Raw genomic sequence first — 115,343 nt, forward strand, 5'->3', positions numbered from 1 at the left:
TGGAGACCGTCGGCCGTTCCACGTTCGGGGCCGCAGAAGACGTATCGGTCTTTCTGCAAATGCTGGGGGCCCTGAGTTCGGCCTGCCTCGGCGTCCTGCAAAGGCCCCGCTCGCTTCGGTTCAAGTCTCTGGTCTATCACCTGTATCAGGTCGGATGGCGAGCCATACCGATCATCGCCCTGGTCACCTTTCTGATCGGCGCCATCATTGCCCAGCAAGGCATCTTTCATTTTCGCAAGTTCGGCGCGGAGTCCTACGTCGTCGACCTGGTCGGGATTCTCGTGCTCCGCGAAATTGGCGTGCTGATCGTCGCCATTATGGTCGCCGGTCGGTCCGGAAGCGCTTACACCGCCGAACTTGGCTCCATGAAAATGCGCGAGGAAATCGACGCTCTATCCACCATGGGGCTCGACCCCGTCGAAGTCCTGATCCTTCCACGCATCGTCGCGCTGGTCCTGGCGCTTCCGATCCTGGCCTTCATCGGATCGATGGCCGCCCTGTACGGCGGCGGTCTGGTCGCGTGGTTCTATGGCGGAATGAGTCCGGCGATATTTCTTGCTCGGCTTCACGAAGCGGTTTCCGTGACGCATTTCGAGGTCGGAATCATCAAGGCGCCCTTTATGGCGCTGGTGATCGGCATCGTCGCCAGCAGCGAGGGTTTGAGGGTCAAGGGAAGCGCCGAATCTCTCGGAAAGCAGACGACAATATCGGTCGTCAAATCGATCTTTCTCGTCATCGTACTCGACGGCGCTTTCGCCGTTTTCTTTGCATCGATCGGAATGTGACGATGCAGGGATCACCGGAGCAATTTGCCATTCGCGTCAACGATCTTGTGGTCGGGTTCCGTCAGCAAACCGTAATCGACCATCTGTCGCTGGACGTACGAAAAGGCGAAATCCTCGGTCTGGTCGGCGCGTCCGGCGGTGGCAAATCCGTGCTGATGCGGACGATCATCGGGCTTATTCCAAAACGGAGCGGCCACATCGAAGTCATGGGCGTCGATATCGATGACAGCCACGGCCGGGACGTCCACACCGCCGCGATGTGGGGCATCCTGTTCCAACAGGGCGCGCTGTTTTCGTCCCTGACTGCACTGCAGAACATTCAGTTTCCGCTTCGCGAAAACCTCGTCCTCTCCGAATCGTTATTGAACGAGATCGCGACCGCCAAGCTCGAGATGGTCGGCTTGACGCCGGAGGACGGCGGCAAGTTTCCGTCCGAACTCTCGGGTGGCATGACCAAGCGCGTTGCGCTGGCGCGTGCGCTCGCGCTGGACCCGGCCATCGTTTTTCTCGACGAACCGACATCCGGGCTGGATCCGATAGCGGCGGGCGACTTCGACGATCTGATCAGGACGTTGCAGGAAACGCTCGGACTGACGGTCTTCATGGTGACCCATGACCTTGCCAGCCTCAATACCGTTTGCGACCGCGTCGCAGCGCTCGCGGACGGCAAGATCGTTGCGATCGGCCCGATGAGCGAACTGCTTCGCTCCGACCACCCATGGGTCAAGGCGTACTTCCATGGCAAGCGCTCCCTGATGCTGCAACCAGAATCGAGCTGAGACAATGGAAACCCGTGCTCCCTTCATCATCGTCGGCGCCTTCGTCCTGGCAGCCATCGGCGCTGTCTTTGGTTTCGTCTACTGGCTGCACAACACTGCCGGAACCGGTGCGCGGACGGTCCACCATGTCCAGTTTGAAGGTTCCGTCTCGGGGCTGCTTGTTGGTGCCGCGGTGCTCTTCAATGGAATCCGCGTTGGAGAAGTCACCAATCTGGGATTGGTCGCGGACAGCCCGCGGCAAGTAGATGCGACTATCGCCGTGGTAACAGGCACGCCAGTCCACGCTGACACAAAAGTTGGTCTCGACTTTCAGGGCCTCACGGGCGTTCCGGTGATCGCACTGGAAGGCGGCAAGGAGGTCGGTGCATCGATCGGTACGCAGACGCTCATCGCCGATCCGGAAGCGGGTCAAAGCATCACGCAAGCCGCGCGCAATGCACTGGGCAGGGTTGATTCCGTGCTGGCCGAAAACGCGGAGCCGTTGAAAAGCACGATCGCCAATCTGAAGACATTTGCGGAAGGGCTTGCCAAGAATACCGGCGGGCTGGACTCGATCGTGGCCGGCCTTGTCAAGATGACGGGAGGTGGAGAGCAAGCGGTCCCCAAGACGATCTACGACCTCGGCATTCCCTCAGAATTTGATTCGCCGAAGAAGCCGCTCAACGAGCAATTGGTGATGCCGACGCCGACGGCGATCCTGCTGCTCGACACGCAGCGGTTCCTGCTTGAGCCCAACAAGGAGCTTCCGGGATTCTCGAACGCCCAATGGGCCGACAGCATTCCGAAGATGCTGCAGATAAAGCTCATTCAGAGCTTCGAAAATTACGATGTCGCCCACGCCCCGCTTCGCTCGACGGACAACCCGGGGACAAATCCTCAGCTTCTCGTCGACGTCAGAAGCTTCCAGATCAACACGGATCCTGAACCGACCGCAGAGATCGAGTTTTCGGCAAGGATATTGAACAAGGACGGACAAGTCGTGGCTTCGCGGCTGTTTCAGCAACGCCGAAAGCTCGACAAGCCTGACCCCGCCTCCGCCGTCGCTGCCTTCAATGACGCTTTCGCAAGCATCGCGACAGAACTGATCACATGGACAGCCAATGCAATATGAAACTCCGATGGCCACGCCGCTGCAACCGACGTTCGGCAATGTAATTTCGGATCCATTGTCACCCGAACTGCTTCGCAAAATGCACGCCTACTGGCGCGCGGCGAATTATCTTTCCGTCGGTCAAATCTACCTGCAGGATAATCCGCTGCTGGAAACGCCCCTCAAGCTCGAACATATCAAGCCTCGCTTGCTCGGGCATTGGGGAACCACGACCGGACTGAATTTCCTGTACGTGCATCTGAACCGCCTGATCAAAGACAATGATCTGAATATGATCTACGTGATCGGTCCGGGCCACGGCGGTCCCGGCATCGTCGCGCACAGCTATCTCGAAGGTTCATACACGGAGCGGTATCCAGCCATCGAGCGCAGTCGCAACGGACTGCAACGGTTGTTTCGGCAATTCTCCTGGCCATATGGAATTCCCAGCCACGTCTCGCCGGAAACGCCCGGCTCGATTCATGAAGGTGGCGAACTCGGCTATTCGTTGGCCCACGCCTATGGCGCAGCCTTCGACAACCCCGATCTGATCGTCAGTTGCATTGTCGGCGACGGGGAAGCCGAAACCGGTGCTCTCGCGACCAGTTGGCACTCCAACAAATTCCTCAATCCCGCCCGCGATGGCGCGGTGCTTCCGATCCTTCATCTGAACGGGTTCAAGATCGCCAACCCGACCGTGCTGGCCCGCATTAGCCGGCAAGAGCTGACCGAGCTAGTGCGTGGCTACGGCTACGACCCGCATTTCGTCGAAGGTGACGATCCCGCCTTGGTGCACCAAGGCCTTGCGGGAACGCTCGACCGGGTTCTGCTCCAGATTCGGGATATCCAGAGCGCGGCCCGTACCCCTGGGAGGGAAACTCGCCTGGAGCGCCCACGCTGGCCAATGATCGTCTTTCGCACGCCCAAGGGTTGGACCGGGCCGAAATTCGTCGACGGCAAACCGGTCGAGGGTACGTGGCGGGCCCATCAGGTTCCAGTCGCTGACTTCAAAGCGCCTGAACATTTGAAGCAACTCGAAGACTGGATGAGGAGTTATCGGCCACAGGAGTTGTTCGACGAGCACGGAAAATTCCGCGAGGAGTTCGCTGACCTGGCGCCGACCGGTCATCGCCGCATGGGCTCCAACCCGCATGCCAATGGCGGCGAATTACTCCAGCCGTTATCGATGCCCCACTTCCACGACTACGCCGTGGCGGTGCCTCTGCCCGGCAGCGTGAGAGCCGAAGCAACGCGCGTGCTCGGAACATTCCTGCGCGACGTGATGAAGCTCAGCCTCGGCAAGCAGAATTTCCGGCTGTTTGGTCCGGACGAGACCGCATCGAACAGACTGGAAGCTGTTTACGAAGTCTCCGGGAAAGAGTGGATGGCTGACGTGGAGGCGGTCGATATCGATCTCAGCACCGATGGCCGCGTCATGGAAATGCTGAGCGAGCATATGTGCGAAGGCTGGCTCGAGGGGTATCTGCTCACCGGACGTCATGGCCTGTTCTCGTGCTATGAGGCCTTCATCCACATTATCGATTCCATGTTCAATCAGCATGCGAAATGGCTCAAGGTCAGCAAGCAAATACCGTGGCGCAGGCCGATCGCCTCGCTCAATTATCTGCTGACGTCGCATGTCTGGCGGCAGGATCACAACGGCTTCTCACATCAAGACCCCGGCTTCATGGATCACGTCGCCAACAAGAAGGCCGATGTGGTCCGCATCTATTTGCCGCCGGACGCCAACTGCCTGCTGTCGGTGGCCGATCATTGTCTGCGCAGCCGCAACTACATCAATCTGATCGTCGCCGGCAAACAGCCGGAGTGGCAGTGGCTCGATATCGATTCCGCAACGCGCCATTGCACGGCCGGTGCTGGAATCTGGCACTGGGCCAGCAATGAGGGTGGCGATCCGGATGTGGTGATGGCCTGTGCCGGGGATGTGCCGACCCTGGAAACAATGGCTGCTGTAACCCTCTTGCGCGAATATGTTCCGGACATTCGAATTCGCGTCGTCAACGTGGTCGATTTGATGGTGTTGGAGCCGCAGTCCGCCCACCCGCACGGGCTTGAAGATCGTGATTTCGACGACCTGTTCACGACCGACAAGCCGGTCATCTTCGCCTTTCATGGCTATCCTGCGCTGATTCACAAGCTGACCTACCGGCGGCATAATCACGACAACATTCACGTTCGCGGCTTCCGGGATGAGGGCACCACCACAACACCGTTCGATATGGTCGTGCTGAATAATCTCGACCGCTATCAGCTCGCATTAGACGCCATCCGGCGCATCCCAAGGTTCAGCGACCAGGTGAAAAAGGCGACAGAGCGCTACTGGACATCGATGGAACGTCACAAACTCTACATCAGCGAACACGGAGACGACATGCCAGAGATCCGCGACTGGTGTTGGCAGGCGTGAGCACGATCGGTCCCGGAGGCGCGGTGACGAATACCCGGTCCGAACTCACTATCCTGGCCCTGAACAGCGGCTCCTCTTCGCTGAAGTTCGGCCTGTACCGGGTTAGCGCCTCACGCACGGGGGCGCTGCTATCAGGCGTGGCGGAGTCGATCGGCGAGCCAGGCGGCAAATTTCACGTGCGGAATTCGCAGGGCGGTGCGCTGACCTGCGATACCGCCCCCATTCCCAGCCAGCGCGACGCGATTATCCGCATCGGAACGCTTCTCGAAGCCTCGCAAACGCCAACGCCGGCAGCTATCGGGCACCGCATCGTCCATGGCGGACCAGGGCTTCGGCAGCATTGCGTGATCGACGAACAGGTCATGCAGAAGTTGGACTCCGCTTCCGCGTTTGCGCCCCTGCATATCCCGGCCGCCCTGTCGGTCATCCGCTTCGCGCAAGAGCACTTTCCGGGTCTCCCGCAAATGGCATGTTTCGACACCACATTTCACGCCGGAATGCCCGATGTCGCCCGCCTACTCCCGATCCCCCAAGCGCTTCGGGCGGAAGGCATCGAACGCTACGGCTTTCACGGACTTTCCTGCGAGTCGATCGTGCATCAACTTGGCACCAACCTCCCCGACCGTCTCATTATTGCCCACCTCGGCAATGGTGCCAGCGTCACCGCAGTGAAGGACGGCAAGTCAGTCGATACCAGCATGGGATTGACCCCTAGCGGCGGGATCATCATGGGCACCCGGACCGGCGATCTGGACCCGGGGATCCTCGTCTATCTGATGCGCGAGAAGAAGTACGACGCAGTCGCGCTGGAGGAGATGATCGATCACCGATCGGGACTGATCGGCATTTCCGGGATCAGCAGCGACATGCGGCGCCTGCATGACGCAGCATCGACCAGTCCCGACGCACGATTGGCGATCGACATGTTCTGCTATTCCGTCCGCAAACAGATAGCCGCCATGATGGCCACTCTGGGTGGAGCTGACATGATCGTATTTACGGGCGGCATCGGTGAAAATGACAGCGAGGTACGGGCGGAGATCTGCGCCGGCCTATCTTGGTGCGGTATCCGCATCGGCGAAACCGTGGAATCGACGGCATCGCGAGTCCTGGTGAATATCCTCCCGTCGCAGGAAGACGAGCAAATCGCTCGTCATACATGGGCATTATCGCCTGTTAGCTAACGGCTTTCGAGCGTGAGCGTGACATCGCACAAGCCGCGATCCTCGGCATCCGTCTTGATCTCAAATCCCAATTCCCGACACATTTTCAGCATGACCGCATTTTCCTGGAGAATTTGGCCGGATATCCGCTTCAAGCTTTCCGATTTGGCGTACTCGATGATTAGCTGCATCAGGGACCAGCCCAATCCCCTGCCCTTGAGATCCGACCGCAGCACGATCGCGTATTCACCGGTCTCATGGGTCGCATCGGTGTAGAGCTGCACGACGCCAAGCGTCTCATTGCTGGCTTCATCGATAGCGATAAACGCCATCGCGCGAGCGTAATCGAGTTCGGTCATTCTGGCGATGAATTGGTGCGAGAATTCCCTGATGGAATCGAAGAAGCGAAGCCGCAAATCTTGCTTGTTCACGTGGACGAGAAGATCGCGGATCAAGTCCTCGTCATCCGGCCTGATCGGCCGGACAAATATGCGCCAGCTTTCTTCGAGGACGATATGTCGCTCCCATTGCGACGGATAAGGGCGAGCGGTCAAGGTCAATTCATTATCCAGCCTGGCCGGCAATTTTTATCAGTTTTCTGCTTTTCACGCCGACCGAAGATTGGTCGGCTACGGCACCATCCGGTCCGTCGCGGTGAGGTATTTCCTGGCATAGGCAACGAGTTGCGCGTCTGTCGGATGGTCGACCGCTTCCACGCCAGCGATCACCTTCATGAGCTTGGGCTCATGCAGGCGAATGTACTCCACCAACTCGGTCTTTGCGTTCGCGGGCCCGGTGATGAGAACGGCGCCGGCGTCGGAGACCGATTCAGCGACAGCACGAAGGTAGTCAGGGCTCGTCGATGCGTGCCCGGTGCCGATGGAATTTGCCTTGTGATGGATATGTTGTGTGGGATTGTCCGGGTGCAGGACGAGTGTGTCGACATCGGTCGGGCTGAAATGAAACACGCGCGCTTCACGGTGATCGATCCAGATCGCCGCATGATAATGATGTTCGGTCATGGAATGGGTCCCTTTTCTGCCGATCATGCGAACATAACGGTCCGAATGCCGCGCGAAGTCGAGATCAACTCAATTTGCCCTCAACAACGCCTCATCCTCCGGAGAGTTCAGGTACATTCCCGACATGGGCTCGACCCAGCAAAGGTGGTCGTGAACTTTCGTGACTCCCGAAACGTTCTCCGCAGCTACAATCGCAGCCTGGCGGGAACTCTCATTGGTAATAATCCCGCTAAGATGAACATTGCCGTTGCGCACGATGACGCCGAGCCCGAATGGCCCCCATTCGGCCTTCTCGATAGATGCAATGATATGGTGCCGAATGTGATCATCGTCGGCGGTCGGATCGGGCACTTCACGCGCCAGTTCGGCAACGGCCTGAAGCAGATTCGAGCGCGTTACGATGCCGACAAGCCGATCTCCACGCATAACCGGCAGCCGCTTGACGTTGTGGTGTTCCATCCGCTGCACGACATCTTCGAGCGTCGCGTCCTCTGACACGGTAAAGGGATCAAGTGTCATGATCTCACCAACCTTGTGTCCACTTTCACGGACGAAGTCGGCGGCCGCCTTGCTCGGACCAAGCAGGAATTTCAGCCACCGGCCACGCTTTCGCTGGGTCCCGATCTCTGCGCGGCGGATAAAATCGCCTTGCGAGACGATCCCGACCAATTTCCCCGCCTCGCCGATCACAGGGAGCCCACTCACATGGTTCTGCAGCATGATGTTGGCGGCATCAACGACGGAGTCAGCGGCACCCACCGTAATCACTTTTGTTGTCATTACTTGATGTGCTCGCACTCATGATCTCCCTGGTTTCACCGGCAGGACACAATACGTCAACCGCCGCATGTAGATCTCCACTCGTCAGATTTGGTGCCGCTTTGGCCTAGCGCGCTACAAGTCGCCAATACACGAACAGTTCCAACATCGATCGCGTTCGTTGCGACATTATTTCGGACGGCATGAGCAATAGTGATCAGAATGTCCGGATCTCGAAAGCGCATACTGACTCGATTGCCGGCCCACCTGTCACATCTTCGGTGACTGAGAGTTCGGTAGCGCAGCTGCCTCAAACCTACGAACTGGATTGGTATGTCCACGAACAAGATCTGGTTCACTACCGCAAACTATTGCCTGAGACGACCGACGCGACGACCCGGCAAACCGTATTGAAACTGCTTGCCAACGAGCGACAGCCAAGCGAGTTGAACCGATTTTGGTTGCGAGCCCCGTGGTCCCAGCTAAGACCCGTTTTGCGCCCTCCCTCGATTGATCTTTCTAAGACGAAGCGAAATGGCGATCGCTGGATCGGCATCGATTGCCCGGCTTCTCCGTGTTCGACATTTCGGATTCACTGCTGTCATGTGAAGAGATGACAGGCGACACGCCGATCAGGCCCGGATTCCCTGAGGATTGGCACCTCGACCCGGCACCGCTCGAATGCGAACGGGCAGCGCGGATGAAAGCAGCAGCCCGGCGGTGGATCGAGCAGGCTCGGCACTTCGCCTGACACCACCGGATGTCTGACATAGTTCGGATCAGCGCGCGGCACCGCGTCGAGCAGCGCGCGCGAATAGGGATGCTGCGGATCGCTGTAGATCTGCGATTTCGGCGCCGTCTCGACAATTGAACCGGCATACATCACCGCAACCCGCGTTGATACTGCCCGAACCACCGCGAGATCATGCGCGATAAACAAATAGCTCAGGCCGAGCCGGTCCTGCAGATCAAGCAGCAGGTTGACAACCTGGGCTTGCATGGAGACGTCGAGCGCAGACACCGGCTCGTCGCAGACCACAAACTGCGGATTGAGCGCCAACGCGCGGGCGATGACGATGCGCTGGCGTTGGCCGCCTGAGAACTCGTGCGGATAGCGATCGATGCTGGTCTTGGGCAACCCGACCAGATCGAGCAGTTCGGCGACGCGACCATTGCGATCCTTTCGCGACCACCCGCCAGCGATATCCAGCGGCTCGGCGATAGCGCTGCCGATCCGCATTCGCGGATTGAGCGAAGCATAAGGATCCTGAAACACGAATTGGAGCCGCGCGCGCACCTTTGCAAGCTGCGCCTTGCCATCGGCGCCGGTGATGTCGTGGCCGAACAGGCGCACGCTGCCGCTGCCGGCCGGGACCAGCCCGACCAGGATGCGGCCGGCGGTGGTCTTGCCGGAGCCGGATTCGCCGACCAGCCCCAAGGTCTCGCCGCGCATGATCTCGAAATTGACACCGCTCAACGCGTGCAGCGTCGAGACGCCGCCGGCATGCTTGACGGAAAAGGTCTTTCTAAGGTCGCGGACCTCAACGATGGGCTGGTCAACCATGACGCACACCCAGAACCTGGATGCGCGGCGGGCAGCGCGCCGACTGGCCGTCACCGACCGTCTGCATGGATGGCGGCTCGTCGAGGCAGCTCGGCTGCACCAGCGCACAGCGCGGGCTGAAACGGCAACCGGGGATGATCTCCTGCGGGCCGGGAATGCGCCCTGCGATCGTGGTCAGCCTTGGTGCCTCACTGTCGAGCGCAGGCACCGCAGCGATCAGACCCATGGTGTAGGGATGTACCGGTCGGCGAAAAAGCTGTGTTACCGGCGCGGCCTCGACGACGCGGCCGGCATACATCACCACGACGCGCTGGGCGAATTCGGCGATCACGCCGAGATCGTGGGAGATCAGCATCACCGACATGCCCAATTCGCGGCGCAGGTCGCGCAGCAATTCGAGGATCTGCGCCTGGATGGTGACGTCCAGCGCGGTGGTCGGCTCATCGGCGATCAGCAGCCGCGGCTTGCAGGCGATGGCCATGGCGATCATCACGCGCTGCCGCATGCCGCCGGACAAGCGGTGCGGATAGTCGTCAGCGCGACGCGCGGCGTCGGGAATCCGCACCAGGCCGAGCAGCTCGACCACGCGCCTACGCGCGGCGGCGCCGGTGAGGCCCTGATGCTGGCGCAACGTCTCGGAAATCTGGTCTGCAATGGTCAGCACAGGATTGAGCGACGACATCGGGTCCTGGAAGATCATCGCGATCTCGCTGCCGCGGATCCGCCGCATGGTCGAACCCTTGGCACGTAGCAGGTCGTCGTCCTGGTACAGAATCGAGCCTGACGGCATCCGCGTGCTGACGCGATCGTGCAGCTGCAGGACCGACAGCGCGGTGACGCTCTTGCCGCTGCCGGATTCGCCGACAACGCCGACGCAATCGCCGGCACCAACATCCAGCGAGACGTCGTCGATGGCCGTGACCCAGCCGGTATCGACGCGAAACTGGACGGTAAGATTGCGAATGGAGAGCAGCGGCGCGGCCATCACTCGCCTCCCTTGAGGCGGGGGTCGAGCATGTCGCCCAACGCGTCGCCGAGCAAGTTGAGGCTGAGCGCGGCGAGGCTGATAGCGATGCCGGGAAACAACATCACCCACCAGGCCTGGGTGGCGTAGTCGCGGCCCTCGGCGATGATGTTGCCCCAGCTGGCGATAGGCGGCTGGATGCCGACGCCGAGAAAGCTGAGCGCCGCCTCTGCCAGCATCGCATAGGCGAAGATGAAGGTGAGGTGCACCAAGAGCGGGCTGAGGCAGTTCGGCAGGATGTGGCGCAGCACGATGCGCAGCGACGACGCGCCGGACACCTGCGCAGCCTGCACGAAATCCATCTCGCGCACGGTCAGCGCGGCGGCGCGGACAATGCGCACGCCAGCGGGAATGTAGGCAACGGTCAGAGCGATAATGACACTGGAGACGCGCGGGCCCAGCGCCGCGGCGATACCCAGCGCCAGCAGGATGGCGGGGAACGACATCAGCGCATCCATCAACCGCATGATGGCGCTGTCCAGCCGGCGCAGCTGCGCCGCGATCACGCCAAGAACGGCGCTGCACAGGCCCGAGACCACGCAGACCGCGAAGCCGACGAACAGCGAAATACGCGCGCCGTACAATACGCGAGTGAAGACATCGCGGCCGAACTGGTCGGTGCCGAACCAGAACGCAGCCTGCGGGGGCCGGAAGCGGAGGCGCACCCGCATCGCAGAAGGATCGATCGGCGTAATCAGCGGAGCCAGTACGGCGAGAATCGCCAGCAGCGCGATGATGGTGAAGCCGATCAGGAACGAGCGATGCCGCAGCAGCCGGCGCAGCGTGCCGTAGCCGCGCGGTGCGGCGATCGCTGCCGCCGTCGCCCGAGTTCCGATACCGACGTCAGTCATGGCGCACACGCGGATCGGCGAGAGTGTAGAGGATGTCGACGATCAGATTGATCATCACGAAGGTGAAGCCGAGAATGAGCATGGTGCCCTGCACCAGCGGATAATCACGTGCCATGATCGCCTGCACCACCATGCGGCCGATGCCCGGCAGTGCGAACACCTGCTCGATGATCACCGAACCGCCGATAGCCGCACTCAGCAGAATGCCGGTGGCGGTGATGATCAGGATCAGCGCATTGCGCAGGGCGTGCTTGCCGACGGTGCGCCACTCGCTGAGCCCCTTGGCGCGTGCGGTTCGGATGTAGTCCTGGCTGAGCACATCGAGCATCGCTGAACGGGTCATGCGGGCGAGGAAGCCGATCTGGAACAACGACAATGTCAACGCCGGCAGCGCCATGGACGCGAACCACCCGCCGAGACCCTGCGAGATCGGCGCAAAACCGCTCGAGGGTACCCAGCCCAGTTGCACGCTGAACAGGATCACGCCGAGGATCGCAATCCAGAATGCCGGGATGGAAACGCCGAGCAGCGCCACGGTCATCACCGCGGAGTCAATCCAGGTGCGCCGGTAATATGCCGCCAGAGATCCGAGAAATACGCCCACCGGAATCGTAAAGCCGATGGACAATGCCGCCAGCGATAAGGTCACCGGCAGGCGTTCCCCCACCGCCGATAAAACGCTCTGGTTGAGGATCAGCGATGAGCCAAAGTTGCCGCGCGCCAGATTGAATAGCCAGATGCCGAGCTGCTCCAGGAACGAGCGATCGAGACCGAGTTGCCGTCGCACCTGTTCGATCGCCGCAGGCGAGGCCTGTTCGCCGGCAATGATCATCGCCGGATCGCCAGGCAGCAGGCTAAGCAGCAGAAACGCCAGGATCGAGATGATCAGGATGACCGGCACGGCCTGAAGGAATTTGACGGAAATGATGCGTATCAGAGCGACCTCCTCCGACCGATCATCGGGAGCCGGCCGATGCTACGCATCAATTGAGCCACAGGTCCCATAGCTGCAGGATGCCGGCGTAGTCGTTCTGGCCCTGCAGTTTCCTCGAATAGCCGCTCAGCCGGCCGGTATCCGCGATCTTGACGAGATAGCCGCCACCCAACACTTCTTTCTGGATCGTCAGCCAGCTGGCGCGTCGCGCTTCCAGCGTCGGACCCTGGAAGAACTCGGCATAGGCCTTGTCGATGACGTCGTTGCCGGTGATGTGCGGGAACGTGTAGAGCATCGGCCGCCACTGCTGCGGCCCGAGAATGTGATCGGGGCCGAACGCCGTGGTCGACAGGTTCCAGTCACCGGTGCCTTGCTGCATGTGCGACGCGTTTGTGGTCCAGTCGGTGACCTGAACATCGACGGTCATGCCGGCGGCCTTCAGCTGCTCGGCGACGATCAGCATGGTGTCGCGCATCCACTGATAGTTGCTGTTGGTCTCGATGATGATCTTTTCACCCTTGTAGCCGGCCTGATTCAGCAATTCCTTGGCCTTGGCCGGATTCTTGATGTCGTACCAGGGGGTGGGCGCGGTATCACCGAGGAAGTAAGGCGTGCCGGGAAACGACATCCAGGGATTGCGCTTGTTGAGCCCACCGGCGCCTTCGATGATCTCATCGACATTGATCGCCGCGGCAATCGCCTGGCGAATCAGCACATTCGCGGTGAGGCCCTTCTGCGAATTGACGACGATGTAGCTGCCGAGTGTCGGAAATACCTCGCGGATCGCCAGATCCTTGCGCTCGGTGATCTTGGCGCTGAGGTCGGGCGGGACGCTGGAGATCAGCTGCGCCTCGCCGTTCTGCAAAGCGGCGATACGCGTCGTGATCTCCGGCATGAAGCGGTAGCGCACCGCATCGAGATAGACGGTCTTGCGGCCGGCATAGCCGTCGCGGCCCGGCGCGCTGGTGTCGGCGGTGTAGTCGTCAAAGCGGGTGATGATGAGGTGGCTGTCCTTGACCCATTCGCCGAGCTTGTAGGGGCCAGTTCCGATCACCTCGATATCGCGGGCCGGCTTGTCCTTCTGCGACGCCGGCAGGATCATCAACGGATAGATCGGCGACTTGATGATGTCGAGCAGCACGACATTGGGCTCCTTCAGCACGATCACGAAGCTGTAGGGATCCGGCGTGTCGAAATGATCGACGGCATCGAGATTCTTGGCGTTGGGACTGATGCGCTTGTAGCGCTCGAACGACGCCTTGACGTCGGCCGACGTCATCTCCTGGCCGTTGTGAAATTTGACCCCTTTTCGCAGTTCGAACGAGTAGGTCTTGAAATCGGCGGAGGCAGTGGCTTTCGACGCCAGCATCGGTTTGGTGGCGTTGGCGTTGTCGAGCGTCACCAGGCCTTCGAAGATGTTGTTGATGACTTCGAGCTCGACAGCGCTGGAGGCCATATAGGGATCCAGCGTGCCCGGACCGGATACGCTGGCATAGACCAGCGTGCCGCCCTTCTTGGGCGTTTGCGCGTTGGCGGCGCCGAGTGAAACTCCGAGGACCAGGGCCAGGGCCACTGCAACGCCGCGTCGAGCGAGTTTCTGCTTCATTCGCCTGCTCCCGAGTGTTCGCCGCAAATTCCGTTTACGCCTGCAATCTAGAGCCCCGCCACGATCTTGAAGGCATCGTCGGTCACCGACAACGCATGATCGATATCCGCTGCGGTATGGGCGACGGAAAGAAACATGTTGTGCTTGGGGTGCATATAGACGCCACGCTTCAGCGTCTCCTGGGTGAAGCGGTTGCCTCTGGCGTAATCGGCATCGTCCTCGAACAGGATGGTCGGCATCTGCACCGGACCGCTCTGGCGGACGCCGAGATTGTAGCGCCGTGCCTGCTCGGCGATCCCGTCGCGCAGCCGCTGTCCCATCGCGCGCATGTGCTCGGGGCCGTTCTCCGCTTCCAGCACATCCAGGGTCGCCAGTGACGCGGCCATCGAGACGGCACCGCACCAGAACGAGCCGGTCGCGAACAGCGCCGCCGCCGCGTCGCGAAACCGGTCGTTGCCCATCACTGCAGAAAGCGCGTAACCGTTGGCGATCGCCTTGCTCCAGGCACTGAGATCCGGTTGCACACCGATCTGGTCCCAACTGCCATGCAGCGTTAGCCGGAAGCCGGCGCGAACGTCATCGAGGATCAAAGCCGCATCGTTGGCATCGCACAACGCCCGTGCACGCTGCGCGAACGCCAGATCCGGCAATTCCTGATGCTGGCCGTAGTCATGTTTGAACGCCGACACCACGATGGCCGCGAGATCATCGCCCGCCTGCGTCACCGCGGCCTCAAGGCTGGCCACGTCGTTGTAGTCGAAATACAGGATGTGGGCACGATCCTCGGACATCACGCCGTAGGGATGCGGCGAGCACCACGGAACGGCGCCGTGATAGGCGCCCTTGGCCAGCAACACCTTGCGCTTGCCGGTCGCTCCCCGCGCCAGCGTCACGCAGGTGGTTGTGGCGTCGGTGCCGTTCTTGGAAAATAGTGCCCAGTCGGCATGGGTGACGAGGCCAACCACGCGCTCCGCCAGTTCGACCATGCGCTCGGATGGTCCGTTGAGGACGTCGCCCTGCTCCATCTGCCTGCGCGCCGCAGCGTCCACCACCGGATGATGGTGCCCGAGCACGATCGGGCCCCAGCTACACATGAAGTCGAGGTATTTGCGACCGTCCACATCCCAGATATGGCAGCCCTCGCCGCGGGCGAAGAACTGCGGATAGCCGTCCGGGAGACCGCTGGCGCGCATATGGCCATACATGCCACCGGGCACGACGCGGCTGGCGCGGTCACGAAGGCTCTTGTCGATCGGGCGGAGGTCACTCGTCATCAGCTACCATGCTCCATCGTCAGCACGAGGATATATGATATATTCTTGGCGGCAAGCATTACCCTGACGTCATTGGCGGCAGAACCAGATGAAAAGACGCTCAAGCTGCGCTTGTTTTGCCCGAAGACGCCGCGCGCTGGCTAAATTGCAATTCGACGACGCCCTGCGCGGTCTCCACCATGACGGCACGGCCGTCTTCGATCTGCTCGAGCAGATCGACCATCGCTTTGCCGCCCTCGATAATGTCGGCGAGGATCGCATGACGCGCCAGCGCCGCGTCGTTGCTGCGCAGCGCGTCCATCAAATTCAAATGCTGGTGCCGCACCGGATAGGCGGGCGGCGCGTGCGGATACAACAGCTTGAGCATCGGCCCGTGCCGCAGCCAGATGCTTTCCAGAATCGAGACCAAGTCCTCGATGCCCGAGGCGCGGTACACCAGAAAATGGAACTGGTAGTTGGTGAGCGTCGCTGCTTCATAGTCCGCCGTCTGCTCAGCCTCGATCAGCTGCGCGTGCAGGATCTCCAGTTGCGCGATCATGGCCGGGGTCATCCGCGGCGTCGCCTTCTCGGTCGCCATGCCTTCCAGCAGGAAGCGGATTTCGCGCAGTTCGAGATAGCGCGCGCACGACAGCTTGACGACGTTGATGGTCGCGCCCGACCGCATTTCCAGTCCGCCTTCGCGGACCAGCTGCATCATCGCCTCGCGCACCGGCGTGTCGCTGACCTGCATGGCCGCCGCCACCTCACGCACCCGCAGGCGCTGGCCAGGCCAGAAATTGCCAGACATCAACCCGATCCGCATCTGGTCATAGACCCGCGAAGTGAGGTTATCCCGGTTGCTGACTTTCAGGCCTTTGAGCATCGTGCCTCAGGAAGTAAATCGCGACTCGTCCACAAGCCGTCGCCCACCAAATCATCTCCGGCCGTCACGCCGGGCGCAATTGCTGATGCGACGTGGCCGACGACTCGATCTGCTTCCAGTCATATAGCATCGGGACCATTTTTCCTTCTGCCCAAGCGGCATTCTGGTTGTCGTAGCTCGGGCTGGCCGTATGGCCGGACGCGCCGTGGAACACGATCCACTGGCAATTGTCCCAGGCGCCGACGTCGAACACGTAGCGCGACAATGCCGCATAGGTCGCCTTGGCGCCAAGCCGAGCAATGTAGCCGGTGGCGAACGGCGTATCATTGTCGCCGCCGAGCAATCCGCAGGGCTTGTCGAGCGACGCGGCATACTCCGGATAGATCGCCGACAGCGGATGACGCAGGATCGGCCGGTGAACCGCGGCCCAGTCTTCCGCGGGGCAATCCCTCGCCGCGTCAACCAGCGCCTGTGCCAGCAACTCGTCCCATGAGGCGCCCTTCAGCAGGCCGGTATCGTTCGCGCGCAAAAGCTGCGGCACGGTCCACCATATCTGGCTCTCGCCAAAGATCCCCGGCGGCACCTTGGTGTACGGACTCTCGGACACGGCACGGACGCCGCTTACGTCCGCGACCAGTTTGGTCAGCGCGGTGCGCAGGGCCACATAGGCGACCGCGGCCTTGGACTGTGCGTCCATCGCGCCGTCCCAGTCGAGAATGCGGTCGCGCAGGACCAGAGCTTCTCCAGTGACTGCGACGTCGCGGATCCGGTCGCGAAACTCGATCGCCACCACGCTGACCGTATCGCGATGAATCGACGCCATGTCCTCCACCGTCGCTTTCGTCAGCCCGGCGAGGCGCTGCCAGATCCGCCGCGTGCGGTGCGGCGGCATGGCGTCGGTGCAAAAATAATGAGTACCATTCTCGATCACACGGTTGTTCGCGGTGACGATGGCCTGCTCGACCGGATCGATGGTGCACGGCATGTCTGCGAACGGGATTATCCCCTTCCACTCGTGCTCGCCGGTCCAGCCCGGCACAGGCAGCCAGCCATTGGCGCGCGGGCGCACAGGCACCTTGGCGCGAACGCGGTTACCGATCTGACCCTTGATATCGGCGGCGACCAGATTGTGATCCATCAGGCCCCATTCAGCGCCGGCCTCGTACAGCTCTTCGACCGTGTTAGAACGCAGCACTTTCAATGTGCAGTCGAACGAGGTGTCGGGTTCTGCGAATTGCATGGAACGCAGCACTAAAGCGGTGCCGGCCTTGGGGTCGCCGACTATGACCGGACCGTGCATTGTCTCCACCACGTCGATCACCACATCAGTCTCGCCGCGCACAGAAATGGTCTCCGCACGATGAGTGACCGGCGACCAGCCGCCCTTGAAGGCGGTGTTTTCGACCGCAGCATCGAAGCGCTCGATATAGAGATCATGAATGTCGACAAAGGCATGGGTGACGCACCACGCCACCTTGCCGTTATGACCGAAATTGGGAAAGCCTGGCGCGCCCGGCACGGAAAGGCCGATGGCGTCGAACTCGCCGCAGGCCAGATGCGCCTGGTAGTACATGCTCGGCATTTCCAGCACGCGGTGCGGATCGCCCGCCAACAGCGGACGACCGGTGGCGGTGCGCTGCGACGACAGCACCCAGTTGTTGCTGCCGCCGGCGACTTCAGCTTCCGCCTGATAGTTGCCGGTGGCCAGCATCGCCTCCAGTCCGGGCTTGAGGTCGGCCAAGGCCGCGAGATACCGCTCGCCTTCCGCACCCGGCGGAATGCACAACATGTCGTCGCCGCCGTCGTCAAAACGCAGCTTTCCGATTTCGCCGGCGCCGACGATCGGCAGTGCAGCCGCTCGCCACAATTTCCACCACACCGACCCCATCAGGAAGCCGATCTGGCGCATAACCGCCATCGAATGCCACGGCTCCCAAGCCGAGGGCTTCGCGCCAAGAAGAGCGTATTCCGCAGGCCAAGTGCCAAGCGCGATGAAGGCATTAACACCGCGCGCATAGGCCTCAAGCATTGCCTTTGTTTCGGCATTGAGCAGGGTGAAATCGCGCTTCGAGGCACCCGTGGTGTTGAGCTGGCGCGCCAGGATATCAGCGGCAATGGCGGGCTTTCCGACCCACTCCGCATAGCGCCCGGTACCTCGACGCAGCAGCGCTTCCATCTGCCAGAGCCGGTCCTGCGCATGAGCGAAGCCGAGCCCAGCGAAACCGTCGGTGGCGGAGGCGGCGCGGATATGCGGTATGCCCCAGGCGTCGCGGCGGAGATCAACAGCCGCGGAGAGCCCGGGCACAACAGCCGCGCTATCCAGATCCGGCAAATAATCCTTCGAGCTGAAATCGATCGTGTTTGCCATTAATCCCTTCCGGGCTCGTATGCGTCAGCGTGCCATCGGCACGGCCGGTGGACTCCAATATATCATATATTATCCCTAGTAGCTTCTTGAATTGCTGCTCTGGCCCGTTCGGTGAGACTTATGCGTGGGCGGGCGCTCTACATCGCGAGCGAGCCTCTCGAGGCGGCGATCTCACGCGACATCTGATCATGCGATCCGGGCGCGCGGTCACCCCGGCGACGTCGATCTTTGCGCGTTTCCTGCAAAAGGCCGTCAGAGCGACCCGACAGGGACGAAGTCAGCTGCGCCGCCCCAAGGGTTGGTAGCCGCTAGCGCCGGATCATTGATCGTCGCCGTCGTGTTGTTGACTATCCCACGTTGTCGCCAGCGACGTCGCCGTTGACGACATCCGCGTTGCCGTTAGCTGCGCGAATGCACGGCAAAAAGCGGCGCTTTCCGCGACCGCCCCCGCTCACTTCAGAAAGCTTGCTCACGTTGGATGTCGCAAGATTTTTCCTGATCTCCCGGTGCACACGTTGTGCACGCGTGACCCTCTGACCAATTGAAAAACCTAAACTCTCGGTCCAATCCATCATTGGACCAATGGCGGGCAGATCGCGACCGATCGTCTGACCACTTCATCTGCGCAAATTTTTGCAAGCCCTGTGTTCGACCTATCCTAGTTCTACACCACCGTCGCCGATTTACACACGCGCGTTCAGCACCTCTTCTCCAAACGGAAAGCGAGTATCAGAACGTGTAAAAGCAACCCATTTGTCAGAATGAAGCCCGACCCCTGCGCTAAGTTCTTTGTGAGCGGCCCGAGACATAGGTGAAAAGGCTGGAGCGGGTGAAGGGAATCGAACCCTCGTATTCAGCTTGGAAGTCTCCAAATTTCCGCAGTGTTTTCAACATCCATTCCGACATTTTTCAGCTTTTCGGGCGATTGAGATCACTACAGAATTTCTCTTTGTCGGAACGGTCTTGCGAGCCTCATGAGCGATCTCCGGGTCTATGGAAATCCGTGAAGTATGGGCGGCAACGCCTGTATCAGCAAAACGGCGCTTCCGCCCAACACGCTCGCCCCCACCACAAGCAGGGACAGAACGCGCTCCCAAAGCTTCTCATTGCTGGCGACGTCATTCGAGTTTGGCATCTGTGTGTACCCGCATTTTTCGTGCGACGATGATGTCATAGACCGAGTCGCGGGCTCGCCGAGCGGCGAAATTTTCTAGAGAATTAACTCATGATTCACCGACTCGGCCCCCCTGCCCGATTGGTGTTGGTGTCGGATTGGACCGCCGCGATTCGCTCCTGATCCGGCGTCCCAAAGGGACGCTATCGAGCGACATCCAAGATAGAGAAGATCACAACAAATCCCTAGTTCGAGATCGGCTTCCAGGCCACCCGCATCAGCTCACCCCGAAACTGAATACCATTTCAGGTTCACCGCCCTGTCGGAAGTCGTGGCTCAACCCGTGTTTAGCGTCTCAGCTTTGTTGCGGGGAGACGCAACCACCGATGCGACGTACAACGACGGCAACTCGGATCCAGGCCGCAATCCCGCCCACTCATAGCGACCGTCTCCTGGAACCGGCATCAGCCCGTCCCAGTTCGGCCGGATCGGCGCGTGTCCGCCCACCACCCATCCGATATTTCCCTTTACGTCGGCATATACCTGGTTCTCCGAGGGGGAGCCCCAAGTCTCCATTGCCCTGCGAAATTCCGGGAAGGACTTCGATTTCATGTAATTTGCCGAACCGAAATAGGCCGACGCCCCCGGCTCGAACCACGTGGATCGCATGGCAAACGCCCGGTGGTTCGATTCATCGACGTAGATCACCGGACCATGGCGGGTGAATTTCAGTTCCGCACGACGTGCCGCCTCACCCTTCACAGGGATTTCCTCGACGACAGTGCGCATCGTCTCGAAGCCGTCCTTGTAGCGATAACGGTCGTGATTCGCAGGATCCAGCTCGTATACGTAGAGATCTTCCTGATCAGTTCTGAAGATCGTCAGACCGAACGCAATCGTTCCATTATGGCCGATCGAAATGCCTGGAAGCGCAGGCTCTCCGGCTCCGATGACATCAAAGCCGGGGGCCGAGAGATGAGCGATGTAACGCAACGACGGCATCTCGATATCGCGATGGGGATCGTTCGCGAGAATGGGACGTCCGGTCGTGGTGCGCGACGGCGAAATAGCCCAGTTATTCGAGCCAGAATTCTGGAGTCTCTCCTCCAGCTCCGCCAGGCGGGTTTGATAGTCTTCCATGCTGTCCATGGAGATCTTCGTCTTGTCTTTCGAGAAGACGACCGGCTGGGTCGCAAGAACGTAGTTGCGCAGAACGTCGGCCGGAATTGAACACGGATCGAGACCCTCGGGAATCGTAGGCTTGGTCGCCGGTTCAAGTTTCTTGCGCAAGGCATCGGCATCAAGACCCGCCACGCAGGCGACACGCGCCCGCGCAACCTCGGAGGTAATATTGCGGGTGAGCCCGTGCGAACGGATGCGCACGACGTCCTCAGACGACCATGTTTCCGGCTCAGATTCGGAAATGCGAAATTCGATCGGTAGCATCTTGAGGTCTGCCTTTACTCGCGCCACGTAGGCGTTGACCCCAGCCACAAAGGCATCCATAGACGCTCTTGAGCCTTTGCCATAGGCAGCCCATTCTGCAGCCATGTCGCCGCGATAGAGAAAGGATCGGAGCGCTCGATCTTGCTCGACATATGCCGGACCGAATGAGGCCGACAGCAGTCCCAACCCGCGTTTCCGCCAGAGATCGATCTGCCACAGCCGATCTCGCGCGGCATTCCAACCCTGGAGAAAGAACGCGTCCCGCTCGCTATTGGCATAGATGTGAGGAATACCCCATTGATCGACAATGATCTCTCCAGGCGACTGCAGCCCGGGAACAGATACCGTCTCCACCAACGTTTTTTCCGCGTCATGCGCCGACGCCGTATCGCAAGCCGCCATCCACACTCCCCCTATCAGGCCGACCGTCAACACCGAGAGACACCGACGATGCCTCAAGCTCATTATTCCCTCCGAAAACAGTTCTTGTTATTTGACAGCAAGCCAACCAGGAGGACCTGCGCCCCCCACGAGAACGATCGAAGACGTGGAATGAGACTCCCGGATCGACCCGCAGGAGATGCGCTTTTTCCAAATTTCAAATGTCCACTTTGCGGACTTGGGCAAGACCACCGGTGATGCGCATTCGGCTCGAACAGGCACGGTGCTTCTATGTGCAATGATTGCTGAAAGAATCCTCCATTGCCGAGATGAAGCGTAGCGTGTGGCCCTCCGCCATCGCTCAAAGTGGTACTTTGATGCCTAGGCATAGGGCGTTTGGCTTCTCAACTCCGCTCGAAAGAGCAGACACGAGGGACTGCTATGATCAACCGCCGGACGTATCTAAAATCCATTGCAGTCAGCGCCCTTCCCTTGCCCGGCCTTCGCGTTGCGAACTGAAACTCAGCGCAGTTCGCATCGAAAGGACCACTTGAGATCGAGCGCCACGTCCACATTTGCAGGTGCTGCCAAGAACGTTGCAGCGGGCGCTTACTTTGCGTGCACCGGCAAGAAGGCACCGCTCCATTGCAGCCGAGGAAACACCCGACCGCTTCCGCCGCACCACAGCGCATCAAGCTGTTTGCGACAGAAGGGCGCGTAGTTCATTAGCTGCTTCTTTTAAGGATCAGTCCGCGGCTGGCGATCCGAAGGTGCGACGGTAAGTTTTGCTCATCACCTGATCGAGCGGCGCGCCAGGTTCGAAATCGACCATATCGTCCGGGCGCGAAAGCCCGGGGAGTTGGCGTACGCAGTCGGACGGAGCACCCAGAACCTGGGTGATCGGATAAAGTGCGGACCAAGCCGGCACTCCCGCGTAATCCTCTTCCTCGTCGTCCACATGCTTGTCGCGGATCTTCGCCGAAGCAGTCTCGATCACCATGCTCATCATGGTGGTCGCCTTGAACTCCTGCGGAGTGGGCTGACGGATCAGCTTGGAGCGGCCCGGGTAAATGCGATCCACGAAGCTGTCCATCAATTTCAACTTCTCGTCCTTATCCTCGACGATGTGCGCATGTCCAAAAACCATGGCGGCACGGTAGTTGATCGAGTGGTGAAAGCCCGAACGCGCCATCACCAGCGAGTCCACGTGTGTCACGGTGAGACACACTTCGAGGCCCTTGCCCTGTGTGCGGATCATCCGGCTCGCGGATGAGCCATGCCAGTACAGATGGTCGCCTTCCCTCCAGAAGCCGGTCGGCGTGCAATACGGCCGTCCATCGATCACATACGCAATGTGACAGACGAGTGCGGCATCCAGAATCTCGTAGACCGTCTTCTTGTCATACCGCCCCCGGTCGGGAACGCGCTTGACCCGGTTGACCTCCGTGATCGGGAAGGTCGAGGTCTTTTCGTCCGAATTCAGAGTGTCAGCGCTCATTGCGGTTCCTTGCCAAAATCGCTATCGGGATGGCGTGGACAGTCGGCATTAGGTGGCCTGAAAGAAAGAACCACTCGGATAGAAAGAGATAACCAGTTTGGGAGAGCCCCTTGGGCACCCCGTCACTCCGGTAGCCCTCTGGCGTTGCAGGATAGCGTCGGTAGAACTCAGCTCCCTGCTCGTATCGTCGCTCTGACAACCTCCGCCAGTTGCCGTGAAGCGGAACGCAGCTTGCGAAGGTCGAATCCCGAGTACCCCAGGAGAAGGCCTTGGCGGGCCGGCTGATTCAGACATAACGAACTGACGGGCTTCACGACGATGCCCTTCGCCCGCGCGTTATTGGCTACCTCCACATCCGAGATGTCTTTCTTGAAGCGGACAATCAGCTGAATGCCGCAATCTGGAACTTCGACCTCGACGAGATCCCCCATGTGCTGCGTGATGGCCTTCACGACGACGTCGCGCGCTTCGCGATATTGGAGACGCATGCGACGGATATGACCGGTCAAATAGCCCGACCGCATGAAATCGGCGACCATCGCCTGCTGGAGACTAGGCGGCTGCCGATCGGTGACAAACTTGGCACCGGTGAAAACGTCTATCAGATCCTTAGGCACGACGGCGAAACCGATGCGAACGCCCGGAAACAGCATCTTGCTGAGAGTACCGACGTAGATCACCCGAGAATCGTCGTCGATGCCCTGCAACGCCGCTAACGGGCGACCAACGTATCTAAACTCGCTGTCGTAATCATCCTCGATAATCCAGGCATCATGGTCTCGTGCCCACGCCAGAACCTCCAGGCGCCGCCGCATCGACATCACTGCGCCCGTTGGATATTGGTGCGAAGGTGTGATGTAGGCTGCCCTAGCATTGGCTTCCGCAAGAATGCCCGCGCTGACCACCAGACCATTTTCGTCAACCGGGACCGGAATCACGTTCGCGCCGACGGCATGCAGGGCTGCACGCGCGCCCAGGTAGCCGGGGTCCTCGATCCAGACGGAATCGCCAGGGTTGACCAGGACCCGCAGGGATAGATCGAGTGCCTGCTGCGCGCCTGAAACGATAATGATCTGTTCCGGTTCGCAGCGTACGGCCCTCGCCGCCCGTAAATATTGCGCGACTTCGATCCGCAGGGACAGCTCTCCGATCGGATCTGCATAGTGCAGATTTACTCTTTCGAAGGTTTTCATCTGCTTCGAACCGACCCGTCGCCATGACTCGATCGTTGTGGCGTCGACCGAGCAACATCCCGGGTTAAACGGAATATCCTCGGGGGCGCTTAGATTTTGCGCCAGCTTGCGAAACCGTGTTCCCGCACTCGAGAGGCGCCGCACGGTTGGCTTACTGCCGGGTATCTTAAGAACGGCAGGTGAGATGGGCGGCTGAGGAATGTCTTCAGTGACATACGTACCCGATCCCGCTCGCCCTTCGACATACCCCTCCGCGAGAAGCTGGTCATAAGCAGACAACACCGAGGTCCGAGAGACACCGAGTCGATCGGCGAGCTGACGCGTAGATGGGAGCCGGCTTCCAGGCATCAAAGCGTGGGAGAGAATGGCACCGCGCAGCAGCTGATAGACTTGCTGGAGCAGCGGGGTCGTGCTCGTCGCATCCACGGTAAGATCAAGAAAGTCTGCCCATCTCGACCGCGAACGGGCAGTCCGGGGCTTGCCTTCCTTCTCTTCACTTACGGTGTGAACGGCCATAGTACCCCGATCTCGATTCTTCGTTCAAAGCGAGGGTTTCGACGATCCACTTGATTGCTTACAAATTGGTCGGTCGATGCTCTAAAATTTACCAGAGTGACAATACCACTATCGGGATGACATTTCAATTGGATAGTGGCCGTGGCGTGATGCTGAAGTGGCTCTTCTCGACACACACTCTTTGCCGTTTCTGAGCGAGGACGATGCGAGGAGCTTCGATGACAAACGTTCACTACATGTCGGCTACGCAGCTTCTGGATGCTTACGCGAGGAAAGCGCTATCGCCTGTCGAGGTGACGCGGTCCGCACTCGACAGGATTCAAAAGCTGGATTCGAAACTGAACGCGTTTTGTTTCCTCGACGGCGATGCTGCGATGGCGAACGCGCGCGCGAGCGAAGCAAGATGGATGCGGAGCGCTCCGATCGGGCTCGTCGACGGAGTTACGACAACGATCAAGGACGTTGTTCTGACGAAAGGCTGGCCGACGCGCAAAGGATCGCGACTGATTTCAACTGACGGGCCCTGGAACGAGGATTCGCCCGCGACGGCGCGCTTGCGCGAGCATGGAGCGATCATACTGGGCAAGACGACGACGCCTGAATTTGGCTGGAAGGCCGTTGGCGATAGTCCACTCACGGGGATCACGCGAAATCCATGGTCGCTTGGCCATACTCCGGGTGGAAGCAGCGCCGGCGCGGCAGCGGCCCTTGCGGCCGGTATGAGCGCACTCGCGGTCGGCAGCGACGGAGGAGGCTCTATTCGGATTCCTGCCAGTTTTTGTGGTCTCGCTGGCATCAAGCCGACTCTCGGACGTGTGCCCTACTATCCGCCGAGTGCGATGGGCATTCTCGGCCATTGCGGGGCGATGGCCCGAACCAGCGAGGATGTGGCGCTGCTGCTGACAGTTCTCAGTGGATCCGATCCGCGCGACGCCTACTCGTTGCCCCCCATTGCGGGCGACTTCCGCGAAGGCATCCATTCCGGCGTCAAAGGTCTGCGCATGGCATTTAGCGCGACCCTGGGCTATGCTTCGGTGAACTTCGATGTCCGCGCACTTGTCGTCGACGCTGCCAGCCGGATGGAAGCGTTGGGCGCCGAGGTCGAGGAAATTGACCCGGGTTTCGAGTCGCCACGGGACATGTTCGACGTCCTCTGGAAGTCCGGCGCAGCCAATGCGATCGCGGGATTTCCCGCAGATAGGCTGGAACTGCTGGATCCAGGTTTCGTTGAGGCCGCGCGTGAAGGCGCGCGTTTTTCTGCTGTCGACTACGTCAAGGCCGATTTCGTCCGCACTCGGCTCGGCAAACATATGGCCGAATTTCACCAGCGCTTCGACCTCTTGCTCACCCCGACTGTGAGCACACCAGCCCTGCCTGTGGGCACCAATCTTTCAGACCCCGCACTTGAACGCGACTGGATCGACTGGGCTCCCTTCACCTATCCGTTCAATATGACCCGTCAGCCGGCCACGTCGGTCCATTGCGGGTTGACGCAAGCCGGCCTTCCGGTCGGCTTGCAAATCGTCGGCCCGTTATATTCAGAAGCAATGGTTCTGCGTGCGGCAGCGGCGCTGGAGGCGACGATCCCCGCCATCGTGTGGCCAGACCCCTTATCTGGCGAAGCCTCGTTCGCTTAAAATGACATTCGGTGCGACCGCAACAAGAGATTCTGCGGGCCACGGCCTGCGATATCGTCGATCGCCTGCGCCGCAACGACATTTCGCCTCATGATCTGCTCGACGCGCTGGAGAAGCGGATCAGCCTAGTGGATGGCAGCGTGAACGCGCGTCCCACGCTTTGCTTCGACCGGGCCCGCGCCCGTGCGGAGGCAATGGCGAAGAAATCAAGCGATCAACGCAGTTTGCAGGCCGGCCCCCCCCGGTTCCGATCAAGGACCTCACCGACGTCGAGGGTGTTCTCACCACCCATGGCTCACCGATTTTACGCGACGATATCGCGCCGCAGTCGGATATTCTGGTAGATCACCTCGAAGCCAACGGCGCGCTGGTCTACCCCAAATCGAACACGCCGGCATTCGGCGCCGGCGCCAATACTTTCAACGACCTGTTCGGCGCGACGCGAAATCCGTGGGATCTGTCGAGGTCAGATCGTCGCCGCCCCACGGGCCGAGGCGCAGCTTCTCTCCGGTGCGAAACGGCTCGAAGACATGCTCGGCATCGCCGGCACGACGCCAGTCAATCCGCGATAACAGAACTCAACGGCCAGGCAGGAGATGAGAGGGCTTCTTTTCTCATCCGCACACTTGCCCAAGTGGTATCTCGCAATCGCCAATCTGGCTCTTCGGCGAGACCGCCTTGTTCGGTACATACGGGTTCATAATCGCCGAAGATTCACCACCGAGCCCAGAAGTCGCGCTGAGGAGCGTTCGATGCCCGTCGTCGTCACCGACAATTGCTTGCGATGCCGCTTTACGGAGTGCGTTACGGTTTGTCCGGTCGCGTGCTTTCACGGTGACGAGACGATGCTTTACGTCGAGGCCGACGAATGTATCGAGTGCGCCGCTTGCGTTTCGGTTTGCCCGGTCCATGCGATCTACGACGTGATCGACCTGCCGGACGACAAAAAGCAATGGCAGGCGATCAATGCCGAACGCGCCCCTGCGCTTCCGGTGATCGATACAAAGCAAACCGAATTACCGACCGCCGAAGCACGGCGACTTGAGCTTGGCTTCCGTTGAAAGCAACTAAGTCGGAAGGCAAAAGAAATCCGAGATTCCATGCTGGAAGCTTCCGAATTTAGAGTCGCGATCGTCGGTAGCGGCCCGAGCGGCTTCTATGCCGCCGAAGCGCTATTCAAGTCCGGAGCAGTCGCTGTCGACATGTTTGATCGGCTCCCGACGCCTTTCGGTCTCGTCCGCGGGGGTGTTGCGCCTGATCATCCCAAGATCAAGACCGTCAGCGCCGTCTTTAATCGAATCGCAAAGTTGCCAGGCTTTCGCTTCTTCGGCAACGTCGAGATCGGAAGTTCGATCGGGGTCGATGATCTTCGCCAGCACTATCATGCCGTCATTTTCGCGTGCGGAGCTGAACGGGATTTGCGTCTGGGAGTTGCGGGAGAAGATCTCCCGGGATCGCACACGGCAACGGAATTCGTCGGCTGGTACAACGGTCACCCGGATTATCGTGAACGCTCGTTCGACCTTTCCAAGGAGGTCGCCGTCATTATCGGTCAAGGCAACGTGGCAGCCGATGTCTGCCGCATTCTCGCAACCCCCGTCGACGACTTAAAAAAAACGGATATTGCCGATCATGCGTTGGAACAGCTCGCGACAAGCCGCATCCGCGACATTTATCTGATCGGCCGGCGCGGACCCGCGCAAGCCAAATTCGCACTTGCTGAACTCCGCGAGTTGGGATCCATTCGCGATTGCAACGCGATTGTCGACCCTCGCGATCTCAAGCTAGGAGCCGTTTGCTCCGTTGAGTCCGTGGATCAAGCACATGAATCGATCGCGCGAAACCTTGCGATCTTCCGCGACTTTTCGAACCGTCCTCTTCTTCACCGGAAATCGATCTGGTTTCGATTTTTCCAGAGCCCTTCCGCGGTTTTAGGCGGCTCAAGGGTTCGTGCACTTCAGGTTACGCGTTGCCGACTTGATGGAGAGCCTTTCAAACAGTTAGCCATCGCCGACGGTACCGTGACCGACCTGGAATGCGGTATCGTCTTTCGCAGCATCGGGTATCGGGGCTCGCCGATCGAAGGCGTTCCGTTCGACCCGCATCGCGGCATCTTTCCGAACGTCGAAGGCCGCATTTGCGACGGCTATTCCGTACAACGCGGCCTTTACGCGGTCGGTTGGATCAAGCGAGGTCCTTCCGGGACAATCGGTGTCAATCGCGCCGATAGTTGTGCGACGGTTGCATCCCTTCTTGCCGACAAGGCTCATTTGGCCGCGCTGGAGAAACCGCATTCCCGCAATCTTCAGTACCTGCTGAACGAGCGTGGCTGTCGGCCTGTTTCTTATGATGAGTGGCTCAGGATCGATACCGCGGAAATTGACGCTGGGCGTGCACGCGGCAAGCCGAGAGAGAAATTCACCCGAATCGAGAATCTACTTTCTGCCGCCGGGATAGCCAGCCATGCGCGTTAGCTGGGTGGTGTTTCCCGAGCTGCAGGCGACACCCTCATGCAAGTCATAGCCGCAAAGGCCGGCCGCCGCGTCGCCCGTATGCAGCGGATCGCCGGTCGCCATTTCGGGCGGCCTAACCCGCGCGGGCGCGCGCTTCAGCGCCGGTTGATCACAACTTTACGCGAAGCCTGCGATACGGCCGGACGACTCGGAACAGCTCGTCCCGTGCAAGCGAATATGACGCGCATCCATATAAGGATTTTTCATCTTGATCGACCAACAGATGCACTCTCGATTCGGCCACCATCCGGAGCAGTTGTTTCGCGACAACCTTGAGCTTGTCGAACAGCGGATTGCTGCGGCTTGCGCCCGCGCGGGTAGATCCAGGTCTTCAGTCACGCTTCTTCCGGTCACGAAGACCGTGCCAAGTGCGATGCTGCGTCATGCAGCACACGCAGGCATTACGGTGATGGCCGAAAACAAAATTCAAGAAGGTCATCAAAAATCGCTAGATCTTGGCGATCTCGGCATCAAATGGACCGTTGTTGGACACTTACAGACCAACAAGGTCGAGAAAATGATCGAGTTCGCATCGGAATTCCAGGCGCTTGATAGCCTGAGACTAGCCCAGCTCATCAATGCCGAGCTCGTCTCAGTCGGGCGATCGTTGGACGTCTACGTGCAGGTGAACACCTCGGATGAGGAAAGCAAGTATGGTATCGGGCCAGATCAAGTTATCGACTTTGTCAAAGAACTCTCCCGGTTCCCCGCGCTCAAGCCGCGCGGTCTAATGACACTTGCCATTTTGAATGGCAATCCGGAGGACGTCCGGAGCTGCTTTCGCCGTCTACGGGCCGTGCGCGACGCCTTAACCGCAGCCCATCCGTATTGCGGGATCGAAAAACTGTCCATGGGCATGACGAGCGACTTCGAAATAGCGATCGAGGAAGGCGCGGACATTGTAAGAATTGGGCAGGCGATCTTCGGCAAGCGGCCGACCAAAGATGGTCATTTTTGGCCTGGCCTGCTTCCCTGAGATCGAGCGGCCACGCGCATCCTGTTGTTCCATACCTCGGCATTAAAGGCCGACAGTTAACCGCCTTTCGACTGGCGCGCAAACGGCTTGCACCCGCCCCGTATGGGATCGTGCGCGTCGCCCATTATCTGGCGAGTTCCGGCGCAGGCCCAGGTGAAGAATTCAAACCGGAGAAGGCAATTCCGATGAAGGCTGGTGGCTATATGATGCACCCGGCCGGGGCGATTCACTGGGACGGTACCCGAGAGGAAGGCGCTGTGATTCAAGTCACCGGGTATGGTCCCAGCGCCAATAACATGGTTGACCCGAATGCCCACAATTTGCCAAGTCGGACTGACCGCCGCTGACACAACGTCAGATCTCATGGCGGGTCAGCCCGCAAGCTTGCCTCCTGCTCACGAAGGCTGGAGTTCGAGGAGTAGACATTTCACTGTAAACGACGGGAATGGCCCGCGTCAGGGACTTGTCCAGACACCGACATCAGCGTTGGCTATGATTCGGTCGCGCGCTTGTTGTGCCTTTGATCCAAATACCAATCGAGGAGCCCATTCATGTAGGGGCACACCTCATGGACGAGGTCGGTACGCGAGTATTCTACGCGTGGCGGGATCTCGGCGAAAACCTTTCGCGATACTAATCCATCGTTTTCAAGTTCGCGTAACCGCTGCGTCAGCATGTGCTGCGTTATACCGGGGATCGCACGCTTCAACTCGCCAAATCGGAGTGCACCTTGGCTGAGTATCGACATGATTTCCAGCTTCCATTTTCCGGAGATCATAGCTAGAGCGCGGCGCATATTCCGATTTTTGTGATCGACCTGTGCGGATGTCAGCCCTGCAATGGTCTGAATTTCCATACTATCCATCGATAATCCATCCTACTTGTTGACGAATGCGGGGAGGTTTAGACGCAATTCGAATGAGGAGCCACAACCAACTGGAGAAATGATTATGGCCATGAGACGCATAGTGACGGCACACAACAAGGATGGCCGCGCGGTTGTCGTTAGCGATATGCAGTTGCCGAACAATCCGACTCCGAACAGGGCGGACTGGTCCGTGTATGACGTGTGGGCAGCGGAACACCCACACTTCCCCGACGGCGGCGAGCGCTCAAATGTCGACTGGTTTTTTCCTCCGATCGGTGGCTTCCGCTACCTGCATACGCTGATGGAACCCCAGACCAGGGTCGAACACGCCACGCCGGCGAGTGAGGAGAAATTCGAGGGAGCGGCAGGCATCATGACGAAGAACAGCGGCAAGCACCGCTCCGCCACGATCGACACGGTCTATGTCGTCAAGGGAAGCTGCGTGTGCGAGCTCGACGACGGCGCGACCTTCCAGTTGAACGCGGGTGACACGCTGATCCAATGCGGCGCGATCCACGCCTGGAGCAATCCTTTCGACGAGCAATGCCATGTCCTGGTGGTGATGATTGGTGCGCAACATGACCTGGTTGAACCGCCCGCCCCGGGCTGAGCGGGAATGCTGTCCCCAGATCCAGACTTCATCGATCGCCGTAACACTCATTTGCGCCGTGACGAGATTGCGGCTCAGGCGTCCGGTTCCCACGACAGTCAAGCAGGCGTGACGAGCAGGGTACGGTCGTCAGAACCGATATCGCAATGCTGCCGTGCTGGCGTTTCACGGCCCTCCGTGAAAATATCCTGAAGGGCAAGCGATAAATCGATCCCAAGGAAGCAAGGCGCTAACCTCTTCAGCATTGAGAACGAGCATGGCCGCATCTGACAGGGTGTCTCACATGGAAATTCCGGTATCGACGCAACACCGCCAGGTTGCGAGTTGAGCGACGGTAGGCTCAAATCTGGGATAGGATTTAAACCTGTGAGCTTCACGCTGTCAGGCAGAAGGTCCGGGCAGCAAGCTCCTTATGCAGCACCTCACTATCTGCGAGCCAGGGCAGCCGCCGCCCTCGCAGCTGATCTCAGATCTTCCGATATGATCTCCACCGCGGCCTTCATTGCGGCCGAAGCAATCCGGCGCGGGTTGTTGACCCAGGCAATCGACCGCGTCAGCGCCGGTCGCAGGCGGTGCGCCCGGATCGATCCTGCCTCCAGAGCTCCGCGGAGGGCGATCCCCGGCAGGATCGTTGCCATGTTGGTCGAGGCAACCACGTCGCAAATCGCCGGCAGGGTATCGATCTCAAGACGCGGCGATAGCGTAAGACCCGCATTGGCCGCGGCATCGTCAATAATCCGCCTCAGCCCATGCCGGCGCGATGGAATGACCAGTTCGAGCTTTCCAACGGCCGTGAACGACACAGCCTTCGGCAGCTTCGTCGCGGTCGATGCGTTATGGGCCACCATCATCTCCTCCTCGAGAATAGGCTGCATCGATGGCAGGCCGCCGCGTTGTCTCGCATTCACGATCGCGAGGTCGAGCTGGCCTGCCAGCACCCACTCCTGCATCGTCTCGCTGTAGCCCTCGCAAACCGAGAGCTCGATATCGGGATAGGTCATCGCAATCCGGCGCGTCGAGATCGGCAAGATGCTTTGCGCCGCGGAATTGACCATGCCAATGCTGACCCGCCCGGCTATCTTGCCGTCGAGGCCCGCCATCTGCTCTCGTGCCCGATCGACGTCTCTGACGATCGGCGCAACGAGCCGCTCCAACTCTGCGCCGGCCGGAGTCAGCAACACGCCCTGCGGCGTGCGAAAGAAGAGCTGCTTGCCGAAAGACGTCTCGAGCTTCGCAATCTGCATGCTCAGCGCGGGCTGAACGATGTTGAGCCGCCGTGCGGCGCGGGTAACGTTCCGCTCCTGCGCAAGGCATAGAAAATATTGTATCTGCCTGAAGTCCATCATGACCTCGCAATGCAATATCACTAAAAGTGATAACTTCTATTAGAAGCAATTATTTCTCCTGATGGCAAGACTGGCCTACGGTTCCGGCTTCAATCTCTCATTTGCGCACTTTCATGAATGAACTCTCGCCAGCCGACCGCCGGCTCATCATCGGCATTTCCGGTGCCTCCGGCGTGATCTATGGCATCAGGCTGCTGCAACTGCTGCGAAACGCCGGCGTCGAGACCCACCTGGTCCTGACAAAGACGGCCGAGGTGACCTTCGCCTACGAAAGCAGCATGAAGATTGCCGAGGTCAGGGCGCTCGCGAATTTCTGTCATGGCGTCGACGACATGGCCGCTCCGATCGCAAGCGGCTCGTTTCGCACCAGCGGCATGATCGTCGCCCCCTGCTCCATTCGGTCGATGTCGGAGATCGCGTCCGGCGTCACGTCAACGCTGCTGACCCGCAGCGCCGACGTCGTGCTGAAGGAACGTCGAAAGCTCGTGCTGATGGTACGTGAAACACCGTTGCACGCCGGCCACCTTCGCAGCATGATGTCCTTGGCTGAAATGGGAGCGATCATTGCCCCGCCGGTACCCGCCTTCTACGGCCGGCCTGATAGCATCGCCGAGATGATTGATCACACCGTCGGACGCGTGCTCGACCTGTTCGACATCGATGTTGGCGCCGTCTCGCGATGGGGTGAAACGGCCGGCCGCACAGCCGCCCGCCGCGTTCGACCCGGCCAGGACGATCCGTTGATTGCAACTGGCAAGGAGGCGCCTTGAACAGCCCAGCCCCCGCCCTGCGAAGCGACAATGCCGCGCCGCCTGATCTGCGCCAGTGGCTGCGGCAGCTTGCGGCGACGGGCCGGCTCGCGGTGGCGCGGAGCGGCGTGTCCTTGATCGACCAACTCGCCGCCATCTCCAAAAAACTCGAAAACGATTCTACAGTCGTGTTTCCCTCGCCCGATGGCCACGCGATTGCCGTTGTCGCCAATCTTTTCATCGATCGCCGGTCAGTCGCGGACGCGCTCGGCGTGCCGATCGGACAGTTGCTGTCGCGTTTGCAGGGTGCCGTGCGGAGCCCATTGCCGTGGGTGGAAGTGACGGATGCACCGGTCCAGCAACAGGTGCATCGCGAGGTCGATCTGCTCAAATTGCTGCCCATCCCCAAGCACAATGAGCACGACAGCGGTCCCTACATTACCGCCGCACTGTTGATCGCGCGCAACCCGAAGACCGGCATCCAGAACGTATCCATCCATCGCTGCCAGATCAGCGGCCCCAACCGCATTGGCGTGCTGCTGCTGCCGCGTCATACCCGTCACTACTTCTCCATGGCAGAGCGCGAAGGCACACCGCTTGAGATCGCACTCGTGATCGGCGTCCATCCGGCTTGCATCCTGGCTTCGCAGGCGATCGCGGCACTGGATCAAGACGAGATGCACATCGCGGGCGCATTGCTTGGCCGTCCGGTCGACATGGTGAAGTGCCTGAGCAATGAGGTGCGTGTGCCCGCTCATGCCGAAATCGTGCTCGAAGGCCGTATCTTGCCGAAAGTGCGCGAGCCCGAGGGGCCGTTCGGCGAGTTTCCCCAATATTATGGCGATCGAGCCGACCGCGAGGTCATCCAGATCGATGTCGTGACCCATCGCCACAACCCGATCTTCCACACCATCGTCGGTGGCGGCATGGAACATCTCATCCTAGGCGCAGTCCCGCGCGAGGCCACCCTGCTCGAGCATCTGCAGCGCAGTTTCCCCTCGGTGCGCGACGTCCGGCTGACGCGTGGCGGCACCTGCCGCTATCACCTCGCCGTGCAGACCGAGAAGGTGAGCGAGGGCGAGCCGAAAAATATCATCATGGGTGCGTTTGCAGGCCATTACGACGTCAAACAGGTGGTCGTGGTCGACACCGATGTTGATATCGACGATCCCAACGAGATCGAATGGGCGGTAGCAACCCGGTTCCAGGCCGACCGCGACCTCGTCGTCGTCGCGGGCGCGCAGGGTTCGAAACTTGACCCATCGTCGGACGACGGAATTAGCGCTAAGATGGGGCTGGACGCCACCAAGCCGGTCGTCACGGGCCCGCTGGAATTCAAACGCATCCATGTGAAGGGCATCGAGTCCGTCGATCTGGCGGCCGCTTTGCAGCCCGATCCGCAGGCCGCGCTTTTGCGGATCGTGGCGGATTAAAGAGACCAAGACTGGCATCAAGCCGGCATGTCGGGACGGAAATAAACACGATCGTGGCAGCACGATCGATCTTCGGGGAACGGTCGGCCGTAAGCCGCCACATCCCCGACGGAGGAGCAGATGTCGAAGGCATTGCGTATCGCGCATGGAGCGTTTGGACGGGTCGCACTCCTCGACATGGACTATTCGCTGGTGCGTCACGCCCATCCGCATTGCCACGTGCTGCTCAAGGTCGAGGGCGCCGACACGCAATTCGTTGTCGACGATGCGATTTACCCGCTGACCGACGAGAGCGCCGTGCTGGTCAACGGCTGGCAGCCACACAGCTATGTTCACGTGCCCGAACGCCCGCGCACGCTGATCCTGGCGCTCTATATCGAACCCGAATGGCTACAGATCTTCAGGCCGGGATGGGTTGCAAGCGGCGGCCCAGGCTTCTTCGGCCAGCCGACCGGCGAAATATCGCCGCGGATTCGCAGCCTCGCGATGAATCTGGCGACCGACATGATGACCCGGCCGGATTCCAGGACCGCACACGAGGAGACGCTGTCCGACCTCATGATCGCCGTGATCGAGCGCTTCACGCCCTGGAAGAGCTTTCCAGCTTCGATCCGTGCGCTACGTGCGGGCTCGGGAGATTGGCGTATCCGGCGCGTGGTCGCGGCGATGCGCCGCGAGATGACCGAGCCTGAAAGTATCGGCGGATGGGCGAAGCAAGCCGGATTGTCGCGCGCGCATTTCTTCCGGCTCTTCGAGTCCTCCGTCGGCGTTCCACCGAAGGTCTATATGAATGTGTTGCGAATGGAGCGGGCGGTCGAACTCGTGCTGAACCGCCCGGACTCGCTGTGCGACATCAGCTCCGAATTGGGTTTTGCCGAGCCGGCGCATTTCACCCGCTTTTTCCGCAACCACGCCGGCGTCAGCCCGCGGGAATTCCGTAACGTGTCCCGCCTCGCCAACTGACATTGCGGCGCACCGCAAAATGAGACGCGTTGGTAAGCTTCGAGACCCCCCGGCATGGTGGGCCAATTCCGCGGCTGACTAGGTTTCTCCCAAGCGCAGGAAAGCGCAGTGGGAGAGTTCCCCGGGATGAACGTCAATGCCGCGGCCGGCGCTTCAACGGCCAAACCCTGGGTCGGCCAGTCGATCCCGCGCGTCGAAGATCCGGCGCTGCTGTCGGGCCGTGGGCGCTTCATCGACGACATCGGCGTGCGGCCGGGAACGCTGCATGCCGCTATCCTTCGCTCGCCGCATGCCCATGCCACGATCGTTGCGATCGATACCGCTGCCGCAAAGCAGGCGCGCGGCGTTGCTGCCGTCCTGACCGGCGAGGATATCAAGGCGCTCACGGCGAGCCTTGTCGTCGGGGTCAAGGCACCGGTCGAGTGCTGGCCGATCGCGGTCGGCCGCGTGCGCTACGCCGGCGAGCCCGTCGCCATGGTCGTCGCCGAAAGCCGCTACCTCGCCGAAGACGCGATCGACCTCATCGACGCCCAATATGAGGCGTTGCCCGCGGTCATCGATCCCGTCCGTGCGATGGATCCCGGTGCAGCACTGCTGCACAACGGTTTTCCGCGCAACACCGCAAGCGACCGCTCATTCAAATACGGCGATCCAGAGCCCATCTTCGCGGATGCGAAGCGGACCATTGCGATCACGATCCGCTACCCCCGTAATTCCTGCACCCCGATCGAGACCTACGGCGTTATCGCCGAATATGATCCGGGCGAGCAGGCTTATGACGTGCTCGCCAATTTCCAGGGGCCGTTCAGTATCCATGCGGTGCTGTCGCGTGCCCTGAAGGTTCCCGGCAACCGGCTCCGGTTGCGGACACCGCCGGATTCGGGCGGTAGCTTCGGCGTCAAGCAAGGCGTCTTTCCCTACATCGTGCTGATGGCAGCGGCCGCGCGTGCAACGGGCCGCCCGGTGAAATGGATCGAGGACCGGCTCGAGCACTTGACCGCGTCGGTATCCGCGACCAACCGCGTGACGACGCTGCGCGCGGCCGTTGCCGATGACGGCAAAGTCCTCGCGCTCGACTGGGATCAGGTGGAAGATTGTGGCGCGCATCTTCGGGCACCGGAGCCGGCCACGCTCTATCGCATGCACGGCAACCTCACCGGCGCCTACGACATCCGTCATGTCGCCGTGCGCAACCGCGTCGTCGTCACCAACAAGACCCCAACGGGCCTCAACCGCGGCTTTGGCGGCCCACAGGTCTATTTCGCGCTCGAACGGTTGATGCAACGGATAGCCGTCGAACTGAAGCGCGATCCGGTCGAGATCATCTCCCGCAACCTTGTTCCCGCCGATGCCTTCCCCTATCGCACCGCGACCGGGGCGTTGCTCGATTCCGGAAACTACCAGCAGGCACTCGCGCGCGCCGTCAGCGAAGGCGGATTGGAGGCGTTGAATGCGCGGCGCGACCAGGCGCGCGCCGAGGGGCGAATCTACGGCATCGGCTTCACCGCCGTGGTCGAGCCGAGCGTCTCGAACATGGGCTACATCACCACCGTGCTGACCGCCGCCGAACGGCGCAAGGCCGGCCCCAAGAACGGCGCACAGGCAACCGCGACGATCACGATCGATCCGCTCGGCGGCGTTTCCGTGCAAGTCGCCTCGGTACCGCAGGGCCAGGGGCATCGCACCGTGCTCGCCCAGGTCGTCGCCGACGTGCTGGGACTGACGCCCGCCGACATCAGGGTGAACGCGGAACTCGACACAGCAAAAGACGCCTGGTCGATCGCGTCGGGAAATTACGCCAGCCGTTTCGCGCCGGCAGTTGCCGGAACCGCCAAGATCGCTGCCGAGCGCCTGGCCGGACGGCTGGCGCGCGCCGCTGCGGCAGGGCTGAACACCGAGAGCGACGACATCGCCTTTGCCGGCGGCTTCGTGTTCTCCAAGCGCAACCCCGACAACAAGTCGCCCTTTTCGCGGATCGCCGCGCTCAGCCACTGGTCGCCAGGCGCCCTGCCGGAGGGCATCGGACAGACCATCCGCGAGACGGCGTTCTGGACTCCGCCGGAGCTGACGCCGCCGGATGACCAGGACCACGTCAACTCTTCGCTCTGCTACGGCTTCATCTTCGACTTCTGCGGCGTAGAGATCGACCGTGTCACATTGCAGCCGCGCATCGATCATTACGTCACCATGCACGACTGCGGCACCATCCTGCATCCGGCGATGGTCGATGGTCAGGTCCGCGGCGGCTACGCCCAGGCGATCGGGGCTGCACTCTACGAGGAATATGCCTATGCGCCGGACGGATCGTTCCTGAGCGGGACCTTCGCCGACTATCTGCTGCCGACCGTGGCGGAGGTGCCCGAACCGCTGATCCTGCACATGCAGACGCCTTCACCCTTCACGCCGCTGGGCTCCAAGGGCGTCGGCGAAGGCAATTGCATGTCGACCCCGGTCTGCATCGCCAATGCCGTGGCCGACGCACTTGGCGTAGCCGACATCGAATTGCCGCTGCTGCCGGCGCGCCTCGCCGAAGCCGTGCGTGGCGCCGAAATGGCGGCACCATCCGGCACGAAGGCACCCGAGACGCGGCACGGTGATCGAAGGCTGTCCGGCGAGGGCAGCGCGAAGGTCGCCGCTTCCCCGCAGCAGGTATGGGCCATGCTGCTCGATCCAACGACCCTCGCCGCGGTGATCCCGGGGTGTCACAGCGTGAAGAAGCTCTCACACACGGATTTCACGGCGATCGTGACCATCGGAATAGGCCCGGTCAAGGGCCGCTATCGCGCGCGGATCGTGCTTTCCGATCTCGACAAGCCGGCCGGTGTCACGCTCGCAGGAAACGTCGACGGAGCCCTCGGATTCGGCTCGGGCAAGGGCCGGATCACGCTCGCCCCGGAGACCGATGGCGTAACAGCCGTGCATTACCGGTACGACGCCGAGATCGGCGGCAAGATTGCCAGCATCGGCGGCCGCCTGCTTGATGGCGCGGCCCGTCTCATCATCGGACAAGTCTTCGCGGGGCTGGCGCGGCAAGCCGGCGGCGATACGCCTGCCAAAGGCGGCGTGATCGCCTCGGCGCTGTCGAAACTGCGCAGCCTGTTCGGAGGCGGACGATGAAACCGGCCGCCTTCGACTACGTGCGTGCGGAAAGCCTTGATGAGGCACTCGACGTGCTCCGCAACGAGGGTGGCGATGCGCGCATCATCGCCGGCGGCCAGTCGCTGATGCCGATGCTGAACATGCGCCTCGCCAGGCCCCGCATCCTCGTCGATATCATGCGGCTGGCGGAGCTACGTAGGGTCGAGCCGCGCCAGGGCAACATCGCCGTCGGCGCTGCGGTTCGCCAGGCCGAGCTTCTGGAGTGGCCCGCGCTTGATCGCGACCTGACGCTACTGTCACTCGCGCTGCCCTGGACCGGCCACGCGCAGACGCGAAGCCGCGGCACCGTCTGCGGCTCCATCGCGCACGCCGATCCAAGCGCAGAGATGCCGCTGGCGCTTGTGGCGCTCGGCGGCGAGGTCGTGCTGCGCAGTGCAAGAAAGCGGCGGCGCGTTGCCGCACACGACTTTTTTCTCGGCGTGATGGCTACTGACCGCAACGACGACGAGATGATCGAGGCGGTGGAATTCCCCGCAACCAACGGACGGCGTTGCGCCTTCCGCGAAGTGGCGCGCCGGCACGGCGATTTTGCCATCGTTGCCTGCGCGGCTGTCGCAACCGAACGCGGCGTTCGGTTGGCCGTCGGCGGCGTCGCCGACATGCCGGTCGCGCGCGAGTTCGATATACTTCCAGCGAGCGCGCTCGACGGCGCACTCAACGCATTCGCCTGGGACCTCGACGCCCGCGACGATTTCCACGCTACCGCGCGTTACCGGCGCGACCTGGTACGGATGATCGGGCACGAATTGATCGCGGAGGTGACGCGATGACGCGCATGGCGGCGGAGCAGCGTCACCGGATCCGTTTCACGCTCAACGGCGAGGCGGTCGACCGCGCCTGCGAGCCGCGGATGCTCTTGACCGACTTCCTCCGCCACGAGATCGGCGCCACCGGAACCCATGTCGGCTGCGAGCATGGCGTTTGCGGCGCCTGCACCGTGAACGTCGATGGCCGGCCCGCGCGCGCCTGCCTCACCCTCACCCTCCAGGTCGAGGGCTCCGAGGTGCGAACCGTCGAAAGCCTCGCGGACAGGCAAGGTCGTCTCGGCCTGCTGCAATCCGCCTTCCGCCGGCACCACGCCTTGCAATGCGGGTTTTGCACTCCGGGCATCCTGATGTCGCTCGACGCGCTGTTCGCGCGCCGCGCGAATGCGGACGAGGCCGAAATCCGCGACGTGCTCACCGGACACCTGTGCCGGTGCACCGGCTATGCCCCGATCGTGAGGGCCGCGCTGGAGGCCGCGGCCGAGTTGCGAGGAGAAACCAATCGAGAGGCGGTCGATGCTTGACCTCGGAACCAGCTTCCTGGCCAGTGTGGCGCGCGATCCGGACGCCCTGGCGCTGGTCGATGGCGATGTCCGCCTGAGTTATGCCCAGTGGCTGAAACGGATATCTTCACTGGTCGCGGCCTTCGATCGGATCGGGCTGAAGCCCGGCGACCATCTCATCACCGCGCTCCAGAACAACTGGCAGGCAGCGACCGCACATTGGGCCTGCCAACTGGCTGGTCTCATCGTTACGCCGGTCAACTGGCGGGTGAAGGTCGACGAACTCGATTTCTACATCGAGAACTCGGAGAGCCGGGCGCTGATCTATCAGGACGTTTCCGAAGGCGCGGCGGCCGGTTCGACCCGCGCCGCAGGCCTGATCGTGATTCGCGCGGGCTCGGCGCCATTCAAAAGCGGGGAGCTCTCGCTCGACGCACTTTGCCACGGGGAGACGCCTGAGGCGACCGCGCGCGTGTCGGCCGAGTCGTGGTCGATCATGCTCTACACCTCCGGAACCACCTCGCGGCCGAAGGGCGTGCCGCGGCGTCACCATGCCGAGCGCGCGGCCGGGATCGCCCATGTCGCGCAAAATCTTTATCGCCGCGGCGAACGGACGCTCGGCGTCATGCCGCTCTATCACACCATGGGCGTGCGCTCCCTGATCGCGATGTCGCTGATCGGCGGCACTTTCGTCTGCCTGCCGCGGTTCGACGCACAGCGCGCGCTGGCGCTGATTGTATCCGAAGGGATCACCAATCTCTACCTGGTGCCGACCCTGTACCACGATCTCGTGCATTGCGAGGCCTTCGCCAGGTCCGACATTTCGCGCGTGCGCAAGCTGGGCTTTGCCGGCGCATCGATGACGGACGGGCTGCTGCGCAAGCTCGCCGACGCCTTCCGGCCCGATCTCTTCGTCAACCATTACGGCAGTTCCGAAATCTACACGTTTACGATCGACCAGGACGCGCCAGCCAAACCGGGCTCGGCCGGCAAGGCCGGCATCAACCAGCGAGTCAAGGTGATGAAGCTCAACGCGGCGTCGGTCAACGACGCCGCCGACGTCGGCGAGGAAGGCGAGATCGTGGCGCTGCTCGCCGGCGACGAATCCTTCGAAGGTTACTGGCGCCGGCCCGACGCCGATGTCCGCGCATTGCGCGACGGATGGTATTGCACCGGCGATACCGGCTATGTCGACCGCGACGGCGATATCTTCGTCACCGGCCGCGTCGACGACATGATCATCACCGGCGGCGAGAATGTCTCGCCGGTCGAGATCGAGAGCTGCCTGTCACTGCATCCCGCGGTGCTCGAAGTTGCGGTCGTGGGCCTGCCGGACGAGCGCTGGGGCAAGGCCGTCACCGCTTTCGTCAAGCGTTCGAGGCTGGTCACCGAGCCGGATCTCGACGAATTCTGCCGTGACTCCGGCCTTGCCGCCTTCAAGCGCCCGCGTCGCTTCGTGTTCGTCGACGCGATCCCGAAATCCCCGGTCGGCAAGCTGCTGCGGCGGCTGCTGGTCGCCGGCGAGTACCAGATTGAACCGATGCCGCCGTCGAACGCCGCATGACCCTCCCCCCCAAAAACAGGAACAAGACATGGCTGCTTACGAATTTGTCGACCCCTGCCTCTCGAAGCTGGACGGATTCCAGGTCGAGATCGATCCGGCACATGAGCGCGCCGATATCATCCTCAACCGGCCGCCCTACAACATCGTTTCGATGCCGCAGCGCGACCAGTTCCGTCTGGTGTTCGAGACACTGGACCAGGACGAGCGGGTCCGCATCATTGTCGTGCGGGCCATCGGCGAACACTTCTCCAGCGGCGGCAATATCGGCGGCTTCATGGAGGCGACCCCTGAGACGGTCTCCAAGCTCGCCTGGAACATTGCTTCGCCTGCTCGCTGCGCAAAGCCCGTGATCGTGGCCAACCGCGGCTACTGCTTCGGCGTCGGCTTCGAGCTGTCGCTGGCCTGCGATTTCCGCATCGCCTCGGATACCGCGCAATACGCATTGCCCGAACAGAAGCTCGGCCAGATTCCGGGATCGGGCGGATCCGCGCGGCTGCAGAAGATGATCGGCATCACCCGGACCAAGGACATCGTGATGCGCTCCAAGCGCATCCCGGCGCGCCAGGCGCTCGAATGGGGCATCGTTACCGAATGCGTCGCGGACAAGGATCTGGAGACCGCAACCGACAAGCTGGTCGATGAACTGCGGACGTTCGCGCCGCTCGCCCAGCGCACGGCCAAGAAGCTTCTCAACGACACCGAGGACTCGACGCTGGCGATCGCGATCGAGCTCGAAGGCCATTGCTACAGCCGGCTGCGCCAGTCGGAGGATTTCAAGGAGGGCGTCGAGGCTTTCAACGCCAAGCGGCCACCGAAATTCATCGGTCGCTGACCGGACCAGATCATTACACGACAACATATTGGGGGGAGATTTCGAAATGACCATTGCCGAAGTGCAAGACAACGGCGTAACGTCGGTCGCGCAAAAACGCCAGGCGACGAATGCGATCATCGCGTCCCTGCTCGGATGGTCGCTCGATCTCTTTGATCTGTTCATCCTGCTCTATGTCGCGCCCGTCGTTGGCAAATTGTTCTTTCCAACCAGTAGTCCGACGCTGTCGCTGGCCGCCGTTTACGCCTCATTCGCCGTGACCTTGATGATGCGCCCGGTCGGCGCCGCGATCTTCGGCAACTACGCCGATCTGCATGGCCGCAAGGGCGCCATGCTGATCGCCATTGTCGGCGTCGGCGTCAGCACCGCCGCGTTCGGCCTGCTCCCGACCATCGAGCAAGCGGGCCTGATCGCGCCCGCGATCTTCCTTCTGCTGCGGCTGGTGCAGGGTGTCTTCGTCGGAGGTGTGGTCGCTTCCACCCACACCATCGGCACAGAATCGGTATCGGCAAAATGGCGCGGCGCGATGTCGGGATTGATCGGCGGCGGCGGCGCCGGAATCGGCGCGCTGCTCTCTTCGTTGGTCTTTCTCATCACCTCGTCGATCTTCCCCGGCGACGAGTTCGCGGTCTGGGGCTGGCGCTGCATGTTCTTCTCGGGCTTGTTGAGCTCGCTGCTCGGCTGGTTCATCTTCCGCGGGCTGGAGGAGTCGCCCTTCTTCAAGGAACAGCAAAGGATCAAGGCCGCCGCGAAGACATCGGTTGTCACCTCGCCGGTGAAGACGCTGTTCAGCGGGCCTTACCGCAACGTGCTTCTGCTCAACCTCTTGATCACCTTCGGCGGCGGTGCCGGCTACTACCTCACGTCGGGTTATCTTCCGACCTTCCTCAAGGTCGTGAACGGTTTGCCGAATAACGTCACCTCAGTGGTCCTGATGGGGGCAAGCGTTTCGGCGATGGTTTCGGCCGTCGCTATAGGCGCGCTCAGCGACCTGATCGGGCGCAAGAAAGTGTTCCTGATCGTCGGCATCTGCACCATGGTGCTATTGCCCGTCTGTTATCTCTCGCTCGCGAAGGCAACCGACGTAACCACAGCGAGCTTCTACGCGCTGGCGATCGCCTTCATCGGCAATGCCGGCTATGCGCCGGTGCTGATCTTCCTGAACGAGCGTTTCCCGACCGCCATGCGAGCTACTGGCACGGGGTTGTCCTGGAATATCGGTTTCGCGCTCGGCGGAATGATGCCGACTTTCGTGTCGCTGGCGAGTTCGGGGACGGCGCAAATCCCGATGTCGCTCGCCGTCTTCGCGGTCGGCGTTTTCGCGATCTACACGCTGGGGGCCATCCTGAGCCCGGAAACCAAAGGCGAATTCCGCTAAAGAAGATCGGGCCAAGATGCCGCTGTTGAAATCAGGTCCGCCTGACAGGTCGCCAGAGCCGAACTCTGCCAGACGTCGCTGTTTCATGACCACACTCCATCTTTGAACAAGGACTAGAGTGTTGCGTTGATCAGTTGAACCCGCCGCCATGGGCGGTCATTGCGAGAAGTTGATCCGCGAGACGGCAGTGTCGTACCTGACGCGGATCCCCGCGATCGACTGAGAGAAGGCGGCTCCCATTCGAGAACCGCCTATCCTCACGCAGGCTGGCGAAGACCGCTTCGCCTTGCGGCCGAACTGCGCCAAACTATCGGCAGGCCATTACCAGGGCTGACCTTTGCCAAACGACCAGTCCTCTTTGTTGACGAACACCATGTTGATCATGATGTCGTCAGGACGTACGCCGAGCTTGCTGTTGAGTTCGTCGGCAATCTGCCGGTAGAAGGCAAATTTCAGTTCCTTGGTGTTGCCGACGGTGCTGGTCACCTGGATCAAGATGAAGTCGGGCGACCGATCCATACCCAGGAAGTGACGGTCGTAGATGAGGTTCTCGGGCGCGTGCTCATTGACGACAATGAAGCGGTCGCCATCCGGAGCCTTGAGGACGTTAACGATCCCCGCATACACAATGTCGGCGACTTTGGCGCGATAGTCCGCATGTTTTCCCTTGATCAGATCGATACGTGCAAACGGCATGACACTTTCCTTTGTTGAGGTGGGTTGAGAGACGGGTCGTTGCGGTGGTTGAGTTAGGGCCGGTTATCCAGTTCGGGAACGCCGCTGCTGCGATCGGCGTAAGCGGCCAGGAAGGTCGGCCGGCGCTGCCAGCGCTGCCAGAACGCATCGATATGTTCGAAGCGCTCGTCGAGCGGCGTCGCGTTGACCGGGAACTTTGAGAAGGCGATCGCGGTCGCCATGGTGATGTCCGAGAAGGTCGGTTGCTCGCCGCCGAGCAGCCACTCTCGGCCGTCCGACAGATGCTGGTTGACGAGGGCCGCATGGGCCAACGCCTCTTTGCGGCAATGCTCGCCCCAGGCGTGATTGGTCGTGAGTTCGAGCTTCGGCCCCAGTCCCTGATGGAGCACATGAAACGCGGTGACGATCCGGTAGAGGATGTGCACCCAGATGCGGTTATCCCACATGTTGTCGAGACCCTGGTGCTCCGGGGTTTCACCCAGGATTCGCCGACCGGGGAAAGCCTGGTCGAGATAGCGGACGACGGCGGCGGTTTCGGAAATGAAGGTGCCGTCGGGCAGTTGAAGCGTGGGAGTTTCACCCCATGGGTTCATCTTCAAATGACGCCACTGCCGTTGTTCGCCAACAGGCGACATGTCGTAGACGCGTTCGTTGAACTGATCGGCGATGCCTTTCTCGTGCAGGAAAATTCGCAAGCGCTGGGGGTTCGGAAAGGCTGAGGGCGACGTGAAGAGGTTGAGTATCGTCGTCATGGTCATGGTTCCCTGCTTAGAGCGATCTGCGTGACTCTTACCTGTCGTCAGGTAGGTATCTCTTGATCAGAGCTTTAGAGCTTCCCTTTTTCGATGTCAACACCTATCTATCGTCAGGTAAGAAAGGGAGACGGTGATGGTTGCGGACACGAATACCAAGGAGCGGATCATGGAGGCGGCGCGGCTCACCGTGCAGGATCTTGGCTATAGCGGCCTTAGTTTCCGCGAGTTGGCGAAGGACGTCGGAATCAAGAGTGCCAGCATTCACTATTATTTTCCGAGCAAGGGCGAACTGGGAGCGGCATTGGCCAGTCGCTACACGAAACACTACGCTGAATATTTCGATGGGCTACTTGAGCAAGGGCTCGATGCCCAAACCTGCATGGCGCGCTACACGGATGTCTTCGCTGACACTTTGCGCAACGAAAACCGCATGTGTCTCGCCGGGATATTATCGGCCGAGCGCAACGAACTTCCGGATGAAGTTAGAACCGAGGTCGTCAAGTGGGGTGATATGAACGAGCGTTGGATCGCACGGGTGTTGGCAATGCGCAATTCCCCGAAATCCGAGGAGATCCCGCGTCGCGCACGTGCTATTTTCGCGGCAGTCTCCGGAGCGCAGTTGATTGCCCATAGCCGCGGCGATGTCTCGATCTACGAAGAGATCATCGCCGCATATGGAGCAAGCGGCTTAATTCCCTGATCGTGCTTCCACCAACAGACGCCCGAGCGCAGCGCACGGAACGAGCCACCGAAGCCTATACTCAAGATTGAATGTCGCGTTTGCGCCAAGAGCGGCCCTCCTTGGATCGACGCCTAAAAGGAAGGTGTGCCCGCCAACGTGTGTCGGTCACAACGGCTGCGCAGAACGGATACTGGGTGATGTCCGCGCATTGCCTACGTCACATTTTTAACAGTGGGCCCGGTGACGGACATCCCCTCCTCTGCACGATGTTGATATTGATGCCGTTCGTGATGGTTAGCTGAAAAGCTACGGTCTAAATCCACGGCATCAGCTGAGCGCGATGTTGTCCGGCAGCTAGTTGCGCTCCTTGAACGTCGCGATCTGTGTGGGGGTACCCGCTGCGATCCAGCGTAAGAAACCGCTGCGCCGATCCTCAACCCGGCGCGGCGGCTTTTACTCAGTCACGCCTCGCTCAATGGCTTGCCTTCGGACGTGGACTTCAAGATTGAGCCGCGCTGCGCGCATGATACGCGCTCGTGTCGCGTCGCCGTCCAGCTCATTGACCATTCGCCGGAAGCGAGCCCGTCGCCACGCCTCGACGCGGCGGATTCGAACGATAATCACCTCGGCCGCGATCTGAGTTCTTGCCGTTTGCTGGGACATTGTATCGCCTGCACGTGTGCACGAGACGTACAACAACTGAAATCAGTTGTCCGGCTACCATTTCCGCCCACCTAGGACCGTTCCTTCGGCACAGGCAGTGCGGCTTTGAGCCGATCACGCCCAAGAGCAGCGTCGATCTTGTCGCTCATCCGTTGGAGCAAGGCTTCTGCCGAGCCGGTTCGAATGCCAGCTCGCGCCGGCGTCAAAATCTCCTTTCGCTGGCGTCCGACCTCTACGCGCATGCGCCCGATTTCGCCTCGGATGGCTGCCTTTCCCAATTCTACATTTCGGGCCAGCGAGGCTGCTGGAGCCAACTCCACGGCCAGCTGTTCAGGTTACATTGGTGGCTTGATACCCTCAGCGCCGATCACGACCGCTGCGGCTTCAGGGCTGTCCTTTTTCATAACGACGAAGACCTTTCGCCCAATCGCAAGCTCGCCGGCCGATGGCGCCTTAACGAAGGCAACAACTTCCGTGCCGTCTGGGACTGTAATTGTTTGTTCTCCGTTTTTGTAGTTGAGCTTGAGCACACGGTCGGTCCCGACGTTATCGACCTTAGCGATATTTGCGTTCGTCATTGCGTTCGGTTTGGAATCGAGATCCCATGGATAATGACCCTCGGCCAGACCTCGCAAGGATTCATCGAAAACATGAACCTCGCGTGCGACACGTTTACCGTCTTGCTCGACGGACGTGACACCGACAAACCTACCGGTCTGTATGGCATTCATATCAGTTTTTGTTACCAGGAAGAGTCCCGCGTCGCCAGCGAGCTTGATCGACACTGTCTCTCCTTTGGCGTTTTGAACGCCGATCGTTCCGTCCTTGACGTCGGTCAAGGTGCCGCGGATATGCGCCTGCGCGAAGGCTGGCGCGGACACCAGCAAACCGGCAACAGCCGCTGCAGCCGCAATCGATACCCTCAGAGCCCGAGATATTGGCATTTGATCGGCCTCCCTCGTTACGCTCCGCATTGGTGCGGAGGCCGCGCATCCGACGCTCCGGGCCGCAGTTAGTCAATTGCCCCAGCGCGAAAGATCAGGATTGACTCTCAAACAACCAAATCGCCAATTTGTCCTTTTTCAGCCCGATCTCAACTAGGCGACGGATGGCGTCGCCGACCGCCGACGAACAGACACAACTTCAAATGTTGATTTCGAGGGTCGGACAAAGATGTTCATCTCGCTATTCCAGATACGGCGTCAGCACCCCTTCGATCCATTTCATTAATGCGCGGACTCGGCGCGACAGATTGCTCCGATGTGCGACGACGAGGGACACGGCGAGCGCACGCCGACGAAAATCGGGTATGATGTCCACAAGCGTTCCACTCTCCAGGTATCGGCCAATCCCCAAGAGTGGCGCCTGAATCAGGCCAAGGCCGGCAAGGGCAGCGGCTTCGTAGGTCTGCGCGCTGTTGACGTGTAGCGCACCCGGCAACTGAAGCGTCGCGTAGCCGTCGCCGTCCGGATATTCCCATCCATAGGGTCTTGCGCCCAGCAGCGTCGAAAAATGAATTGTCCGATGCTCCTGAAGCTGGAGATCTTCCAGCGATCGGGGGACGCCATAGCGCGCCAGGTAGGCAGGACTGGCGGCGTTAACCATCCGCAACAGGCCCAGTGGGCGGGCAATCAGCGTCTCATCCCCGATGGGACCAAGCCGCAATACGCAGTCGAACCCCTCTTGAACCAGATCGACCTGCCGATCCGTACTCGACACCTCCAGTTCCAACTCCGGATGAGCCGCCATGAAATCCGGTAAGGCCGGCACGATCGTTGTCCGTGCCACCTCGGTCGGAAGATCGACGCGTAGGCGCCCGCGAAGTGCCACGCGATCGCCAGCGAACATTGAGTGCAGATCATCAACGTCAGCAAGCAGATCGCGGGCACGGGCATGAAATACCCGTCCGTCTTCCGTCAACTGCACGCTAACTCAGTGCCATCGCAAGACAACTCAATGAAAGGCCGAGAAAGACCTTGCTCTATCAGACGCCGGCTGAGATTTTCGCAGAATGTGTTGCAGCGATCGGGTGAACTCGCCGCCAAAACCTGCCGTTGCTCGAAACTGGAGCTTTGGACATCCCGCCCTTTTGCACGATTAGCTGCGCTGCAATTCTCCTTTAGCGAACCGCGGTGGATTACAGACCTCGATCAGGGTAAGCAAAACTCACTACCTCGGTGCACGCCTCAATGCGAGAGGAGCGAAAACAATTCCACCAGACTACGCTAAAATGCGCGATCGCAGCCGGGCCCCCTACTCCCACTCGATTGTTCAAATCACGCATAGCATATTGAATTTCCTCTGAAATTTTTTCCGCGGCCGAACATATTCCGACGGTCGGTCCGCCAAAAAGTTACGCTTTTGATTTCAAAGGGAAAATCATCGCAAAGATATTCTTGTGGTTTCGCTAGCTATCGGCATCATTCGGTCGATTGTAGCACTTCGAAGCGGCCGGCGCCGTGTTCGATCTCCGTCCGCAAAGTGCCGTCACCAAACGATTCCAATTAGAAAACGCGGCGCGATGTCCAGTTCGAATCTGCAGTTCGCCGGATAGCGGACATGTGTCAAGGGGAGTATCGTGGAGTAGTATCGGAAAGCGGAGGACACTCGAGCGAATCCTAGGCTGTGAATAAGCTTTCAACGTTGCCCCCTCCACAGCTACGCGGATCAATAGCTTAGCGCGCGGATCGGCGGCGGGACCCCACGCCGATTCACAGGTTTGGGCCGCGCCTGCGATTCGCTCCTGATCCGTCGTCTCATTTGGAAGCAACCGAGCGGCATCCAAGATGGTGAGGATCAGAACAGACCCCTAGTCCAAGGTCGGCTTCGAGGCCACCCGCATCAGCTCACGACCCGACTCGATACCATTTCAGGTTCACCCTCCCGCTCGTGGCTCAATCCGTGTTTGGCGTTTCAACCTTGTTGCGAGGAGACGCAACCACCGATACCGACATTCGCTGATGGTCGTTATTTAACACTTCTGGTGTGCCGACGCCGCGAGCAAACGCGCTCGCATTTCAAGGCTAACAGTTACGGGGTTCCAAATACCAGTTCCCCGCCGAACAAGACGACACTCTTTCAAAGCATTGATGCTTGTGCCGCCGCATGGTCGAGCGGTTGTCGTTCAAAAACGAGAGCCGCTCTCGTGAGCGGCTCAAGTCAGGGAGGAACGAAGTCGTTCGGAATTCGCAATTTAAGCGGCAGGTTCATCCTCGATCAGCGAAAACGCAAATCAAAAATTTTCGGCCACGTACAGCCGCAGGCTTTCAGACCCTTTGCCTGCTCGGGATCCGGAGCCAGATGTAGGCAGGTAAAACAAATTTGGTCTTCGCGCAATTGGGGCCATTCGACCGGCTGAGGCTCCTTGACCTTCACGATCATATCGGCGGTCGCAAAACCTCCGCGGCCGTATCGACGACCGCGGCGGTTTTGCCATACGGTACATCTCGTCGCCCGCGCCGGCACCGCTCTCGACGTTATGTCCTGCCCGCACATACACGCGAACCGTGCCGGGCGTGAGACCGACACGATACTCGTGGATTTTGATTTCCCTGGGAACGCCGACGCGCATGAACCCAGCCTTCTTTGAAGATGTTGCTTCGATAGTCCTCAATGGGGTCCAATACCCTGCAATCTGGCGCAGATGGCGACCGCACTGAGATCCCCGACAATCGGCTCTACCGAGATCATTCGCAATCCTGAGCAGCAGGGCGATTGGATGAAAACGCTTGCGTCTCGATGTTTGCCGGTACCAAAATGAGCATCGCAGCGATACCCACTGTCAGCAGGGCGATCATGAAGTAGAGCCCGTATGCGAGATCCCCAGTCCACGCCTGGATGTATCCCAGCGCAAAGGGACTGACGAAGCCGCCCATAACCCCACCCGTGTTGATGAGGGCGATCCCAGCGGCAGCAGCGGTCGCGGAGAGATAGGCCGATGGGATTGGCCAGAACACAACCGCGCATACCTGACCTCCACTAATGATCAACGTAAGTGCAATCAGGCTGGCGACCAAGCTACCCTTCATCGTGATGAGCAGGATAAAGCCAATGATCATCGCGAAGGCCGCCGCCGAGAAGTGCCAGCGACGTTCCCGCTTCGCATCAGAATTTTTTCCGCCGAACCAAATTGCAAACGCAGAAACCAGGAACGGTATGGCTGAGTACAGTCCAGTCTGAAGGATTGTCGCCCCGCTTGCTTTGATGATCATTGGCATCCAGAAGGTGCCCGCATAGATAGCGCAGAGCACAGTGAAGTAGATCAGCGTCAGTACCCACGTGCGCTTGTCGGCGAGCATCGCGCGGAATGTCGTCGGTTTTTCCGTCGTTGATCCATCGACTGTCTGCAGTTGGGAGATGACGGCCGACTTTTCGGCATCGGAAAGCCATGCGACTCGGTCAGGTTTGTCCTCGAGTAAGAAGAGAATACCGATCGCGAATAGGCAGCTTGGAATTCCCTCGAGAATGAACATCCACTGCCATCCCATGAGACCATAAGCGCCATCCATGGTAGAAATAATCCACGCTGATAGCGGGCCCGCAATGATGCCCGCCACGACCGGCCCGAGTTGCATCAAAGCAAGCAACTTCGCCCTGTGACGAGGGGGATACCAATAAGTCAGGTAAAGAATAAAGCCAGGCACAAGACCTGCTTCGAATATCCCAAGCAGAAAACGCGCCGCATAAAAATGACCAGGCGTTTGTATCAACGACGTGAGCGCCGCAACAACGCCCCACAGAAACATGATACGAAAAACCGTTAGGCGCGCGCCAATCTTCTCGAGAAGCAGATTACTCGGAACTTCACAGAACAAGTAACCAAGAAAGAAGATTGCCGCAGCGGTGCCATAAACTGCGTCGTTGAAGCCCAAATCTGTCTTGATCTGCAACTGGGCGAAGCCAATATTAATGCGGTCCAAGAAGGCCAATGCGTATCCGATGAGCAGAATCGGCGCGATACGGCGAGTTATCTTGCGGTAAGTCGGATCCAAGCCACCGTTCGCGGACGACAGCGTCGCCGAAGGATTTACCTGAATCGCGTCGAAGCTCATGTTATGTGGCCCTGTCTCGGAATTGCTCGGCATTTTGCGCCGATAAATCTATCGTTCATCTTTGCGCTGGGCGCAGTTCTCCAAACACTAAAGCCAGGTGCTGATAGACCTTCGTCCACAGTTTCTCATTTTCCAGATCAGCGGGGATTGAGCGCGAGGAAACGCGAGCAATAACAACCTGGGATTCATGATCGATGTAGAGGCCCTGGCCGTGTATGCCGAGGGCAAAAAGGACCGACTTGCCTACATTGAACCACTTGTTGCGATAAACTGCAGTCGGAAAGAGTTCGGAGAGAGGATTTGGTCCACCCCTGCTCCAGGCAACCGAATTTCCGTTCTTTCTTGTTTCGTCAATCCACCACTTCGGAACAACCTGATCGCGCTCGACCAAGCCGCCGTTACGTATCATCTCGCCAAATCGCGCAAGGTCGCGGACGGACAAACTGATTCCACCAGCGGCACGACTGATCCCCTCACCGTCTACGGTTACAGAGGCGCCATGCTCGGCGCCCATCGGTGTCCAAAGATATTGACTCAACACCTCCCCATAGGAAAGCCCCGTAACGCGCTCGCAGAGCCACCCGAGAAGATCCGTGTTCGGCGATACATAGTGAAATGTCTCGCCATGACGATCGCCATTCGACCTAAGTGCTGTCAGAAGGCTTTTCGTGCTGCGCTCATGGAAAAACTCAGTGGCGGGGTCCCATCCACTCGCAACACGATAGCGGGCGCAATCGCCTCTAGGATCACTGTAATCCTCATCAAACGCGACAGCGACACTCATGTCGAGCGCATGTTGGATTAGACAATCACTGTATGCCGAGCCGCGCAACTCCGGCAGATAGTCCGTTACCGCATCAGAAGAGCTGAAATAGCCTTGATCTTCAAGGATCCCACAGACCGCTCCGCAGATCGACTTGCTCACGGAGAATGCAAGATGAGGCATTCCAGGTCCAAATCCGCCGTCATACCATTCAAATACAGTGCGCCCTTCGCGCAATACGACGATGCCATCGACATCCGACGACAACAAAAACTCCTCCAGGTTGATGGAGCTGTCACCGTCGAGTGGAAACGAACGTTCCAGCGAGGATAGTCGGTGGGATGCAGGGGAAGGCATCGGCGCGCCAGCCTTCACCTCGACCGTTGGGACAATCTCGCGGACGTGCCTGAAGGCCCACCGATTGAACGGTGGATGTCGCCAATTGGCCAATGTCAACTCGGCCGGACGACTGGAAAACCGATGAGTGCTGCGCATCGCTTGGCGATTCATGCGTTTTGATTGACCTTCCATTGGATAGCTTTCGACTTTCTCGAACATACCTCGCGGCGCGTTCACCCGTTATCCGAATTTGGCAGCGGCTGCCCTTAGAACGGTACTGCTGACAAGCTTTGCGTTACTCCCAACGCCATCGCCAAAATGCGAAGTTGCGCACCTTTATTTCGAGGCCGTCGCTTGGCGCAACATATCTGCCCGGGCGACCGGAGCAGTCCCACTCGCTACTTGCTATCTCTCGGCCTCTCAGCCGAGCACACGGCAGCGTTGCGACGTCATAGCCGTGACTAATGCTGCGCTTTAGGATCGTTCTTCGATTTCATGGTCGAAGCGGGCCGCGGGGCGGATACCGCCCTCGGCGGCGAACGTGCCGCTGAACATGGCGAGCCCGTTGGGCAAGCATTGTGCGATATCGACTGCCCGCCAAAGGCGGGCTGCTTCTTTCCGGTACCGGGAACGCGCGGCTGTGGAGACAGGATTTAAACCTGTGACCTTCGGGTTATGAGCCAGAATTGAGGGGGGCGGATGAATCGCCCATCCCGCAGACAACTGATTGTGTTGCCATCAATCTGGAATAGCGACGCGGCCCCTCTCAACTTTGATCACGTCACTATGCGAAGGATGCTGCGAAATTGGGGGTACGTTCGGCATTTGCAAAGGAGGAGCTTTGCCGGGTTCTCCACCGCGAGGTGTTGTCCTGACGACCTGGCTTGGCGGGAGCTCGGACTTGTTCGTAAGATGCGCCCACATCAGGTCGAGTGCGCGGAGGTGATAGAGGGTAAGCGGTACCATGCGGGAGTCGAAGCCCGGTAGGTCTGTCCCGAAATGCTCCGCATTGGTCACCTCTATGTAACTGAGTTGAGACTTCTCGCCATCCATCAAGCTGCTGAGGCCGACATAGGGGCGCGATGAGAAACTTACGGGAACGCGATCGTCATTGCGTCCGTGAACGATGATCGTCGGCTTCCCATCCAGCTTACCCGACGCGAGGAATTCGCCGATACCGGCCTGCACCCGCTGCGCGCTGGAAGAATGACCCGTAACAAGGTCACGGATGCAGATCGCTCCGTCGAGATTGAAATCCTGCCTCCCGGTACTTCGCGACATCGAGAGCCAGCTCCGCCGCGGTCCTGTCGGATCATCGTCATTGATGACGTCGATTGCGCCAGCCGGTGCTCCGCCCGGCGCGATAGCGAAGTTCTGAGCCGCCTGCGCTTCGGGAACAGGGATCGGCCGACCGTCCTTGTCGACCGCGCCATAGCTGTAGCCGCAGAGTCGGTCACGCACGTCGAAACGACCGTGATCGTTGGAGTACTTCGTTGCCGTCGCATCAGGCGCGACGAAGTAACCAAAGGCGTGTCCGACATCTGTTTCCGGATCCCAGCCGTAATCGTGCATCCTGTCGAGCGCTTCTTTGGCTTGGCCTTCTAGCGTATCGGCAGTGAGGAGAGCCTTATCACGGAGCGACTGGCAGCGATTGGCTGCGTACGGCACCCGTTCCTTAAGCGGAATGTCGCGAACCGCGAGCACCGCACAAGGCTGATATAGGTTACCGAAGCTGAAATAGTCGAGAAGCGTTCGGCCGCTGCCGCGCCGTTCTACGCTGCCGCGTGCGACGACGACCCGATCATCCTTTCTTGACTGAACCTGCGGCTCGCGCGCCACCACGCCATCAATCAGATGTTCCGTGTCTTTTTCTGCCGCGTACAAGATCGCACCGCCGCCATTCGAGCTACCTGTGCCGATGACGATCGTGTTCTCCCGCGTAAATGCCGGATCTCGCCCTTGGAGCTCTACGAACGCAAACCGGATCGCGTGGAGAACGTCCTCGCCCCAGTCTTTTTCCGGGTTTTGTTTTGAGTGGGCCGCTTTGAACGCTACGCGATTTGGCCGCTCGGCAAGAAACGCTCGGCGTGCGGCGTCATCGAAGTCCGCCCTGAACTGCGCGGTCTTGCCGGCTTCAGACGCCGGCACCTGTCGTCCATCGAGCAGGTTCACAGTGTCCGGCTCAAGAAGATGAAAGCCGTTGCCGTGCCCCTTGTCGGTGTAAACCACCGCGCAGCGATGGCGGAGCCCCCAGAACCCGAAATCGACGATATCCCTGAAGAGACCCGAGGATCCAGCGAGGGGAACGGCCACGAGGCAGCGGCGCTCGACGGACAAATTCACGGGAATTTGAAGCAACATGGCTACGTTCTGCCGGCCCGAGCCGTCATCATCGAACGCCAGGATTTCGGCTCCCGCGATTTTTCCACCGTCCGAATATACTTCGCCTGTTTCTGCGTTGATGTTGGGCCCGAATAGCCGCCCGAAACCCTGCCCCGAGCTGCCTTTGTAGAATAACGCTGCACGCCTCAGCTCAGCGGCGGTCGGATGAACCGGGTCGGCATACGCCGGTGGAGAGCCCAGCATTGCCTCGGCGCCAAGCCCTCCCGTTACCAAGTCATCACTTTGGCCGTCGACATGCGTACGGGCTCCCTCATGCAACCAGCTCGGGGCAAGGCCTTCGGCCCGGCACGACGCTACTTCAAAGACGAGCGCAAGCAGCAAGGCGGGCAATGAAAGACCAAGGTTCATGGTGCGAGCTCCGAATGAGTTTTGACGATGTCGGACGGGGTTGCTCTACGCGAACGTCGACCGCATTATTTCGAAGAATTTTTTGCCATCTGCATTGAATGCGACGTCGCAGTTCGGCTCTCGCTTGGTTAAATGTCTGTGGTCCACAACGGTACATCCAACGGTGTAGTCGCCGGTGGTTTCAACAACGACATTCACGCGCCGCGTCTCTATCACCGATTGATCGACAAGCGCGGCGATACAAAGAGCATCGTGCACAGGAGCGTTGTCCGGCACCGGACCGATGGTAGTAGTCTTGTAGCCATTGATGCGAAATTCGATCAGCTCGGCCGCGGCATTGGCCGCACGTGTTTTCAACATTCGAAATTCTGCACACTGATCTTCAGATATGGTTGCCTGATGTGTTGCATCTAGCGGGACCATGGTAATTTTCTTGAAACCTGCGGAAAATACCACCGCGGCCGCTTCAGGATCCGCCCAGATGTTGAATTCGGCCGAAGCGGTCATGTTGGAGCGCGTAATACCGCCGCCCATGATCATCAGTTCGGATACATTCTCGACGAAAGACGAGTCGAGGGCGATCGCGGTCGCGATGTTTGAAAGCGGTGCGACAGCCACCAACGTTAAGCCGGGATCCGCGGCGAACGCCTCGATCAAGAATTGAGGTGCCGACTTATGCTGCCTCTTGCCCGTGGGCGCGGGCAGCGGCAAGATGGGCATGTGAACCTTTGAATCCCGTTTCGACGCCCTCGGCGTGGGAAAGTCCTGGCGGGCAACCTGCTTGTTGAGACCCGCATAGACCGGAATATCGCCACGGCCGATCCACTCCAGCACCCTGAGTGTATTATCGGTGGTCTGCTCGAGCGGCACGTTGCCGTTGACTGTCGTAACAGCAACGAGATCCAGATCCCGATGCAGCGCCGCCAGCATGATCGCAACCGCGTCGTCGGTTCCGGTGTCGACGTCCATGATGATTTTCTTGGCCATCAGCGTTCCTTCACATAGGGGATACCGCCAGCTTTGGGCGGAGTTGCGACGCCGACGAAGCCGGCGAGCAGACCGCAAGTGAACACGTAAGGCAGCGCCTGGAAAATCTGCACCGGCACCTCGCCGATCAGCGGCACCTGCCGGCCCTGCATGAAGTTGGAAAGTGCGTCGAGGAAGCCAAATAGCAGGCATGCAAACATCACCGGCACCGGCTTCCACTTCGCAAAAATCAGGGCCGCCAGTGCGATATAGCCCTTGCCGGCCGACATATCCTGAATGAAAGCTGCCGATTGGACGATCGACAGATAGGCCCCGGCAAACCCACAGAGCAGACCAGCGCAGATGACGGCCCGATAGCGCAGCCAGCTCACCGAGATTCCTGCCGTATCGACAGCACCCGGATTTTCGCCGACGGCACGCAGACGCAGGCCGAAGCGCGTCCGGTAGAGGATCCACCAGGACAGCGGTACAGCGGCGAACGCGAGATAGGTCAAAAGGCTGTTTCCAGAGATCACGTTGGCATAAAGCGAACCGATCACCGGGACGCCCCTAACCGCATCGGTGCCCGGGAGGATAATCGGCGCAAAGCGGCCAGCGCTGGTCAATTGCGGCGTGCGCGCGCCTTGCCCAAACCAAGCCTGGCCGAGCACGATCGTAATGCCCGAGACAAAGAAATTGATGGCAACGCCTGAAACGATTTGATTGCCACGATTGGTGATCGAAGAAAAACCATGAACGAGACCAAGTGCTACCGACGCGCCAATGCCGGCGAGCAGACCCAACCATGCTGAATCGGCGGTATAGGCGATGCAAGCCGCGGCGAATGCCGACGCCAACATCTTTCCCTCGAGCCCGATGTCGAACACGCCGGCACTCTCCGAGAAGAGACCGGCCAACGCCGCGAAAATCAGCGGGATCGACAACCGGATGGACGAACCGAGGATGCTGATGAGGATATCAAAATAATCCAATTCGGGCCCTCACCTTCGCGCAAGATTTTGATAGATCCGCACCAGCGCGGGACGGAACATGTATTCGAGGGCTCCCGCAAAAAGGATGACGAGGCCCTGAATCACCAGAACCATCTCGTGTGAGATGCCCGGCATGTCGAAGGAGAGCGCGTTTCCTCCCTGATAGAGAATGCCGAATAACAAGGAGGCAAGAAGAATTCCGAATGGATGGTTGCGTCCCATCAGGGAAACCGCAATACCCACAAAGCCCGCGCCGCCGACGAACTCCACCTGCAGACGCGCGGCAGAACCCAGCACCGGGTTCAGCGCCATCATGCCAGCGAGACCGCCGGAGATCAGCATGGAGACGACGACCGTGCGCACATAGCGTACGCCGGCATAGACGGCCGCAGATGGGCTGGCGCCAAGCGTGCGCATCTCGTAGCCAAGCTTGCTGCGCCAGATCAGCAACCACACGAGAAAACACATGACGAGCGCAATGAGAAAGGAGACGTTGAAGGGTGCCGGCCCCAGCCTCAGCCCGAACATCGCCATCAGCCAATCGAGCCTCGGAAGCCGGCCGCCATCCAGAAAAATGCGGGTCTCGGGCGCCATCATACGCGGAACAATCAACACGTTCACCAGCAGGTACACCATGAGCGCGGCGCCGATGAAATTGAACATGATCGTGGTGATGACGATATGGCTACCACGCTTGGCCTGCAGCCAGGCGGGAATCAAAGCCCAAGCGGCACCGAATATGGCGGAACCAACGACGGCAAAGGGCGCTGTGACGTACCACGGAACGTATTGGTCGAGCGCCAGCGCAACCAGCGCGCAGCCGAGGCCACCGAGATAAGCCTGCCCTTCCGAGCCGATGTTGAACAGGCCGGCATGAAAGGCTACCGCTACCGATAGGCCTGTGAAGATGAAGCTGGTGGCATAGAAAAGCGTGAAGCCGACGCCTTCGCCATTACCGAGCGCGCCCCGCAGAAGAAGTACCAGCGCATTGATCGGACTTTCGCCGATCAGCCAGATCAGGAGACCAGAAATAACGAAGGCGAGGGTCAGGTTGAGGATCGGCATCAACCCATAGGTGATCCAGTTCGGGAGTTGTACCGAAGCTGCGCTCATGAGCTTCTCACGCGGCAATTCCGGCCATCATCAGGCCTAGGGTCTGCTCATCGGCATCGCGCGTCTTCTCGCCGACGACATGGCCCGCAAACATCACCAGGATACGGTCTGAAAGGGACCTGATCTCATCGAGTTCGACAGAGACCAGCAGGATCGCCTTGCCCGCATCGCGCATCTCGATGATCCGGCGGTGGATAAATTCGATGGCGCCGATGTCGACACCGCGGGTTGGCTGCCCGATGATCAGCATCTTCGGGTCCCGCTCGATCTCGCGGGCGACAACGATTTTCTGCTGGTTGCCCCCGGAAAAATTCGCAGTCTTCAGCCGCGGATTCGGCGGACGTATGTCGTATTTCTCAATCTTCTCCGTCGCATCCTTGCGGATCGCCTCAAGATCGAGCAGCGGGCCTTTGCTGTAGGCCGGGCTACGGTGATAACCGAGGACGGAGTTCTCGTATTCCTCGAATTTCAGCACGAGGCCCATATGGTGGCGGTCTTCCGGAATATGCGCGAGGCCCATTTCTCGCAGTCCTGCCGGATCAGTCTGGTCGACGGTCTTGCCGTCGAGGACGATTTCGCCCGAGGTCGGCTTTCGGATCCCGGCAATAGCTTCGAGCAGCTCCGACTGACCATTGCCCGCTACGCCCGCAATGCCGACTATCTCGCCAGCACGCACATCGAAGGAAACGTTATCGACCATGGTGACACCGCGATTGTCCCTGACCGACAGATTGCGGACCGACAATACGATATCACCCGGACTGGCCTCGCCTTTCTGCACGCGCAGAAGCACGCGGCGGCCGACCATCAGTTCCGCCAGTTCCTCGACCGTCGTCTCGGCGGTCCTTAGGGTAGCGACCATTTCACCGCGGCGCATGACGGATACCGTATCGGTGATCGCCATGATCTCCCGTAGCTTGTGGGTGATCAGGATCACCGTCTTGCCCTGGTCGCGCAGCACCTTGAGAATGCGGAAGAGGTGATCAGCTTCAGCAGGCGTCAATACGCCCGTCGGCTCGTCGAGGATCAGGATTTCCGCGCCGCGATACATGGCTTTGAGTATTTCAACGCGCTGCTGCAGACCTACCGGGAGTTGCTCGATCATCGCGTCCGGATCGATCACCAGGCCGTACTCGTCTTCAAGACGCTTCAGTTCAGCCCGCGCCGACGCAATGCCCTTGGCCAGAAGCGCGCCACCTTCGGCGCCAAGCATGACGTTTTCCAGCACCGTGAAGTTTTCTACCAGCATGAAGTGCTGATGCACCATGCCGATACCGGCTTCGATCGCTGCCTGGCTGTCGCGGACAGTCACAGGCTTGCCGTTGACGCGGATCTCGCCGCGGTCGGCATGATAGAAACCGTAGATGATCGACATCAGGGTCGATTTACCTGCACCGTTTTCCCCAACGATGCCGTGGATCGTGCCCTTGGCGACGGTCAGATTGATGTCTTTGTTGGCGTGGACCGTGCCGAATTTCTTGTCGATGCCAACAAGCTCGATCGCAGGATCTTGGTTCACTCTTCGGCCTTCTCCAATGAAGGATGCATGACGACTTTACCTCATCATGCGCGTCCGTTGCGCGATCAGTCCGGGCAGGAATTGTCTGACATATAGTCGTGGACAGTGACCACTCCGGAGATGATGTTGGCCTTCGCTTTCTCGACGGCTGCGGTCATCTCAGGCGTTATGAGGTTCTTGTTGTTGTCATCGACGGCATAGCCGACACCGCCCTCCGCGACGCCGAGGGTTTGCTTACCCGCCGTAAACGCTTCCTTCCGGAAATCGGCGTAGGCATTGTAGACCGTCAAATCCACGCGCTTGATCATCGAGGTTAAAACAGAGCCCGGATGAACGAAATTCTGGTTGGAATCGACGCCGATTGACAGCTTGCCATTGTCAGCGGCAGCCTGCAACACGCCGAGGCCCGTGGCGCCCGCCGCCGCAAAGATCACGTCGACACCCTGGTCGATCTGGTTCTTGGCGAGTTCGCCGCCGCGCACCGGATCCCGCCAGGCCGTACGGGTCGTGCCGGTCATATTCTGCAACACCTTGATGTCGGCATTGGCGGCACGGGCGCCCTGCTTGTAACCGCAGCCGAACTTGCGGATCAGCGGGATATCCATGCCGCCAACGAAGCCAACCTTGCCTGTCTTGGAGGCCATGCCCGCGAGAAGCCCAACGAGATAAGAGCCCTCCTGCTCCTTGTAGAGCACCGAGCGCACGTTCGGCAGATCGACGACGGCATCGACAATCACGAACTTTGTATCCGGATATTCGGCAGCGACCTTCTGCACGGCAGATGTCCACGAGAACGACACCACGACAACCGGATTGAAGCCCCGGCTGGCGAAGTTGCGGATGGCCTGCTCGCCTTGCGCCTCTGCTGTCGGCTCGAAGTCGCGATATTCGATGCCGGTCTCGTTCTTGAACTTCTCAGCGCCGCCGTAAGCAGCCTCATTCATGGACTTGTCGAATTTTCCGCCATTGGCATAAACGAGCGCCGGCTTCATTTCCGCTGCCAATGTCGGCGGAATCGATGCCGCCACCGTCGCCAATGCAACAGCACCGACTATGGCTTCAAACTTCTTCGCCGCTGATCGACCGCCCACCATTGCCGCGTCTCCATCGTTTGAAGAGTGTGCCGTTGAGATGCATCGCTTCTTCCGTCGGTCGGACAATTCGGGTGATCGCAAGCGTCCTGCACGGGCCGGAATTGAGAAGAGAAGGTATACGCCAATTCACTTGTATGCAAGTGATCTTGCCAACCGGACTTTTTGCAGCAATGGAGTGGATGCCAGGCGCTCCCCTACGGAACAAGCACCAAAAACAAGACCGCCGGATTACAGTCCAGCGGCCAGTCTTCGGGAGAAACCCTTCATGGATTTCTTGCGTGCTTGAGAAGGACGCTTTCCAAACGATCCTTCAGATCGAAGCACAAACGGAACCAGGTCGAGACGGGCAAAGCCCTCGCGCCAAGACCGTATCCGCCGTCAAGACGTTCGGCGCGAGCGAGGGTTCTTCATTTTTTTACGAGTGAGCACTCGGACTCGCTTAGCGGTCGAAAGATCTCATCACCCGGTAGCGTATCCAGGACGCGCTCGAGATCCCAAGGGTCCTGCGTGTCACCCTTACGCGGCACCTCTACCAGATACATGTCATGTACCAAGCGTCCGTCATCCCGAATCTTACCGTGCCGAATGACCGCGTCGCTAACAGGCATTTCTCTCATCTTCGCGGCGACGAGGTCCGCGTCTACCGTTTTGGCCTCGGCAACCGCACGGAGATAGTGGCGAACTGCCGAGTACACGCCGGCCTGCCCCATCGTCGGCATAGCCTTGTGGCGTTCGAAAAACTTCCTTGCAAAAGCGCGACTCTCGTCGTCGTAGTTCCACGTAAAGCCGGTGATGTAAGTCAGGCCCTGTCCGATATCGAGGCCCATGCTTTTTACGTCCGTGAGAAACGTCGCGGGTGCCACGAACGTAACGCCTGATTTCTGCAGACCGAACTCGTTGGCGGTCTTGAGCGTGTTGACGATGTCGTTACCGCCGCTTGCCACAACGACCGCACGGGCGTTCGATGCCTGGGCGAACAGTATCTGCGAGCTAAAGTCCTGCATTCCCACCGGATGCTTCACAGCTCCCAACGTCTTGCCACCTGTCTGATCGATCGCTTTCCGGAAGTCTGATTCGAGCGCGAGGCCGAATGCGTAGTCGGCAGTGATGAAGAACCAGGTATCGAGCTTCTTGCGTGCCAGCGCCTTCACCAAACCGTAGGAGTTGGAATAGGTATCCCACATCCAATGAAAGGACGTTGGAGAGCAGCTCTTGTTGGTAAGAGCCAACGAGCCGGCTGTTGTCGTGATGTTGATCCGCTTCAAATTCCTTGCGATCTCCTGCACGGCGAGCGCCGTTCCGGAATTCGGCATGTCGACAATCACCTGGACACCTTCGCGGTCGTACCAACGCCGAGCAAGACTGGAGGCGATATCGGGCTTGTTCTGGTGATCGCCTCCGAGAACCTTGATCGGCTTGCCTAACACCGTTCCACCGACTTCATCGATCGCCATTTGGGCGGCAACAAGGGAGCCCGGACCACTCTGGTCGGCAAAATTGCCTGACATGTCGTTGAGGACCCCGATCACTATCGATGATGGCTCACTCTGAGCTACCGCCGCAGAGATCGAGCAAACGAGGAGGCTAACCGCGAGAATGGTTGAGCGCAGCGGCATGAAATGGCCTCCGTTCAGATCGACATTAATCGCTTGTATACTAGTGATATTGCGAGGCTTGTCAACTCGCGAACATTTTGTGAGGCGGCTTTGCCTGAGCGCGAATCCCAATCTTGCCGCTACGAACGGATCAGCGAAGACCGTTCGGCTATCGTGCGTTCGTTCGTCAACCACCGGATCTGCGCAGCAATCTTCTCCACAGGCGAGCAGCTTGCCATCGCAGCAAGCCACTTAGACTCAGGCCGTCCGCACTGATTTTTCTGACATTGCCGCGACTTTGTAGACGGCGCGCCAGATTTTCAGAAAACTGTTCGATGATGAAGCTTGCGAAATCATTGACGATGGCCGGCCGTGAGAACTGCGCCAACATACCCTGCAGTGTAAACGTCAGCTGGATGTCCAGCACGGTCGATTCTTGCTTACCCGACGACATCTTGAATTGGAGTTCGCCAGATGCGCGAGAGTTCGAAAGCGAGTCCCTGCCCCCGCCGATCACCGACCCAGTCTTGTTCAGCTCGTGCCGCGTGTACGAAGCCTCACCTACGAAATGTGCTTTGATGGGCCCCATCTTGATCCCGACGCGGCCATGCAGCCGGTCTCCATCTGTTTCAGTCAGTTCGGCTCCTGGCAAGCACGCTGCGATAGCATACGGATCTTCGAATTCCTTCCAGACTTGTTTGACCGGGTATGCGATTTCTATGGTCCTATTCACGGAAAACCCGCCGGCCGCGGATTTGGCGACCGCGCCAGCGGGCACCGCAACGGCGGCGGCTACCGATCTCTCGACCGGCCTCGCGTCGATCGGCGGAGCCACCAAGTTCGGCGTGATTGCCGCGGTCGCAGGAGGCGTCAGGTTGGTCTTGGCCGGCCCTTCCATCTGAATGGCCACATCCTGAATTGCCTTCACAATGCCTACGTAACCGGTGCAGCGGCAAAGATTGCCCGCAAGTTCCTCCCTGATGCGGTCTTCATCCACCACACCCAACCGTATGATGATATCCCGACCCGTGATCAACATCCCCGCCGTGCAGAAGCCGCACTGCAGGGCATGATGGACCGAGAAGGCCTTGCGAAGGCGCGCCATCACCTCGTCGTCGTCGAAGCCTTCGATGGTTCGAACTTTACGGCCGTCGGTCTGGATAGCGTAGAGAATGCATGAGCGCACCGGCGCATCGTCGACGATCACCGTGCAGGCGCCGCAAACGCCGTGCTCGCACCCAAGATGCGTACCGGTCAGTCCACAGTCGTCTCGGAGAAAGTCACCGAGACTCGTACGCGGATCGACGTCCCCGCCGGTCTGCGCCCCATTGATCGAGGTGGAAATGTTTTGGGTCATTGAAGGACCAATTTCTCGATGGCACGGGCAAGGACCGTAGTCTGAAGCTGAATATCGAAGGAATCGGCGGCAGTGCCAGCCGTCTGGACAGCCGAGTAGATAGCATCGAGCGGCAGCCGTCGTTTCGAATCCGACAAAAGCGCTTCCGCCAAGGACCGCATAACGACCGGCGGCGCATCGGGAGTGCCCAGAACGATACGGCAGAAACCGCTTGTGTCATCCAGGACCACCACCGCGGCCGCATCGGCGAACTTTCCGACCTTCCGGCTGAATTTCTGGTGCGACCAGACCGCCGTGGACGACAACTTGTCCGTCTCGATACCGACGATCAGTTCGTCTTCCGCGAGGACCGTCGTGAACGGCGCGCGCATCAGCGATTGCACCGGAACTGAACGCTTTCCGTTCGGGCCTCGAACGGAAACTGCCGCGTCCAGAGCGGTCAACGCCAGTATCCAGTCCGCAGCCGGATCCGCATGCGCGAGGCTGCCGCCGATCGTTCCGCGGTTTCTGACCGCCCGATAGGCGATGCGTCGGGCGACGGCCTGCATGAGCCCTGCGGCCGACGCAGGCAGGACTCCGTCCTCGATCGCCGCGTGGGTCGTACCGGCGCCGATGAAGAGTTTACCGCCAACATCCTGCACGCGCTTGAGTTCGGTGACGCCGGCGATATCGATCAAAACGCTCGGGCGGGCGAGGCGCAAGTTCAACATCGGACCGAGCGATTGTCCCCCGGCTATGATCTTGGCCGTCCCGGCACTCGCCGCGAGCCCCTGCACGGCCTCATCGATCGAAGTTGCACGCCAATATTCGAACGGAGCCGGCTTCACGCGCCTGCTCCCCGGCGCCCGAGTTCCCATCGTTCAATCGCGCCGTATAGCCGCCGGGGCGTCAGCGGTGTCGTGTTAACTTCCACCCCAGTGCCGGCAAACGCGTCGTTGACTGCGTTGAAGATGGCCGCCGGTGGAGGAATGGCTCCGCCCTCGCCGACGCCCTTGATGCCGTAGGCCGTGTTCGGAGACAGGGTCTCGATGTGATGGAGCCGGATATTCGGCATTTCCGCGGCGCCCGGCATCAGATAGTCGGCCAGCGTCGATGCAAGCGGCTGACCGTTGGTGTCGAACTGCATCTCCTCCAGCAGGGCGGTACCGATGCCTTGCGCGGCCCCTCCATAGGTCTGCCCGGCCACGATCAGAGGGTTAACGCGACGGCCGCAATCTTCGACGATGACGTAATCGAGAATCCGGAGCGCGCCGGTCAAACGGTCGATCGAAACGACCGCCGCATGCGTCCCGTAGCTGTATTGCCCGGTGTCGACCTTCGGCCTGTAAAGGCCCAGCACTTCCAGGCCGCAGACCGACAATTCTCCCGAAAGCTGTTCGGGCCGCATGTACCAGGTACGGGCTACTTCCGGCACCGAGATATTGCCCGACGGCCCGTAGAACGTCCCCGCTCGCAGCACGACCGAGTCGGCGCCGCACTGCAGCAGGTGGGCCGCGATCGGGCGCATCCGCTCTGCCAGGATCCTGCACCCTTCCGCGACGGCGCCGCCCGCCATCGTGATCGAACGCGACGCGTAGGTCCCGGTGGAGAACGGTGTCAGCTCGGTATCTCCGTGAACGACGGCGATCTTGCCAAGATCGATGCCGAGCACCTCATGCGCGATCTGCGCAAGCGACGTCTCCATGCCCTGTCCGTGCGACTGCACGCCGACGCGGATTTCCAATCCGCCGTCTGGCGTGAAGCGCAACGTCGCCGGTTCCGCACCGGGCACGAACGGAAGGCCCACGGCCGCAAACAGCTTGGTGCCGTGTGCCGTCATCTCGATGTAGTTCGCGAATCCCACTCCGATCAGATGCCCACCGTCTGCCATAGCGGCCTGCTTTCGGCGCACCGCGGGGAGATCGATCTCCTTGACCGCGATGTCGAGGCTTCGACGATAGTCTCCGCTGTCGTAGACCTTGCCGGTCGGATTCACGTAGGGCATCGCGTCTTCCGGAACGAGATTCTCGCGACGCACCTCCCAGGGTTCACGGCCGACGGCCCTCGCCACGGCATCGATCGTCAACTCCATCGCGAAGCAGATGCCGGTTCGAGCAACCCCACGATACGGCAGGATCGCCGGTTTGTTGGTGGCGACGGACCAGGACTTCGAACGATAGCCCTTGAACGCATAAGGGCCAGGGAAATGGCCGGCGGCCATCGTCGCCTCGAGACACGCCGTAAACGGCCATACCGAATAAGCGCCGGCATCGACGGTGATCTCCGCATCGATGCCAAGCAGCTTGCCCCGGACGTCGGCATAGGCGGTCACCGAATAGAAATGTTCGCGGCAGTTGGCGCCTGACGTCAGGTGCTCGCGCCGGTCTTCGGTCCAACGAAATGGCTTCCGAAAAGTCATTGCAAGCCACGCGATGCAGAGCTCTTCCGCCTGCAGCACGCACTTGTAGCCAAAGCCGCCACCCACATCCGGCGCAACGACACGGACCGCACCCTGATCCAGTCCCAGATGCTCAGCGATGCCAGTACGGATCATGTGGGGCACCTGGGTCGAAGTGTAGACGACCAGCTGGCTCTTGAGATCGTCCCAATAAGCCAGGATCGCCTTGCCCTCCATGGAGTTCACCACTTGGCGGGACATATGGAATTCGCGTTTGACCGTCACGGCGGCGGCCTTCGCGATCTCCTCGATACCGTTATCACTCGAGGTCTCGAGAAAGGTGTGCGCACCCCATTCGTCGTGCACGTAGGGACCGCCATTCACGGCTTTGGCGTCGACCACGGCCGTCAGCTCTTCCAGATGGACATCGACGGATTCTGCCAGATCTTCGGCCAGCGCTCTCGACGGCGCGACGCACATAGCGATGGGCTCGCCGACGAAGCGGACTTTGCCGTGAGCAAGCGGATGGTGGTCGGACGCCCGGAAGCCCGGGGCACGCATGACCGAGCGTATCGGTTTCACGCCCGCGAGATCGTCGCGAATGAATACCCACCCGGCGGCTCCCGCAGGTTTGGCAATCGACACGATGAGCGCGTGGGCCAGCGGGCTGCGGACGAACGCAACCTCGCTGAGGCCGTCCATTTTGAAGTCGGGAATAAACCGCCCCCGGCCCCGCATATGCCGGTCATCTTCCTTGCGTAGGACGCTTGAACCGATGCCCTGCCCTGCCGCGTCGATCGCGTCGTCCATCGTCGCTTCCTCAAGATCCAGGAGTCTTCAGCGGCCGAGATACGCTGACCGCACCTCGGCATTTTCAATCCCGCCCACCGTATTCACCCTGTCGAAGACGACCTCGATTCAGTTCAGAGGAATCCTGCCGAACAGATATTCCGGAGCCGCGGTGTCGGTAACTCCGGTATTTTCCGAGGCATTTTTCGACAATGAGAAGGGTGCGACGTCGATAGTTGCAGCGGAGCTTGAAGATATCTGCAGTCAAATTCTAAGCACTAAGTCTGCCATGCATCAATCGCATTTATAGGATACATTCTATTCAATAAGTGTATACTTGGCGGAAACTGGAGCCGGCGACGATGGACAGTCGAAAGATTGAGTTCTTCTTCTCTGTGATCGAGAACGGAAACCTCAGCAGCGCGGCGCAATCGCTTCGGGTGTCGCAACCGACGCTCAGCCGTCAAATCCAGGCGATCGAAGAGGAATTCAATACGCCGTTGTTTGTACGCGGCGGTCGCAAAATGATGCTCACCGACGCCGGCAAACAACTGCATGAGGGGTTACAAAGCATCGAACGGCAAATGCGGCTGCTGAAGCACGACGTCGCGGCAGTTTCCGTTGAACCATCGGGCGAAGTAGCGTTTGGAATTCCGCCCTCGCCGCGCGGTCTGATTGCGATTCCGCTCATCAGGGGCTTTAGCGTAGTTTATCCACGGATCGCAGTCCGTATCGTTGAGGAGACCAGCGGCCAGCTCCGCGATCTCATTGCCAACGGAATGCTGGATGTCGCCATCATAAATACGAATGAGCCTCTGCATAGCGTCGACGCAAAACCTCTCGGTCGCGAACCAATGCTGCTCGTTGGCCCTCCCGATGCCAAATTATCGATGCGCAAGCAGATAGCGGTCAAGACGTTGGCGGAGCTGCCGTTGATTTTGACCACGCGTCCAAATAGCCTCCGACTGGTGGTCGAAAACAGCCTGGGCGTTCACGGATTACACCCCAACGTAAGGTTCGAATCCAACACCCTTCCCTTGATGACCGACCTGGTGATCGCAGGGCTTGGCTATACGATCCTGCCGTTATGCGGGGTCCGCACTTTACTTCAACAGCACAAGGTGTCGGCGAGCCCAATCGCGGAAATGTCGATTACCTGGATGGTTGCGCGGCCCAAGACACGCTCCCTCAGCGTCGCCGCTGAACGATTCTACGACATGCTGTGCGATATCGGCCGAAAGCAGGTCAGTGACGGTATCTGGCAGGCCGCCGCATAGATTGCTGCTTCGGAATACGCGCGCGACTCGCTTTTGCCCGCCGACGATGCGCACGGTAACAAGCTGCAGGGCCGAGCAGCTGATGCAAATCCGAAATAACCGTGGGGCCGCAGTGAGGCCTGCAAGGCGAACGCATGTCGGCGAGCCTCTTCTGCACCTGAAGCGTCGCCGCCAGAACGCGTATGAAGTGGTTGAATCGACGCTCTTCCAATTTTCACTTGTGTACAAGCGACTTTTATGATGACCTTAGCCGTGCTCAGGCAAGATCTGGAGGTCGCAAGTGGTGGAAGTCCTCACGGAAGACGGAATTCGGCTTTACTGTGAAGAGGCCGGCTCCGGCGTTCCGGTGATCTTCGTGCACGAATTTGCGGGTGATCACCGCGCATGGGAACCGCAGGTAAGACATTTATCGCGCACGCATCGCTGCGTGACTTTCGCTTCGCGCGGTTATCTGCCGTCAGACGTACCCACGTCGCCAGAGTCCTACAGCCAGGACCTCGCGCGTTCCGACGTCATCGCCGTTCTCGATGCGCTAGGCATCGAAAAGGCGCATATCGTGGGCCATTCGATGGGAGCCTATACAGCGCTGCACGTCGGTATTCATCACCCCGACCGCTGCCTGTCCATCGCGGCAATCGGATGCGGCTGGGGATCCAAACCGGAGGATCGCGAGCAATCGGCGCTGGCATGCGAGCAGATCGCGCAGATGTTTGAACGCGAGCCAATCGCCGAGGCCGCCGCCAAATATGCGCGCTTCCCGATGCGGGCGACGTTTGAAGCAAAAGACCCCAGAGGGTTCGCCGACTTCGAGGCCATGCTGGCTCAGCATTCCCCGTTGGGATCGGCGCTCACCATGCGCAATCTCCAGCAGAAACGCCCCACTCTCTGGGACTTAAAGCCGCTTCTGGAAGCGTTCACTCTGCCGCTCCTCGTGCTGGTTGGCGACGAAGACCATCCCTGCCTGGATGGAAGCCTGTTTCTGAAACGAACCGTGCCGCAGGCTGCGCTGGTCGTGGTGCCTCGAACCGGCCACACGACCACGTTGGAGGAGCCGCACGCCGTAAACTCCGCACTTTCCGAACTCTTCTCGGCTGTTGCGCTGAACGCCTGGACGTCGCACAGGACACGGAACACCCAGCCGTGACGACCGCCAACATCCGCATCAGGCGCACGGACGGGAAAGCCGAAATTGTTCTCGACAATCCCGGTCGCCGCAACGCGATCTCCGCCGGCATGTGGGAGGAACTGCGATCGTTTGCGGACAGTGCCCAGGCAGACGCAACGCTTCGTACCTTAGTCATCCGTGGCGAAGGCTCGGTATTTTCCGCAGGAGCCGACATAGCCGGCTTCGACAGCGCGAGAAAGCGCAGCGACGCACAAAGTTACGACGACCTCGTCGAGTCCACTCTCCGCGCCCTGGAGCAGCTGCCACAGGTCGTCATTGCTGCCATCTCAGGTCCATGCGTCGGCGCAGGCGCGTCTCTCGCATGTGCATGCGATATTCGGGTTGCGGAGAGGGAGAGCTTTTTCGCCGTTCCGGCCGCGCGGCTTGGGTTAGGTTACGATCCGCGGGGCATCTCCCGCTTCGTTCGAATATTCGGCAAGGGCGCAACCAGCGAAATGCTCCTCCTTGCCGCGCGCATGGCCGGTCCCCGCGCCTTTGAACTCGGCGCTATCCATCGATTAGTGGCGCCCGGAGCGTCCGCGACGTGTGCGAACACACTGGCCGAACTAGCCTCCTCTCTCGCTCCTCTGACCCAAAGAGCCGCCAAAGCTTCGATCCAGGAGCATGCAAACGGAACAGGCATCTCATCGGCAGTCCTCGAACTTGCCGCCCGCGCCGACGCAAGCCTCGACTACGAGGAAGGTCGCGCGGCTTTCGCCCAAAAACGTCCTCCCATCTTCCGCGGCCGCTGAGCATGGGCAAGCTGCAGAACGTCATAGTGGATATCTATGAGGGTCGCGATCCCGACTCCGTGTTGTACGTCGAGCCCGATGGCAAGTCTCTGACGACCCGCGAGGCGCTCGATCGGATCAAGCGGTTCGCCGGGGCGGTCGCCTCGCTCGGTGTCGTACCGGGAGATCGCGTCTCCTTCAGGCTTGCAAAGAGCGTCGATGCCATTCTGCTCATCCATGGCTGTCTTTGGGCGGGAGCCATCGTCCATCCGCTGAACAACGCCTACACTGATCACGAGCTCGGCTCGCTCCTGACGGACGCCCAACCTAAACTGCTGTTCTGCGGACCGGACGAGCACAGTCGGCTGGAACCTTTGGCCCGGAACGCTGGCGTACGGCTTGAAGTAATCCCGTCGACGGCAAGCGACGTATCATCTGCTCGCCTCGAAACCGCGAGGATCACGTCGGTCCCGGAAGGAGCAGCCGCACTTCTCTACACTTCAGGCACCACCGGCAAGCCAAAAGGCGCCGTGATAACACACCACAATCTACTGCACAGCGCCCGATCGCTTGCGTCGGCGTGGCAACTCACGAAGGATGATGTGCTCGCTCATCCGCTTCCAATCTTTCACGCGCACGGCCTTCTTACGTCTATCAACACGATGATCGCCTCCGGTGGCTCCGTTCTTCTGCTGCCAGGCTTTGATGTCGCGGCGCTGCTGTCTGCGCTCACCCGATGCACGGTCCTGATGGGCGTGCCGACCCACTATTCCAGACTGCTGGATGAGCCTTCCGTCACAATCTCCTCAGTCGCAAAGCTTCGGTTGGCAATTTCGGGCTCGGCGCCGCTTCCGGTCGACCTGTCTCGAAAGTTCGCCGCCAAGACTGGCGTCGATATCATAGAACGATATGGTTCGACCGAGGCAGCGATCGTTGTCGCCGTTCCTCGGGACCATACCGAGCGCACTGGTTGGGTCGGATGGCCGCTACCTGAGGTCGAGATACGAATAACCGACCAGAGCGGACGCCGTGCGCCGCGCGGCATTGGGGTACTGGAGACGCGCGGCCCGCATGTTTTCGCCGGCTACTGGCGAAATCCGACCGCGACAGTCGATGCCTTTACCAATGACGGCTGGTTCATCACAGGCGACCTGGCCGAGATCGACGACACTGGCTGCGTTCGGATTCTCGGGCGCGAAAAGGACCTCGTCATATCGGGCGGGCTGAACGTCTACCCAGCGGAGGTAGAAGAAGAACTCCGCCGTGTCGGCGCCGTCAAGGACGCGGCGGTTTTCGGCGTACCGCATCCCGACTTCGGCGAAGCGGTCGTTGCAGCCGTCGAATTGTCGATGCCCGCTTCAGCGTTCGATGAACCCTCAATTATCGCGGCCGTCAGATCACGCCTGGCCGCGTACAAGACTCCAAAGCGTATCTTCGTGGTTGGCGAACTTCCACGAAACGCGATGGGAAAGCTTCTCAAGGCACGGCTTCGAGAAGACCACTCCGGCACTTTCCGCCGATAATTAGTCAGCAAACATAAGGGAAACTACGATGGACCTGCAACTCAAGGGCAAGAAGGCATTGGTCACGGGCGGCAGCGAGGGAATCGGTCGCGCGATCGCGACGGTGCTCGCCAACGAAGGCGTCGATGTCGCAATCTGCGCTCGGCGAAAGGAGCCGCTGGAAGCCGCTGCGGCCGAATTGACCAAGGCGACCGGTCGAAAGATTGTCGCCATTCCGGCCGACCTGACCAAGGACGCGGATGCCGCGAATTTCGTGAAGCAGGCGGCCGAGGCGCTTGGTCGTATCGACATCATGATCAACAATGCCGGGTCTGCGCCCGGTGGCGTGATCGAGACGCTTACGGAAGACGATTGGCATCAAGCTCTGCAGTTGAAGTTCATGGGCTATGTCCGGTGCCTGCGCTACGCCATTCCGATCATGGTCAAGCAGGGCGGCGGCCGCGTGGTCAATCTCATCGGAAACGATGGCATCAAACCGTCGTACTGGGAGATCGCTCCGGGCGCTGCCAACGCCGCTGGACAAAACCTCACCAAATCGCTGGCCGGTCAGTACGGCAAACACGGCATTTCGTTTGTTGCCGTGAATCCTGGCCCGGTCCGCACCGAACGCTGGGACGGCCTTGTCAAGGCCATGTCGCGTGACATGAAAATTTCCTACGAGGAAGCAGATAAGCTCGCGCCTTCGTCAATCCCCATGGGCAGGATCGCTGAAGCCGAGGAAGTCGCAAACCTCGTCGCGATGATGGCATCTCCGCTGACCCACTACGTCAACGGCACAATGATCGAGATCGATGGCGGCCAGGAAAAGTCGCTGATGGATCGGGTTCGCGACCGTTGATCGAACCCTGAGGCCGCCGAATGACCTCGTCCGACGGCTTTATGGAACGCCGGATCCTGGCCGGGGCAGACCATGGTCTGCTTCACGGAGCCAGGCTGGCGGTCAAAGACAACATTGCGGTGGAGAGCTTTCGCTTCACCGCCGGACATCCTCTGTTCCTGCACCGGCGGGCTCCCTACACGGCGCCCGCCGTCCAGCTTCTGCTGGACGCCGGGGCGGTCATCGTCGGCACGACTTGTACCGATGCTGGCGGTTTCGGCGTGACGACTCCCGGGGTGTCAAATCCCGTCTCTAAGGACCTCATCGTCGGCGGCTCGAGCGGCGGAGCCGCGGCCGCGGTGGCCTCGGGCGAAGCGGATTTCGCCATCGGAACCGACACCGCCGGTAGCATACGGATTCCCGCAGCGTGCACCGGCCTATACGCTTTTAAGCCGAGCTTTGACGCGGTCTCGCTTAGTCGCGTCTGGCCGCTGGCGCGGACGTTCGATCATCTTGGGCTCTTGGCGCGCTCGTCCGATCTGCTGGTTAACGCGTCCCAAGTGCTGTTGGGCTTCGCGCATGATATTCCCAAACACTCCAAGCGACAGTACCTTCGCGTCGGTGTTGAAGCGAAGCAGCCAATTTTCAGATGCGCTTCCGTGAGAAGCGGTCTCGCCCGTATTGCGGAATTGCTGCGGTCGCTGGGGCACACTGTAGTCCCGGTCGAACTGCCGGAGCGTGAAGCGGCGATCGAAGCCCACGGCATCATAACGATGATGGAGGCATCAAGGGTATACAAGGGCCTGACTGCCAGCGAGAGAAGCATGCTTGGCACGGCTGCCGTTCGCGCCTTGAACCTGGCGGACAAACTCCCTGAGTCCAGGCTCGAATACGCGCGTTACGTCCTTAGCGAGACCAGGAGACGGTTTTCGGACGTCTTTGCGCGCGTCGATGCATTGCTTTTGCCCACACTCCCGACCTGTCCTCCGGCAGTTCATGAGAAAACCGTGAAAGTCGGAGGATTGGAGCTTCCCGTGCTGCGTGCGATGATCTATGAAACGTTTCTGTTGAATATGTGTGGAGCGCCTGTCGTGGCCCTGCCCGATCTCCAGCCAGCGGACGGCTCGACGGAGCTCCTACCGTTCAGCTTTCAACTCGCCGGGCCTCACGGCTCCGATCTGGAGATTTTATGGTTCTCGTCGGTCATAGCCTCGTATCTGAGAGTGGCGCGCTCGGCGGATTCAACCCGCCTCGCTTAGCTCATTGACCAGCCAATCATATCGGACGCAATGAAAGTCAATCCAAAAGCAACCGTCCTGGCGTTCCCGGCAGACACTGGCTCGTCCTACGATCTGGACAAGCAGGTCGGCTTCCGCCTTCGCCTGGCGATGCAGAAGCACACGGACATATTCTTCAAGAATATGGACCTGGGGCTCACACAAGCTCAGTTCGCCACTATGGCTCGTCTCCGAACCACAGGGGCATGTTCGCAAAATCAGCTTGGCCGGTCAGTCGGCCTGGATACAGCTTCGATGGTAGGCGTGATCCGGCGGCTCAAGGCCAGAAAGCTGATCTCGATCGCCAAGAATAAGGAAGACCGACGGCGGGTGATCATCGACCTGACGGCTGCAGGCCATATGCTGATCGGGAACGCGATAGAAATGGGGACCCGGGCCAATGAACAAACCTTGGCGCCTCTGACAGCGACCCAGCGCAAGCAGTTGATCTCGCTTTTGAGCCTTTTGGTCGCCAGCGAGGACGACGCTCCCGAAGAGTGACCGACAGGCGACGGCTAGCCAGATGCGCGGACGATGTTCCGCCCGTCCTGGATCTGTGCCTATCTGGTGTTGCTCAACCAGCAACGGCGCGCTTTCCGGGTGGAAGCATCAAATTCAGCAGGACCGCAACAAGAATGCCGACCACAATTCCATCAGCGGCCAATATGCGGAGTGCTGCCGGAAAGACCTCGAACACCTGAGCAGGGGCCAGATTTACGACCATGCTGAGGCCGACGGAGGCCGCGAGTATCAGCACGTCACGCTGCTCCTCCAACGCCTGTGACACGATTTTGATACCTACTACGGCAATCATCCCGAACATGAAGACAAGTGTTCCGCCCAGCATGAAGGGAGGGATCATGCCGACCACCGCACCTATCTTTGGCAAAAACGCCATGCAGACGAGCATTGCCCCCGATATCGCGACAACGTAACGGCTGGCTACACCGGTCAAGGAGATAGCGCCGACGTTCTGATCGTAGGAGATCAGAGGCACGCCTCCGAAAACGACGGCGATCATCGACCCCAAGCCATCTCCCGCCACCGCACCACGGATGCGGCGTTCGGTCGGCTCCACCTGGATCATCACGCATAGCGCGATGGTTATGCTCATGGTGTAGATCGCAGCGACCACCTGGTAAATGATGATCGTTGTCAGGCCGCCGACGCCCGGCCAGGCGATGCCGTAGGGCAGGAAGCTGGGTACTCGGAACCAAGGCGCGGCAGCCACATTGGCGAAATTACCCAACCCAATCAGAAGACCGACGATGTAAATCGCGACCAGGGCAATCAAAATAGATAGTGACCTCACTAACTGACTACCCAGCGCCGCGATTACTGTGATCAGGACGATGCTTGCCAGCAGACATATGACCGTTATTGGCTGTCCGAAGTAGGACGTATTGACTCCGAAAGCGACGTTCATCGCGATCTTTATCAATGTAAGGCCCGTAATAATCAGCAGCGATCCGACGACAATCGGCGGAAAAAGCCCGCGGATCTTGCCGATGATCGGGCTGATTGCCAGCAGCACAACTCCGCCGATCAGCAGAGCCCCTGCAGCTGCGCCCAGACTCTCTGTCTTGGCGATTTGAACGACCGGACCGATATAAACGGTGTAGGCACCAAGCAGCAACGGCAGGCGCGCTCCAACCCAGCCAACGCCCAAAGCCGAAATCAGGGTCCCTACCCCGCATCCCAGCATCACGCCCGTGATAAGTGCGGCACGCAACTCCGCCGGAAGACCGAGAAGCTGCCCGATGACCAATGGCGAGGCCACCATGGCGGAGAACATGATGAGCACATGTTGTGCTCCAAACAGGATTGCCGCGGTCGGAGACGGTTTGTCTTCCAGACCGTAGCGCAGGGTTATGGTGTGAGCCAGCGGCGCGCTGCCTTCCCCGGCAAGCAACTGACCAACGTCCGCGGATATCGACTTTTCCATCATGCCCCCGCTCAACAGCCAGACCGAGCCTGTCATCAAACTCACTTGTATGCAAGCGACTTTATTGACCCTGCTGCCGCTGCCTGAGCGGCGCCGCCCTTGATGGACGCGATGACAATCTTTGCGGCACCGGAAATGTCTCATCGCGACTCACCCCGGCGTCCGGAATCTCTTCAGATGGCTGACGATGAGGCAGGCACACGGCGTTATCGCCGTCCACGCGACGCGGCTCTCGCCAGCGGCGTAGCCTTCAGCTCGAGCTGGTTGAAAACGTCGCGAGGTTTAGGAATCTGCCAGATCCCCGAAATCCGCCGCGGTTTGCCACGAGGTCAACGCAAAATCTTCGCTAGAAATTCTTTTGCCCGATCGGATTTCGGCTTCTCAAAGAACTCCTCCTTCGCCACATCTTCCACGATCGCGCCCTGGTCCATGAAGACCACGCGATGCGCGACCTTCCTGGCAAACCCCATTTCGTGTGTGACGCACATCATCGTCATGCCCTCCTGCGCGAGCTCGACCACCACGTCGAGAACTTCATTGATCATTTCCGGATCAAGCGCCGAGGTCGGCTCGTCGAACAGCATAGCAATCGGGTCCATCGACAACGCGCGGGCTATCGCCACGCGTTGCTGTTGACCGCCCGACAACTGCCCCGGGAATTTGTCTGCGTGGGCCGTCAGGCCCACCAGATCGAAACCGCGGCGTTCGCTTGGCGCCATCTCGCTGAGATAGGTGGCGCTGGTGCCATATTCTCCGCCCATGCTAAGACCTTGGAGCGCCTACCAGCTCGTGACTGCCGATGCTGCCGTTACCAAAACGAAGCCATAACGAAGCGTTGTGGCGGCATTCCGTCGTACCGAACATTCAACGGGTCCCGACGTTTTAACGCGCATTCTTGCCGGCATTTCGGCCGAAACCCTTGATCGCCGGAGACGCCCTCGCCGGCCGCGCTTCGTTCTCGACGGAATTGACGCTCGCCATATTGCCGAGAATTCGACTGAGAAATTCGAGGAGAACATCAACCTCTTTGTCGGTAAAGCCGGACAGCAGGCGTCTCTCGCGTTCGAGAGCAAGATTGATGATGCGGTTATGAAGCTTGTACCCCGCCGCGGTGAGTTCCAGATTTTTTCGTCGCTCATCGACTTCATCGACGATTTCACGCAAGTATCCCTGCTTATGCAGGGACGTCACCGCGCGGCTGACGGAACCTTTGTCGATTGCAATGACCTGGGTGATTCTCATCGCCGGAATGCGGGGCTCGATACACAGCATCGCGATCACGCGCCATTCGACGACACCAATCTGAAACTCCTTGAGATAGAGCCTGGAGGCACCATTCGACAGCTTGTTGGTGATTGTCGTGAAAAAGTAAGTGGCATAGCGATCCAGATTGAGCGCTTTTTTGGCCGGCCCTTCAGCTGGAGTGAAATGATTTAATTTCCCCTTTTGCCTGGGGCGCTCGGTAGAACACATGCCATTCGTCCTTTTGGGGGAAATCTACGCTCAACGTCACGGGAGCGGAGCATAATTTTTCATAAATCGCCTAAGTTCGGCCGCAAGCAGGTCGGGGACCTCCAAAGCTGGGAAATGTCCTCCGCTGTCCTTAACCGACCAATCCACGACATTATAGACCTTCTCAACCAGACCTCGGGGCGTGATCGGAAAAGCCTTGTCGGCAAACGCCGTCACCGCCACCGGCACATTAACTCGCTCTCCCGGGGGAAGCGCCACCGGATTTTCGCGTGCGAAGCCACGATAGATCCATGTCGACGTCGCAACGCTATCAGTAGCCAGAAACAACATGATACTCGTCAACAATTCGTCGCGGCTGATCGCGCTGAACAGGTCGGGCCTGCCGGCCGCATCACGGGCCACATCCGCCCAGGCGGCATACTTTTCGACCAGCCAGGCTGCAAACCCGACCGGACTGTCCTGCAGCGCGTATCCGATCGTTTGCGGCCGGGTGGACTGCAGTCGAAAATATCCCCCGTCGTCCTCGAAGCGAGTCATAAAGGCTGAAAGCCAGGCCTTGTCCTCTTCGCTTGCAGCATGAGCCGCAACAAGACGCGCACTCACCATCGTGAGGTGAATGCCCGCGCAATGATCCGCATGTTCATGACCGAGCCGTGTCGCGATAATACTTCCCCAATCGCCGCCGTGCGCCAGGTAACGTTGATAGCCCAATCCCTGCACCATCAACTTGTCGATCAGATTGGCGATGAGACGCGGCCCGATCGGAGCGGGGGGCCTTCCCGAAAACGGGAATCCCGGGATTGAGATGATAACGACCTCCCCGTCATCATCTCCGAGACGATCGGCAATCTTCAGGAAATCGAAGAATGAGCCAGGCCAACCGTGAATCAGCACCAGCGGGACCTGAGAGGTTCTAGCCGTTTTGCTTCTGATGAAATGGAGGTCGATGCCGTCGATTGTCGCAAGCTGATGATGGAAACGACCGATGTCCTTGATGGACGCGCGCCAATCGTAAGTCTCAACCCAGTACTGCGTCAGGTCCCTCAGGAACGCGACGTCTGTTCCGTTACTCCAACCCTCGGCCGCGGCCATGCCGGCCCAGTCGAAGCTGCGGATACGTCGAAAGATATCGTCGATCTTTGCCTGGGGAAAATCGATTATCAGCGGTCGGATTTTCATGGTTTACCCTCATTTTAAACGACGGGAGAATGTCGGGCTGCTGGTGTCGAAGAGCAGCGCGTATCTGAAGTCACGAGGACAGAAGTTCTTTCCAGCCAATTGAAGGATTGGTGAGGCGATCGACGGACACGGCGCGCCCTGAAGTCATGAGCCGGCGGCCACCGCTGATTTCGCGGCCAGCGTCAAATGCGATCATTCCGGTCATCTGATTCTTGTCATTCAAGGCAATAACGCATTTTCTCGGCCCGTCCGCCTCGCCCCGGAACACCAGCCGATCGTTCGCATGCGGAAGGCCCAAAACCTGGATGTTGCGACCAAACTGGTCCGACCAGAACCAGGGGATCGCGTTGTACTGCGTCGCCACGCCAGCCGCGCTCGCACCCGCTGCAAAGGCCTGTTCTTCCGCGATTTGCCAACATTCCAGACGAACCTTGTGGCCGGTTCCAGGTGAGGGATGCCGGGTGACTTCTCCCGCGGCATAAATGCGGGGGTCCGACGTCTTGCCAGTTTGGTCGACGACAATTCCATCATCCACGACGAGGCCTGCCTGCTCGGCAAGCCCGGCATTGGGGCTCACGCCGATCCCCACCACCACGAGATCGAACAGATCACTGCTCTTCGGCGTCACAATCCGAACGCCTGGCGAAGCAAGTTGAATGTCCGAGATCGCCTCCGACAGGCGAAGCACGACGCCGTGGCTGGTGTGAAGCTCTTCGACTATTGAGGACAGCTCGGCCGGCAAGACCCGGCCCAGAACATGCGGCGCAGCTTCATAGACAATAACCTCACAGCCGAGATCACGGGCGACCGCAGCCACCTCCAATCCGATGAACCCGGCACCGACGATCGCCACCCTTTTCCCAGCCCCCAAACGAGCCGAGATTAGCCGTGCATCATCCAGCGTCCGCAAATAGCGGACGCGATCTGAAGCTGTTGCGGGCACCTTGAGGCGTTTATTGCTAGACCCCGTCGCCAGAACCAGCGATCCGAAACCGACAACATCTCCATTGGACAAGACAATGCGGCAACAGCTTCTGTCTATTTGCGCGACACGGGTGTTGAGCAGCAAATCAATGCGTTGTGCCGAATAGAACGTCGCATCACGCTTAATACACAGCGTTTCGAAATCAGATTGACGAAGACCAGCCTTCGAGAGCGCCGGCCGATCGTAAGGCAGGTGCGGTTCGTCGCCCACGATCAGAATGCCGAGACTCGGGTTCGCGGCACGGGCCCCTTCCGCAGCGCGCCGACCCGCCTGCCCCCCGCCAACGATAACGATGTCGTATGGCCTCATGGTTTGGTCCACACGCTCCTGCCCGCTTCTTCCATAGGCGCCCCTAAATGGCGACGTAGACGTCGCCGCCCTCGACCTTCACCGGAAACTTGTGAAGGTCTCGGTCGGCCAGAGGTCCATGGCATTTTCCGGATCGAATCTCGAAACGTGCCTGGTGCAACGGGCACTCGATCTCTCCATCTTCCACAAACCCCTTCGACAGCAACGCAAACTCGTGAGGACACACATCGTCCAGCGCTGAAAGCTCACCGTCCGGTAGCCGGTAAACAGCAATGCGCTTGTTCCCGATTTTGACCGCAACCGGATCGGATTCGGTCACGCGCGCGGCTGCGCAGACGGGATGCCACACGATGCTCTCTTGATCTCTGCAGGACTGAACCGCGCTCATTCGGCGGCGACCGCGGTTGGGGCAGTCGCGGCCTCTTTTTCGATCAGCCGTTGAATGATGCGCCGCGCCTGGATGCCGCCGATATCGGCGTTGATGTCCACAATGCTCTTCATCGGGTCATCATTGAGCCGCTTTTGCTGAAGCTCCAGCACACAGCGGTCTTCATTGAAAGTATACGCAATCTCTTCAAAAATTTGATTAGTGACATCCGGCTGATCAATCTTGAAGTTGTGTGCGGACGACCAGAAGTAGAGCGCCGTATCTTCGGTCTCGGGGGTAATGCCGTCAAAAATTCGAAGCTGGAAGCCGCCGTCGCGTTTGCCTTCATAGGCTCCGCTATCGACTTCGGTCGCGCCAGTCCAGATGCGCAGAGTTCCGGGCCAGAATTCAATTTCCTGCCACCGGTCCACGCGCCCCGTGAAGCCGACGGCATTGACGTAGGTTGGAGGCGGAACGGAATCGCGCATCCAGCGAACAACACGAACGTTGTTATCGACCCGCGTCGTTTTCATCTCAGCATTGACGTGGGTATTCGGATCGCCGCCGATGGTTTTCTGGTGAACGTAACCGAGGTGTGACAAATCGAGGAGATTGTCGTGCAACAGCTCATAATGGCAGTTGATCAGGTAAGTGTCGCTCTTCCAGGCCCAGCCTGAATTCGGTCGATGCCAGGGATATTCGACAATGCTTGACGGGTCGGCCAAAGCCGGATCGCCCATCCAGATCCACACCACCGCATCCTGCTCGACCAATGGATAGCTTCGCACTTTGCACGAGGACGGAATCAAGTCCTGGCCTGGAACCTTCACACAGGCCCCATCAACGGCAAATTCCAGTCCATGATATCCGCAGCGAATGACCTCACCATCGACCTCCCCGGCCGACAACGGCAGGCCGCGATGCCTGCAGCGGTCTTCCAGAGCACCGGCCTTTCCGGAGGCTGTCCTGAACATCACCACCGGCTCGTTGAGTATCTTGCGAGCAACAGGAGTGTCCTGCGAGAGCTCCGTGCTCCATGCGGCAACATACCAGCAATTTCTGACGAACATGATGTTTCCTTCCCTGTTTCGACGGTCACGCTGCGGGGCGTCGCTTGATTCCAACCTCACTTTTAGGCAGATCGGTTTGGCTTCGAATATTAGTTGACATCCCAACCAATGGGATGTCAACGTATTTTATCCAAGCTGCGTTGCAGCATTGCGGGCCTGTCACTCAAAGGAGAAAAAAATGGAGGGAACAACATCCAACCGCCCGCGCGTATTGCATACGATGATGCGCGTTCGGGACCTGGATAAGTCGTTGAGTTTTTATACGAAAGACCTCGGAATGAGGCTGCTGCGACAGAAGAGTTACGAAGATGGCCGCTTCACGCTCGCTTATCTCGGCTATGCAGGCGAAGACGAAACCGCCGTCGTCGAACTGACCCATAACTGGGATCAGAATGAAAATTACCAGATCGGCAACGGCTATGGCCACGTCGCGATTGGTGTCGAGGATATCTATGAATTTTGTGCGTCGCTCGAGACGCGTGGCGTGAAACTGGTTCGCAAACCCGGGCCAATGAAAGTCGATCCTCTCGAGATCGCCTTCGTTGAAGACCCGGATGGATACAAGGTCGAGATCATCGGCCTTCCATCGTTTCGCAATGCAATCGTCGCGGCTTGAACGCGCTCATCTGCCCGCAACCCAATACAGGAAGATACAATGCTAACGTTCTACACGTATCCCGGCCCCAACGCGCGAAAAGCCAAAATCATGCTTGAAGAGTCCGGCCTTCCCTATCAAAGCAAACTTGTCGATATCGAAAAGCGAGAGCAGTTTGAACCTGCATTTCTGGCCATTTCGCCCGGCAATAAAATCCCCGCGATTGTCGATACCGATGCGAACGGACAATCGACCGCAGTTTTCGAGACCGGCGCCATTATGATTCACCTTGCCGAAAAATGCGGTCGCTTCCTGCCGACATTCTATCCCGATCGATCAAGAACGCTGGCGTGGCTGGTCTGGTCCGTTACGGGGCTCGGGTCCACCCTTCCACAGGTGCACTATTTTGGCGATCGCGCCGACGAAACTCCGCCCGCCGTGCTTGACAGATTTGTCAGCGAAGCTGTCAGGCTTTTTCATCTGCTCGAAAAGCGGCTTGGCGAATCCGAATATTTGATGAAGGACTACACGATTGCCGATATTCCGACCTTCACATCCACGGCGGGCATGCTGGCCGACGTTAAGAGGCTCTCGAACGGACAACTGACGGAGACTCCCTCCATCGACCGTTGGATCGACGCGATCAATGCCCGGCCTGCCGTACAACGCGCTCTCGCGAATTGATCCCTACTCCACAAATCGTGCAGGTTCCACCGGAGCAATTCGGCGGAAGGTGCCTATTGTCAAACGCGGCGATGATTTTGGGCTCGGAATAAACTGGCATCACTCGAACCTGACCGTCAGTTTCACGGGCTCCTTTTGCAGCCCTTCCCAGGTCGTATCAAATATTAGCCCCGGCGCCGGTCGGACGCGCGAGAGCGCACCCAGCCCCAACCGGTCACCCGCCCTGAGACGTACGCCGCGGGCGTTCTGGTCGTGGATGATCCACAACACGGCCTGAAGCGGATCACCCATGATGGACGTGCCGCGTTCGACTTCGAGGATCTTTCCAGTGCCGTCACGTGTCGTTACGACCAGCTCTCGAAGTGCATCGGCATGTGACATGGTATCAAACGCAATCGGCGGACCGTTCAGCATCGCGCGTGCACCGACATTGTAGAGCGTCAAGATCGCCCCGGTCAGTTTCTGCGACGGTTGTACCAGGCTGTCCCCAAGCTCAATTGACGGCAGGACGTAAGCTAGGTGTCGTGCCACTTGGGCCGGGGTGCGCGCATCATTGATCCCCTCGTCGCGCACGGTGACGACGAGCTTGGCTTCGACGATTGGCCGCGTCCCATAAGCCGCTGCCACGACTGCGTCGTTGCCATCGAGCATGCGGAACATACCCGCAAGATACGCACCGCCAAGCGGCTCATGAATGCCGAGATCGCGTTGGGCGGGCGGTGTGATCGCTGCAGCCTTATACCCAAGTGGCGCTCCAAGCAGTGGCTGCAAACAGCTCAGGAATTCGGACCTTGCGCACTCAGCTTGTTCCATCGTCAAGGTCGTATCGATCAGAGGCAAGGGCGTATGGGCAAGCCAGTGCGCGGCAACGCTTCGGCCCAAGGCGCGACAGTCCTCGACAGATGCGACCGTCAGCGCTGAATCGGACAATGAAAGGGGAACAAGATTGCCAGTCAGTTTCATGAGCCGGCCTCCTCACAACAGAAATTTCCGATACATCGTATCAACTCTTCCTTCGATCACTGCAAGGCCGGTCTGGACCAGCCTTTGACCAAGCTTTCAGCACTGGCAACAATGGCCTCCTCTTTCGAACGTGGCGCCCAGTCCAGCATGCGCTCGGCTTTTTCGCTGGTCGCGTTTCTTACAACGCCAAGATGGGGAATGGCCTCTTTCACGCGCGGATCCAGCAGCGCGGCGAGGCGCACCAGCCAGTCCGGTAGTTGAAAGCGTGGCAGGTTCCGGGCGTGCGCGTCCATGCGCGACTTCAATAGCTTGGCGACGTCATACAGCGATATGCAATCGCCGGCGGAGGCGATAAAGCGTTCGCCCTTGGCAAAGGGATGGGTCATCGCACGAATATGCAGATCGACGACATCCCGAACGTCCACCGCGCCGAAATAGATCCGTGGGCAGCCGGGCATTGCACCGTCCAACATCGACTTGACGATGCCGAGTGAGGTCGAAACGTTCGGGCCCAAGGCCGGACCGAACACGGCTACCGGATTGATGACAGAGAGCTCGAGGCCGTCGCCTTCTTTGGAGACGAAATCCCAAGCGGCATGTTCGGCAAGAATCTTCGACTTGGCATATGGATCAACGTCGCCGCTGCTGACGTCAGCCCAGTTGGTCTCGTCGAACGCCTCCTTTCGTGACTTGTGGCCATGGCAGACCGTGGCGAAGGAGGACGTCACCACCACGCGTCTGACGCCAGCGTTGCGCGAGGCGCGCAGCACCCTGAGCGTCCCGTCACGGGCCGGTACGATCAATTCGTCTTGGTGCTTGGGTGCGCCAGACGGAAAGGGCGAGGCCACGTGCAGTACGTAATCGCAGCCGACGACGGCTTCCGGCCACCCCGCATCGCTCTCGAGATCCGCTGCGATAAAGGACAAGCGGTCACCCGGTTCGGCACCGCCTTCCTTCAGCATGGCGCGTACGCCACCCTCACGCGCCAAGCTTCGTACGGTGGCACGCACCTCATGACCCGCTGACAAAAGCTGCAGGATGGAATGGCTGCCTACGAAGCCCGATCCTCCGGTGACCAGAACTGTGCTCATCGTGGCTCCATAAAATCCATTTGTCGGTCTCCCAATGAGCGCACGGCAAGTTAGGGAAGAATGGTCGCCGGCGGAGCCGCGCGCCCTGGAAACTCGTATGGCCCGAGCACGCAGCCCGTTTTAATCCGCATGTGCGTCTGTCCATTCGGGAGGCAAGGCGAGAGCGGCTCCGAACAACCCTAACGCCCCCGGACCTCGGCCGAATACCTTACAGGCGGCCTCCTCAGGCTCTTTACCGAAGGCTAAATCAATCCGCCCCTTCGCAGGCAGAGACGCGTGTCCATCAAATGGATTTGCCGCCGAGACGAGAAGCTTGCCGAAGTCGTCGCCAAAATCGCTGGCAAGATCGTAGGCATCTCTCGCTTCCGAGATGCGCGGCTGGTTCGTAAAGGAATTTGCCCCGCGCGCCCAGACGATGGCTGCCTTCTGTTCGCCAGCGGGCCCACGCGCTTCGGCTTCAACGGATAGGCTGCCCAGACCCAACGGAATCCGCGGAACCATGACGTGCGCGCCGGGAAAGGCGACGGCCGGAACGATGGAAGCTACCTTCGACGCAGCGGCTGCCGTTTTATCGGTCAGGTTGAAGTGGGTCACGACAGCATGAATACTGAGGTCAGCTTGTTGACCGGCCGGAACCACCCTAAAGCGCTCGGTCAGATCGGCGCACAGCGTTCTATCGATGACGTTTGCGACAAGCGTGCGCTGCTTCTCCGTCAACCCTCTCTGCTCGGCTTCTGCGGAGAACGTTGTCGGCACGATGGTCACGCTTCGCGCGGCGAGGACTTTGTCCCTATCAATGTGCACCTGTGCCTTCGTCAGTACGCCATCAGCTGGGGAAAGATCGGCATAGGATGACAGGCCGCCAGATTTCTCGAGCGGCGCAACGGCGCAGCCGGTCAGCAGCAGCATCGACAACAACGTCATTAGCTGCCGGGCCGCCCGCCTATCCCTGTTCGCTCGCAGAGAAGGGCTGAGAATTTTAAGGCCGTCGCGTTCAGAAGCTTTCATCGCTCTTTCCCGAAAAATGAATATTCATTCTCAGCCTAGCTATTGAAGGACACAGGTGAGACTGCTCGCTAGCTTCAGTCAGAAGACATGAACGAGATCGCGCTTAGGCCGGAGAGACCCGGAAACTGCTTACAGAGCTCGGCTGATCAACATGACTAGCTACTTCGATTTCGATATTGCAGCGGCTGACGGCCTCGCACCGGATGCAATCGTGCCTGTCCCGTCGTTAGCCCATTCCCTGTCCGGTCTCGGCCCTTTGGGACTGCCTGTGGGTCCTGAGAGCTGGCCTGGTGCTACGTCAGTTACGAGCGTCCAAGTCTGCGAGCCACACAATATGGCCAACATGCAGCCTTTCACCCGCAGTTCAGAGGGCCCTGCCCGCCATAACGAAATGTCGTAGCTCTTGCCGTTGTCGGCATTGTAGAGCGGGCCTTCGAATCGCGCGTTCGCGTTGGGCTTCAGACCGAGGATCATCTGGTGCCCAAGCGTTGGCCGGGATCGCTTCTCGCGATCCGGGTTCTCCGTATCAATGAACGGACGGCCGCTCGCGTCGCTCGGCTGCTGCACCCAGACGAGATATCCACAAACTTGCTGCTGCTGTGGGCCACAATATTCGACGCGCACCCTGGCGCGGCCATCTTCGGTAAGCCAGGTCCCGCTGGGATCGATCGTTGATGCGGCGGAGACTGCTCCAGCGAAGAGGAGCATTGCCGCGAGGACTGCGCACTGGATCAGGCGTGGAGAGAATTTGCTACGCTGCATCTGTACTCTTTTAGTAGTTCGGAATGATGAGCTGACGGCGAACTCGCCTTACAGCGGCGACCGTCAGGCTTCCGTACCGAAATCTCCGGTCAAGTTTCCTGGCCCGACAAGCGCCGGTCGATGATTGTGAGGAGCTGTTCGTAAGCCGGCTCCGGATCGTAGTCTGGCATGGTTGCCCTGTTGACCAGGATGCCCTTCATCAGCGGATCAATCGCTGCGTAGAGAGCTTCCGCGTCCACGTTTGGCGCCGAAGCCAATGTCGAGAGAATGCGGACGAAAAAAGCGCGGCTCGTGGCTCGCTGGGCACGATAGGAGGCAGCGAGATGCGGATTGCGGGTGCTCTCCGCCCAAATATCGAGCCACAACACCGCCTTCCCGGGGTTGATTGTGACGTGATACTCTCGGATGACGTGTAACATCGCCGCCCGCAGGTCGCCCATCTCCTTTAGCGGGACGACGAACTGTTCACCCCGCTCACGCTCGCGCTGTGCAAGGCCGAGAACGATCGCCTCCTTGGACGCGAAGTATCGGTAAACGTTGCCCGCGCTCATCCTCGCGGCCGCGGCAAGATCCTGCATCGTCGTGCGGTGGAAACCGTTGCGCATAAAGCAACGCTCAGCCGCAGCGAGGATGTGCTCCCGACGTGCCGCGGCTGCATCACTCTGCTGGTTATGCCGAGCGACAGCTGTCGCTGTTCCTGATACCGCCATGCTTCAGATCCAAAATTCACTCGAATGAATGTTCATTCTCATGTATTGATGGCGACTTTATGGCAGCTGGCTCGCGTTCGCGGCGCATTGGGTCAGAATCTCGCGACGACGCCGATCAAATTTGAGGGCCGTAGCGTTTTCCAGCGACACGAAGCGGAGGCCCGTTCGTGTGCAGAAAACGCGTCAAGCCAGAGTCCCGTTTCGATTCCTATCGAATCGGAAAGGACCCTGGCGCAGACAACAGAACGCCCGCATGGAGCGATGCCACTACAGACGTTCGCTGCGCGCGCTATTGGTGACCTCAGGAAATCGAAGCCCATTTTGGAGCGCGTTTCTCAACGAACGCGCGCCTGCCTTCTGCCCTGTCATCACTGACCATGAGAGCCTTGACAGCCGGACACGATCGCTCGACCTCAAATGCGCGCTGCAAGTCGGACTCCTTTGAACCGGCCCGGACCGCTTGTTTCGATGCGCGAATTGCCAGTGGGGAGCAACCGATAATTTCGTCCGCCCAGCGTCTGGCCACCGTCAACGTCTCACCTCGAGGTACGATCTCGTTAACGAACCCCATCCGCAACCCCTCTGCAGCGGTCACTTTTCTGCCGGTCAGAATCAGCCCCATAGCATTCTTGGTACCGATTTGGCGCGGCAAGCGCTGCATGCCGCCAGCCAGAGCCGCCAAACCAACACGCGGCTCGGGCAGAGAGAATGTCGAATGCTCGGCTGCAATCAGCAGGTCGCAAGCCAGCGCCAATTCAAATCCGCCTCCTACCGCAAGTCCATTCACAGCTGCGATGATCGGCTTATCGATATCGGTGCGCCTGGAAAGCCCTGCAAAACCGCGTTCAGGCAGACCCCAGGACTTCTCGGGTCCGTCATATCTCATGTCGTTTCCGGCCGAAAACGCGGTATCACCCGCGCCGGTGACGATAGCAACATGCAACCCCGGATCGCGGTTGAAATCGTCGAACACCAATTCAAGTTCCCGGTTAGCCATCCAGTGCAACGAATTGAGAACCTCGGGGCGGTTCATCGTAACCACCAGCACGCCTTCTTCTCTATCGACCTTGCAAAATTCCATGATCATAACTTAGCCCTCTGCTTCAGTTGACTGTCTCTGCGCGCGTGGCGGCCTGGCTCCGCCGAAGCCAGCGCGACCATTGACGACCGACAGTCAGGACGGTCTCAAAAATCCTCCACATCCAACCATGGTCTCGACGCTTTTTAATCTCAGAAATCGCCAAGGACATCCCACCGTTCTCCGTTGAACTGCGCCATGACTTCCTTTCCGAACAGATTCCGCTTTTCGGGAGTGGTGTTGATCGTTACGCCCGGCATCAGCAGGTCACGTATCCTGAGATCCGTAAGTGACGTAGCGATTCTCATGACGTTCGCTCTGGTGACGTCGTCGCCAGCCAACCTGATGACATGAGCCATTGCTTGAGCAGTGACGTATGAACTCAGGCTCGTGCGATTATACATGCTGACGTCCGGCATATATTTCTTCATGAATTCGAAATACTCGACCATGCCAGAATCTTCGAACCACGTCGGGTCGGCAGGATCCTTTACGAACGCGCTCGAATAGATGTCCTTGGTCTTTTCGAGACCCGCAGGCCGGAAGACCTCAAATATCGTCCCGAACGCCCCGTTGACGATGTGGACCGGCTTCCAACCGATCTCGAACACCCTCTTGATAGACTGAACCGTCGCCCTGCCGGTCGACAGGTTTATGAATAGGTCTGCCCCAGATGATTTCAGCGTGACGATCTGCGAGTCGATCGTCGGTTCGGTCGATTCATAGCTAACTTCCTTGATCACCATGTTTGCATTCTGCGATCCGAGCCCCTGCTTGAGGCCTCTCATCATGTCTTTCCCGAAGTCGTCATTCTGAAACAGAATTGCGATTTTCGCGCCGGGAAATTTATTGAGGATAAAGCGGGCATACAGAGCCCCGACGTCCTGAAGATCGGGAAGGGCTGGACAGCTCCACGGCGACGAAACTGGATCGTTGAAGCGCGCGGCCCCGCTCGATACGAAGAGTTGGGGTACCTTCTTGATATTCAGATAGCGCTGGACGGCCGCGCTGGTCGGAGTGCCGAACGAATTGAATATCGCGAAGACCTCGTCGCTCTCGACCAGTTTTCGCGTGACTTCAACGGTTTTCGGCGGGCTGTAGCCGTCATCGAGGGATATGAGCGATACCTTGCGGCCGTTGATACCGCCCTCGGCACTCAGCTTGTCGAAATACGCGACCTGCACGCGCTTCATCGAGGCGGCACCGGATACGGGTCCACTGTACGCTGTTGTCTGACCGAGCTTGATTTCGGTAGCGCTGACACCCTGATCGTAGGTCCGACCGGAGGCTGCTCCCGGCTGCAGAAACGGGGCCGTCAGGGCGGACGCTATCACTGTCCGACGGTTGATCGTCACTAAGCCCTCCCATCCTATTTTGCGGCGCAGCGCGCTTTGCCAAGGCTGCTTGGCTTGATCTCTTGGCATCGGTAATATGAGTTGGGAGCTGCCGGTCCAATGCCCGGGCTGCTCCGAGCGGATATCTATTCTGCTCATTCTTTCTCCGGGAAATCCGCTACGTTCCGGATGGAGCAGGCGAAGGGCGATCGGTAATGAAGGTTCTCGCGTCGAACGCGACCATTCCAGTCGAACGGGCGCTGAACTTGCTCGAGATATGGCGCACTCGGAACTTCGACGCTGACCGGCTGCTGAAGCGATCTCGAATTTCGAAGGTCCTTTTGTCGTCCTCCAAGGCGCGCTTGTCGCAATCGCAATTTTCCAGCTTCTTCAATTCTGCCGCGCTGCTGGGCCGTGACGAATCGTGGGGTCTCTGCCCGGTACCAATCCCGATCGGCAGTTTCGCGCTGATGTGCCGCTCCGTGGCTCGGCAGCCGACGCTTGGTGCCGCCTTACGGACCGGTCTTAATTGTTACCATGTGACCGCGAGGGACTTCGAAGCGCGGCTGACCTTGACGGATGAAAGGCTCGCTCGCATCAGACTCACCGATAGAATTTCAGATCCTGAATGCAGACGGCAATTTCACGCAACATTCGTGTTCTTTCTTTATGGCATGATGTGCTGGGTCACGGGACGGCGTCTGCCTCTGGCAGGCGTAGACTTCGTTTTCCCGCGGGCCAGCGCCAGCGCCGAACCCGCCAGGGTCTATCGAACGCGGGTTTCGTACTCCTCCGGGTACACTGAACTACGCTTTGATGCCGGACTGCTTCAACTCGCGAATACCCAGGATGCGGTGTCCGCGGAAGATTTCCTGAGAAAGTCACCTGGCAATCTTGCCGTTGCATTCAGGGACACCGCAAGCGCGGCGGAGCGGGTTCGCCGCTACCTGAGGCGCAACTTAGGGGAAGGTAGCTCTCTCGAAAATATGGCCGGTGTTCTTCAATTGTCGGTGGCAACACTTCGCCGCCGTCTACTGGACGACAATACGAGCTTTCAGCGCCTCAAGGACGAAGTGCGCCGGGACGTATCGATCGAATATCTTGTCAGCACCAATCTGCCGCTTGAAGAACTTGCGATGCGAACCGGCTTTGTCGAGGTGAGCGCTTTTCACCGAGCCTTCAAACGATGGACTGGATGCGCGCCGGGCGACTACCGCAAACGCTCCGCCGTCTGACAACAGTCCAGCGGAGAAGTGTTTGCGTCAACGATCGCCCGAAACCGACGACGCCAGATCAAGCCGCGGTCGGCTCCAGCCTCTCGAAGTAGGAAGCATCGGAGGATTCCGCCTTGCCCCATCCGCCCAACACACCGCGCGCGACAGTCAGTTTCATAGCCTCTTCGCTGCCTTCTGCCACGCACAAGATGCGCTGCAGAAAATAGACGTCGCGAAGCCGGGAATCAGCGATCAGCCCCAAGCCGCCCAGTATCTGGATGGTGCGGTCGATGACGCGACACGCCATGCGAGGACAGTAGGCCTTTGCCATCGCCGCCTCGACCCGCGCATCTCCGCCTTTGTCCATCTTGTCGGCGGACTGGTAGGCAAGCAGGCGGCCTGCATTGATCTCAATTGCCGATTCCGCCAGCATCCACTGGATGGCCTGCCGCTCGGCGAGCGGCGCGCCAAACGTCACCCGGCTCTTCGCATATTGCGAGGCGATGTCGAGACACCTGTTGGCAATGCCGACAGCCCCCGCCGAAATCACGGTACGGTTGCGGTTTAACTGCTCATTGAAGTTCGCAAAACCACGACCTTCCTCTCCGAGCAGATTTTCCGCCGGGATCCGACAGTTGCGAAACTCGAGATCCACGACTTTGCCGAGGGTCGTCCCCGGCGCAGCGGTCTCCATCCTTCGGACCACGTGGATGTCGTCCGAAGGATAGTCGACAAGAAACGACGTGATGCCGTGATAGCCCTTTCCTGGAGAAGTAACCGCGTAAACGACGAAATAATCCGGCTTGATATAGGGCTCGGAGGGATCCTGCGTCCAACGCTTGATGCCGTTAATGACGTAGTGGTCGCCCTCGCGATGCGCCGTCGTCCGTATGCCCGCGGCGTCGGAACCGGCGCCCGGCTCCGAAATCGCAATGTGATAGGCTTTCCTGCCCTCGAGAATCGGACGTAGATACTTCTCGCGCTGGGCCTCCGGCGCGCGAAACAATGCCGGCGGCGGGTCGATATAACCGGGCCAAAGCGCCGTATTTCCGTGCGTCACAAATGACGACTTGAGCTGTTCGTACACCAGGCACTTGGCGAGCATCCCCTGCCCCTTGCCGCCGCTTTCGACAGGTATCGCGATTCCGCGGAAGCCATATTCCTCAAATTTGTCGCGAAGGTACTGAATCTGCTGTGGCGTTGCGTCGTAATCGCTCAACGGCCAGTCCTTTTCCATCGGACCGCAAACGGTTCGGACGTAGTCGACAGCCTTGTCCTTGATCGCCTGCTGGGCGGGCGTGAGTTGAAAGTCCATGGAACCTCCCTGTTCTATTTTATTTCGGTGGCCTGATGCGAGTACTTTGCCCGGAGGTCGGCCTTGTAGAGTTTACCGTTTTCCTCACGCGGCAACCGGGCTTCAAACGATATCGATCTGGGGCGTTTGATCGACGACAGCGTCTCTCGACAATGCTCCATCAGCCGCAAGGCCATCTCGTCCCCGGCCTGAAACCCCGGCTGCAGCTCGATCACGGCTTTGACCTCTTCTCCGTATTCGACGTTCGGGACACCGAACACAGCTGCGTCCGCCACGGCTGGATGTGAACAAAGCGCGTTTTCGATCTCCGTCGGATAAACGTTCACTCCGCCCGATATGATCGTGAAGGCCTTGCGATCCGACAGATACAGGTAGCCATCTTCATCCAGGTGGCCAACGTCGCCGACGGTCGTCCGCCCGCGCGCATCGCGGGACTTCGCGGTCTTGTCGGGGTCACCATGATAGTGGAATTTTGGGCCGCCTTCGAAATACACGTCGCCGTCGACGCCAACCGGCAATTCCTCCCCGTCAGGTCCGAGAATGCGGATGGTACCTAATACGGCCTTGCCGACCGACCCGGGGCGGCTCAGCGACTCATGCGAGGAGATTTTGGTCGCTCCGTTACCCTCGGAAGCCGCGTAATATTCCCATATGACAGGCCCCCACCATTCGATCATACGCCTCTTCAGATCGGGCGCGCACGGCGCACCAGAATGCACTGCACACTTCATCGAGCCGACGCTGTGGGAGTTACGCACCGCCTCGGGAAGCGCGAGCATCCGGTAGAACATCGTGGGCACCCACAGACTGTGCGTGACCTTGTTGCTCTCAATCGTCGCCAGCGCGCTTTGAGCGTCAAATTTCGACATGCCAATCAAGGTGCCGCCGTGCTGCAGCGAGCGCATCGCAAACCGCAGCGGCGCTGCGTGATAGAGGGGAGCGCCAATCAGGCAGACTGATTCCGCATCATGTTTGGAGAAGGCTTGTATCCACTGCGAAAGTCGGGCTTCCTGCATCAGGTCGACAGACAGGCTTCGCTTGATGCCTTTTGGACGCCCGGTCGTTCCCGACGAATAAACAAAGTCCTTCCCAACCGGAGACGGCGGTAACGAGACGTTAGAATCAAACGCGTCGCGACAAGTTGCGTAATCGTTGCCTGCGCCTCGATCCGAGCCGACCTCGTACATATGCCCAGGAAACTCGAAATCAGTTTGAGCCTCGGTGAAGAAGGCTCTCGCCCCACTGTCGCGCAGGATGTATTCAAGTTCGACGGGAGTAAGCCGGGCGCTGACGGGCGTATAGTACAAGCCCAGCCTACGTGCGGCCCAGCATAGTTCAAGGAACTCAGCACAGTTAGGGAGCCTGAGAGCGATCGTGTCCCGCGATCGCAGCCCAATCGAAAGCAGCAGCTGCGCCGTCCGATTGGCCCTCGCGTCAAGTTCTCGGTAACTGATGACGTCCCTACCGCCCGACAACATCCATGCCGTCTTACCTCCGAATGCAGAGGCCCATTGTTGCAATTCATCACGCGTGTTGTTGGCGGGCATCATCGCGACAACAGGCACCGACTGCCTGACATATCGATGGCGAGCTTTCCCAACGCCGACCTCTGAGATATCTGACGAATGGCCTGAGCCGCTTGATCGAGCGAAAAGATCTGGGATACCGCCGGTGCAATCTGTCCCTTCTCATACATCTCAATGATCCGGCGCGAATTATTGGCGCTTCGCTTGGGTTCGTGGATGTTGAAACTGCGCCAATCGACTCCGACGATGGCACACGATTTTAACAGCGGCAGATTCATGGGAACCTTCGCAATCCCGGCGGGAAATCCGACAATCAGAAGCCTACCATTGCGCCCCATCGCTCGAAGCGCGGCTTCGGTGTAGGCGCCACCCACCGGATCGATCACAACGTCGATGCCTTCGGGACCAGCCGCCGACTTGATGGCCGCCGCAAAATTCTTGGAACCGCTCTCGTCCAGTGCGGCCGGATAGAGGATGGCCTGGTCCGCACCGCGCTCTTGCGCAAAATCGAGCTTTTCCTTGCTGGAGGCCGCGGCAAACACCTTTGCTCCAAAAGCCTTTCCTAGTTCGACCGCCGCGATCCCAATTCCTCCGGCAGCTCCGAGCACCAGCAGTCTCTCTCCCTCGCGGAGAGCTGCCCGATCGTGCAACGCATGGAATGCCGTTGCATAGGTAAATTGTAATGTTGCCAATTCAACCGCGGGCAACTCGGTGGGTACTCGTAGACACCGCTCCGCACTCACCTTCAATTTTTCCGCCATCCCGCCCCACGGGCAACGAGCGATAACGCGCTCGCCGACTTTCAGCGTGGTGACGGAGGCGCCCGTCGCGCTGACGAAGCCACAAACCTCCGAGCCAGGCGAAAATGGCCGCGGCGGTAATACCTGATACTTGTCCATGATAAGCAAGGCATCGGGAAAGTTCACCCCGCAGGCTTCAACGTCGATCACAACCTCATCGGCCGCGGGCGACGGATCGTCCACATGATCTACCGTCAGCGTTTCGGGCCCACCCACCGTTCTGCTCAGAAGGGCCCTCATGAAGCTTCTCGTGAAGAAGCCGAAATTGACGGCTTGTGGGTGGCCGCACAGTTTGTATCGAGAACCGCTTCCAATATCGACCACATAGACCCACCCGATCACAGTTCAATTGGAGGACATGTTGTCGATAAGCTTCACGACATCAAGTTCCGATCTGTTCACTTTCATTGACGCATTTGCTCAAGTTTATTCGTCTTGAAGCTTGGCTATGCCTCCGTTGGCCCAATTGGGCAGAAGAATTCCGTTTCCACGGATCGCTTGCTTTTGCAGCGTGCTGGTTGGCCGTTTCAAGAAACGACTTCGGGCGACCTCATCGAGGTCGCGCATATTATCGGTCCAGCGTACCGTGACGACTGATCGCTCACTGAGCGGAAATTCGTTCCTGCCTCAGCTTCGATCGCCGCAGTTTTCCGACCTCGTCGCGAACCGGCGTCGTAACGAATTCAAAGGTACGTGGAATTTTGTAGCGAACCAAACGGTCGCCGAGCCATTCTCTCAGGGCGGTCTCGTTAATCGGCTCCAACGATTCGACGATCGCATGGACGCGATGTCCCAAATCTTCATCTGGAAGACCGATCACGGCTGATGCCCGGATCGACGGATGCTCATCGAGCGCACCCTCGACTTCAGCGGGAAAAATGTTCGCGCCACCGCTCACTATCATGTCCAGTCGGCGGTCTGCGATGTAGAGATAGCCATCCTGATCCAGGCTTCCCATATCGCCAACCGTTTCCCAACCGTTACGTTGAAACAGAGGGTCGGCGCCGACATAGCGGTAAGTCGTCCCGGACCCGGAATTATGCAGCATGAATATCTGGCCGACCTCCCCGACGGGAACATCGTTCCCGTCCTCATCCAGAATTCGGATCTTGCAATCGATGGGGCGACCAACGGATCCCCGATGGGCAAGCCACTCCGATCCGTTTATCCAGGTAAATCCAATTCTTTCCGACGTACCGTAAAACTCATCGACCCTCTCGGGACCTAGCCATTCGATCCATTGTTGCTTGAGCCAGGCCGAACAGCTCGCGCCGTAATGGACAACCATACGGACGGAGGAGAGATCGTAGCGATTTCGAAGGTCCACATCCAAACGCCAGATTCGGTTCATCATCGTCGGCACCAGAGGAACCGTATCGATCCGATATTTCTCGATCAGCGCCAAAGTTTCTTCGGCCTCAAAGCGCGTCATGATCACGACATGGGCGCCGAACAGGAGCGATCGATAGGCGTAGGCAAAGGGGCCTCCGTGATAAAGCGGACCAGGAATCAAAACTGGCTTGTTCGGTTCGATTTTCATGCCAGGGGGACCATCCGTCTCGACGGTGCCTTCATCGGTCGTGAAGATGATCTTAGGACGGCCGGTGCTCCCCCCCGACGTCAGCCCTCTCGTCGGCCGAGAGATCGCATCTGGCAGCGGAGCGTTGGAGAGGGTTTCGGGAACGACAAAGTCTGGCACCAGGGCCGCGTAAGACTCGCTCTCGAGCCCGACCACTAACGCCGGCTTCGCGAGGTCAAGAATGCCATCCCGCTCCGCCTTTGGCAGCCTCGACGATACCGGAAGAAGCGTTGCCCCAAGTTTGAGCGAGGCGAACACCGTCTCAAGGAACCGCATTCCGTTTGGCAATGCGACCACGACAAGGCCACCAGCTTTGACACCGATGGACTCCATGTATCGAGCGAGCTGATTGGTCCGCTTCTCGAACTGGATGCGCGTCAGCGTTTCTCCCTCGCACGTAAGCGCAGGCAGATTCGGCTCCAGGGCTGCCAGCGCAGCCATTCTTTTACCTACCGACAGCACGGTCATCGGGAACACTCTCGCCGGTCGGAAATCTTTGGGTATGACAACAAAGCCTCCATCTTCGTATGAGCTTCAGAACGGGCCGAGTGCGTCGCAGCACCCAACCTGTCAAAGAACGTGACTTGAGTTTTCTTGATCAAACCGGCGCCCAGATAAAGGCCCGCAATATGCGGTCGCCTCTCCGAACTTGATTTCAGTGTCACTGACACCCAGATCCTGAGCCAAGGCTGAAGCAAACTTCGCGCTAAGGAATGCGATGCTTAGGGCAGATACAATAACCGCCCGTCTATTGATCGGCATCGGCCCTCCCAGGCGCCCGTTCAGCTCATTTGGTGCAATGGCAGCACCCGCGATCCCTCGGATCGTCTTGGACCCCACCAAAATATGTGATGGCAGAGGGAGCATCCATGCCCGCTTTGCTCTCCCAAATGTCCGTTTTGCTCATTTTGAGGCCCAAGTTCTGCACCGTCGGAGCGCAACACGCGGACGGGCGACGGCGCGTCTTGATCGACCGTGGCGCTGCAGAACTGCGTATTTCGCTTCAGCGGACGTCTTGAGCGCGGATGCCGAAGACGAAGGAAGTACATCGCTAACATCAACACGAGGGCCGCACATCGTCCAAGATGCGGACTTCGAGAAATTGACCGATACGTTCGGAACGTATCTGGCCTGGTAAACGCTGCGTACCAAGAATGCATGAGCGAAACCGACAACAAAATGAGCAAATCGGTGCTTGTTGCCGCGCTTCACCCGGTCTTAACGTTTCAATCAACATTTCCGGGCGGTCGCCCGTAACGGAAGAGGAGAACGACAATGACGGTTTCGCGGGCAGAAAGCGTTAGTCAGTCGGGCGACAGTGATCAGGAGCACAAGCAGTCTCGATCAGAGCTTTTCAAAGAATTGCTTGTCGAGCGATATAGCTGCCGTGCATTTCTGCCGCAACCGGTGTCGCGTGAAACCATTACCAAAATCTTGCGTATGGCTCAACGAACTGCCTCGTGGTGCAATTCTCAGCCGTGGCAAGTGACTATCACAAGTGGCGCGGCCACTGATCGTTTTCGCAAAGCCTTTCATAGTCACGTGATCGAGAAAAAAGGTGAGCGCGGGGACACTGATCTGGAGTTTCCGCGCGAGTACAAAGGAATATATTTGGACCGCAAACGCGAATGCGGATTCCAGCTCTACGAGAGCGTTGGCATCAAACGCGGAGATCGTGAAGCGTCAAGAGTTCAGGCGCTTAAAAACTTCAGCTTTTTCGACGCGCCACACGTAGCCGTCATCACCACCGAAGACGATCTGGGAACGTATGGCGCCATCGATTGCGGCGCCTATGTTAGCAATTTTTCGCTAGCCGCCCGAAGTCTGGGAATCGCCACGATTGCACAGGCCGCCCTGGCTTCGCAGTCGGTGTTCGTTCGATCTTTCCTTGGATTGCCGCAGAACCGTTTGGTTGTTTGTGGGATTTCGTTCGGACTTGAGGATCCGTCGCATCCGGCCAATGCCTTCCGCACCAAACGTGCAACGGTGGAAGACGCCGTCAACTGGATTGATAACTAGTTGGCTGACCGACCGCGCACGCCGGCTTCGTGTGTCGGCTCGGGTTCGGCACGGAACTGAATTAGCGCAGCGTCACCTTAGCCGCAGGCAAGAGCCAGATGACGGTAAATATGCATCACAACATCGATGATTTCTTGATGAGCATGACGACAGGAACGTTGCGTTCCCTCGAACGAGCACAATCGCGCAGATGGCCGATTTTTGGCACGGTAGGCGATGGTGAAAAGCCCGAGCTTGCGCAGGTTCAAGCGGCGAACTACACTGAACCCTGGCATAAATCTTGCGTGCTGGAAGATTGCAAGTCTTGCTGGAAGCCGAATGAACCCTTCTCTAGAACATAGGCCCAGCGCGACCGAAGACGTGCGCCTAGTGGAAGACTGCCCGGTGCTGAGCGTCAGCACGTTTGTGGACGTCGCACTGCAAAGCGATTCGATCGAAGGCTGGGATCTGAACTACGCACAGATGGAGCCGGGACAGTTCCGCGGCACCTTGCGTGCGCTCCGACTGCCTGGCTTGCAGATCCTCCTCGAGACGAACAACCTGCTGCTGAACGAGTACGGTTCCGCTTGGCCCAAATGCTATGTATTTGGGATCCCGCTGAGCATGGCAGGCGAAGGCTCATTCAACGGTATGGCCTGGGGGTCGGCCAGCGCGGTCGTGTTCAGGGGCGACAAGGAGCACGATGCAGTGGTTCCACCAATGGAAATGCTCGTGCTGGCGATCGACCGCGAGTTGATGCAGGATTACATGTGGACGGTGGAGCACGTGAGCACTCGAAGCTGGCTTGACCACGGGCCGCTCATCGTGAACGACGCTGATGCCACCCGGCGCACCGGTTCCCAGTTGCTTAGCGTGCTCCGGACCTGCTTTGACGATGCCTCCGTCGCTCTAGATCCGCGAAGCGCGATCACGCACCAAACGCTGGCTTGTCTAGCGCCGCTGGTCTGCGCCAACCAGCCGTCTCCCCGCCAATCGCTATCGTCCTTCGGACGTTCCCAAGTGGTGAAGCGCGCACGTGAGTACATCATCGAGCACATCGACGATCCGTTGCAGATCATCGATGTATGTCGTGCACTCAAGGTGTCGCGTCGCACCCTTCAATACAGCTTCACGGACGTTCTTGGGGTGAACCCGGCAACCTATTTGCGCGTACTGCGGCTCAATGGTGCGCGGAGAGACCTGCTGTCCGCGGACTACGACCGGCCGATGCAAATCAAAGAGGTGGTCGCTCGCTGGGGCTTCTGGCACCTTAGCCGATTCAGTGCAGAGTATCGCCAACTCTTTGGCGAGTTGCCCTCAGCGACGCTGCGCTCGCGCCCGTCCTGAGATTTCCTGCGCCAGCTCGAGACGACAAGCGCTGGCAACGAGATCGGTGCGGTTTACACGACGCCGGCCCGCAGATAGTCGCTCGGCGCCTGCGCACTTGTCCGCCGTCGTGGTGCACAACCGCAGCCGATCGATGCGAATCCATCGGCAAGCCCCAGCCAAACTCTCGCCACCGCGCCTCGTAATCACAGGCGGTTGAAATTGGCCAGCGAAGCGGCAGGCTGGACGAGCGGCGGCGCAGTTCGATGTGGCTGAAGGCTCGGCGTCGATGGGCACGTACATCTCGACGGGTACGAACCACATGCGTGTAGCGAGCTAGAAGGAATGTCGATGCACAGGACGGCTGCGGATGTGACGCCCGAGTTGCCGTTCCCGAGTTCCTTGCCAAGATTGGCTAACGAAGTCATCGTTTGCGTCCTAGCCTGTGAGGCACAGATCTTCCGACGCGAAAACACGTCGGCCCCGCTACTTCTGTCCTTCGAAAGTCGCTATGAGCAAAGAAAGCCAACTCAGAGAACGGGCTGCCGCCGTCATTCCCGGTGGCATGTACGGGCACCAGAGTGCGTCGTTTCTGCCGCCCTCGTATCCCCAATACTTTTCCCGGGCGAAAGGCTCCCGCCTTTGGGACGCTGATGGCCGCGAGTACATCGACTACATTGGCGGATATGGGACGAATCTGCTCGGCTATGCCCACCCTGACATCGATGCGGCAGCCGTTCAGCAGCTGAGTTCCGGCGACACGATGACCGGGCCCGCGCCAGTTATCGTTGACCTCGCCGAGAAACTGGTCGGGATGGTGACCCATGCGGATTGGGCCGTTTTTTGCAAGAACGGCACGGATGCGACCTCGATGGCAGTCGTCTGCGCTCGTGCCTACAAGAATCGACGAAAGATCCTGATGGCGACGGGTGCCTACCACGGCGCTGCCATCTGGTGCACGCCCGTCGATGTTGGGATCACGCGCGAGGACCGGGCGCACAATGTCTATTTTGAATACAACAACGCTGAGAGCCTGGAGCAAGTATTGCGTTCCCACGCGGGCGATGTGGCCGCCGTGCTCGCTTCACCGATACGGCATGATGTCCACACTGACCACCTAGTACCGACCGAAGCATATGCCAAAGCTGTACGGCGCCTGTGCGACGAGCACGACGCGCTCCTAGTGGTCGACGAGGTGCGCACTGGGTTTCGGCTCGCTCGCGGCAGCAGCTGGGACGCACTTGGCGTCAACCCCGACCTCAGTGCCTGGGGCAAGGCCATGGGAAATGGCTACCCGATTTCCGCTCTCCTTGGCAACAACAAGACCCGCCAAGCCTTCCAACGCATCTTCGTGACCGGGTCCTATTGGTGCTCGGCCGTGCCTTTGGCGGCCTCCCTGCGAACGCTAGAACTCATCGAATCAACGGACTACCTCGAGCGCAGCTTAGCAATAGGCCAGATGCTCCGAGATGGCATTGAAGAACAGGTGCGACGTCACGGACTAGAATTACGCCAGACAGGGCCGGTACAGATGCCCCAAATGCTCTTTGCCGGCGATGTGGAAGAAAAGCTTGGGAACATCTGGACCAACGCCGCGATCGAACTAGGCGTCTATCTGCACCCCTTCCACAACATGTTTGTTTGCGCCGCGCTCACCGACGAAGACATCTCCCGAACGCTCGAGGTGACGGATAGGGCTTTCGTGGCATTCAAGCAGCATCGTAAGCTGACGCCGCTTTCATCAACTGAACTTAGATGACTAGACTTTCACGCGCCGCTTCGGCGGAGGTCCCGATGCCTGCCAATGAGCTGCGCGGCAACTTGGGCGCGACTCAGGTTACTCTGCTGGTGATTGCGGCTGCCGCACCACTAGGCGCGATCGTGGGCACAGCGCCGATCGCTTTCATGAAAGGCAACGGTGCCGGCCTAGCCGGCACCTACCTCGCCGCGGGATTGCTGATGTCCTTCTTTGTCGTCGGCTACACAGCGCTCATCCGCTCTGTTCCTGGTGCCGGAGCGTTCTATCGGTACCTTTCAGAGGTGTTCGGTGAGCGCATCGGCACCGGTGCCGCGTGGGTAGCCCTGACTGCGTACCTGGCCATGTCGGCGGCGTTGGCGATCTTCTGCGGCTACTTTGCCGACCTCACACTGAAGGATTTCGGCGTCGACCTCGGTTGGCAAGCGCTGACGGTGGCCTTCGTCATCCTGGTCGGTCTTCTCGGTCGATCCAGCGTCGATTTCGCGGCGCGCATCCTCGTGCCGATGGTCGTCGCCGGCTTTGCCATGTTGCTCATCCTGGTGGCGGGTATAGTCCTCAGCAAGGGCTCAGCCGCATTCCCCATCACCGCCATCGAGCCGAGCAGCGTTTTCGCGGAAGGGCTGGGGATTGCGGTCATGACCACCCTGGCATCGTTCATCGGGATCGAATCCTCGGCGCTCTATGTCCAGGAAGCCCGGGATGCCAAGCGTGTCGTACCACGCGCCACGCTGGCCGCAGTCGTCCTCGTCGCGTTGCTCTACTTCCTCTCCATCTGGGTGATCGTCGGGGACCTTGGACCGCAGAACGTGAAGGCGATGGCCGAACGGCTGCAGGGCGATCTCGTGCTGCAGTCATTCCGGCAGAACACCGGATCAACGATCACGGCGATCACCTCACTGATGCTATGCCTTAGCAATTTCGCTTGTTACCTGGCGCTGCACAATGCTGCTGCCCGCTACGTGTTCACACTGAGCGGTCAGGGCCAGCTACCGCTCCCTCTGTCCTTCGTTCACCCCGTTCATGGTGCTCCGTCCAACGCCAGTCTCACAACTTCCGCGGTCGTCGCCGTCAGCATTGCAGTGCCGATGGCGATGGGACTCGTTCCGTATGCTGTCCTCATGCCCAGTTCGCTGGCGCTCGGAACAATCGGAATCGTAAGCCTGCAGGCGGCAGTTGCGTATGCGATCGTCGTCTTTTTCCGACGCGAGCGCGATCCCCGCCGGTTCACAACCTTGCTGATGCCGCTACTCGCCGGTTTGGGGCTGACGGCGGCGGTGGTCTTGATCGTCCGGAACTACGATCTGCTCACAGGCAGCGACTCGCGCTGGGTGAATAGCGCGCCTATCGTTTTGTTGGCCATCTTTGTGACCGGCGTTCTTGCCCATCGGCAGGATCCACGGCTGTTACCCGGCGGCAGAGCCGACTGAGCGACTCTCGCTGATTTCTTCTCCCACCGTTTTCCCGCCGCGTCGGGTCCCTCCTAGCGAAGTTGAGGACCGGGTGTGGGTCCTGTCTTGCACCTGTGGTTCTCGCGGACATCCAAGGAGCATACGCTGAAACGCCCGGTTGGCGTGGCGGTAGTGGACAAAACGCGTGGCCGAGGATCGATACCGGCACTGCGGGCGCGCGTGTCGCATCCAATCGCGACGTCAGGGGGACACCATTTGCAGAGTGAAGCGCTGATGTGTCGACTCGAAATGTTAATCTCCCTGCTCCAAAGAACGTGAGGCGACAAGCTTTCTCGTCGACCTCGCCGCTGTGGGCGACCGCATCATCGAGAATTGAAGCGATCCGTCCCAAGGTGGGCACAGGAACTAACCGAAGGCGAATATATCGCGACGCAATTGGACGTCGTGGCGGCGAATCAAGCAGACGTCTCTGCGGATTCTTAGAGACCGTTTGCAGTGGCAGCCGGTCCGAGCAAGCGAGCGACCTAGCCCAGACTGTAAAGCTAGGACGGGCGGGCGCGCGACGCATGCGTTGCTGAAAGTGGATAACTCTCCAGCTCACGCAACAGGCACAATGGCGCCTTTCATAGCTCACTAAGGAGGACACCGTGAACGCCCTAGTCCAAACCCAAGACTCCCACGCCTCTTACATCCGCTCCGCGGACGATCCCTGGCTCCTGTTGGATCCCGAAAGCGGCGCCGAAATCAAGGTATGCCGGCTCACACCCTCCACCGGCGAGATCGTATGCTTGATCCGTGTGCCGGCTGGCCAAACCTTGGCCAAGCACTACCACTCCGGAACAGTTGCCGTCTACACGATCGAAGGCAGCTGGAGTTACGGCGAAGGCTGGATCGCCGACGCTGGCGATGTCGTCTATGAGCCGGCAGGTTCCACGCACGCACCGACGATGACTGGCAAGGGTCCCACGACCATCTTTGCGATTATCCAGGGTGCATTTGAGTTCGTCGACGATGCAGGGCAGATCCTGGCCCGCTGCACCTGGAAGGCCTTGAACGACGTCTACATCGAACACTGCAAGAAGCACGGTCTGAAGATGCGCGACCTGACCGCTTAGAAAACGGCGACCTCGGACTGCTACACGCACAATTGCAGGCTATGGAAGGAAATTGACATGTTAGTCGGCGTTCCCAAGGAAATCAAAACTCACGAGTATCGCTCTGGGCTTACGCCCGGCGCCGTGCGTGAATACGTGGCTGCTGGTCATAGCGTTATAGTGGAGAAGAACGCGGGAACCGGGACCGGCGCGTCGAGCGCACCACTACTAGTCGCCGACGTCCGATCGTTGTCGTGACGATACGCCGAGCTCCTATCAACTCGTAAAGCTTCGTGCGTCCCAAGCCGGTCACTTCGCACGCGTCGTCAATCGTGCAGGTGAGCCGCTGGGCGAATGGCATCGTGCCCGGTTTTGCGGCTTTCGGAGCGGATAGACTGACTCGTGACTGTTGTCCGCTAGTTTCTACTCGTCGATTGTATCTCACGTGGCCCTCCTATTCGCACAAAGCTCGACAGGAGAAGAGTTGATTGTGCTACGAGCAACGTCAATGCGAACATCCGAGGGCGCTCGCGTACGACAACGCACGTCATCGGCAGCAAACTCCCCAATCGTTCGCCACTGTTCACCAGCGTCTTATTCAGCCAATGCGGCTGATGGCTACCTAAGTACCCGATTTTGCTGACGCGCCCGAAGAGACTCGCACTCCTGCTCCAGGCGCGAGAGAGGACTTCTCTGGATGTACTGTCGAGAGCAGTCGTCCGCCCGTCGCTCTGGATAAGGTCACGGCGCCCGTAGCGGGACCTGGCCCATCGCCCAGCCGCCTACATTCTTCAAAAACATAAATCCGTTCCGGCGGTTAGACCGGGACGGTGAGTGAATTATAATGAAAGTGGTTGCGGGGACTCGCAACCACCGATACCGACATTCGCTAGTAGTGGCCATTTGAACTGTGATCGGTCCCATCCGCCGGGATCGGCGTGATCGGGGAGCCAATGGTCTGGACTCCTAGTGAATACCAACCCCGACAAGGCGATCCACCAGTGCCCGATCCGCGATCAGCACCTCCGGTCTACCCGCCCAACTGGTGCGGCCGCGTTCCATCACCATGACGCTGTCGGCGAAATCCAGGGCGCGCTCGATCTGCTGTTCGACCAGGATGATGGTGACCTCTTTGCTTGCGGCGAGTTGGACGAGCAGCGCCATCAACTCGTCGCAGATTACCGGCGCCAGGCCCTCGAGCGGCTCGTCGAGCAGCAGGATCGACGGCTTGCCGAGCAGCGTGCGGGCCATGGACAGCATCTGCTGCTCGCCGCCGGACAGTTGCATGCCGTAATTGCGGCGACGCTCGCGCAGCCGCGGGAACATCTCATAGGCTTCGTGCAGCGCCGCGACCGGGCGGCCCTTCAAGCCGGTTCGCAGGTTTTCCTCAACCGTCAGCGACGCGAAGATGTCGCGGGTCTGCGGCACATAGCCGATGCCGAGATCGGCGCGCGTCGAGGTGCGCCGGTCGGTGATATCCTGCTCGCCGATTTTGATCTGGCCGTCATGGCGCGTCGAAAGGCCCATCAGCGTCGCCAGCAGCGTGGTCTTGCCCATGCCGTTGCGGCCGAGCACCGCAAGGCGATCGCCCGCCTTTACCGAAAATGAGATATCTTCGATGATCAGGGTCGGGCCATAGCCGGCGCAGAGGCCGTTGATTTCAAGGGGCGCGGCGGGCATCGGCATAGCTCCCGAGATAGGCGCGGCGGACTTCGTGGTCGGCGGTGACATCCTTGGGTGAGCCTTCGAAGATCAGCCGCCCGGCCGCCAGCACCAGCACGCGGGTGGCGAATTTGAACACCAGGTCCATGTCGTGCTCGATCATCAGCACCGCGATGTCGGCAGACAGCTGGTTGATGGCGTCTAGAATTCGTGGCGCCTCGTCGCGGGGAACGCCGGCGGCCGGCTCGTCGAGCAACAGCACTTTCGGCTTCAGCGCAATGCCAATGGCCAGTTCGATCAGCCGCTGCTGGCCGTAAGCGAGTTCGGATACCTTGCGGTAGGCCAGTCGGGCAAGGCCGAGACGGGCGAGTAAGCTGCTCCATTCGGCGCGCACGTCGGGGCGTTCGGTGGCGCCGGAAAAGAATCGCCTGGTGATACGCCGGCGCTGCATGATCGCCAGCGCGACATTGTCGGCCACAGTGAGATTCTGGAACAGCCGCGTGGTCTGGAATGTGCGCACCAACCCGCGCTGCACGCGGGCGGGAATGCTCTCCCCGGTGATGTCCTCGCCGCCCATCAGGAACTGGCCCGAACTCGGTGCTATGTCGCCGGTGATCAAATTCACCAGCGTGGTCTTGCCGGCGCCGTTGGGCCCGATCAAGGCGACGCGGTCGCCGGGCCGCAGCGTGAAGCTGACCTTGTCGGTGACGTGCAGGCCGCCGAACGCGCGGGAGATGCTGCGTGCTTCGAGCAGGTCAGTCATGACGGCCTGCCCTTCCCCGCCCTGCGCCGGACCAGCATGAGTACGGGTTCGATCAGTCCACGCGGCGCGAACACCACGATCAGGATCAGCAACAGCCCTACCAGCGTCATCCAGTGAAACGGATTGGCGGCTGAGACAATGTGCTCGAAAATCTGGAAGATCAGCGCGCCGGCCAGCGCGCCCCACAGATGTCCCGCGCCGCCCAGCACCAGCATCACCAGCACCTCGGCGGAGCGCTCGAAGCCGACGCTGTCGAGTCCGACCACGCCGGTGCTGATCGCGGTCAGCGCGCCGCCGACGCCGGCCACCGCGCCGGCAACGCCATACATGATGACCAGACGCGGATAGACCGCGACGCCGATCATTTTGGCGCGCAGGTCATCATCCTTGATGCCGCGACACAACAGGCCGAACGGCGAGCGCACGAAACGAGACAGGGCCACGAACACCACGACCAGCGTGGCAAGCGAGAACAGGAACGCGGTCCGGCTGTACATGTCGAAACTGTAGATGCCGAACACCTTGCCGGGCAAGATTCCGGATAGGCCGTCGCTGCCGCCGGTCAGCCATTGCAACTTGTTGGCCAGCGCCGCCACCAGTTGACCGACGGCGATGGACAGCACCAGTTGCGGCAAACCTCGAAACCGGGCGATCAACGCGCCGGAGATCAGGCCCATCAGCGTACCGGCGACGATGCCGATCGCCAGCAGTGCGACAGGATCGGTCACGCCGCGCACGCAGGCGATGCCGACGGCATAGGCGGCGACGCCGAACTGCGCCGCATGTCCCAGCGTGGCGATGCCGCAATAGCCAGTGACCAGATCGAGCGACAGCACCAGGAAGGAGATGCCGATCAACCGCGTGAGCAAAGCGAGATCATCGGGAAATAGGAAACAGCCCACAGCGCCGAGCGCGATGATCGTCAGCGCGCCAAGCCCTTCCTGCACGAAGGGAATGCTGCGCTTGCCCGGCACGTGATCGATGGCGATGTCAGTCATGCGTGCGACCTGCCGAACAGACCATGCGGGAACAGGAACACGATGACGATCACGGTGAGATAGAAGAAGAACTCGCCGAATTCCGGCGCGAGATATTTGCCGGTGGTATCGGCAAGGCCCAGAAGCAGCGACGCCGACAGCGCACCCATGATCGAACCGGCACCGCCGACCGACACTACGACGAGGAACGTCACCATGTAGCGCAGCGCGTAGAACGGCTCGATGGGCAGGATTTCAGCGCCGACCACGCCGCCGAAAGCGCCGAGGCCAATGGCCAGCGCGAAGGTCACTGCATAGATAATCTCGGTGCGAATCCCCAGCGCATCCGCCATGCCGCTGTGATCGACGGAGGCACGCAGCTTGATGCCGAATTCGGTCTTCTCGATCAGGAGCCACAGCGCCAGCGCGGTGGCGACGCCGCAGGCGATCACGAACAGCCGATGCGTCGGCACCGAGCGGAAGCCGATGTCGAGCGGACCGCTCAGCAGCGCCGGCAGGGGGATCGTCTTCAGCGACGGTCCAAAGACAAAGTTGACCACGCCGATAATGAAGAAGGTGATGCCGATGGTCATCAGCACCTGGATCAAGGGATCGGACTTGCGGTAAATCCGGCGATACAGCAGCAGCTCGAACGGAATCGAGACGATGATGGTGCCGACCACCGCGATCAAGATCGCCAAACTGTAATGCACGTGCAGATCGCGGATTGCGTAGGAGGCGAGATAGCCGCCGATCATGGCGAAGGCGCCATGGGCCAGATTCACCACGCGCATCAGACCCATCATGATAGACAAGCCGATGGAGATGATGAACAGCACCATGCCATACGCCAGGGTGTCCGTCGCGATGTTGAGAGCCGTGCGCATGATTTATCCTGCGCCGAAGCCGTGGCCGAGCGCCCACTCCGGTCGCAACACGTTGTGGACGACCTCGCCGCGCAACATTGTCATCAAAACCTTGGTCTGCCGCAGTGACGCAGCATCCTGGACGAAGGGATCACGGTCGAGCGCAATCAAGTCGGCCGCCATGCCTCGCATGAGCGTGCCGCGCCAGCTTTCGTGCTTCATCGCAAACGCGCCGCCGACGGTATAGGATTGGATCGCCTCGCGAACGGTGATGGCCTCGTCGGGACCGATCGGCGTGCCGCTGTCGGCGGCGCGGCCCACCGCATCGGCGATGCCGTCCCACGGCGACCATGAGCCGGTCGGCGCGTCGGAGGTGGCGACATAAGTGACGCCGGCGGCGATAACGCTGCGGCCGGGATAGCAGCTATCGGCACGCGGGCCGAAAGCGCCAGCGATGGAGCGCCGCATCCGAGTGAGAAAGCTTGGCTGCATCACCACCAGCGCGCCGAGTTTCTGCATCCGCGCCAGGCCGCCGGCCGGCGGAACGAAGAAGTGCTCGATGCGATGCCGGGCGTTTTCCCGCGGCTGCGCGGCCTGCGCCGTCTCATAGGCGGCGATGACGCAATTCGTGGCGCGGTCGCCGACGCTATGCACGGCGACCTGCCAGCCGGCGCCATGCGCCGCGACGATCGTGCGCTGCAATTCCGCCTCGTCGCGCATGAAGAAGCCACGCGTCGGCGTGTCATAAAACTCTTCGCTCACTGCGGCGGTGCGCGCGCCAACGATGCCATCGGCAAAATATTTCAGCGTCATGCACTGCCAGTCGGCATCGACCGTCGGGGTCAGGCCGCGCGCCGTAGCCTCATGGGGATCGAGCTGATGCATGAAGCCGAGCCGCAGCGGCAAGGCTGCGCGCCCGCGGATCTCGTTCCAGATCGTGAACTCGGCGTCGAAGCCGGTGGTGAAGCCGACCGCGGCCTCGACTGCCGCAACTATGCCGAGCTGCGCGCTATCGTCGATGGTCAGGCGCAGTGCCTTGATCAGCTCGGCGCGGTCCATCGGCGGCGCGGCGCGGAAAAACAGTTCTGCCGCGGCCTCCTTGGCGCTACCGTCCAGGCCGCCATCGGCAGCACGACCAAAGGCGCCGCCTTCGGGATCGCCGATCGGATCATCGATGCCTAACAGCCGCAGGGCGGCGCTGTTGGCGACCGCCACATGGCCGCAGAAGCGGCGGATCAGAACTGGATGATCGGGAATTGCCGCGTCGAGTTCGCGGCGTGTCGGCAAGCGGCACTCGGCCAGGCCATTCTCGTCGAGCCCGGCGGCATAGACCCATTTGCCCGGCGCAATGGTCTGCGCACGGGCAACTAGCAGCTTCAGCACGCTGCCGATATCGGCCGCGTCGCGCGGTGACACCGGAATCTGCAGCCGGGCATGAGCAATGGCGAACAGATGGATGTGGGCATCGGTGAGACCTGGGATGACCGTGGCGCCCTGAAGATCAATGATGTCGGCGGCGGCCGGTGCGTCCGCGCGCGCGCCGGTCCACACGACCTTGCCGCCGGCGACGATCATGCTGTCGGCGGGGGTCTCATCCCAGGCCGAGCGATAGATGCGGCCGTTGATCAGGCCGGTGGAATGCGCGATCGAATTCATGGTCGATACGATCTTCTCCATCGAGCAATGATGTCGCCAAACAATCGGGATTCCGCGCAGCGCGGAATCCCCGGTCATTTGTTACTGCTTGCTCAGCGCCCAGTCCGGCTGATCCAGGAAGACGGTATCGCCTTCCTTGTTGATCAACTTGCCGTCGACCTTGGTGACGGTGCGCAGGTAGACGTTCTGGCGAATGTGGCGGGTTTCCGGATCGATCGACACCGGACCGCGTGGGCTGATCCATTTCATGCCCTTGACCGTCGCGATCGCTTTCTCCGGATCACGCTGGCCGTCGGTGGCCTCGATCATTTTGTAGATCACGCGGGCGCCGTCATAGGCGGCGACGCCGGTCATGGCAACGTCCTCGATCTTGCCGCCATTCTTGACGATCGAGGCCAGAAATGCCTTGTTTTCCGGGGAGTTATGCGACAGCGCATAGTGATAGGTCGAGAGCATGCCGATGGCGCTATCGCCGATGCCCGGCAGATCGATCTCGGTAACGACGTCGCCGGTCGACATAAGCTTGACACCGTCGGCCTTCAGTCCGTTGTCAACATAGGCCTTGATGAAGCCGAGTGCCGGCGGCCCTGCCGGCAGGAAGGTGAAGATGGTGTCGGCGCCGGACGACTTGATCCGCTGCATGATCGGGCTGAAATCAGTGGTGTTCAGCGGAATCCGAATGGCCTCGACCACAGCGCCGCCGTCGGCCTCGAACGTCTTCTTGAAGGCGGCTTCGGCATCGATGCCGGGCCCGTAATCGCTGACCGCGATGGCGACCTTCCTGGCGCCGTTCTTGAAAGCGATGTTAGCGGCCGGCACAGTGTTCTGCCACATGGTGAACGAGGTGCGGACGATATAGGGGCTCTTCTCGACGATCGACGAGGTCGCCGCGTTGAGCACCACCAGCGGCGTCTTGGATTCTTCGAGCAACGGCGCGATAGCCATGGCGTTGGGCGTAAAATAGATGCCAGCCAGATATTGCACCTTGTCCTTGACGATCAGTTCCTGCGCCAGCGCCTTGGACTTGGCGGGGTTCGGGCCTTCCTCGTCCCTGTATATGAATTCGATCTCATGGCTGCCCACTTTGTTGCCATGCTCGGCGACCCAGGCATCGATGCCCATCTTGTAATTCGCGCCGAACAGCGCGTAGGGCCCGGACATGGTGCCGATCACGCCGACCTTGATCACGTCAGCGGAGGCCGTGCCCGTCATCAAGCCAAGGATAGCCAGTGTCAGAATGGATTTAGCGCGCTCGTTCATTACCGTTGTCCTTTACAAAACTGAAGCTTGATTCGACTGCAAACGTGTTGCGAAAGCTGTATTCAATAAACGTGCCGATCGTCGGTCAGAACATCTCGAAATATTCGCGCTGCTCCCAGTCGGAGACTTCGGCCTGGAAACGATCGATCTCGGCATTCTTGATGTGGGTGTAGTAGTCCACCATGATCGCCCCCATGGCCTCGCGGAAGAACGGATCATCTTTCAAGGCGAACACCGCTTCGCGTAGCGACTTCGGCAACAGGACGGCGTCGCTCTCGTAGGGGGTATCGGCGGAGGGGCCGGGGTCGAGCGCGCGATCGACGCCATCGAGACCGGCGAGAATCTGCGACGACATATAGAGGTAGGGATTGGCGGCGGGCTCGCCTACGCGGTTTTCCAGCCGCGTCGCGGAATCGCCGGGACCACCGAGCACGCGGATCATGGCGCCGCGGTTGTCGCGGCCCCAGATCGCACGGTCCGGCGCCAGCGAATAGGAGCGGTAGCGCTTGTAGCCGTTGATGGTCGGCGTCGTGAACACCGTGGCGGCGCGGGCATGCGCCAGCAGCCCGGCGAGATAGCCGCGGCCGAACAGCGACAGCGTCTCGTTTGGGTCTGAGGACATGAAGGCGTTCTGGCCGGTGTCACGCGACACGATGGACTGATGCAGATGCCAGCCCGATGACACCACATTGGGAATCTTCGGGCGGCACATGAAGGTGGCGTGGTAGCCGCGGCGATGGCAGATCTGCTTCACGGCGCTGCGGAATAGCACCATGCCGTCCGCCGGCATCAGGCCTACGGTGGGCTGGAAGGTGAATTCGCACTGGCTCGGGCCGTATTCGACCTCCACCGAACGCAGCGGCAGACCGAGCGCCAGCACGTCGCGGCGGATGAATTCAAGAACCGGCTCCATCTGGTCGTAGCGTTGCTCGGTGAGATACTGGTAGCCGTGCGACAGCAGGCTGACGTCCGGCGGGCGGCCGGGCTGGCCAGCATCTTCCGGCGCCATGCGGGTTTCTTCGAGCTTGAAGATGTGGCACTCGACCTCGAGCCCGGCGACGAAGTCATAGCCGCGCGCGTTGAGTTTGGCGAGCACGCCCTTGTAGAGGTTACGGGTGGCGAACGGCACCGGACGGCCGTCGGCGAAATGCACATCGCACAGCACCCAGCCGGTGCCCGCCGACCACGGCAGCACGCGAAAGGTGGAAGGATCGGGGATCATCAGCACGTCGGCGGCGCCCTCCATTTCCGGGATGCCGAAACCGCCGCCGGCGGTGAACACCGGAAACACCGTCTTGTGCGAGGTGTCCTTGGCGAACATGGTGGTGGTAATGGTGCAGCCGCTTTCGAGGCAGCGCATCGCCTCGCTGGCGACCAGCGTCTTGCCGCGCAGGATGCCGTGCTGGTCCGGAAACGACAACCGGATCACTTCGAGCTTCTGCTCCTCGACGAGACGCCGGAGCCTGACGGCGGCGTCCTTCTGTTCTGGGGACCACAGACCGTGGCGTTCGACGAAACTCAACGCACTCTCCTCGAAAAGTTTTGACGAAGGACGATCACTCGGCGGCCGACAGACGCGGCGCGGTCGCGGGGGTTTCATTCGGCACCGTTGCGGCCCAGGGCGCGCCGCGGCGGCGGGCGACGTCGACTTCCATCCAATAGGTTTCCCAGCCGCGGGTCGGGCCGATGCCGTCCATAGTGCCGGGCCCCTGGATGCTGCGCGCGTTCTCGGCGTTGAGGAACATCAGCGGCTTGATGCCGCCGGCGACCTTTTCGATTTCCTGCCGCAGCAGTTTTCGGTAGGCGATGATCGCCTTGTCCGACGAGCCGAGATGCTCGCGGGTGCGGTCCTGGATCTTGCCCATGGATTCCACCGCCCACTGATCGTGGACGTTGATGTCGGCGCCCATGCCGGTATAGGTCTCGTGGGCCTGCTCATGCGGATCGAAGCCGTAGTCATTGCTGCGATTCTTTCGCGATTTGTAGTCGGGCAGCTCGTAGAGCTCGAGGCGCTGGTCGCGCATCTTCTGCTTGTCGACCGGCTTGGTGTAGCTGGTGAAGATCGCGTACCAGTAGCAGTTCTCGTCATCCACCGGCACATGCCACTGCGAGATGGTCATCTCGGTGCTCATGGGAATGACGAAACCGTGCGGGAACACCTGGTTGGTGACGCGCACATGGGTGCGCCCATCATCGAGCTCGCGCAGCGCGACCAGACGCAGGCCGTATTCGGTGCTCTCGACATTGATGATCGGGCGATCGTATTCGCGCAGAATCTTGGTCATCGGCAACTCGCTGCCGGCCGAGGCGCCGCGAAACTGCTTGCCATAGGCGGCCGACGTATCCTCGTCCTCGAAGAAGCGGTGCAGGAACGAGGCGTGGGCAGGATCGATACCGACCTCCAGCGCCTGCAGCCAGTTGCATTCGAACAGGCCCTTGAAGGCAAAGGTGTAGGCGCCGGGCGCCGCGAAACAGTCGAGTTCGGGAAATGCCGGCGCTTCGCCCTCGCCGAGATACGCCCAGAGAATGCCGCCCTTCTCGACCACGGGATAAGCGCGCTGCTTGACGCCGGCGCAGAGTTTGGAGGATTTCGGTTCGGCTGGCGTCTCCAGGCACTTGCCGTTGACGTCGAACAGCCAGCCATGAAAGGCGCAGCGCAAGCCGCCGCCTTCGAGCCGCCCGAAGGCGAGATCGGCGCCGCGATGCGGGCAGTCGCGATCGAGCAAGCCGTAGCCCTGTTCGCCGCGGAACAGGACAAAATCTTCGCCGAGCAACTTGACCGGCTTGATCGGGCGCTCGCCGGCGAGTTCGTCCACCAGCGCCGCCGGCTGCCAATACATCCGCATCAATTTACCAGCCGGTGTCTTCGGCCCGACACGGGTGATCAGGTCATTTTGCTCTTGGCTCATCATGGTGAGTTCTCCTTTCGGGCACGATCGCTGGCGACGTCACGGCTCAGCGTTGAAATACGACTTTGCCGCCGACCACCGTCATATCGGCCTTGATATCCTTGATCTGGTCTTCCGGGACGGTCATGAAATCCGCCGAGAGAACGACGAGATCGGCGAGTTTTCCGACCTCCAGCGTGCCCTTCCGCGTTTCCTCGAACATGTATCGGGACGCCGCGCTCGTATAGAGCCGCAGCGCCTGCTCGCGGCTGATCGCTTCCGATGCACCATAGATGTGTCCGGCCGGATCCTTCCGCGTCACCATGATGAACATGTTGAGGAATGGATTGATCGGGTTGACTGGAAAATCCGTGCCGGCGCCGAGACTGTCGAGCCCCATCTTGTCGATCAGGGTCCGGGTAGGAACGGCGCGGTCCGCGGTCGCCTTGCCGAGGAAGCGCTCGACAGTGGCGGCCTTGTCCCACATGAACACGTTCTGGAAATCGACCCGCACGCCGAGCTGCCGCGCCCGTTCCATCTGCTCGGGCCTGATCAGGCTGGCATGGATTAGGATGAAGCGGCGATCCTTGATGGACTTTTCCTTGTCGGCGGCCTCGAACGCGTCGAGTACCTGATCGACGCCGAGATCGCCTACCACATGGACGCCGACGCGCCAGTTGTACTTGTTGGCAATCGACACCAACTGCTTCAGCCGCTCCGGCGTCTGCTGGGCGATGCCGTGATAATCGTCATGGGAATCCGGATAGACGTCGCGCATCATCGCGGTCTTCAGGGTCATGCCGCCGTCGTAGAAAATCTTGATGCCGCCGAGCTTGAGCCAGTCGTCGCCAAAGCCCGACGTGGCCCCATTGCCGCTCATGATCGCCTCCCAGGCCGACAGCTCCGCCGGCGGCTCCGGCCGGAACATGGTGCCGACACGCAAGGTCGCGGCTCCGGCCAGGGCGATCTTCTCAAGGATCCGCGTGTCGCGCGCGCTGGTGGCGCCTTCGACCACGCTGGTGATTCCGAAACTGTTCAGCGCCGCCTCGGCGATCGTGTACTGCCGGATCTCATCCTCCTCGGTATAGGGCGGCACGACGTTCTCGATCCGCGAGATCGCCGTTTCAACGAGAACGCCGGTCAGATCACCGGAAGCATCCCTCTCGAACGACCCGCCGCTCGGATCGGGCGTGGTCCGATCGATCCCGGCGGCCTTCAATGCGAGGGAGTTGGCCATCGAAAAATGACCGACGGTCCGCAGATAGACCGGATTTTCAGGCGAGACGCTGTCGAGCTCCTGCCGGGTGAGATAGCGCTTTTCGACGAGTTGGGACGGCGGATGCCATCCGCCGGTGGTGATCCACGCACCAGGTTTTTTCCCGGCTACGAACTCCTTGATCATCTGCAGCGCGCCCGCGACGTTCCTGGCAGCGCCGAGGTTGACCACGTAGTCC

92 protein-coding genes and 6 pseudogenes (2 of these 98 cut by a window edge) are annotated in these 115,343 nt (G+C 59.9%); 37 read left to right on the top strand and 61 right to left on the bottom strand.

The features are described from left to right. The 5 genes in view from UP09_RS08215 to UP09_RS08235 are tightly spaced (at most 43 nt apart) and all read left to right on the top strand, a layout consistent with a single transcriptional unit that may run on beyond the window. On the top strand, window positions 1-785 hold the 3' portion of the coding sequence (locus tag UP09_RS08215; RefSeq protein WP_044537587.1) for an ABC transporter permease. The gene continues 352 nt to the left of window position 1, outside the view; the window shows 785 of its 1,137 coding nt (coding positions 353-1,137); its start codon lies off the left edge, out of view; it ends in the stop codon at window positions 783-785. Window positions 786-787: 2 nt separating this feature from the next. Continuing rightward, a complete protein-coding gene (locus UP09_RS08220; protein WP_044537589.1) occupies window positions 788-1,564 on the top strand; it encodes an ABC transporter ATP-binding protein in 777 nt (258 codons plus the stop codon). 4 nt (window positions 1,565-1,568) lie between these two features. Next, window positions 1,569-2,675, top strand: coding sequence for an ABC-type transport auxiliary lipoprotein family protein (locus UP09_RS08225; RefSeq protein WP_044537590.1), 1,107 nt, complete (start codon window positions 1,569-1,571; stop codon window positions 2,673-2,675). 43 nt (window positions 2,676-2,718) lie between these two features. Further along, window positions 2,719-5,082: a phosphoketolase family protein gene (locus UP09_RS08230; protein WP_197082647.1), complete on the top strand. Its 2,364-nt coding sequence runs from the start codon at window positions 2,719-2,721 to the stop codon at window positions 5,080-5,082. Next, window positions 5,079-6,266 (top strand): acetate/propionate family kinase, encoded by a 1,188-nt coding sequence (locus UP09_RS08235; protein ID WP_197082638.1) that lies wholly within the window; start codon window positions 5,079-5,081, stop codon window positions 6,264-6,266. Before UP09_RS08230 ends, UP09_RS08235 begins: the two co-directional genes overlap by 4 nt. Here UP09_RS08235 and UP09_RS08240 read toward each other — a convergent pair. The 14 genes and pseudogenes from UP09_RS08240 to pdxR all read right to left on the bottom strand — a co-directional run. Then, window positions 6,263-6,790, bottom strand: a pseudogene (locus UP09_RS08240) (GNAT family N-acetyltransferase); the annotation flags it as partial. The gene UP09_RS08235 and the pseudogene UP09_RS08240 sit on opposite strands and share 4 nt — an antisense overlap. Window positions 6,791-6,874: 84 nt before the next feature. Next, window positions 6,875-7,267, bottom strand: coding sequence for a translational machinery protein (locus tag UP09_RS08245; protein WP_044537695.1), 393 nt, complete (start codon window positions 7,265-7,267; stop codon window positions 6,875-6,877). Window positions 7,268-7,336: 69 nt separating this feature from the next. Then, window positions 7,337-8,065: a CBS domain-containing protein gene (locus UP09_RS08250; RefSeq protein WP_044537593.1), complete on the bottom strand. Its 729-nt coding sequence runs from the start codon at window positions 8,063-8,065 to the stop codon at window positions 7,337-7,339. A gap of 562 nt (window positions 8,066-8,627) precedes the next feature. Continuing rightward, on the bottom strand, window positions 8,628-9,590 hold the full coding sequence (locus UP09_RS08255) for an ABC transporter ATP-binding protein (RefSeq protein ID WP_082070046.1): 963 nt from the start codon (window positions 9,588-9,590) through the stop codon (window positions 8,628-8,630). After that, window positions 9,583-10,575 carry an ABC transporter ATP-binding protein gene (locus tag UP09_RS08260; RefSeq protein ID WP_044537595.1) on the bottom strand — a complete coding sequence of 331 codons (993 nt, stop codon included), beginning with the start codon at window positions 10,573-10,575 and terminating at the stop codon, window positions 9,583-9,585. The genes UP09_RS08255 and UP09_RS08260 overlap by 8 nt, the downstream gene beginning before the upstream one ends. After that, window positions 10,575-11,465, bottom strand: a complete 891-nt coding sequence (locus UP09_RS08265; protein ID WP_052833018.1) for an ABC transporter permease — start codon at window positions 11,463-11,465, stop codon at window positions 10,575-10,577. The genes UP09_RS08260 and UP09_RS08265 overlap by 1 nt, the downstream gene beginning before the upstream one ends. Then, a complete protein-coding gene (locus UP09_RS08270) occupies window positions 11,458-12,402 on the bottom strand; it encodes an ABC transporter permease (protein ID WP_283805999.1) in 945 nt (314 codons plus the stop codon). Before UP09_RS08270 ends, UP09_RS08265 begins: the two co-directional genes overlap by 8 nt. Before the next feature lie 46 nt (window positions 12,403-12,448). Further along, window positions 12,449-14,005: an ABC transporter substrate-binding protein gene (locus UP09_RS08275; protein WP_052833019.1), complete on the bottom strand. Its 1,557-nt coding sequence runs from the start codon at window positions 14,003-14,005 to the stop codon at window positions 12,449-12,451. Between the two features lie 47 nt (window positions 14,006-14,052). Then, window positions 14,053-15,279: an aminotransferase class III-fold pyridoxal phosphate-dependent enzyme gene (locus tag UP09_RS08280; protein WP_044537596.1), complete on the bottom strand. Its 1,227-nt coding sequence runs from the start codon at window positions 15,277-15,279 to the stop codon at window positions 14,053-14,055. Window positions 15,280-15,379: 100 nt separating this feature from the next. Next, entirely contained in the window at window positions 15,380-16,141 is a 762-nt protein-coding gene (locus UP09_RS08285; RefSeq protein WP_044537597.1) for a GntR family transcriptional regulator, read from the bottom strand. A 64-nt stretch (window positions 16,142-16,205) separates the two neighbouring features. Then, a complete protein-coding gene (locus tag UP09_RS36590; protein ID WP_082070047.1) occupies window positions 16,206-18,509 on the bottom strand; it encodes a penicillin acylase family protein in 2,304 nt (767 codons plus the stop codon). Between the two features lie 1,450 nt (window positions 18,510-19,959). After that, window positions 19,960-21,471, bottom strand: coding sequence for a penicillin acylase family protein (locus UP09_RS08295; protein WP_245301817.1), 1,512 nt, complete (start codon window positions 21,469-21,471; stop codon window positions 19,960-19,962). A 724-nt stretch (window positions 21,472-22,195) separates the two neighbouring features. After that, window positions 22,196-22,948, bottom strand: a complete 753-nt coding sequence (locus UP09_RS08300; RefSeq protein ID WP_044537598.1) for a pyridoxamine 5'-phosphate oxidase family protein — start codon at window positions 22,946-22,948, stop codon at window positions 22,196-22,198. Window positions 22,949-23,115: 167 nt separating this feature from the next. Then, entirely contained in the window at window positions 23,116-24,657 is a 1,542-nt protein-coding gene (pdxR, locus tag UP09_RS08305; RefSeq protein ID WP_052833021.1) for a MocR-like pyridoxine biosynthesis transcription factor PdxR, read from the bottom strand. Window positions 24,658-24,875: 218 nt separating this feature from the next. Here pdxR and UP09_RS08310 point away from each other — a divergent pair, with 218 nt between their 5' ends. From UP09_RS08310 to UP09_RS08325, 5 genes and pseudogenes are all read left to right on the top strand, one after another. Further along, window positions 24,876-26,294, top strand: a complete 1,419-nt coding sequence (locus tag UP09_RS08310) for an amidase (protein ID WP_044537599.1) — start codon at window positions 24,876-24,878, stop codon at window positions 26,292-26,294. Window positions 26,295-26,305: 11 nt separating this feature from the next. Continuing rightward, window positions 26,306-26,763, top strand: a pseudogene (locus UP09_RS36870) (amidase family protein); the annotation flags it as partial. A gap of 283 nt (window positions 26,764-27,046) precedes the next feature. Continuing rightward, window positions 27,047-27,355, top strand: a complete 309-nt coding sequence (locus tag UP09_RS08315) for a 4Fe-4S dicluster domain-containing protein (RefSeq protein ID WP_044537600.1) — start codon at window positions 27,047-27,049, stop codon at window positions 27,353-27,355. A gap of 39 nt (window positions 27,356-27,394) precedes the next feature. After that, entirely contained in the window at window positions 27,395-28,768 is a 1,374-nt protein-coding gene (locus UP09_RS08320) for an NAD(P)-binding protein (protein WP_044537601.1), read from the top strand. A gap of 247 nt (window positions 28,769-29,015) precedes the next feature. Continuing rightward, window positions 29,016-29,783, top strand: coding sequence for a YggS family pyridoxal phosphate-dependent enzyme (locus UP09_RS08325; RefSeq protein WP_245301820.1), 768 nt, complete (start codon window positions 29,016-29,018; stop codon window positions 29,781-29,783). A gap of 490 nt (window positions 29,784-30,273) precedes the next feature. On the opposite strand, the gene UP09_RS08330 is transcribed toward UP09_RS08325, so the two are convergent. Further along, a complete protein-coding gene (locus UP09_RS08330) occupies window positions 30,274-30,639 on the bottom strand; it encodes a winged helix-turn-helix transcriptional regulator (RefSeq protein ID WP_044537705.1) in 366 nt (121 codons plus the stop codon). Between the two features lie 94 nt (window positions 30,640-30,733). Between UP09_RS08330 and UP09_RS36290 the strand changes: the two genes are divergently transcribed. Further along, window positions 30,734-31,261 (top strand): cupin domain-containing protein, encoded by a 528-nt coding sequence (locus tag UP09_RS36290; RefSeq protein WP_156164525.1) that lies wholly within the window; start codon window positions 30,734-30,736, stop codon window positions 31,259-31,261. 425 nt (window positions 31,262-31,686) lie between these two features. Here the strand turns inward: UP09_RS36290 and UP09_RS08340 are convergent, their stop codons facing one another. Beyond that, window positions 31,687-32,361 carry a LysR substrate-binding domain-containing protein gene (locus tag UP09_RS08340; RefSeq protein ID WP_245301835.1) on the bottom strand — a complete coding sequence of 225 codons (675 nt, stop codon included), beginning with the start codon at window positions 32,359-32,361 and terminating at the stop codon, window positions 31,687-31,689. A gap of 72 nt (window positions 32,362-32,433) precedes the next feature. Further along, window positions 32,434-32,607: pseudogene (locus tag UP09_RS38435) on the bottom strand (LysR family transcriptional regulator); the annotation flags it as partial. A 113-nt stretch (window positions 32,608-32,720) separates the two neighbouring features. Here UP09_RS38435 and UP09_RS08345 point away from each other — a divergent pair. The 9 genes from UP09_RS08345 to UP09_RS08385 all read left to right on the top strand — a co-directional run bounded on the left by UP09_RS08345 (window position 32,721) and on the right by UP09_RS08385 (window position 43,952). Next, window positions 32,721-33,377, top strand: coding sequence for a UbiX family flavin prenyltransferase (locus tag UP09_RS08345; RefSeq protein WP_044537602.1), 657 nt, complete (start codon window positions 32,721-32,723; stop codon window positions 33,375-33,377). Further along, a complete protein-coding gene (locus UP09_RS08350; protein WP_245301822.1) occupies window positions 33,374-34,789 on the top strand; it encodes a UbiD family decarboxylase in 1,416 nt (471 codons plus the stop codon). Before UP09_RS08345 ends, UP09_RS08350 begins: the two co-directional genes overlap by 4 nt. Window positions 34,790-34,909: 120 nt before the next feature. Further along, window positions 34,910-35,752, top strand: coding sequence for a helix-turn-helix transcriptional regulator (locus UP09_RS08355; RefSeq protein ID WP_044537603.1), 843 nt, complete (start codon window positions 34,910-34,912; stop codon window positions 35,750-35,752). 126 nt (window positions 35,753-35,878) lie between these two features. Next, window positions 35,879-38,869 carry a xanthine dehydrogenase family protein molybdopterin-binding subunit gene (locus tag UP09_RS08360; RefSeq protein ID WP_044537604.1) on the top strand — a complete coding sequence of 997 codons (2,991 nt, stop codon included), beginning with the start codon at window positions 35,879-35,881 and terminating at the stop codon, window positions 38,867-38,869. Further along, window positions 38,866-39,681, top strand: a complete 816-nt coding sequence (locus UP09_RS08365; RefSeq protein ID WP_044537605.1) for an FAD binding domain-containing protein — start codon at window positions 38,866-38,868, stop codon at window positions 39,679-39,681. Before UP09_RS08360 ends, UP09_RS08365 begins: the two co-directional genes overlap by 4 nt. Further along, window positions 39,678-40,199 (top strand): (2Fe-2S)-binding protein, encoded by a 522-nt coding sequence (locus tag UP09_RS08370; RefSeq protein WP_044537606.1) that lies wholly within the window; start codon window positions 39,678-39,680, stop codon window positions 40,197-40,199. Before UP09_RS08365 ends, UP09_RS08370 begins: the two co-directional genes overlap by 4 nt. Then, the gene (locus UP09_RS08375) at window positions 40,192-41,742 is read left to right on the top strand and encodes an AMP-binding protein (RefSeq protein WP_044537607.1); all 1,551 of its coding nucleotides are present in this window, start codon (window positions 40,192-40,194) and stop codon (window positions 41,740-41,742) included. The genes UP09_RS08370 and UP09_RS08375 overlap by 8 nt, the downstream gene beginning before the upstream one ends. A 28-nt stretch (window positions 41,743-41,770) precedes the next feature. Then, window positions 41,771-42,574 (top strand): enoyl-CoA hydratase/isomerase family protein, encoded by an 804-nt coding sequence (locus UP09_RS08380; RefSeq protein WP_044537608.1) that lies wholly within the window; start codon window positions 41,771-41,773, stop codon window positions 42,572-42,574. A gap of 46 nt (window positions 42,575-42,620) precedes the next feature. Then, window positions 42,621-43,952, top strand: coding sequence for an MFS transporter (locus UP09_RS08385; RefSeq protein ID WP_044537609.1), 1,332 nt, complete (start codon window positions 42,621-42,623; stop codon window positions 43,950-43,952). A 321-nt stretch (window positions 43,953-44,273) separates the two neighbouring features. On the opposite strand, the gene UP09_RS08390 is transcribed toward UP09_RS08385, so the two are convergent. Both UP09_RS08390 and UP09_RS08395 read right to left on the bottom strand, forming a co-directional pair. Next, window positions 44,274-44,648 carry a tautomerase family protein gene (locus UP09_RS08390; RefSeq protein WP_044537610.1) on the bottom strand — a complete coding sequence of 125 codons (375 nt, stop codon included), beginning with the start codon at window positions 44,646-44,648 and terminating at the stop codon, window positions 44,274-44,276. A gap of 53 nt (window positions 44,649-44,701) precedes the next feature. Then, window positions 44,702-45,406, bottom strand: a complete 705-nt coding sequence (locus tag UP09_RS08395; protein WP_245301824.1) for a glutathione S-transferase family protein — start codon at window positions 45,404-45,406, stop codon at window positions 44,702-44,704. Between the two features lie 130 nt (window positions 45,407-45,536). Between UP09_RS08395 and UP09_RS08400 the strand changes: the two genes are divergently transcribed. Then, window positions 45,537-46,103, top strand: coding sequence for a TetR/AcrR family transcriptional regulator (locus tag UP09_RS08400; protein ID WP_044537611.1), 567 nt, complete (start codon window positions 45,537-45,539; stop codon window positions 46,101-46,103). Between the two features lie 980 nt (window positions 46,104-47,083). On the opposite strand, the gene UP09_RS08410 is transcribed toward UP09_RS08400, so the two are convergent. The 15 genes and pseudogenes from UP09_RS08410 to UP09_RS08475 all read right to left on the bottom strand — a co-directional run bounded on the left by UP09_RS08410 (window position 47,084) and on the right by UP09_RS08475 (window position 67,475). Beyond that, a complete protein-coding gene (locus UP09_RS08410; protein ID WP_063840138.1) occupies window positions 47,084-47,692 on the bottom strand; it encodes a hypothetical protein in 609 nt (202 codons plus the stop codon). 241 nt (window positions 47,693-47,933) lie between these two features. After that, window positions 47,934-48,674 carry a LysR substrate-binding domain-containing protein gene (locus UP09_RS08415; protein ID WP_502689034.1) on the bottom strand — a complete coding sequence of 247 codons (741 nt, stop codon included), beginning with the start codon at window positions 48,672-48,674 and terminating at the stop codon, window positions 47,934-47,936. A 1,323-nt stretch (window positions 48,675-49,997) separates the two neighbouring features. Beyond that, window positions 49,998-50,319, bottom strand: a pseudogene (locus tag UP09_RS38825) (alanine dehydrogenase); the annotation flags it as partial. 115 nt (window positions 50,320-50,434) lie between these two features. Continuing rightward, complete coding sequence (locus UP09_RS08420) at window positions 50,435-51,799, bottom strand: MFS transporter (RefSeq protein ID WP_052833024.1); 1,365 nt, start codon at window positions 51,797-51,799, stop codon at window positions 50,435-50,437. Window positions 51,800-51,854: 55 nt separating this feature from the next. After that, a complete protein-coding gene (locus tag UP09_RS36880) occupies window positions 51,855-53,120 on the bottom strand; it encodes a serine hydrolase domain-containing protein (RefSeq protein WP_082070049.1) in 1,266 nt (421 codons plus the stop codon). A 519-nt stretch (window positions 53,121-53,639) separates the two neighbouring features. Beyond that, complete coding sequence (locus UP09_RS08430) at window positions 53,640-55,652, bottom strand: 3-hydroxybutyrate oligomer hydrolase family protein (protein WP_044537614.1); 2,013 nt, start codon at window positions 55,650-55,652, stop codon at window positions 53,640-53,642. A gap of 45 nt (window positions 55,653-55,697) precedes the next feature. Further along, window positions 55,698-56,639, bottom strand: coding sequence for a nucleoside hydrolase (locus UP09_RS08435; RefSeq protein WP_044537615.1), 942 nt, complete (start codon window positions 56,637-56,639; stop codon window positions 55,698-55,700). Beyond that, window positions 56,639-57,610, bottom strand: a complete 972-nt coding sequence (locus UP09_RS08440; protein ID WP_044537616.1) for an ABC transporter permease — start codon at window positions 57,608-57,610, stop codon at window positions 56,639-56,641. The genes UP09_RS08435 and UP09_RS08440 overlap by 1 nt, the downstream gene beginning before the upstream one ends. A 9-nt stretch (window positions 57,611-57,619) precedes the next feature. After that, window positions 57,620-58,723, bottom strand: coding sequence for an ABC transporter permease (locus tag UP09_RS08445; protein WP_044537617.1), 1,104 nt, complete (start codon window positions 58,721-58,723; stop codon window positions 57,620-57,622). Window positions 58,724-58,730: 7 nt separating this feature from the next. Then, on the bottom strand, window positions 58,731-60,242 hold the full coding sequence (locus UP09_RS08450) for an ABC transporter ATP-binding protein (RefSeq protein ID WP_044537618.1): 1,512 nt from the start codon (window positions 60,240-60,242) through the stop codon (window positions 58,731-58,733). A gap of 65 nt (window positions 60,243-60,307) precedes the next feature. Then, entirely contained in the window at window positions 60,308-61,336 is a 1,029-nt protein-coding gene (locus tag UP09_RS08455; RefSeq protein ID WP_082070050.1) for a BMP family ABC transporter substrate-binding protein, read from the bottom strand. A 407-nt stretch (window positions 61,337-61,743) separates the two neighbouring features. Beyond that, on the bottom strand, window positions 61,744-62,952 hold the full coding sequence (locus UP09_RS08460) for an ABC transporter substrate-binding protein (protein ID WP_044537620.1): 1,209 nt from the start codon (window positions 62,950-62,952) through the stop codon (window positions 61,744-61,746). A gap of 166 nt (window positions 62,953-63,118) precedes the next feature. Beyond that, window positions 63,119-64,288, bottom strand: a complete 1,170-nt coding sequence (locus UP09_RS08465; RefSeq protein WP_044537621.1) for a xanthine dehydrogenase family Fe-S subunit — start codon at window positions 64,286-64,288, stop codon at window positions 63,119-63,121. Next, on the bottom strand, window positions 64,285-65,115 hold the full coding sequence (locus tag UP09_RS08470; RefSeq protein ID WP_044537622.1) for an FAD binding domain-containing protein: 831 nt from the start codon (window positions 65,113-65,115) through the stop codon (window positions 64,285-64,287). The genes UP09_RS08465 and UP09_RS08470 overlap by 4 nt, the downstream gene beginning before the upstream one ends. Continuing rightward, window positions 65,112-67,475 (bottom strand): xanthine dehydrogenase family protein molybdopterin-binding subunit, encoded by a 2,364-nt coding sequence (locus UP09_RS08475; RefSeq protein WP_044537623.1) that lies wholly within the window; start codon window positions 67,473-67,475, stop codon window positions 65,112-65,114. Before UP09_RS08475 ends, UP09_RS08470 begins: the two co-directional genes overlap by 4 nt. A gap of 341 nt (window positions 67,476-67,816) precedes the next feature. Here UP09_RS08475 and UP09_RS08480 point away from each other — a divergent pair, with 341 nt between their 5' ends. The 7 genes from UP09_RS08480 (at window position 67,817) to UP09_RS08510 (ending at window position 74,745) form a co-directional block, all read left to right on the top strand. After that, the gene (locus UP09_RS08480) at window positions 67,817-68,731 is read left to right on the top strand and encodes a LysR family transcriptional regulator (protein WP_044537624.1); all 915 of its coding nucleotides are present in this window, start codon (window positions 67,817-67,819) and stop codon (window positions 68,729-68,731) included. A gap of 280 nt (window positions 68,732-69,011) precedes the next feature. Beyond that, window positions 69,012-69,875: an alpha/beta fold hydrolase gene (locus UP09_RS08485; protein ID WP_197082640.1), complete on the top strand. Its 864-nt coding sequence runs from the start codon at window positions 69,012-69,014 to the stop codon at window positions 69,873-69,875. Beyond that, window positions 69,872-70,648, top strand: a complete 777-nt coding sequence (locus UP09_RS08490; protein ID WP_044537626.1) for an enoyl-CoA hydratase/isomerase family protein — start codon at window positions 69,872-69,874, stop codon at window positions 70,646-70,648. Before UP09_RS08485 ends, UP09_RS08490 begins: the two co-directional genes overlap by 4 nt. 2 nt (window positions 70,649-70,650) lie before the next feature. Then, window positions 70,651-72,150, top strand: a complete 1,500-nt coding sequence (locus UP09_RS08495) for an AMP-binding protein (RefSeq protein WP_044537627.1) — start codon at window positions 70,651-70,653, stop codon at window positions 72,148-72,150. 28 nt (window positions 72,151-72,178) lie between these two features. Then, the gene (locus UP09_RS08500; RefSeq protein WP_044537628.1) at window positions 72,179-72,988 is read left to right on the top strand and encodes an SDR family NAD(P)-dependent oxidoreductase; all 810 of its coding nucleotides are present in this window, start codon (window positions 72,179-72,181) and stop codon (window positions 72,986-72,988) included. Between the two features lie 20 nt (window positions 72,989-73,008). Continuing rightward, complete coding sequence (locus tag UP09_RS08505) at window positions 73,009-74,226, top strand: amidase (protein ID WP_044537629.1); 1,218 nt, start codon at window positions 73,009-73,011, stop codon at window positions 74,224-74,226. 30 nt (window positions 74,227-74,256) lie between these two features. Then, on the top strand, window positions 74,257-74,745 hold the full coding sequence (locus tag UP09_RS08510; RefSeq protein ID WP_044537630.1) for a MarR family winged helix-turn-helix transcriptional regulator: 489 nt from the start codon (window positions 74,257-74,259) through the stop codon (window positions 74,743-74,745). Between the two features lie 73 nt (window positions 74,746-74,818). On the opposite strand, the gene UP09_RS08515 is transcribed toward UP09_RS08510, so the two are convergent. From UP09_RS08515 to UP09_RS08545, 7 genes and pseudogenes are all read right to left on the bottom strand, one after another. Next, complete coding sequence (locus UP09_RS08515; RefSeq protein ID WP_044537631.1) at window positions 74,819-76,225, bottom strand: uracil-xanthine permease family protein; 1,407 nt, start codon at window positions 76,223-76,225, stop codon at window positions 74,819-74,821. Between the two features lie 293 nt (window positions 76,226-76,518). After that, window positions 76,519-76,878, bottom strand: a pseudogene (locus tag UP09_RS08520) (amino acid ABC transporter ATP-binding protein); the annotation flags it as partial. Window positions 76,879-77,071: 193 nt separating this feature from the next. Beyond that, window positions 77,072-77,662 (bottom strand): MarR family winged helix-turn-helix transcriptional regulator, encoded by a 591-nt coding sequence (locus tag UP09_RS08525; protein WP_063840136.1) that lies wholly within the window; start codon window positions 77,660-77,662, stop codon window positions 77,072-77,074. A gap of 36 nt (window positions 77,663-77,698) precedes the next feature. After that, window positions 77,699-78,841 carry an epoxide hydrolase family protein gene (locus UP09_RS08530; RefSeq protein ID WP_044537632.1) on the bottom strand — a complete coding sequence of 381 codons (1,143 nt, stop codon included), beginning with the start codon at window positions 78,839-78,841 and terminating at the stop codon, window positions 77,699-77,701. A 70-nt stretch (window positions 78,842-78,911) separates the two neighbouring features. Further along, complete coding sequence (locus tag UP09_RS08535) at window positions 78,912-80,135, bottom strand: NAD(P)/FAD-dependent oxidoreductase (RefSeq protein WP_044537633.1); 1,224 nt, start codon at window positions 80,133-80,135, stop codon at window positions 78,912-78,914. Window positions 80,136-80,178: 43 nt separating this feature from the next. After that, a complete protein-coding gene (nirD, locus tag UP09_RS08540) occupies window positions 80,179-80,484 on the bottom strand; it encodes a nitrite reductase small subunit NirD (protein WP_349643909.1) in 306 nt (101 codons plus the stop codon). Window positions 80,485-80,519: 35 nt separating this feature from the next. Further along, on the bottom strand, window positions 80,520-81,572 hold the full coding sequence (locus UP09_RS08545) for an aromatic ring-hydroxylating dioxygenase subunit alpha (protein WP_044537634.1): 1,053 nt from the start codon (window positions 81,570-81,572) through the stop codon (window positions 80,520-80,522). A 178-nt stretch (window positions 81,573-81,750) separates the two neighbouring features. Between UP09_RS08545 and gloA the strand changes: the two genes are divergently transcribed. Beyond that, window positions 81,751-82,188: a lactoylglutathione lyase gene (gene gloA, locus UP09_RS08550; RefSeq protein ID WP_044537635.1), complete on the top strand. Its 438-nt coding sequence runs from the start codon at window positions 81,751-81,753 to the stop codon at window positions 82,186-82,188. A gap of 39 nt (window positions 82,189-82,227) precedes the next feature. After that, window positions 82,228-82,851, top strand: coding sequence for a glutathione S-transferase family protein (locus tag UP09_RS08555; RefSeq protein ID WP_044537636.1), 624 nt, complete (start codon window positions 82,228-82,230; stop codon window positions 82,849-82,851). 99 nt (window positions 82,852-82,950) lie between these two features. On the opposite strand, the gene UP09_RS08560 is transcribed toward UP09_RS08555, so the two are convergent. From UP09_RS08560 to UP09_RS08590, 7 genes are all read right to left on the bottom strand, one after another. Further along, window positions 82,951-83,814, bottom strand: a complete 864-nt coding sequence (locus UP09_RS08560; RefSeq protein WP_044537637.1) for a hypothetical protein — start codon at window positions 83,812-83,814, stop codon at window positions 82,951-82,953. A 56-nt stretch (window positions 83,815-83,870) separates the two neighbouring features. Continuing rightward, window positions 83,871-84,905 (bottom strand): SDR family oxidoreductase, encoded by a 1,035-nt coding sequence (locus tag UP09_RS08565; RefSeq protein ID WP_044537638.1) that lies wholly within the window; start codon window positions 84,903-84,905, stop codon window positions 83,871-83,873. Between the two features lie 120 nt (window positions 84,906-85,025). Then, window positions 85,026-85,913 carry a DUF3313 domain-containing protein gene (locus UP09_RS08570; RefSeq protein WP_082070054.1) on the bottom strand — a complete coding sequence of 296 codons (888 nt, stop codon included), beginning with the start codon at window positions 85,911-85,913 and terminating at the stop codon, window positions 85,026-85,028. 159 nt (window positions 85,914-86,072) lie between these two features. Beyond that, window positions 86,073-86,675: a DUF2147 domain-containing protein gene (locus UP09_RS08575; RefSeq protein WP_044537639.1), complete on the bottom strand. Its 603-nt coding sequence runs from the start codon at window positions 86,673-86,675 to the stop codon at window positions 86,073-86,075. Between the two features lie 89 nt (window positions 86,676-86,764). Then, on the bottom strand, window positions 86,765-87,385 hold the full coding sequence (locus UP09_RS08580) for a TetR/AcrR family transcriptional regulator (RefSeq protein WP_044537640.1): 621 nt from the start codon (window positions 87,383-87,385) through the stop codon (window positions 86,765-86,767). A 301-nt stretch (window positions 87,386-87,686) separates the two neighbouring features. After that, on the bottom strand, window positions 87,687-88,472 hold the full coding sequence (locus UP09_RS08585; protein WP_044537641.1) for an enoyl-CoA hydratase-related protein: 786 nt from the start codon (window positions 88,470-88,472) through the stop codon (window positions 87,687-87,689). 143 nt (window positions 88,473-88,615) lie between these two features. Next, window positions 88,616-89,956: an ABC transporter substrate-binding protein gene (locus UP09_RS08590; protein WP_052833025.1), complete on the bottom strand. Its 1,341-nt coding sequence runs from the start codon at window positions 89,954-89,956 to the stop codon at window positions 88,616-88,618. 56 nt (window positions 89,957-90,012) lie between these two features. Between UP09_RS08590 and UP09_RS08595 the strand changes: the two genes are divergently transcribed. Further along, window positions 90,013-91,032, top strand: a complete 1,020-nt coding sequence (locus UP09_RS08595) for an AraC family transcriptional regulator (RefSeq protein WP_044537642.1) — start codon at window positions 90,013-90,015, stop codon at window positions 91,030-91,032. A gap of 58 nt (window positions 91,033-91,090) precedes the next feature. On the opposite strand, the gene UP09_RS08600 is transcribed toward UP09_RS08595, so the two are convergent. The 4 genes from UP09_RS08600 to UP09_RS08615 form a co-directional block, all read right to left on the bottom strand. Continuing rightward, window positions 91,091-92,326, bottom strand: coding sequence for an acyl-CoA dehydrogenase family protein (locus UP09_RS08600; RefSeq protein ID WP_044537643.1), 1,236 nt, complete (start codon window positions 92,324-92,326; stop codon window positions 91,091-91,093). Between the two features lie 14 nt (window positions 92,327-92,340). After that, window positions 92,341-93,876: an AMP-binding protein gene (locus tag UP09_RS08605; RefSeq protein ID WP_052833026.1), complete on the bottom strand. Its 1,536-nt coding sequence runs from the start codon at window positions 93,874-93,876 to the stop codon at window positions 92,341-92,343. Continuing rightward, the gene (locus UP09_RS08610; RefSeq protein WP_197082641.1) at window positions 93,873-94,976 is read right to left on the bottom strand and encodes an NADPH:quinone oxidoreductase family protein; all 1,104 of its coding nucleotides are present in this window, start codon (window positions 94,974-94,976) and stop codon (window positions 93,873-93,875) included. The genes UP09_RS08605 and UP09_RS08610 overlap by 4 nt, the downstream gene beginning before the upstream one ends. Window positions 94,977-95,253: 277 nt before the next feature. Then, on the bottom strand, window positions 95,254-96,699 hold the full coding sequence (locus UP09_RS08615; RefSeq protein ID WP_044537644.1) for an AMP-binding protein: 1,446 nt from the start codon (window positions 96,697-96,699) through the stop codon (window positions 95,254-95,256). Between the two features lie 807 nt (window positions 96,700-97,506). Here UP09_RS08615 and UP09_RS08620 point away from each other — a divergent pair. The 6 genes and pseudogenes from UP09_RS08620 to UP09_RS36885 all read left to right on the top strand — a co-directional run. Next, window positions 97,507-98,250: a nitroreductase gene (locus UP09_RS08620; protein WP_082070055.1), complete on the top strand. Its 744-nt coding sequence runs from the start codon at window positions 97,507-97,509 to the stop codon at window positions 98,248-98,250. Window positions 98,251-98,634: 384 nt separating this feature from the next. After that, a complete protein-coding gene (locus UP09_RS08625; RefSeq protein ID WP_197082643.1) occupies window positions 98,635-99,576 on the top strand; it encodes a helix-turn-helix domain-containing protein in 942 nt (313 codons plus the stop codon). Window positions 99,577-100,066: 490 nt separating this feature from the next. Beyond that, entirely contained in the window at window positions 100,067-101,314 is a 1,248-nt protein-coding gene (locus UP09_RS08630; RefSeq protein ID WP_044537646.1) for an aminotransferase class III-fold pyridoxal phosphate-dependent enzyme, read from the top strand. A gap of 35 nt (window positions 101,315-101,349) precedes the next feature. After that, a complete protein-coding gene (locus UP09_RS08635) occupies window positions 101,350-102,741 on the top strand; it encodes an APC family permease (protein ID WP_197082644.1) in 1,392 nt (463 codons plus the stop codon). Between the two features lie 629 nt (window positions 102,742-103,370). Next, window positions 103,371-103,838 (top strand): 2,4'-dihydroxyacetophenone dioxygenase family protein, encoded by a 468-nt coding sequence (locus UP09_RS08640; protein WP_063840137.1) that lies wholly within the window; start codon window positions 103,371-103,373, stop codon window positions 103,836-103,838. A gap of 57 nt (window positions 103,839-103,895) precedes the next feature. Further along, window positions 103,896-104,030, top strand: a pseudogene (locus UP09_RS36885) (alanine dehydrogenase); the annotation flags it as partial. 753 nt (window positions 104,031-104,783) lie between these two features. Here UP09_RS36885 and UP09_RS08645 read toward each other — a convergent pair. From UP09_RS08645 to UP09_RS08685, 9 genes are all read right to left on the bottom strand, one after another. Next, entirely contained in the window at window positions 104,784-105,497 is a 714-nt protein-coding gene (locus tag UP09_RS08645) for an ABC transporter ATP-binding protein (protein ID WP_044537731.1), read from the bottom strand. Then, window positions 105,478-106,242, bottom strand: a complete 765-nt coding sequence (locus UP09_RS08650; RefSeq protein WP_044537648.1) for an ABC transporter ATP-binding protein — start codon at window positions 106,240-106,242, stop codon at window positions 105,478-105,480. The genes UP09_RS08645 and UP09_RS08650 overlap by 20 nt, the downstream gene beginning before the upstream one ends. Further along, window positions 106,239-107,240, bottom strand: coding sequence for a branched-chain amino acid ABC transporter permease (locus UP09_RS08655; protein WP_044537649.1), 1,002 nt, complete (start codon window positions 107,238-107,240; stop codon window positions 106,239-106,241). Before UP09_RS08655 ends, UP09_RS08650 begins: the two co-directional genes overlap by 4 nt. Further along, complete coding sequence (locus UP09_RS08660) at window positions 107,237-108,106, bottom strand: branched-chain amino acid ABC transporter permease (RefSeq protein WP_044537650.1); 870 nt, start codon at window positions 108,104-108,106, stop codon at window positions 107,237-107,239. Before UP09_RS08660 ends, UP09_RS08655 begins: the two co-directional genes overlap by 4 nt. Before the next feature lie 3 nt (window positions 108,107-108,109). Continuing rightward, complete coding sequence (locus tag UP09_RS08665) at window positions 108,110-109,819, bottom strand: amidohydrolase (RefSeq protein ID WP_245301829.1); 1,710 nt, start codon at window positions 109,817-109,819, stop codon at window positions 108,110-108,112. Window positions 109,820-109,822: 3 nt separating this feature from the next. After that, window positions 109,823-111,001 (bottom strand): ABC transporter substrate-binding protein, encoded by a 1,179-nt coding sequence (locus UP09_RS08670; protein WP_044537651.1) that lies wholly within the window; start codon window positions 110,999-111,001, stop codon window positions 109,823-109,825. A gap of 85 nt (window positions 111,002-111,086) precedes the next feature. Beyond that, the gene (locus UP09_RS08675; protein WP_044537652.1) at window positions 111,087-112,523 is read right to left on the bottom strand and encodes a glutamine synthetase family protein; all 1,437 of its coding nucleotides are present in this window, start codon (window positions 112,521-112,523) and stop codon (window positions 111,087-111,089) included. A gap of 34 nt (window positions 112,524-112,557) precedes the next feature. Beyond that, entirely contained in the window at window positions 112,558-113,913 is a 1,356-nt protein-coding gene (locus tag UP09_RS08680) for an aromatic ring-hydroxylating dioxygenase subunit alpha (protein WP_044537654.1), read from the bottom strand. Window positions 113,914-113,956: 43 nt separating this feature from the next. Continuing rightward, on the bottom strand, window positions 113,957-115,343 hold the 3' portion of the coding sequence (locus UP09_RS08685) for an amidohydrolase (RefSeq protein ID WP_044537655.1). 314 nt of this gene lie beyond the right edge of the window; only the last 1,387 of its 1,701 coding nucleotides appear in the window; the start codon falls outside the window, past its right edge; its stop codon occupies window positions 113,957-113,959.

Source organism: Bradyrhizobium sp. LTSP885, assembly GCF_000938305.1.
Lineage (GTDB): Bacteria > Pseudomonadota > Alphaproteobacteria > Rhizobiales > Xanthobacteraceae > Bradyrhizobium.

Bases quoted from the DNA above. Each gene is read 5' to 3' on its own strand.
- UP09_RS08460 (WP_044537620.1), bottom strand. From the start codon at position 62,952: ATGCCGCTGCGCTCAACCATTCTCGCGGTTAGCCTCCTCGTTTGCTCG.
- UP09_RS08400 (WP_044537611.1), top strand. From the start codon at position 45,537: ATGGTTGCGGACACGAATACCAAGGAGCGGATCATGGAGGCGGCGCGG.
- UP09_RS08435 (WP_044537615.1), bottom strand. From the start codon at position 56,639: ATGGCCAAGAAAATCATCATGGACGTCGACACCGGAACCGACGACGCG.
- UP09_RS08445 (WP_044537617.1), bottom strand. From the start codon at position 58,723: ATGAGCGCAGCTTCGGTACAACTCCCGAACTGGATCACCTATGGGTTG.
- UP09_RS36880 (WP_082070049.1), bottom strand. From the start codon at position 53,120: ATGTTCGAGAAAGTCGAAAGCTATCCAATGGAAGGTCAATCAAAACGC.
- UP09_RS08635 (WP_197082644.1), top strand. From the start codon at position 101,350: ATGCCTGCCAATGAGCTGCGCGGCAACTTGGGCGCGACTCAGGTTACT.
- UP09_RS08455 (WP_082070050.1), bottom strand. From the start codon at position 61,336: ATGGTGGGCGGTCGATCAGCGGCGAAGAAGTTTGAAGCCATAGTCGGT.
- UP09_RS08665 (WP_245301829.1), bottom strand. From the start codon at position 109,819: ATGACCGGGGATTCCGCGCTGCGCGGAATCCCGATTGTTTGGCGACAT.
- UP09_RS08505 (WP_044537629.1), top strand. From the start codon at position 73,009: ATGACCTCGTCCGACGGCTTTATGGAACGCCGGATCCTGGCCGGGGCA.
- UP09_RS08650 (WP_044537648.1), bottom strand. From the start codon at position 106,242: ATGACTGACCTGCTCGAAGCACGCAGCATCTCCCGCGCGTTCGGCGGC.
- UP09_RS08630 (WP_044537646.1), top strand. From the start codon at position 100,067: ATGAGCAAAGAAAGCCAACTCAGAGAACGGGCTGCCGCCGTCATTCCC.
- UP09_RS08385 (WP_044537609.1), top strand. From the start codon at position 42,621: ATGACCATTGCCGAAGTGCAAGACAACGGCGTAACGTCGGTCGCGCAA.
- UP09_RS08655 (WP_044537649.1), bottom strand. From the start codon at position 107,240: ATGACTGACATCGCCATCGATCACGTGCCGGGCAAGCGCAGCATTCCC.
- UP09_RS08620 (WP_082070055.1), top strand. From the start codon at position 97,507: ATGACGGTTTCGCGGGCAGAAAGCGTTAGTCAGTCGGGCGACAGTGAT.
- UP09_RS08355 (WP_044537603.1), top strand. From the start codon at position 34,910: ATGTCGAAGGCATTGCGTATCGCGCATGGAGCGTTTGGACGGGTCGCA.
- UP09_RS08345 (WP_044537602.1), top strand. From the start codon at position 32,721: ATGAATGAACTCTCGCCAGCCGACCGCCGGCTCATCATCGGCATTTCC.
- UP09_RS08410 (WP_063840138.1), bottom strand. From the start codon at position 47,692: ATGCCAATATCTCGGGCTCTGAGGGTATCGATTGCGGCTGCAGCGGCT.
- UP09_RS08340 (WP_245301835.1), bottom strand. From the start codon at position 32,361: ATGGCGGGCCTCGACGGCAAGATAGCCGGGCGGGTCAGCATTGGCATG.
- UP09_RS08575 (WP_044537639.1), bottom strand. From the start codon at position 86,675: ATGCAGCGTAGCAAATTCTCTCCACGCCTGATCCAGTGCGCAGTCCTC.
- UP09_RS08670 (WP_044537651.1), bottom strand. From the start codon at position 111,001: ATGAACGAGCGCGCTAAATCCATTCTGACACTGGCTATCCTTGGCTTG.
- UP09_RS08530 (WP_044537632.1), bottom strand. From the start codon at position 78,841: ATGAAAATCCGACCGCTGATAATCGATTTTCCCCAGGCAAAGATCGAC.
- UP09_RS08500 (WP_044537628.1), top strand. From the start codon at position 72,179: ATGGACCTGCAACTCAAGGGCAAGAAGGCATTGGTCACGGGCGGCAGC.
- UP09_RS08375 (WP_044537607.1), top strand. From the start codon at position 40,192: ATGCTTGACCTCGGAACCAGCTTCCTGGCCAGTGTGGCGCGCGATCCG.
- UP09_RS08605 (WP_052833026.1), bottom strand. From the start codon at position 93,876: ATGATGCCCGCCAACAACACGCGTGATGAATTGCAACAATGGGCCTCT.
- UP09_RS08680 (WP_044537654.1), bottom strand. From the start codon at position 113,913: ATGATGAGCCAAGAGCAAAATGACCTGATCACCCGTGTCGGGCCGAAG.
- UP09_RS08545 (WP_044537634.1), bottom strand. From the start codon at position 81,572: ATGTTCGTCAGAAATTGCTGGTATGTTGCCGCATGGAGCACGGAGCTC.
- UP09_RS08555 (WP_044537636.1), top strand. From the start codon at position 82,228: ATGCTAACGTTCTACACGTATCCCGGCCCCAACGCGCGAAAAGCCAAA.
- UP09_RS08595 (WP_044537642.1), top strand. From the start codon at position 90,013: ATGAAGGTTCTCGCGTCGAACGCGACCATTCCAGTCGAACGGGCGCTG.
- UP09_RS08245 (WP_044537695.1), bottom strand. From the start codon at position 7,267: ATGACCGAACATCATTATCATGCGGCGATCTGGATCGATCACCGTGAA.
- UP09_RS08480 (WP_044537624.1), top strand. From the start codon at position 67,817: ATGGACAGTCGAAAGATTGAGTTCTTCTTCTCTGTGATCGAGAACGGA.
- UP09_RS08580 (WP_044537640.1), bottom strand. From the start codon at position 87,385: ATGGCGGTATCAGGAACAGCGACAGCTGTCGCTCGGCATAACCAGCAG.
- UP09_RS08600 (WP_044537643.1), bottom strand. From the start codon at position 92,326: ATGGACTTTCAACTCACGCCCGCCCAGCAGGCGATCAAGGACAAGGCT.
- UP09_RS08590 (WP_052833025.1), bottom strand. From the start codon at position 89,956: ATGAGCAGAATAGATATCCGCTCGGAGCAGCCCGGGCATTGGACCGGC.
- UP09_RS08430 (WP_044537614.1), bottom strand. From the start codon at position 55,652: ATGAACCTTGGTCTTTCATTGCCCGCCTTGCTGCTTGCGCTCGTCTTT.
- UP09_RS08295 (WP_245301817.1), bottom strand. From the start codon at position 21,471: ATGGCGGCTTGCGATACGGCGTCGGCGCATGACGCGGAAAAAACGTTG.
- UP09_RS08225 (WP_044537590.1), top strand. From the start codon at position 1,569: ATGGAAACCCGTGCTCCCTTCATCATCGTCGGCGCCTTCGTCCTGGCA.
- gloA (WP_044537635.1), top strand. From the start codon at position 81,751: ATGGAGGGAACAACATCCAACCGCCCGCGCGTATTGCATACGATGATG.
- UP09_RS08265 (WP_052833018.1), bottom strand. From the start codon at position 11,465: ATGACTGACGTCGGTATCGGAACTCGGGCGACGGCGGCAGCGATCGCC.
- UP09_RS08330 (WP_044537705.1), bottom strand. From the start codon at position 30,639: ATGGAAATTCAGACCATTGCAGGGCTGACATCCGCACAGGTCGATCAC.
- UP09_RS08395 (WP_245301824.1), bottom strand. From the start codon at position 45,406: ATGACCATGACGACGATACTCAACCTCTTCACGTCGCCCTCAGCCTTT.
- UP09_RS36290 (WP_156164525.1), top strand. From the start codon at position 30,734: ATGGCCATGAGACGCATAGTGACGGCACACAACAAGGATGGCCGCGCG.
- UP09_RS08645 (WP_044537731.1), bottom strand. From the start codon at position 105,497: ATGCCCGCCGCGCCCCTTGAAATCAACGGCCTCTGCGCCGGCTATGGC.
- UP09_RS08360 (WP_044537604.1), top strand. From the start codon at position 35,879: ATGAACGTCAATGCCGCGGCCGGCGCTTCAACGGCCAAACCCTGGGTC.
- UP09_RS08465 (WP_044537621.1), bottom strand. From the start codon at position 64,288: ATGACCCAAAACATTTCCACCTCGATCAATGGGGCGCAGACCGGCGGG.
- UP09_RS08310 (WP_044537599.1), top strand. From the start codon at position 24,876: ATGACAAACGTTCACTACATGTCGGCTACGCAGCTTCTGGATGCTTAC.
- pdxR (WP_052833021.1), bottom strand. From the start codon at position 24,657: ATGGCCGTTCACACCGTAAGTGAAGAGAAGGAAGGCAAGCCCCGGACT.
- UP09_RS08220 (WP_044537589.1), top strand. From the start codon at position 788: ATGCAGGGATCACCGGAGCAATTTGCCATTCGCGTCAACGATCTTGTG.
- UP09_RS08380 (WP_044537608.1), top strand. From the start codon at position 41,771: ATGGCTGCTTACGAATTTGTCGACCCCTGCCTCTCGAAGCTGGACGGA.
- UP09_RS08275 (WP_052833019.1), bottom strand. From the start codon at position 14,005: ATGAAGCAGAAACTCGCTCGACGCGGCGTTGCAGTGGCCCTGGCCCTG.
- UP09_RS08260 (WP_044537595.1), bottom strand. From the start codon at position 10,575: ATGGCCGCGCCGCTGCTCTCCATTCGCAATCTTACCGTCCAGTTTCGC.
- UP09_RS08315 (WP_044537600.1), top strand. From the start codon at position 27,047: ATGCCCGTCGTCGTCACCGACAATTGCTTGCGATGCCGCTTTACGGAG.
- UP09_RS08365 (WP_044537605.1), top strand. From the start codon at position 38,866: ATGAAACCGGCCGCCTTCGACTACGTGCGTGCGGAAAGCCTTGATGAG.
- UP09_RS08565 (WP_044537638.1), bottom strand. From the start codon at position 84,905: ATGAGCACAGTTCTGGTCACCGGAGGATCGGGCTTCGTAGGCAGCCAT.
- UP09_RS08420 (WP_052833024.1), bottom strand. From the start codon at position 51,799: ATGAGCTTCGACGCGATTCAGGTAAATCCTTCGGCGACGCTGTCGTCC.
- UP09_RS08560 (WP_044537637.1), bottom strand. From the start codon at position 83,814: ATGAAACTGACTGGCAATCTTGTTCCCCTTTCATTGTCCGATTCAGCG.
- UP09_RS08515 (WP_044537631.1), bottom strand. From the start codon at position 76,225: ATGACAGGCTCGGTCTGGCTGTTGAGCGGGGGCATGATGGAAAAGTCG.
- UP09_RS08585 (WP_044537641.1), bottom strand. From the start codon at position 88,472: ATGATCATGGAATTTTGCAAGGTCGATAGAGAAGAAGGCGTGCTGGTG.
- UP09_RS08280 (WP_044537596.1), bottom strand. From the start codon at position 15,279: ATGACGAGTGACCTCCGCCCGATCGACAAGAGCCTTCGTGACCGCGCC.
- UP09_RS08475 (WP_044537623.1), bottom strand. From the start codon at position 67,475: ATGGACGACGCGATCGACGCGGCAGGGCAGGGCATCGGTTCAAGCGTC.
- UP09_RS08255 (WP_082070046.1), bottom strand. From the start codon at position 9,590: ATGGTTGACCAGCCCATCGTTGAGGTCCGCGACCTTAGAAAGACCTTT.
- UP09_RS36590 (WP_082070047.1), bottom strand. From the start codon at position 18,509: ATGGCAAACACGATCGATTTCAGCTCGAAGGATTATTTGCCGGATCTG.
- UP09_RS08615 (WP_044537644.1), bottom strand. From the start codon at position 96,699: ATGACCGTGCTGTCGGTAGGTAAAAGAATGGCTGCGCTGGCAGCCCTG.
- UP09_RS08495 (WP_044537627.1), top strand. From the start codon at position 70,651: ATGGGCAAGCTGCAGAACGTCATAGTGGATATCTATGAGGGTCGCGAT.
- UP09_RS08285 (WP_044537597.1), bottom strand. From the start codon at position 16,141: ATGCTCAAAGGCCTGAAAGTCAGCAACCGGGATAACCTCACTTCGCGG.
- UP09_RS08300 (WP_044537598.1), bottom strand. From the start codon at position 22,948: ATGAGCGCTGACACTCTGAATTCGGACGAAAAGACCTCGACCTTCCCG.
- UP09_RS08525 (WP_063840136.1), bottom strand. From the start codon at position 77,662: ATGTGTTCTACCGAGCGCCCCAGGCAAAAGGGGAAATTAAATCATTTC.
- UP09_RS08370 (WP_044537606.1), top strand. From the start codon at position 39,678: ATGACGCGCATGGCGGCGGAGCAGCGTCACCGGATCCGTTTCACGCTC.
- UP09_RS08320 (WP_044537601.1), top strand. From the start codon at position 27,395: ATGCTGGAAGCTTCCGAATTTAGAGTCGCGATCGTCGGTAGCGGCCCG.
- UP09_RS08390 (WP_044537610.1), bottom strand. From the start codon at position 44,648: ATGCCGTTTGCACGTATCGATCTGATCAAGGGAAAACATGCGGACTAT.
- UP09_RS08510 (WP_044537630.1), top strand. From the start codon at position 74,257: ATGAAAGTCAATCCAAAAGCAACCGTCCTGGCGTTCCCGGCAGACACT.
- UP09_RS08660 (WP_044537650.1), bottom strand. From the start codon at position 108,106: ATGCGCACGGCTCTCAACATCGCGACGGACACCCTGGCGTATGGCATG.
- UP09_RS08535 (WP_044537633.1), bottom strand. From the start codon at position 80,135: ATGAGGCCATACGACATCGTTATCGTTGGCGGGGGGCAGGCGGGTCGG.
- UP09_RS08570 (WP_082070054.1), bottom strand. From the start codon at position 85,913: ATGAAAGCTTCTGAACGCGACGGCCTTAAAATTCTCAGCCCTTCTCTG.